Origin of the sequence: Streptomyces abyssalis, assembly GCF_001751365.1 — a bacterium.
Classification (GTDB): Bacteria; Actinomycetota; Actinomycetes; order Streptomycetales; family Streptomycetaceae; genus Streptomyces; species Streptomyces abyssalis.
Genome location: NZ_LJGT01000041.1, coordinates 613,045 through 727,835 on the forward strand (window position 1 = coordinate 613,045; position 114,791 = coordinate 727,835).

General features: G+C 71.1%; 98 protein-coding genes, 2 tRNA genes and 1 riboswitch (1 of these 101 running past the window's edge). Of the genes, 57 read left to right on the plus strand and 43 right to left on the minus strand.

Going from position 1 to position 114,791, the window contains the following annotated elements; all coding sequences use genetic code 11:
* From AN215_RS23605 to AN215_RS23615, 3 genes are all read right to left on the minus strand, one after another.
* Positions 1-1,076, minus strand: a 1,076-nt coding sequence (locus AN215_RS23605) for an IS30 family transposase (RefSeq protein ID WP_070031276.1), incomplete at its 3' end; no start/stop codon positions are given.
* A gap of 79 nt (positions 1,077-1,155) precedes the next feature.
* Positions 1,156-1,779 (minus strand): TetR/AcrR family transcriptional regulator, encoded by a 624-nt coding sequence (locus tag AN215_RS23610; RefSeq protein ID WP_070011093.1) that lies wholly within the window; start codon positions 1,777-1,779, stop codon positions 1,156-1,158.
* A 121-nt stretch (positions 1,780-1,900) separates the two neighbouring features.
* Entirely contained in the window at positions 1,901-2,131 is a 231-nt protein-coding gene (locus tag AN215_RS23615; RefSeq protein WP_070011092.1) for a hypothetical protein, read from the minus strand.
* Positions 2,132-2,246: 115 nt separating this feature from the next.
* Between AN215_RS23615 and AN215_RS23620 the strand changes: the two genes are divergently transcribed.
* The 7 genes from AN215_RS23620 to moeZ all read left to right on the plus strand — a co-directional run bounded on the left by AN215_RS23620 (position 2,247) and on the right by moeZ (position 11,634).
* Positions 2,247-3,278 carry an alpha/beta fold hydrolase gene (locus AN215_RS23620; RefSeq protein ID WP_070011091.1) on the plus strand — a complete coding sequence of 344 codons (1,032 nt, stop codon included), beginning with the start codon at positions 2,247-2,249 and terminating at the stop codon, positions 3,276-3,278.
* 89 nt (positions 3,279-3,367) lie between these two features.
* Complete coding sequence (locus AN215_RS23625; protein ID WP_079123348.1) at positions 3,368-4,831, plus strand: DUF3152 domain-containing protein; 1,464 nt, start codon at positions 3,368-3,370, stop codon at positions 4,829-4,831.
* A gap of 341 nt (positions 4,832-5,172) precedes the next feature.
* The gene (locus tag AN215_RS23630) at positions 5,173-7,047 is read left to right on the plus strand and encodes a DUF3492 domain-containing protein (RefSeq protein ID WP_079123349.1); all 1,875 of its coding nucleotides are present in this window, start codon (positions 5,173-5,175) and stop codon (positions 7,045-7,047) included.
* Positions 7,044-8,447: a hypothetical protein gene (locus AN215_RS23635; protein ID WP_216094108.1), complete on the plus strand. Its 1,404-nt coding sequence runs from the start codon at positions 7,044-7,046 to the stop codon at positions 8,445-8,447. The genes AN215_RS23630 and AN215_RS23635 overlap by 4 nt, the downstream gene beginning before the upstream one ends.
* A gap of 151 nt (positions 8,448-8,598) precedes the next feature.
* Complete coding sequence (locus tag AN215_RS23640) at positions 8,599-9,525, plus strand: NAD-dependent epimerase/dehydratase family protein (RefSeq protein ID WP_070011087.1); 927 nt, start codon at positions 8,599-8,601, stop codon at positions 9,523-9,525.
* Positions 9,513-10,394, plus strand: a complete 882-nt coding sequence (locus AN215_RS23645) for a spherulation-specific family 4 protein (RefSeq protein WP_070011086.1) — start codon at positions 9,513-9,515, stop codon at positions 10,392-10,394. Before AN215_RS23640 ends, AN215_RS23645 begins: the two co-directional genes overlap by 13 nt.
* 61 nt (positions 10,395-10,455) lie before the next feature.
* Positions 10,456-11,634: an adenylyltransferase/sulfurtransferase MoeZ gene (moeZ, locus tag AN215_RS23650; RefSeq protein ID WP_070011085.1), complete on the plus strand. Its 1,179-nt coding sequence runs from the start codon at positions 10,456-10,458 to the stop codon at positions 11,632-11,634.
* A gap of 138 nt (positions 11,635-11,772) precedes the next feature.
* Here the strand turns inward: moeZ and AN215_RS23655 are convergent, their stop codons facing one another.
* Complete coding sequence (locus AN215_RS23655) at positions 11,773-14,319, minus strand: lysylphosphatidylglycerol synthase transmembrane domain-containing protein (RefSeq protein ID WP_245694669.1); 2,547 nt, start codon at positions 14,317-14,319, stop codon at positions 11,773-11,775.
* 533 nt (positions 14,320-14,852) lie between these two features.
* Between AN215_RS23655 and AN215_RS23660 the strand changes: the two genes are divergently transcribed.
* The 5 genes from AN215_RS23660 (at position 14,853) to nudC (ending at position 25,230) form a co-directional block, all read left to right on the plus strand.
* The gene (locus AN215_RS23660) at positions 14,853-15,200 is read left to right on the plus strand and encodes an MGMT family protein (protein ID WP_070011422.1); all 348 of its coding nucleotides are present in this window, start codon (positions 14,853-14,855) and stop codon (positions 15,198-15,200) included.
* A gap of 173 nt (positions 15,201-15,373) precedes the next feature.
* Positions 15,374-18,991 (plus strand): ATP-dependent helicase, encoded by a 3,618-nt coding sequence (locus AN215_RS23665; protein ID WP_420856160.1) that lies wholly within the window; start codon positions 15,374-15,376, stop codon positions 18,989-18,991.
* A gap of 192 nt (positions 18,992-19,183) precedes the next feature.
* Positions 19,184-22,768: an ATP-dependent helicase gene (locus tag AN215_RS23670; protein ID WP_079123352.1), complete on the plus strand. Its 3,585-nt coding sequence runs from the start codon at positions 19,184-19,186 to the stop codon at positions 22,766-22,768.
* Between the two features lie 10 nt (positions 22,769-22,778).
* On the plus strand, positions 22,779-24,221 hold the full coding sequence (locus AN215_RS23675) for a dipeptidase (protein ID WP_070011420.1): 1,443 nt from the start codon (positions 22,779-22,781) through the stop codon (positions 24,219-24,221).
* Position 24,222: 1 nt separating this feature from the next.
* Positions 24,223-25,230, plus strand: a complete 1,008-nt coding sequence (gene nudC, locus AN215_RS23680; protein ID WP_079123353.1) for an NAD(+) diphosphatase — start codon at positions 24,223-24,225, stop codon at positions 25,228-25,230.
* A 66-nt stretch (positions 25,231-25,296) separates the two neighbouring features.
* Here the strand turns inward: nudC and AN215_RS23685 are convergent, their stop codons facing one another.
* Positions 25,297-25,539 (minus strand): mycoredoxin, encoded by a 243-nt coding sequence (locus AN215_RS23685; RefSeq protein WP_070011084.1) that lies wholly within the window; start codon positions 25,537-25,539, stop codon positions 25,297-25,299.
* A gap of 159 nt (positions 25,540-25,698) precedes the next feature.
* Between AN215_RS23685 and AN215_RS23690 the strand changes: the two genes are divergently transcribed.
* The 4 genes from AN215_RS23690 (at position 25,699) to AN215_RS23705 (ending at position 29,323) form a co-directional block, all read left to right on the plus strand.
* Positions 25,699-28,080, plus strand: coding sequence for a UvrD-helicase domain-containing protein (locus AN215_RS23690; protein WP_079123354.1), 2,382 nt, complete (start codon positions 25,699-25,701; stop codon positions 28,078-28,080).
* A 149-nt stretch (positions 28,081-28,229) separates the two neighbouring features.
* Entirely contained in the window at positions 28,230-28,505 is a 276-nt protein-coding gene (locus AN215_RS23695) for a hypothetical protein (protein ID WP_079123355.1), read from the plus strand.
* Positions 28,506-28,637: 132 nt separating this feature from the next.
* Entirely contained in the window at positions 28,638-29,003 is a 366-nt protein-coding gene (locus tag AN215_RS23700) for a WhiB family transcriptional regulator (protein WP_275521509.1), read from the plus strand.
* On the plus strand, positions 29,000-29,323 hold the full coding sequence (locus tag AN215_RS23705; protein WP_070011083.1) for a hypothetical protein: 324 nt from the start codon (positions 29,000-29,002) through the stop codon (positions 29,321-29,323). Before AN215_RS23700 ends, AN215_RS23705 begins: the two co-directional genes overlap by 4 nt.
* A 132-nt stretch (positions 29,324-29,455) precedes the next feature.
* On the opposite strand, the gene AN215_RS23710 is transcribed toward AN215_RS23705, so the two are convergent.
* Together AN215_RS23710 and AN215_RS23715 are read right to left on the minus strand one after the other, a co-directional pair.
* Entirely contained in the window at positions 29,456-30,844 is a 1,389-nt protein-coding gene (locus tag AN215_RS23710; protein ID WP_070011082.1) for an ABC1 kinase family protein, read from the minus strand.
* Positions 30,845-30,897: 53 nt separating this feature from the next.
* Complete coding sequence (locus tag AN215_RS23715) at positions 30,898-32,022, minus strand: ThiF family adenylyltransferase (RefSeq protein WP_070011081.1); 1,125 nt, start codon at positions 32,020-32,022, stop codon at positions 30,898-30,900.
* A 181-nt stretch (positions 32,023-32,203) separates the two neighbouring features.
* Here AN215_RS23715 and AN215_RS23720 point away from each other — a divergent pair, with 181 nt between their 5' ends.
* Positions 32,204-32,764 carry a M48 metallopeptidase family protein gene (locus AN215_RS23720; protein WP_070011080.1) on the plus strand — a complete coding sequence of 187 codons (561 nt, stop codon included), beginning with the start codon at positions 32,204-32,206 and terminating at the stop codon, positions 32,762-32,764.
* Between the two features lie 130 nt (positions 32,765-32,894).
* Here the strand turns inward: AN215_RS23720 and AN215_RS23725 are convergent, their stop codons facing one another.
* Complete coding sequence (locus AN215_RS23725) at positions 32,895-33,440, minus strand: NUDIX hydrolase (RefSeq protein ID WP_070011079.1); 546 nt, start codon at positions 33,438-33,440, stop codon at positions 32,895-32,897.
* The gene (locus tag AN215_RS23730; RefSeq protein WP_070011078.1) at positions 33,437-35,020 is read right to left on the minus strand and encodes a zinc-dependent metalloprotease; all 1,584 of its coding nucleotides are present in this window, start codon (positions 35,018-35,020) and stop codon (positions 33,437-33,439) included. Before AN215_RS23730 ends, AN215_RS23725 begins: the two co-directional genes overlap by 4 nt.
* 253 nt (positions 35,021-35,273) lie before the next feature.
* Between AN215_RS23730 and AN215_RS23735 the strand changes: the two genes are divergently transcribed.
* The 4 genes from AN215_RS23735 to AN215_RS23750 all read left to right on the plus strand — a co-directional run bounded on the left by AN215_RS23735 (position 35,274) and on the right by AN215_RS23750 (position 38,592).
* Entirely contained in the window at positions 35,274-36,371 is a 1,098-nt protein-coding gene (locus AN215_RS23735; RefSeq protein WP_070011077.1) for an SDR family oxidoreductase, read from the plus strand.
* A gap of 55 nt (positions 36,372-36,426) precedes the next feature.
* Positions 36,427-36,885, plus strand: coding sequence for a molybdenum cofactor biosynthesis protein MoaE (locus AN215_RS23740; RefSeq protein ID WP_070011076.1), 459 nt, complete (start codon positions 36,427-36,429; stop codon positions 36,883-36,885).
* Between the two features lie 332 nt (positions 36,886-37,217).
* Positions 37,218-37,472, plus strand: a complete 255-nt coding sequence (locus AN215_RS23745) for a hypothetical protein (protein WP_070011075.1) — start codon at positions 37,218-37,220, stop codon at positions 37,470-37,472.
* Positions 37,473-37,497: 25 nt separating this feature from the next.
* A complete protein-coding gene (locus tag AN215_RS23750; protein WP_070031245.1) occupies positions 37,498-38,592 on the plus strand; it encodes a YlbL family protein in 1,095 nt (364 codons plus the stop codon).
* Positions 38,593-38,739: 147 nt separating this feature from the next.
* Here the strand turns inward: AN215_RS23750 and AN215_RS23755 are convergent, their stop codons facing one another.
* The gene (locus tag AN215_RS23755; protein ID WP_070011073.1) at positions 38,740-39,312 is read right to left on the minus strand and encodes a PPA1309 family protein; all 573 of its coding nucleotides are present in this window, start codon (positions 39,310-39,312) and stop codon (positions 38,740-38,742) included.
* 110 nt (positions 39,313-39,422) lie between these two features.
* Here AN215_RS23755 and AN215_RS23760 point away from each other — a divergent pair, with 110 nt between their 5' ends.
* The 4 genes from AN215_RS23760 (at position 39,423) to AN215_RS23775 (ending at position 44,632) form a co-directional block, all read left to right on the plus strand.
* Positions 39,423-42,305 carry a UPF0182 family membrane protein gene (locus AN215_RS23760; RefSeq protein ID WP_079123356.1) on the plus strand — a complete coding sequence of 961 codons (2,883 nt, stop codon included), beginning with the start codon at positions 39,423-39,425 and terminating at the stop codon, positions 42,303-42,305.
* A gap of 87 nt (positions 42,306-42,392) precedes the next feature.
* Positions 42,393-42,466: transfer RNA gene (locus AN215_RS23765), tRNA-Met, on the plus strand.
* A 194-nt stretch (positions 42,467-42,660) separates the two neighbouring features.
* On the plus strand, positions 42,661-44,433 hold the full coding sequence (locus AN215_RS23770) for a tetratricopeptide repeat protein (protein WP_070008656.1): 1,773 nt from the start codon (positions 42,661-42,663) through the stop codon (positions 44,431-44,433).
* Between the two features lie 125 nt (positions 44,434-44,558).
* A tRNA-Met gene (locus AN215_RS23775) sits at positions 44,559-44,632 on the plus strand.
* A gap of 142 nt (positions 44,633-44,774) precedes the next feature.
* On the opposite strand, the gene AN215_RS23780 is transcribed toward AN215_RS23775, so the two are convergent.
* Complete coding sequence (locus AN215_RS23780; protein WP_070011071.1) at positions 44,775-45,191, minus strand: Fur family transcriptional regulator; 417 nt, start codon at positions 45,189-45,191, stop codon at positions 44,775-44,777.
* Positions 45,192-45,319: 128 nt separating this feature from the next.
* Between AN215_RS23780 and AN215_RS23785 the strand changes: the two genes are divergently transcribed.
* Positions 45,320-46,786, plus strand: coding sequence for a catalase (locus tag AN215_RS23785; protein WP_070011070.1), 1,467 nt, complete (start codon positions 45,320-45,322; stop codon positions 46,784-46,786).
* Between the two features lie 147 nt (positions 46,787-46,933).
* Here AN215_RS23785 and AN215_RS23790 read toward each other — a convergent pair whose 3' ends face one another.
* Both AN215_RS23790 and hisN read right to left on the minus strand, forming a co-directional pair.
* Complete coding sequence (locus tag AN215_RS23790; protein WP_070011069.1) at positions 46,934-47,341, minus strand: CBS domain-containing protein; 408 nt, start codon at positions 47,339-47,341, stop codon at positions 46,934-46,936.
* Between the two features lie 229 nt (positions 47,342-47,570).
* Positions 47,571-48,365 (minus strand): histidinol-phosphatase, encoded by a 795-nt coding sequence (gene hisN, locus AN215_RS23795; RefSeq protein WP_070011068.1) that lies wholly within the window; start codon positions 48,363-48,365, stop codon positions 47,571-47,573.
* A 234-nt stretch (positions 48,366-48,599) separates the two neighbouring features.
* Here hisN and AN215_RS23800 point away from each other — a divergent pair, with 234 nt between their 5' ends.
* Complete coding sequence (locus AN215_RS23800; protein ID WP_070011067.1) at positions 48,600-49,190, plus strand: TetR/AcrR family transcriptional regulator; 591 nt, start codon at positions 48,600-48,602, stop codon at positions 49,188-49,190.
* Between the two features lie 120 nt (positions 49,191-49,310).
* Here the strand turns inward: AN215_RS23800 and rsgA are convergent, their stop codons facing one another.
* The 3 genes from rsgA to AN215_RS23815 form a co-directional block, all read right to left on the minus strand.
* A complete protein-coding gene (rsgA, locus tag AN215_RS23805) occupies positions 49,311-50,321 on the minus strand; it encodes a ribosome small subunit-dependent GTPase A (protein ID WP_070011066.1) in 1,011 nt (336 codons plus the stop codon).
* Positions 50,322-50,335: 14 nt separating this feature from the next.
* Positions 50,336-51,709 (minus strand): 3-phosphoshikimate 1-carboxyvinyltransferase, encoded by a 1,374-nt coding sequence (gene aroA / locus AN215_RS23810; RefSeq protein WP_070011064.1) that lies wholly within the window; start codon positions 51,707-51,709, stop codon positions 50,336-50,338.
* Positions 51,710-51,819: 110 nt separating this feature from the next.
* Positions 51,820-52,533, minus strand: coding sequence for a M50 family metallopeptidase (locus tag AN215_RS23815; protein WP_070011416.1), 714 nt, complete (start codon positions 52,531-52,533; stop codon positions 51,820-51,822).
* A gap of 122 nt (positions 52,534-52,655) precedes the next feature.
* Between AN215_RS23815 and AN215_RS23820 the strand changes: the two genes are divergently transcribed.
* From AN215_RS23820 to AN215_RS23865, 10 genes are all read left to right on the plus strand, one after another.
* Positions 52,656-53,474, plus strand: a complete 819-nt coding sequence (locus AN215_RS23820; protein WP_070011063.1) for an SOS response-associated peptidase — start codon at positions 52,656-52,658, stop codon at positions 53,472-53,474.
* Positions 53,475-53,646: 172 nt separating this feature from the next.
* Complete coding sequence (locus AN215_RS23825) at positions 53,647-54,417, plus strand: alpha/beta hydrolase family protein (protein ID WP_245694677.1); 771 nt, start codon at positions 53,647-53,649, stop codon at positions 54,415-54,417.
* A gap of 245 nt (positions 54,418-54,662) precedes the next feature.
* Entirely contained in the window at positions 54,663-55,313 is a 651-nt protein-coding gene (locus AN215_RS23830) for a sigma-70 family RNA polymerase sigma factor (RefSeq protein ID WP_070011062.1), read from the plus strand.
* Positions 55,310-55,678, plus strand: coding sequence for a mycothiol system anti-sigma-R factor (gene rsrA / locus AN215_RS23835; RefSeq protein ID WP_070011061.1), 369 nt, complete (start codon positions 55,310-55,312; stop codon positions 55,676-55,678). Before AN215_RS23830 ends, rsrA begins: the two co-directional genes overlap by 4 nt.
* Before the next feature lie 245 nt (positions 55,679-55,923).
* The gene (locus AN215_RS23840) at positions 55,924-57,555 is read left to right on the plus strand and encodes an HD-GYP domain-containing protein (protein ID WP_079123358.1); all 1,632 of its coding nucleotides are present in this window, start codon (positions 55,924-55,926) and stop codon (positions 57,553-57,555) included.
* Entirely contained in the window at positions 57,552-58,796 is a 1,245-nt protein-coding gene (locus AN215_RS23845; RefSeq protein WP_070011060.1) for an HD-GYP domain-containing protein, read from the plus strand. Before AN215_RS23840 ends, AN215_RS23845 begins: the two co-directional genes overlap by 4 nt.
* Positions 58,797-58,969: 173 nt before the next feature.
* Positions 58,970-59,968 (plus strand): tetratricopeptide repeat protein, encoded by a 999-nt coding sequence (locus tag AN215_RS23850; protein WP_070011059.1) that lies wholly within the window; start codon positions 58,970-58,972, stop codon positions 59,966-59,968.
* A gap of 135 nt (positions 59,969-60,103) precedes the next feature.
* Positions 60,104-60,763: a peptide deformylase gene (def, locus tag AN215_RS23855; RefSeq protein ID WP_070011058.1), complete on the plus strand. Its 660-nt coding sequence runs from the start codon at positions 60,104-60,106 to the stop codon at positions 60,761-60,763.
* A gap of 311 nt (positions 60,764-61,074) precedes the next feature.
* Entirely contained in the window at positions 61,075-61,827 is a 753-nt protein-coding gene (locus tag AN215_RS23860) for a D-Ala-D-Ala carboxypeptidase family metallohydrolase (protein ID WP_070011057.1), read from the plus strand.
* 50 nt (positions 61,828-61,877) lie between these two features.
* On the plus strand, positions 61,878-62,408 hold the full coding sequence (locus AN215_RS23865; RefSeq protein ID WP_070011056.1) for a hypothetical protein: 531 nt from the start codon (positions 61,878-61,880) through the stop codon (positions 62,406-62,408).
* 160 nt (positions 62,409-62,568) lie between these two features.
* Here AN215_RS23865 and AN215_RS23870 read toward each other — a convergent pair whose 3' ends face one another.
* The 6 genes from AN215_RS23870 to AN215_RS23895 all read right to left on the minus strand — a co-directional run bounded on the left by AN215_RS23870 (position 62,569) and on the right by AN215_RS23895 (position 70,427).
* Positions 62,569-63,630, minus strand: a complete 1,062-nt coding sequence (locus AN215_RS23870; protein ID WP_070011055.1) for a ribonucleotide-diphosphate reductase subunit beta — start codon at positions 63,628-63,630, stop codon at positions 62,569-62,571.
* The gene (locus AN215_RS23875; protein WP_070011414.1) at positions 63,621-66,062 is read right to left on the minus strand and encodes a ribonucleoside-diphosphate reductase subunit alpha; all 2,442 of its coding nucleotides are present in this window, start codon (positions 66,060-66,062) and stop codon (positions 63,621-63,623) included. The genes AN215_RS23870 and AN215_RS23875 overlap by 10 nt, the downstream gene beginning before the upstream one ends.
* Positions 66,063-66,340: 278 nt before the next feature.
* A riboswitch (cobalamin riboswitch) is annotated at positions 66,341-66,412 on the minus strand.
* Between the two features lie 82 nt (positions 66,413-66,494).
* Complete coding sequence (locus tag AN215_RS23880; protein WP_070011054.1) at positions 66,495-66,995, minus strand: GNAT family N-acetyltransferase; 501 nt, start codon at positions 66,993-66,995, stop codon at positions 66,495-66,497.
* Between the two features lie 93 nt (positions 66,996-67,088).
* Complete coding sequence (locus AN215_RS23885) at positions 67,089-67,274, minus strand: YbdD/YjiX family protein (RefSeq protein WP_070011413.1); 186 nt, start codon at positions 67,272-67,274, stop codon at positions 67,089-67,091.
* Between the two features lie 20 nt (positions 67,275-67,294).
* On the minus strand, positions 67,295-69,502 hold the full coding sequence (locus AN215_RS23890; RefSeq protein ID WP_171904263.1) for a carbon starvation CstA family protein: 2,208 nt from the start codon (positions 69,500-69,502) through the stop codon (positions 67,295-67,297).
* Positions 69,503-69,641: 139 nt separating this feature from the next.
* Positions 69,642-70,427, minus strand: a complete 786-nt coding sequence (locus AN215_RS23895; RefSeq protein ID WP_070011053.1) for a GntR family transcriptional regulator — start codon at positions 70,425-70,427, stop codon at positions 69,642-69,644.
* 357 nt (positions 70,428-70,784) lie between these two features.
* On the opposite strand from AN215_RS23895, the gene AN215_RS23900 reads away from it, so the two are divergent.
* The 6 genes from AN215_RS23900 to AN215_RS23925 all read left to right on the plus strand — a co-directional run bounded on the left by AN215_RS23900 (position 70,785) and on the right by AN215_RS23925 (position 78,914).
* A complete protein-coding gene (locus tag AN215_RS23900) occupies positions 70,785-72,053 on the plus strand; it encodes an extracellular solute-binding protein (protein WP_070011052.1) in 1,269 nt (422 codons plus the stop codon).
* A 108-nt stretch (positions 72,054-72,161) separates the two neighbouring features.
* Positions 72,162-73,160 (plus strand): carbohydrate ABC transporter permease, encoded by a 999-nt coding sequence (locus AN215_RS23905; protein ID WP_070011051.1) that lies wholly within the window; start codon positions 72,162-72,164, stop codon positions 73,158-73,160.
* 8 nt (positions 73,161-73,168) lie between these two features.
* Entirely contained in the window at positions 73,169-74,038 is an 870-nt protein-coding gene (locus AN215_RS23910) for a carbohydrate ABC transporter permease (RefSeq protein ID WP_070011411.1), read from the plus strand.
* A 97-nt stretch (positions 74,039-74,135) separates the two neighbouring features.
* Positions 74,136-75,752 (plus strand): glycoside hydrolase family 3 protein, encoded by a 1,617-nt coding sequence (locus AN215_RS23915; RefSeq protein WP_070011410.1) that lies wholly within the window; start codon positions 74,136-74,138, stop codon positions 75,750-75,752.
* Between the two features lie 137 nt (positions 75,753-75,889).
* Positions 75,890-76,990: an SIS domain-containing protein gene (locus tag AN215_RS23920; protein WP_070011050.1), complete on the plus strand. Its 1,101-nt coding sequence runs from the start codon at positions 75,890-75,892 to the stop codon at positions 76,988-76,990.
* A gap of 436 nt (positions 76,991-77,426) precedes the next feature.
* Positions 77,427-78,914, plus strand: coding sequence for a sensor histidine kinase (locus AN215_RS23925; protein WP_070011049.1), 1,488 nt, complete (start codon positions 77,427-77,429; stop codon positions 78,912-78,914).
* 154 nt (positions 78,915-79,068) lie between these two features.
* Here AN215_RS23925 and AN215_RS23930 read toward each other — a convergent pair whose 3' ends face one another.
* Together AN215_RS23930 and AN215_RS23935 are read right to left on the minus strand one after the other, a co-directional pair.
* Positions 79,069-79,332 carry a WhiB family transcriptional regulator gene (locus AN215_RS23930; protein ID WP_027747983.1) on the minus strand — a complete coding sequence of 88 codons (264 nt, stop codon included), beginning with the start codon at positions 79,330-79,332 and terminating at the stop codon, positions 79,069-79,071.
* Positions 79,333-79,643: 311 nt separating this feature from the next.
* Positions 79,644-80,612 (minus strand): diacylglycerol/lipid kinase family protein, encoded by a 969-nt coding sequence (locus tag AN215_RS23935; protein WP_070011048.1) that lies wholly within the window; start codon positions 80,610-80,612, stop codon positions 79,644-79,646.
* A gap of 79 nt (positions 80,613-80,691) precedes the next feature.
* On the opposite strand from AN215_RS23935, the gene AN215_RS23940 reads away from it, so the two are divergent.
* Positions 80,692-81,114 carry a hypothetical protein gene (locus tag AN215_RS23940; protein WP_070011047.1) on the plus strand — a complete coding sequence of 141 codons (423 nt, stop codon included), beginning with the start codon at positions 80,692-80,694 and terminating at the stop codon, positions 81,112-81,114.
* A 237-nt stretch (positions 81,115-81,351) separates the two neighbouring features.
* On the opposite strand, the gene AN215_RS23945 is transcribed toward AN215_RS23940, so the two are convergent.
* The 6 genes from AN215_RS23945 to AN215_RS23970 form a co-directional block, all read right to left on the minus strand.
* A complete protein-coding gene (locus tag AN215_RS23945) occupies positions 81,352-82,359 on the minus strand; it encodes an RNA polymerase sigma factor SigF (RefSeq protein WP_079123359.1) in 1,008 nt (335 codons plus the stop codon).
* Positions 82,356-82,778, minus strand: coding sequence for an ATP-binding protein (locus tag AN215_RS23950; protein WP_055486106.1), 423 nt, complete (start codon positions 82,776-82,778; stop codon positions 82,356-82,358). Before AN215_RS23950 ends, AN215_RS23945 begins: the two co-directional genes overlap by 4 nt.
* A gap of 266 nt (positions 82,779-83,044) precedes the next feature.
* A complete protein-coding gene (locus AN215_RS23955; RefSeq protein WP_070011408.1) occupies positions 83,045-83,530 on the minus strand; it encodes a GNAT family N-acetyltransferase in 486 nt (161 codons plus the stop codon).
* Positions 83,531-83,540: 10 nt separating this feature from the next.
* On the minus strand, positions 83,541-84,425 hold the full coding sequence (locus AN215_RS23960; protein ID WP_070011407.1) for a 1-aminocyclopropane-1-carboxylate deaminase/D-cysteine desulfhydrase: 885 nt from the start codon (positions 84,423-84,425) through the stop codon (positions 83,541-83,543).
* A 155-nt stretch (positions 84,426-84,580) separates the two neighbouring features.
* On the minus strand, positions 84,581-85,171 hold the full coding sequence (locus AN215_RS23965) for an N-acetylmuramoyl-L-alanine amidase (protein ID WP_070011046.1): 591 nt from the start codon (positions 85,169-85,171) through the stop codon (positions 84,581-84,583).
* A gap of 65 nt (positions 85,172-85,236) precedes the next feature.
* Positions 85,237-86,841 (minus strand): NsdA family TPR-like regulatory protein, encoded by a 1,605-nt coding sequence (locus tag AN215_RS23970; protein ID WP_070011045.1) that lies wholly within the window; start codon positions 86,839-86,841, stop codon positions 85,237-85,239.
* A 227-nt stretch (positions 86,842-87,068) separates the two neighbouring features.
* Here AN215_RS23970 and AN215_RS23975 point away from each other — a divergent pair, with 227 nt between their 5' ends.
* Positions 87,069-88,445 carry an NsdA family TPR-like regulatory protein gene (locus tag AN215_RS23975; RefSeq protein WP_070011044.1) on the plus strand — a complete coding sequence of 459 codons (1,377 nt, stop codon included), beginning with the start codon at positions 87,069-87,071 and terminating at the stop codon, positions 88,443-88,445.
* A gap of 88 nt (positions 88,446-88,533) precedes the next feature.
* Positions 88,534-89,064 carry an NUDIX hydrolase gene (locus AN215_RS23980; RefSeq protein WP_070011043.1) on the plus strand — a complete coding sequence of 177 codons (531 nt, stop codon included), beginning with the start codon at positions 88,534-88,536 and terminating at the stop codon, positions 89,062-89,064.
* Positions 89,065-89,218: 154 nt separating this feature from the next.
* On the opposite strand, the gene AN215_RS23985 is transcribed toward AN215_RS23980, so the two are convergent.
* Together AN215_RS23985 and AN215_RS23990 are read right to left on the minus strand one after the other, a co-directional pair.
* Positions 89,219-89,455, minus strand: coding sequence for a hypothetical protein (locus AN215_RS23985; protein ID WP_070011042.1), 237 nt, complete (start codon positions 89,453-89,455; stop codon positions 89,219-89,221).
* Positions 89,456-89,548: 93 nt separating this feature from the next.
* A complete protein-coding gene (locus AN215_RS23990; RefSeq protein WP_079123361.1) occupies positions 89,549-90,457 on the minus strand; it encodes a LysR family transcriptional regulator in 909 nt (302 codons plus the stop codon).
* Between the two features lie 68 nt (positions 90,458-90,525).
* On the opposite strand from AN215_RS23990, the gene AN215_RS23995 reads away from it, so the two are divergent.
* Positions 90,526-91,497, plus strand: a complete 972-nt coding sequence (locus tag AN215_RS23995; RefSeq protein ID WP_171904264.1) for an EamA family transporter — start codon at positions 90,526-90,528, stop codon at positions 91,495-91,497.
* 9 nt (positions 91,498-91,506) lie between these two features.
* Positions 91,507-92,670: a methyltransferase gene (locus AN215_RS24000; protein ID WP_070011039.1), complete on the plus strand. Its 1,164-nt coding sequence runs from the start codon at positions 91,507-91,509 to the stop codon at positions 92,668-92,670.
* A 65-nt stretch (positions 92,671-92,735) separates the two neighbouring features.
* Here AN215_RS24000 and AN215_RS24005 read toward each other — a convergent pair whose 3' ends face one another.
* Positions 92,736-93,092, minus strand: a complete 357-nt coding sequence (locus tag AN215_RS24005; RefSeq protein ID WP_070011038.1) for a MerR family transcriptional regulator — start codon at positions 93,090-93,092, stop codon at positions 92,736-92,738.
* A gap of 66 nt (positions 93,093-93,158) precedes the next feature.
* Here AN215_RS24005 and AN215_RS24010 point away from each other — a divergent pair, with 66 nt between their 5' ends.
* Both AN215_RS24010 and AN215_RS24015 read left to right on the plus strand, forming a co-directional pair.
* Positions 93,159-94,274, plus strand: a complete 1,116-nt coding sequence (locus AN215_RS24010) for an alkene reductase (RefSeq protein WP_070011037.1) — start codon at positions 93,159-93,161, stop codon at positions 94,272-94,274.
* 694 nt (positions 94,275-94,968) lie between these two features.
* Positions 94,969-97,071, plus strand: coding sequence for a DUF1996 domain-containing protein (locus AN215_RS24015; RefSeq protein WP_070011036.1), 2,103 nt, complete (start codon positions 94,969-94,971; stop codon positions 97,069-97,071).
* Between the two features lie 170 nt (positions 97,072-97,241).
* Here AN215_RS24015 and sodN read toward each other — a convergent pair whose 3' ends face one another.
* Entirely contained in the window at positions 97,242-97,637 is a 396-nt protein-coding gene (sodN, locus tag AN215_RS24020) for a superoxide dismutase, Ni (RefSeq protein WP_070008650.1), read from the minus strand.
* Between the two features lie 170 nt (positions 97,638-97,807).
* Between sodN and sodX the strand changes: the two genes are divergently transcribed.
* Entirely contained in the window at positions 97,808-98,257 is a 450-nt protein-coding gene (gene sodX, locus AN215_RS24025) for a nickel-type superoxide dismutase maturation protease (RefSeq protein WP_275521525.1), read from the plus strand.
* Here sodX and AN215_RS24030 read toward each other — a convergent pair.
* Complete coding sequence (locus AN215_RS24030) at positions 98,206-98,790, minus strand: CGNR zinc finger domain-containing protein (RefSeq protein WP_070011035.1); 585 nt, start codon at positions 98,788-98,790, stop codon at positions 98,206-98,208. The two genes, sodX and AN215_RS24030, sit on opposite strands and share 52 nt — an antisense overlap.
* 88 nt (positions 98,791-98,878) lie before the next feature.
* Here AN215_RS24030 and AN215_RS24035 point away from each other — a divergent pair, with 88 nt between their 5' ends.
* Entirely contained in the window at positions 98,879-99,709 is an 831-nt protein-coding gene (locus AN215_RS24035; protein WP_245694681.1) for a class I SAM-dependent methyltransferase, read from the plus strand.
* 153 nt (positions 99,710-99,862) lie between these two features.
* Here the strand turns inward: AN215_RS24035 and AN215_RS24040 are convergent, their stop codons facing one another.
* Complete coding sequence (locus AN215_RS24040) at positions 99,863-101,059, minus strand: NAD(P)-dependent malic enzyme (protein ID WP_070011034.1); 1,197 nt, start codon at positions 101,057-101,059, stop codon at positions 99,863-99,865.
* A gap of 649 nt (positions 101,060-101,708) precedes the next feature.
* On the opposite strand from AN215_RS24040, the gene AN215_RS24045 reads away from it, so the two are divergent.
* From AN215_RS24045 to AN215_RS24060, 4 genes are all read left to right on the plus strand, one after another.
* A complete protein-coding gene (locus AN215_RS24045) occupies positions 101,709-102,659 on the plus strand; it encodes an ABC transporter substrate-binding protein (RefSeq protein ID WP_070011033.1) in 951 nt (316 codons plus the stop codon).
* 136 nt (positions 102,660-102,795) lie between these two features.
* Positions 102,796-103,755, plus strand: a complete 960-nt coding sequence (locus tag AN215_RS24050) for an ABC transporter permease subunit (RefSeq protein ID WP_070011032.1) — start codon at positions 102,796-102,798, stop codon at positions 103,753-103,755.
* Positions 103,756-103,760: 5 nt separating this feature from the next.
* Entirely contained in the window at positions 103,761-104,513 is a 753-nt protein-coding gene (locus tag AN215_RS24055; RefSeq protein WP_070011405.1) for an amino acid ABC transporter ATP-binding protein, read from the plus strand.
* A gap of 95 nt (positions 104,514-104,608) precedes the next feature.
* Positions 104,609-105,571 carry a zinc-binding dehydrogenase gene (locus AN215_RS24060; RefSeq protein WP_070011031.1) on the plus strand — a complete coding sequence of 321 codons (963 nt, stop codon included), beginning with the start codon at positions 104,609-104,611 and terminating at the stop codon, positions 105,569-105,571.
* 28 nt (positions 105,572-105,599) lie between these two features.
* On the opposite strand, the gene AN215_RS24065 is transcribed toward AN215_RS24060, so the two are convergent.
* A complete protein-coding gene (locus AN215_RS24065; protein ID WP_070011030.1) occupies positions 105,600-106,106 on the minus strand; it encodes a DUF6624 domain-containing protein in 507 nt (168 codons plus the stop codon).
* Positions 106,107-106,403: 297 nt separating this feature from the next.
* Here AN215_RS24065 and AN215_RS24070 point away from each other — a divergent pair, with 297 nt between their 5' ends.
* Positions 106,404-106,988, plus strand: coding sequence for a Uma2 family endonuclease (locus tag AN215_RS24070; protein WP_245694763.1), 585 nt, complete (start codon positions 106,404-106,406; stop codon positions 106,986-106,988).
* 31 nt (positions 106,989-107,019) lie between these two features.
* On the opposite strand, the gene AN215_RS24075 is transcribed toward AN215_RS24070, so the two are convergent.
* The 6 genes from AN215_RS24075 to AN215_RS24100 all read right to left on the minus strand — a co-directional run.
* Positions 107,020-108,021 (minus strand): PadR family transcriptional regulator, encoded by a 1,002-nt coding sequence (locus tag AN215_RS24075; protein ID WP_070011029.1) that lies wholly within the window; start codon positions 108,019-108,021, stop codon positions 107,020-107,022.
* Between the two features lies 1 nt (position 108,022).
* Positions 108,023-108,877, minus strand: a complete 855-nt coding sequence (locus AN215_RS24080; RefSeq protein WP_070011028.1) for a DUF4097 family beta strand repeat-containing protein — start codon at positions 108,875-108,877, stop codon at positions 108,023-108,025.
* A gap of 325 nt (positions 108,878-109,202) precedes the next feature.
* The gene (locus AN215_RS24085) at positions 109,203-110,978 is read right to left on the minus strand and encodes a thiamine pyrophosphate-binding protein (RefSeq protein ID WP_070011027.1); all 1,776 of its coding nucleotides are present in this window, start codon (positions 110,976-110,978) and stop codon (positions 109,203-109,205) included.
* Entirely contained in the window at positions 110,975-112,369 is a 1,395-nt protein-coding gene (locus AN215_RS24090) for an MFS transporter (RefSeq protein ID WP_070011026.1), read from the minus strand. Before AN215_RS24090 ends, AN215_RS24085 begins: the two co-directional genes overlap by 4 nt.
* Positions 112,366-114,084, minus strand: a complete 1,719-nt coding sequence (locus AN215_RS24095) for an amidohydrolase (RefSeq protein WP_070011025.1) — start codon at positions 114,082-114,084, stop codon at positions 112,366-112,368. The genes AN215_RS24090 and AN215_RS24095 overlap by 4 nt, the downstream gene beginning before the upstream one ends.
* Positions 114,085-114,155: 71 nt before the next feature.
* Positions 114,156-114,791: the 3' portion of an urease subunit alpha gene (locus tag AN215_RS24100; protein ID WP_070011024.1), read on the minus strand. It continues 1,071 nt past the right edge of the window; 636 of the gene's 1,707 nt are visible here — the last part of the coding sequence; its start codon lies off the right edge, out of view; the stop codon is at positions 114,156-114,158.

Consider the following 114,791-nt stretch of genomic DNA (forward strand, 5'->3'; position numbering starts at 1 on the left):
AGGCCGTTGGTGTTCTCGTTCGAGCCGCGCTGCCAGGGGCTGCCGGGGTTACAGAAGTAGACGGGGATGTCGGTGGCGATGGTGAATGCCTGGTGGGCGGCCATCTCCGAGCCCTGGTCCCAGGTCAGAGACTTCCGCAGGTGCGGCGGCAGGTCCTTCACGGTCTCGGCCAGCGCGTCTCGGGTGTTGCCCGCGCTGTGACCGGCCGGCAGGTGGACGAGCAGGACGTAGCGGGTGGCTCGCTCCACGAGGGTGCCGATCGAGGACTTGTGATCCTTGCCGATGATGAGGTCGCCCTCCCAGTGGCCGGGAACGGCCCGGTCGGCGGCCTCAGCGGGACGATCGCTGATCATCACCATGTTCGGGATGCTGCGGGGCTGGCGCTTGTAGGACTGTCGGTGGGGCCGGCGCCGTGCGCGACCGGTTCGCAGGGCTCGGGTCAGCTCGCGGCGGAGTTCTCCGCGGCCCTGGACGTAGAGGGCCTGGTAGATGGTCTCGTGCGTCACGTGCATCTCCGGCCGGTCGGGAAAGCGTGCACGCAGAGCGTGGCAGATCTGTTCCGGGCTCCATCGCAGCGTGAGGTGGTCCTGGATGAAGTCACGCAGCTGCGAGTTCTGCCCGATCTTGCCGGGCTTGGGACGCGGGCGCCGCTGTTCGGCTCGGCGATGGGCGGCATGCGGGCGGTAGACCCAGCAAGACGCGTCCCCGCGTAACGGCATGCCGTTACGGCGTACTTCTCGACTGATCGTGGACGGGCTGCGGTCCAGCTCGGTGGCAATCTGCCGGATCGAGGCGTTCTCCCTCAACCGGTCGGCTATGTGGATGCGGTCCTTCTCCTGGAGGTAGCGCGAGGAGCCGGAAGCCGAAGCCTCGACATGGATCGGAGGCTTCGGCTTCCCTGTAGGCGGCGCATGCCAGCCGTTGCGCCATCTCTTGCCGGTCCGCAAGTTGATGCCGACGATCCGGCAGGCCTCTCTGCTGCTGTAGCCCTGCTCCATGAGCCGGAAGTATGCCGCCCGCTCACGCGTCAGACGGCGCCCCTTCTGATGCCGGTCCGCCCGGATCTCGAAGTCCATCGCACCCCTTGAACTGGGGTGTTGCAACGACCACTAGAACTCAAGTCGCCGCGGGGGCTCCGTGAACGCTCCGTACGGGTCACTGCATGGGAAAGCCGGCGATGCCTCTCCACGACAGCGAGGAGATCAGCTTGGCCGCCGCGTCGCGGGGGATGGGCCGGCCGGAGCCGAGCCAGTAGCGCGCGGTGATCTGTGCCATTCCGCACAGGCCCACGGCGAGCAGCATCGACTGGTCGCGCGAGAGCTTGGTGTCCTCGGCGATGACCTCGCTGACGGCCTCCGCGCACTCCAGGCTCACCCTGTCCACGCGGTCGCGGACCGCCGGCTCGTTGGTGAGGTCGGACTCGAAGACGAGCCGGAAGGCGCCGCCCTCGTCCTCGACGTACGCGAAATAGGCGTCCATCGTCGCCGCGACCCGCTGCTTGTTGTCCGTCGTGGAGGCGAGGGCCGCCCGTACCGCTTCGAGCAGCGACTCGCAGTGCTGGTCGAGCAGCGCGAGATAGAGGTCGAGCTTGCCCGGGAAGTGCTGGTAGAGCACGGGCTTGCTGACGCCGGCGCGGTCGGCGATGTCATCCATGGCGGCCGCGTGGTAGCCCTGGGCGACGAAGACCTCCTGCGCTGCTCCCAGCAGTTGGTTGCGTCGGGCCCGGCGCGGCAGGCGCGTGCCGCGAGGGCGCGCCTCTGTTTGCTCGATGGCTGTCACGCCGCCTCCCTGATCAGTCTCTGTGCGCGGTATGCGCTGCGCTCGCCATCGTACTTTTCGGTAACCGGCCTGTGACTGCCGCGGGCCGAATATTTCAGTTCAGGCTGACGCAGCGGGCGCTCTATCGGTACTCATCCTCGTTCACTTCGACCACGCGTGCCTGCTCGGCGGCGTCGGCGGGGTCGGCCTCGATGTCCTCGCGGCCGGTGATCGGCATCTCCCGCTGACGGAGCAGCTCCGCGTGCTGTTCGGCGGCGTCCTCCGGCGGTGCTTCAGGGTCGGCCGGCTCCTCGTCCGGTTCTGCCTCGTAGGTGTCCTCGAAGTCCTCGGGGTCGGTCGGTTCAACAGACATGCTCGCTCCCCTTTCCAGGAAGGACGCCTCCTATTCGAGGCTACGTCGTGGCCTGGGGTGCCTGTGTGATGACGAACACCGGTGAAGCCGTGTGATCGTCTCGTAATATTGCGCCATGTCATCGACCGAGCAGCCTGGTGTGCGGAGCACTCCCGAGGCGGCGCAGACGGTGCCGCCGGCCGGTGATCCCACGGCCCACGACGGCGAGACCGTGCGGTCGGTGTCCCTGTCGGGGCTGACGCTGAACGTCCGCTCACGTCCTCCGCTGCGTGCGGGGCTGCCTCCCGCGGTGTACGTGCACGGGCTCGGCGGCTCATCGCTGAACTGGTCGGCGCTGATGCTGGAGCTCGCCGGCGACCTCGACAGCGAGGCTCTCGATCTGCCCGGCTTCGGTCTGTCACCGCCGCCCGACGACGGCAACTACTCCGTCTCCGGGCACACCCGTGCGGTGATCCGATACCTCGACTCGTGCGGGCGTGCTCCCGTGCATCTCTTCGGGAACTCGCTCGGCGGGGCCGTCGCGACGCGCGCCGCGGCACTGCGCCCGGATCTCGTACGCACCCTGACGCTGGTCTCGCCGGCGCTGCCCGAGCTGCCGCCGCAGCGGACCGCGCTGCCGACGGCCCTGCTGGCGGTGCCCGGCATCGCCGGTCTGTTCGGCAGGCTCACGAAGGACTGGACGGCCGAGCGCCGGACCCGGGAGGTGCTGGCGCTGTGCTATGGGGACCCGGGGCGGGTCTCACCAGGGGGATTCGCCGCGGCGGTCACCGAGCTCGAACGCAGGCTCCGCCTGCCGTACTTCTGGGATTCCCTCGCCCGTTCCGCGCGTGGCCTCGTCGACGCCTACACTCTGGGCGGTCAGCATTCGTTGTGGCGGCAGGCGGAGCGCGTGCTCGCACCGGCGCTGCTGGTGTACGGCGGGCGGGACCAGCTCGTCGGCTTCCGGATGGCGCGCCGCGCGGGTGCGGCGTTCCGTGACAGCCGGATGCTGGCATTGCCCGAAGCAGGACACGTGGCGATGATGGAGTATCCGGAGATCGTCGCGTGCGCATTCCGTGAACTGCTTGTGGATACAGCTCGGTTGACGGCCCATGCCGAACTGGGAAACGCTTCGTCGCCGAGGCCCGTACCCCCGGAAGGTGAGTAGTGGGACGCCATAGCCGCAAGGGGCGCGCAAAGGCCGGTCATCCGTCCGAGCGAGCCGTGCCGCGTGGCGACGACCCACCGTCGTACGGCATGGCCGACGCCGGGGCGGCGGCCTCCCGTCCGCAGCAGGCGGCCTACGGGCCGCCCGATCCCCGCGACTCGTCCGAGGACGGCGCCTTCTCCTGGCACCGTGACGAGTACAAGCACGGATACGGCCGCGGCTCGTCCGTGCGCGGCGGCCACCCCGAGCACCGCGAACCGGGCGGCGGCTGGGGTGCCGACTCCTCGGGCCGCGGGCCGGAGGGCGGCAACGCGGCGGGACGGGTGCTCCAGGGCACGCCGGGTGCGGCGGTCGGCATGGGGCGGCCCGCCACCGGCCCCCGCCAGGAGTACATCGAGGCTTTCGACGACGGCGTGTTCGGCCGCGACAAGGCGGGCGGCCCGAGCTCCCTGCGGGCTCCCGCCCCGCGTCATCCCGGTGCGGCAGGCCGTGCCCCGGGCCGTTCTCTTCCCGATCCGGGCCCGGCTCCCGTCCGGCGCCCGGGAGGCCGCAGACCGGGAACTCCCGGACCGTGGAACGGCTACGACGGCTACGACGAGCCCGGCGACTTCGCGCAGAGCGGCCGCGGGGGTGCGGGCGGGCACGGGCCGCGGGGCGGCCCCGACGCGGACGGCGGACTTCCGCATGCTCCGCCTCCGCGCGTGCCGGTGCAGGTTCCCCGTACGGGGAAGGGCGGCGGCCACAAGGGCAAGGCGGTCACCGCTGTGCTGGCGGTCGCCGTCACGACCGTGATCGCGTTCGTCGTCGCCGGTCAGGTCGCCGACGGCGGCGGGCCGGGCGGTGACGGTGGCGAGGAGGGCGCCGCCGCAGAGCGCGGGGTCGCGGCGGACGAGCCGGCCTCCCGCTCGGACAAGGGCAGAGGCGTTCCGGGCCAGCCGCAGGGTGCCGCCCCGACGTACACGGAGAAGCTGAGCAAGACCTTCTCTCTGAAGTCCGGGTTCAAGGGCAAGGGCGACTTCAGGGCGGTCCCCGGCAGCCACGAGGGGGCCGGCGGCAACGAGGTGATGCGCTACCGCGTGGACGTCGAGAAGGGGCTCCCGCTGGACTCCGGCCTCTTCGCGGAGGCGGTGCAGAAGACGCTGAACGACAAGCGCAGTTGGGCGCGTGGCGGGGAGCGCAGCTTCGAGCGGGTCGCGAAGGGGGACGTCGACTTCGTCATCACCCTCGCCAGTTCGCCGACGACGGACGTCTGGTGTGCGAAGTCCGGGCTGGACACGAGTGAGCAGAACGTCTCCTGCGACTCGGCCTCCACGGACCGCATCATGATCAACGCCTACAGGTGGGCACAGGGTTCGAAGACCTTCGGGGACGACCGGATTCTCGGCTACCGGCAGATGCTCATCAACCACGAGGTGGGGCACAGGATCGGCAAGGACCACGTCGGCTGCCCCAAGGACGGCGACCTCGCCCCGGTGATGATGCAGCAGACCAAGTCCCTCACCACGGACGGGGCGAAGTGCCGCCCCAATCCCTGGCCGTTCCCGCGCGGTTAGTCCCCCGGAGCGCCTGCGGGTGTGGGAGGTGTCCCCACCGGCACGGGCGCTTCGCGCGTGTGAGGCGTCCCCTCCATCCGGACGGGCGCTTCGGGCGCGAGGTGCTCACGGCTTCGGGTGGGCGGCGTGGTGCGTTCAGGGTGGCCGCTTGAGTCCGGATTGGTCACCTAGCGCACAGGAACGTCCAACTGGGCGGTAAGTCACGGGCATTCACCCCTTTTGGTGGCGCGACGGACAACCGTCCACCGTGTGCATGGGGCGCGCATAGCGTCTTCCGCGTCACGCCATCGGCCCGTACGGGCGATGGCCCACTCGGAGAACCGGTCGGGGGTGATGCGTCCGTGCGCATCGCATTGTTTACGGAGGGTGGTTATCCCTACGCGCGTGGTGAATCGGTCGTGTGGTGCGACCGGCTGCTGCGCGGTCTCGGCGGGCACGAGTTCGACGTGTACGCGCTCAGCCGCAGCGCCCGCCAGGAGAGCGGGCGCCGGTGCGAGCTCCCGGAGAACGTGCGCCGGGTGCGCACGGCGCCGCTGTGGGACGCCGCCGCGGGCCGTGGTGCGGGCGACGCGCGGGCGGGCTCGTCCAGTTCGTACGGACGGCGGGAGCGGCGTCGCTTCGGCGAGTGCTTCCGGGAGCTCGCGGGGGCCGTGTGCCGCGGTGGCGGAGCGGGCCCGGGTGAAATCGCCGAGAGCGCGGGGCAGTTGGCGGACCGTTTCGCCGCGGGCCTCTACGGCCTCGCCGAGCTCGCCCGCGACTGCGGAGGCGGGCTGCGCGCGGCGCTCCGTTCCGAACTGGCCGTCCGCGTCCTGCAGTCCGCCTGCCGCGAACCCGGGTCTCTGCGCGCGCTCCACTCTGCGCAGGTGACGGACCTGCTCGCCGTGTCGGAGCGCCTGGAGCGCGCACTGCGGCCGCTCTCCCTCGACTGGTACGGAGACGGTGAGGCGGGAGCGGAGGAGTGCGGCACCGGTCTTGCGGGCGTGGACCTGTGCCATGCGGTCGGGGGCGGCCCTGCGGCTCTTCCCGGGCTCCTGGCGAAGCGATTCTTCGGTACGCCACTGCTGATCACCGAGTACGGCGTGCGCGTGCGCGAGCACTATCTCGCAAGCGCCGCGGACGCCGTGGCCCCGGCCGCCGCGGGAGCTCCCGTACGGGCGCTGCTCGCGTCGTTCCAGCGGCAGCTGGCGCGCGAGGCTTACACCCGGGCGCAGCTGATCACGCCGGGGAACACCCACGGACGGCGCTGGCAGGAGCGGTGCGGTGCCCCGCGCGAGAAGCTGCGCACGGTCTATCCGGGCATGGACGCCGCACCGTTCGCGGACCTGGGCGAGGAGGCCGGCGGCCGCAGGGCGGGGGACGCCACGCTGGTCTGGGCGGGGCGCATCGAGCCGGGCAAGGACCTGATCGGTCTGCTCCACGCCTTCTCTGAGGTGCGGCGGGCGGTACCGGGCGCGAGGCTGCGCATCGTCTCCACCGCGCCCGGGCGCGGGCCGGAGGCGGGCGAGTACGAGTCGCGGTGCCGTGGGCTGGCCGCGCAGCTCTTCCCGGACGAGGCGGCCCACGCCGTGGCCGTCGGAGAGAATCCGGTCTCCTTCGAGGAGGCGGGGACTCCGTCGGTGCCCACGCCGGCCGACGCCTACGGCGCGGGATGCGTGGTGGTGCTCTCCAGCTCGGTCGAGGGATTTCCCGTACCGCTGGTCGAGGCCATGTTCAGCGGGCGGGCCACCGTCTCGACCGATGTCGGCGCGGTGTGCGAGGTGATCGGCGGCACGGGTCTCGTCGTACCGCCGCGCAACCCGCGGGCGCTGGCGGACAGTTGCATCGCGCTGCTGCGTGATCCGGAGAGACGGGAGCGCCTGGGGGCAGCGGCGCGTGCCCGCGCACTCGAACTCTTCACCGTCGAGCAGAACGTCGCGGCCTTCCGCGCCATCTATCTGGAGCTGATGTCCCGCTGGCCCGTGGGCACGGGTGAGGCGGCGGGTGCCGCCGGCGGTGAGGAGCCGCTGCCCTTCGCGAGGCCGCCCGAGTCGCATGTGCCGGGCCGCTGGGCCGGAGGCGCGGGCGGTCCGGGGGGTGCTTCCGCGGCGCGGCCGTTCCCGGGGGTGCGCATGCCGGCTGCCTTCACATCGCTCATGCTCGTCGCGGGATCGGTCCGGCCGGCGCTTCTCCCCGCGGCACACGCGGGGCGCGAACACCGTAAGGGTGAGGTCAGATGAGCGATCACGCATCAACGCCCGGCAGCGCCGCCGGTACCGCTGCGCCTCCGGCCCCCGCCGGGCGCCCGTACGAGCCGTGCGCCCCGGCCGGAGCGGACGCCTGGGACACCCGGTCCAGGGCGCTGGTCGAAGGGGCGGGGCACGGTTCGGGACGCGGGCAGGGGACGGTCCCCGGCCAGAAGTCCGGACACGCGGCGGGCAGCGGGAGCGGAGCGCGGCCCGCGCGTGCGAGGCCGGGGCAGAAGTCCCAGCCGTCCCAGTCGTCGAAGGCGTCGGAGCCGTCCCAGCCGTCGAAGGCGTCCGGGGCGTCCGCGGCGCCAGTGCAGTCCCCGCCGCCGCCCGGCTCCCAGCCGGCCGACCCGGTGCGGGAGTTGATGCACCGCCACCGCGAGCTGTGCGAACGGGCCGTGGACCCTCTGGAGATCGCCGCCGCACTGGAGGCGCACGGAGTGACCGACCGCGTCGCGGCGCGCTTCCGGCACCGGGACGTCTTCTCCCTCGCCGAGGAGCTGTTCGCGCGCGTGCCGCGAACCGAGGGCCGCGGCCCCGGCCCCGGTACCTCCGGCGTCCCGGCCGCCCGCGTGGGCCAGGCGTGTGCGGCGGCGTCGCCCTCCCCCGGCTCACCGGCGGGCGTGCTGCTGGCGCTGCTGTGGGTCCTGCCGGGTGTGCTCGCCGCCGCCGCGGTCGCCGTCATCGCGTCGGCCGGTGCGGGGTCCGGCCAGGAGCACGGCCCCGGGGCGGTCCACGCCTTCGCCTTCGCCGTCGGCCTCGGTCTGGCGTGTGCGCTGGTGCCCGCCGTGTGGTGTGCCCGCTGGTTCGCCGTACGGGCCCGGCGCAGCCTCGAACACAGCCGCAGCCTGGCCGAGTTCGCTGCCGGTACGCGGCCGTTGCTGACCGCGGCGGCGGTGCTATTCACCGCGGCTCTGACCGGCCTCCAGTTCGCTTCGCGGGAGATCGCGGCGCTCGCCCTTGCACGGGGCGGCGCGGCCGGCGCCGTACTGCAGGCGGGGGCGACGCCGGCGGTCACCGCGCTCGGGGTGCTGCTCTTCGCCGCGCTCCTGCTGGCGATGCACGGCTTCCGCGGAACGGCTGCCGCGGGGCTCGTCGCCGCCTGTGCGCTGCAGGCCGCCGGCGCCTCCGCCGGCTCCGGCGCGACCGGGGCGTCCGCCGCGTCCGTCGTCGCGGCCGCCTGCGGCTGCGCTGCCCTGTTCCTGCTGGGGTGCGCGTACCGCCTGCTCAGCGGCGCCTCGGCGCACCGCCCCCGGGGCTCGGCCGCCCAGCCGGAGCCGCCCGGCGGAGAGGGAATCCGGGGCGGTCCCGGGAGCTGCGGCCCCTGTGCGAGCCGTGCTCCGCGCGAGCCCTGCGAGCGCTGCGAGACCCCGCACGGCACAGCGACCTGACAGCTGCCGTGTCCGTGCCGGTCCCCGGCACACAGACCCCGCGCCGACGCCCGACGAGGGCTCCCGCGCGCGACCCGTGGAACGACAAGGAGCAACGAAAGATGATCACTGCACGGCCGTCGTACCGCATCTCCGAGGAGGGGGACACGCGATGAGGGTGCTTCTGCTCGGTGCCGGCGGCCATCTCGGCCGCTTCGTCGCCGACCGCCTGCTGGCGGATCCCGCCGTACAGCTGACGGCCCTGGGCCGCAACGACGACGCGGACGTCCGGTTCGACCTGTCATCGGGAAGTCCCGGCGCGCTCACGCGCTTCCTGGACGCGGTGCACCCCGGCGTCGTCATCAACTGCGCGGGCGCGACCCGCGGCAGCGCACGCGAACTGACCCGGCAGAACACGGTCTCCACCGCCACCGTCTGCGAGTCGCTGCGCCGCAGCGGCTGCGACGCGCGTCTGGTGCACCTCGGCTGCGCGGCGGAGTACGGGCCGTCCACCTCCGGTTCGTCCATCGGCGAGTCCGCCGTACCGCGCCCTGGCGGGCCGTACGGCGTGAGCAAGCTCGCGGCGACGGAGCTGGTGCTCGCATCCGGGCTGGACGCGGTGGTGCTGCGGGTCTTCTCGCCAGCAGGGCCCAGCACTCCGGCCGGTTCGCCGCTGGGGCGGCTGGCGGAAGGCATGCGGCGAGCGATGCAGCAGGGCGACAGCGAACTGAAGCTGAGCGGGCTCGGCGTGCAGCGGGACTTCGTGGACGTACGCGACGTCGCGCGCGCCGTGCACGCCGCGTCGCTCTCCGCGGCGCAGGGCGTCATCAACATCGGTACGGGCCGGGCCGTACGGCTGCGCGACGCCGCCGGCGTCCTCGCACGGGTGGCCGGATTCGGGGGTTCGCTGCACGAGCTGGAACCGGGCGGAGGCGTGGCGCCCTCGTCCGTCCCGTCCGCGTACCCCTATCCCGACGGCTGCGGCAGCTGGCAGCAGGCGGACGTACGGACCGCACGCGACCGTCTGGGATGGCGGCCCCGCATCGGCCTCGAGGAGTCGCTGGCCGACATCTGGATGGAGGCCGCATGCCGCATCTGATGACTCCCGGCGGAACACTCCGCGCACCGGCCGGGCCGACGGGCCGCACCGGATTCGGCGTGCCCGGCTGGGCGCACCCGATGCTCGCGCCCGTCGAATGGGCGGCGCTGACCCAGCCGGGGCTTCCACTGCACTGGGCCGTGCTGGACGTGGCCGGGGGCCCCGGCGCGCGGCCGGACCCGTACTGTCTGGCGGCGGCGGCCAGGCTGCGCGAGTCCGGCGTGACCGTTCTGGGCCATCTCGGAATGCGGGACGGCACGCGGTCGTTCGGCGAGCTGGTGTCGGACGCGCACCGCTTCCTGGACTGGTACAGCGTGGACGGCTTCTACCTCGCGCGTTGCCCGGCCGGGCGCGCACATCTCACGGAGACCGCGCGGACGGTGACGACTCTGCGCGCGCTCTGCGCACAGCAGCGCCGCTACCAGGACCGGCACACCGTGGGCCTGGTCGCTCCCGGCCCGCGTGGTGCCGGCCCGCGCGCCCCGGGTACGCGTGCGGGCGCGGACGCGGTGGTGGCACCGGCGGCCCGCCCGCGTGCGGCACTGGTCTTCGGCCACGGCACCCATCCGCATCCCGGATACGCGGACCTCGCCGACCAGTTGGTGACCTTCTCCGGCTGCTGGACGGACTACCGCTGGTCGCAGGCCGCCGAATGGACCGCCGACCATCCGCCGGAGCGCTTCTGCCACCTCGTGCACGGAGTTCCGCGCATGCACATCGACGAGGCGCTGCGCGTCGCCCGCTGGCAGGGCGCGGGCACCGTGTGGTTCACCGACAGGACGGACAAGGAGGGCCAGAACCCCTGGGAGGCGCTGCCCGGCTACTGGGACGAGCTCGTCTCGCGCATCGGACCGGGTGTCTCGGAATGAGACCGTGCGTGGCAGTGTTACGGGAGAACAACCGTACGTTCCACCGACCAACGGAGTCCCCGTGTCGCTGCCACCCCTGGTCGAGCCGGCTGCCGAGCTCACCGTTGACGAGGTCCGCAGGTATTCGCGTCACCTGATCATCCCCGACGTCGGGATGGACGGGCAGAAGCGGCTGAAGAACGCCAAGGTGCTCTGCGTCGGCGCGGGCGGCCTCGGGTCGCCCGCCCTGATGTACCTTGCGGCCGCGGGCGTGGGCACCCTGGGAATCGTGGAGTTCGACGAGGTCGACGAGTCGAACCTGCAGCGCCAGATCATCCACAGTCAGTCGGACATCGGGCGTTCAAAGGCCGAGTCCGCCAAGGACACGGTGCAGGGGATCAACCCCCACACCACGGTCAACATCCACGAGGAGCGCCTCGACTCCTCGAACGTGATGGACATCTTCGCCCCGTACGACCTGATCCTCGACGGTACGGACAACTTCGCCACCCGCTACCTGGTCAACGACGCCTGCGTGCTGCTGAACAAGCCGTACGTCTGGGGCTCCATCTACCGCTTCGACGGCCAGGCCTCCGTCTTCTGGAGCGAGCACGGCCCCTGCTACCGCTGCCTGTACCCGGAGCCCCCGCCGCCCGGCATGGTGCCGAGCTGCGCCGAGGGCGGCGTGCTGGGTGTGCTGTGCGCGTCGGTCGGCTCCATCCAGGTCAACGAGGCGATCAAGGTGATCGCCGGCATCGGCGAGCCGCTGCTCGGCCGCCTGATGATCTACGACGCCCTGGAGATGAGCTACCGGCAGGTGAAGGTCCGCAAGGACCCGGACTGCGCGGTCTGCGGTGAGAACGCGACCGTGACCGAGCTCATCGACTACGAGGCGTTCTGCGGCGTCGTCTCCGACGAGGCGCAGGAGGCCGCGGCCGGCGCGACCATCACTCCCAAGCAGCTCAAGGAGTGGATGGACGACGGCGAGTCCCTCGAGGTCATCGACGTGCGCGAGCCGAACGAGTACGAGATCGTCTCCATCCCCGGTGCGAAGCTCGTCCCGAAGAACGACTTCCTGATGGGGAACGCTCTCCAGGACCTGCCGCAGGACAAGAAGATCGTCTTGCATTGCAAGACGGGTGTCCGGTCCGCGGAAGTCCTGGCCGTGCTGAAGGACGCGGGCTTCTCGGACGCCGTACACGTGGGCGGCGGAGTCATCGGCTGGGTCAACCAGATCGAGCCCGACAAGCCGGTGTACTAGAGCCCTGGCCCGGGCGCAGCCCCGCCCGCAGTCACACACCCGTACCGCACTCCCGCACTCGACCGCGAAGCACCGCACCGCTGCCGGCCCGGACGCACACGTCGCTCCGGGCCGGCAGCGTGCGTACGCGCCCTCTCGTCAGATGGCGCCCTTCCGCGTGAGGTGCGAGAACGACAGCCAGCCGGGCCCCACCGGCAGCCACAGCGTCAGCAGCCGGAACAGCAGCACGGCGGGCGTCGCGATCTCCTTCGGCACCCCGAACGTGATCAGACCCGCGATCAGCGCGGCCTCCACCGCACCGAGACCGCCCGGCGTCGGCGCCGCCGACCCCAGTGCGTTGCCCGCGAGGAAGACGACGGCGATGCTCGCGTAGCTCGCGTCGTAGCCGAAGGCCCGTACACAGGCGTCCAGGCACATCACGAACAGCAGCGTCATCAGCAGCATCCCGCCGATGCCCGTGACGAGCTTCCGCGGCCGCTGCACCACGTCGAGCATGCGGGGGACGACGCCCGCGAACAGCGAACGCAGCCTGGTCGAGACGAACCTGCGCAGCGCCGGGATCGCGGTGACGATCAGGACCAGCACCGCCGCCGCGAGCAGCCCCGCGATCACCGTCCTCGACGGTGAGAGGGTCGGGGTGTGCTCGGTGCCGGTGAGATAGCCGAAGACGAGCAGCAGCGTGATGTGGCTGCCCAGGCCGAAGAGCTGGGAGGCGCCGACGCTCGCCACGGCGAGCCCCGGACGTACGCCCGCGCGCTGCAGGAAGCGGGCGTTGAGGGCGACGCCGCCGACCGCCGCCGGTGCCACCAGCTTCACGAAGGAGCCCGCGACCTGGGCGACGACGGTACGCGGGAAGGGCACCTTCTCGGGTACGAAGCCCAGCAGCGCCATGGCGGCCGCGAAGTACGTACACGCCGAGAAGAGCGCCGCGCCGCCCACCCAGGCCCAGTTCACCTCACCGAAGACCTGCCCGAACTGCACCTGCGTGAGCTGGGAGAGCAGGAAGTACGCGGCCAGCGCACCCGCGATGAACGTGACCAGCGTGCGCGGCTTGACCCGCTCCAGCCGGGCCGGCTCTATCGGCGCCTGCGGCCTGACCAGCAGCACCTGCTGGCGGATCTGCGCCAGCAGGTCCTCCTCCCGCGCCTCCTCCAGCGCGTCGTCGATGGCCCGCTTCTCCGCGTTCTTCTCCGCGCGCAGCGACTTGCGGTCCGTCTTCTGCACGGCGCCGTGCGCCGTCCTCCCGCTCTCGTCGTGGTCCTTGGTGTCCTTCCTGGCACGTGAGGCCTCGATGACGGCGTCGCGTTCGCGCTGTGCGCGCTCCTTGGCGAGCCTGCGCAGCGTCGTGCGGGTACGGCGGCTGAGCGCGATGGGCTGCAGCAGCGGCAGGCTGTCGGCCACCGAGTCGGGCCCGAGTACGTCGACGGCGGCGGCGACCGCGCGCTCAGCGCCGACGCGCAGCCCGAACGTCGTCAGCAGCTGGGCGATGTCCATGCGCAGGACGACGTCGCCGGCCGCGATCTCCCCCGCGCGCATGTCCGTCAGATAGACCGTTCCGGAGCTGTCCACCAGCAGTGCGTCGCCCACCAGGCGCCGGTGGGTGATGCGGCGCGACTGCAGCGCCTCGACCTGGCGCCAGGCCGCGCGCATAAGGGTGTCGGTGATCTCCTCGTCCGGGAGGGAGTCGAGGGTGCGGGCGTCGATGTGCTCGTAGACGAGCATCACCGCGTCCGGACCCAGCTCCGAGGTGGCGACCAGGCGCGGGGCGTTGGCTCCGGCCGCGATGGCGGCGTACGCGAGAAGCGCCTCCTGTTCGAGCGCCTGGCGCAGGGACTGCAGGCTGCGGTTCTGGATGATGCCGCGCAGGGTCAGACGGCGCCACACCCGGTAGAAGAAGCCGTGCGCCTGCTGTTCGCGGTCGACGACGGTCACGTCGATGGGCGGGCCGTTCTCCAGCGTGACGAGGTACCGGCGGCCGTGGTCGCCCGACTCGGTTCCCTCGAAGGCGTCCGCGTCCTCGACGCGCTTGGCGCTCACCGGGTTGAAGCCGACGCGCCGCAGCCCCGCGAGCAGCGTCTGACCGGTCGGGCGGACGTTCGGGGTGCCGACGGCGTACAGCGTGCCGTACGCCACGGACCAGCCGATCAGCACCGTGACGATGATCGAGAAGAGGGTCGAGTAGCCGGGGAAGAGGATCGCGAAGGCGTTCAGCAGAAGCACCGCCCACAGCAGCACCCGCCAGCGCGGCCTGCGCGCCATGCCGACTGCCGTCATGTAGGCGATGACGGGGGCGAGGTAGCTGTGCACCGGGGTGGTGAGGTCGGTGTCGGTGATCTGCTTGGTCAGGGCGTCCCGCACGGAGTCGGGCGCGGCCTGCGCCACCCACAGGTCGACGGCCAGCGAGGCACCGTGCGCGAGGACTGCCGCCAGGACCCCGTCGGCGATGCGCAGCCCGTCCCGCTTGATCAGCCGCTCGATGGCGAACGCGACGGGGACGAGCAGGATGACGATGCTGGACGCGAGCCCGGTGACGCTGATCAGCAGGGGCGGAGCCTGCTGTGTGCCCTTGTCGATGTCCTGTTCGAGGCCTGCGGTGGTGCCGTGGGCGAAGTTGGCGATGATCAGTACGACGGTGATGGCCAGCAGACCGAGCCCCAGGCGGAGCAGGTCGGAGGGGCGGTGCACGCGGGCGGAGAGCAGCGGCTCGTCGCTCTCGACGGCGTCGGAGGGCCCGGCCCTCGACGAACCGGCAGAGCCGGCGGAACCGCCCGGACTGCCTGAGCCTCCCGAACTGACGGAACCGCCGGCGGCTTTGGCAGGTCTGGTGCCGCCGGTGCCGTCGGAACCCCCGGCTCCTCCGGGGGCGGGGGGCAGGTCCGAGGCTCTCCCGGGCTTCTCGCCGCCGTCCGCGTCCTCGCGTCCTGACCCGTCCGGACCCTGCCACTCTCGGGCGCCGTGCGGCTCGTGCCGCCCCGCCGGTCCGGGGCGTCCGTCCGCCCGGCCGCGGGCAGCACCGCGGGAGGTGCCGTCCGCCCCGTCGGCGGGCCGTTCACCTTGCCGCCGGCCGCCTGCCGGCCCGTCCTGGTCCCGTATCACTCGTCACCGCCCGCACGATGGTGGCACGAGGGGAAACGGGAAGTGACGTCCAGGGTGGCCTTGAATGCGTGCAGAGCCCTTCCGCGCGGCGGCTGTCGGTGGCGTGCGGCACCATTGCCCGCATGCAAGCGAGCGAGCCGGGGCCGCCGGACCTGCCCGAGTACGCGGAACGGGTCCTCGACGCAGCCGAGCACATCCCCGCCGGCCGTGTCATGACGTACGGGGACGTCGCAGAGTGGCTCGAAGAAGGCGGCCCCCGTCAAGTGGGCCGCGTCATGGCGCTGTACGGAGGTGCGGTGCCGTGGTGGCGCGTCGTACGGGCCGACGGAGTGCTGCTCGCGGGCCATGAACTGCGCGCGCTGGAGCACTACAGGGCGGAGGGCACACCGCTGCGTGAGGCCGGCCGTGCGGCGGAGGGACACCTTCCGCGGATCGACGTGCGGAGGGCCAGGTGGGACGGACGGATGTGACCTCGCACTGCGGCGCGTACTGCGGCTGCTCACAGTTACCACCTTCCGCCATCTCCGCTTCCCGCTCGCAGCGGGCCACCCGTACGGAGTACACGAGCACCGCGCTGCGGCCCGTGTGCCCGCTGGCGTAGCGTCTGCACCATTCAGCACAGACCCTCCCCGAGGCGATCCACGTGAGCTCCTCTTTCCCGTCCGACGCGCACCGGCCGGGGTCCGGCAGCGGTCCGGGTCCCGGCTCCGCTCCGGCCGCCGGTCCGTACCGGCTGGTGCGCACGCGGCCGGTGCCCACGGATCCTCCTGCCTTGGACGCACAGCAACGCGAAGTGGTTGACCATTCCGGCGGACCGCTGCTGGTGCTGGCGGGCCCCGGCACGGGCAAGACCACGACGCTCACCGAGGCCGTAGCGGAGAGGGTAAGGGCGGGAGGCGATCCGGAGCGCATCCTCGTACTCACCTTCAGCCGCAAAGCCGCCGTTGAACTGCGCGACCGGATGGCCGCACGCCTGACCGGCCTGGCCGAACGCACCTCGGCGCCGCAGGCGACGACCTTCCATTCGTACTGCTACGCACTCGTACGCGCGCACCAGGACGCCGAACTCTTCGCGGAGCCGCTGCGGCTGCTGTCGGGTCCCGAACAGGACCTCTACATCCGCGAACTGCTGGAGGGTCAGCTGGCCCTGGAGTCCGAGGGCCGCGGCCGCATCCCCTGGTCCGACGAGCTGAGGGCCTGCCTGACGACGCGCGGCTTCGCGGACGAGGTACGGGCGGTGCTCGCACGCAGCAGGGAACTGGGCCTCGGGCCGGACGAACTCGGCGACTTCGCGAAGCGCACCGGACGCCCCGACTGGTCGGCGGCATCGGGCTTCCTCGCCGAGTACCTGGACGTGCTCGACGCGCAGGGCGTGCTCGACTACGCGGAGCTGGTCCACCGTGCCGTGCTGCTCGCGGAGAGCCCCGACGTCGCCGGCGAGCTGCGCGCCCGCTACGACGCCGTCTACGTCGACGAGTACCAGGACACCGACCCCTCCCAGGTGCGGCTGCTGCGGGCACTGGCCGGGGGCGGCCGGGACCTCGTCGTCTTCGGCGACCCGGACCAGTCGATCTACACCTTCCGCGGCGCGGACGTGAACGGCATCCTCGACTTCCCCGAGGTGTTCCGGCAGCGCTCCGGCGCGTCCGCACCCGTGCGCGTCCTGCGCGCGGGGCGGCGCAGCGGCGGTCGGCTGCTGGAGGCCACGCGCGAGATCACCCGCCGCATCCCGCTGACGCGGCTGCCCGCGGACGCCGTACGTGCGCACCGGGGGCTCGTCGCGCAGCGTCCCGGCGGACGGGTGGAGGCCTTCACCTGCCCGACCGCGGGTGCCGAACTCGACAACATCGCCGACCTGTTGCGCCGCGCGCATCTCGAAGAGGGCGTCCCCTGGGGCGAGATGGCGGTTCTGTTCCGGGCGGGCGCCCGTAGCATCCCGGCCGCGCGGCGCGCCCTGACCTCTGCGGGCGTTCCGCTCGACGTGGACGGCGCGGATGTGCCGCTGCGTCATGAACCGGCGGTGGCGCCGCTGCTGACGGCGCTGCGTGCGGTGGCCCGCGCGGCTTCCCAGGCGGACAGGGCTGCGGGCGGAGGCGCGGACTCCGCGGACTCCGCGGATTCGGGCACGGCTTCGCGTACCGATTCGGGCACGGCTTCGGGCACAGCTCCGGGCGGGCAGGACCGGGCCGGGGGTCCCGGGCGGGAGAGTGCCGCGGACCCGGAGGCCGACCCGGTTCCGGACCCGGACCCTGACGACGGCGACGGCAACGGCGACGGCTCCGCGCGTGACAGCGGCGGCAGCCCCGCGGCCGGCTGGCTGGACGGCGAGACCGCACTCACCCTCCTCGGCTCCCCGCTCGGCGGCATGGACGCAGCCCACCTGCGACGGCTCGGCCGTGCCCTGCGCGAGGAGGAGCGCGCCTCAGGAGAGAGCGTGCCGCGTCCCTCCGGCGTGCTGCTCACCGAGGCGCTCGCCGAACCTGAGCGCCTGGTGGCGCACGACCCGGCGTACGCGCGCGGAGCCCAGCGCCTGGGTCTTCTGCTGCGCAAGGCACGGGAGCTGCTCGCGGGCGGCGGCAGCGCGGAAGAGGCACTGTGGCAACTGTGGGACGGCACGCCGTGGCCGCGCCGGCTGGAGCGCGCCGCCTTCCGCGGCGGGGCCGCGGGCCGCAACGCCGACCGCGATCTGGACGCCGTCTGCGCGCTGTTCGACGCCGCGGCCCGCGCGGAGGAGCGCAGCGGCGGCCGGGGCGCGCTCAACTTCCTGGAGGAGATCGACGCGCAGGACATCGTCGCGGACACGCTCACCCGCCGTGCCGTACGCCCCGACGCCGTACGGCTGATGACGGCCCACCGCTCGAAGGGGCTGGAGTGGCGCCTCGTCGTCGTCGCGGGCGTGCAGGAGGGGCTCTGGCCCGATCTGCGGCGCCGTGGCTCACTGCTGGAGGCGGACCGCATCGGCCGCGACGGACTCGCGGAACCGCTGTCCCCCGGTGCGCTGCTGACGGAGGAGCGGAGGCTGTTCTACGTCGCGGCGACCCGGGCGAAGGAGCGGCTGGTCGTCACCGCGGTGCGCGCGCCGGCGGACGACGGCGACCAGCCGTCGAGGTTCCTGAGCGAACTGGGCGTCGAGCCCAGGACGGTCAACTCCCGCCCCCGGCGCCCGCTTTCGGTCGCCGCACTCGTCGCGGAACTGCGTGCCACGACCGTCGACCCGGCGGCCTCTCCGGGGCTGCGCGAGGCCGCGGCCGAGCGTCTCGGCCGGCTGGCGGGGCTGAGGGACGAAGAAGGGCACGCGCTCGTACCGGCGGCGCATCCGCACCGCTGGTGGGGGCTGCACGAACCGACGCGTTCCGGGACGCCGCTGCGCGACCCGGACCGGCCCGTCGTGCTGTCGGGCAGCGCGCTGGACCAACTGGCCAACTCCTGCGCCCTGCAGTGGTTCCTGTCGCGCGAGGTTAAGGCCGATGCCCCGGCCACGGCCGCGCAGGGCTTCGGGAACGTGCTGCACGTACTGGCCGACGAGGTCGCCTCCGGCAGCACGCCGGCCGATCTCGCCGTCCTGATGGAGCGGCTGGAGACGGTCTGGGACGGCCTCGCCTTCGACGCGCCGTGGAAGTCCCTGCAGGAGAAGCAGAACGCGCGGGCGGCGCTGGAGAGGTTCCTGCGCTGGCACGTCATGCGGTACGGCGCGGAGGGAGCGGCGGGTGACCCGGACGCAGCGGCGGCTGAGCCGGGCGGGGTCGCCGGCAGCGAAGTCGGCTTCGACGTGACGCTGGAGGCGGGGGAGCACGCGGTGCGGATCCGCGGCAGCGTCGACCGGGTGGAGAGCGACGGGCAGGGACGCGCGTACGTCGTCGACTTCAAGACCGGGCGCACGAAGCCGAGCGGCAAGGAGGTCGCACGCCATCCGCAGCTCGCCGTCTACCAGTTGGCCGTGCGTGAGGGCGCGGCCGACCACCTCTTCGGAGGGGAGCGCCCGGAGCCGGGCGGCGCCGAGCTGGTGCATCTGCGGCTCGGCGCGCCGGAGCGGGAGGGCGGCGAGTCGCTGCCGGTGGTGCAGCGTCAGGAAGCGCTGACCGGCGACCCGTCACCGGAAGAGGGCGGCGACGGCGGGGAGTGGATCGGCGGACTGCTCGCGACGGCGGCCGGGCGCGTCCTGGACGAACGCTTCACGCCCTCACCGGGCTCGCAGTGCACGCACTGCGCCTTCCGCGGCTCGTGCTCCGCGCGCGGCGAGGGGCGCCAGATCATCGAGTGAGCGGGACCTGTCGGCTCGCGCTGCGGGGCCTGGCCGGAGCGAGCGGCGTGATCCGCGTCGCGCCGGTGCCGTCGCCCGCGTCGCCGGGACCGGCCGACTGCCCTGCGTACGGGGGCGGTTGACGGGCCGTCCGCGCCCCCCGCCGCCGTCTTTCTCCGGCGGTTGTCGGTGCGAGCCGTTAGCGTCTCTCGCGTGCCCGCACGACTCACCCGCACCGGACAGCTCGAAGAGCTTCTCGGTATCCCCTTTACCCCGGAGCAGCTCGCCTGCATCACCGCGCCGCCCGCTCCCCAAGTGATCGTCGCGGGCGCCGGTTCGGGCAAGACGACGGTGATGGCCGCGCGGGTCGTATGGCTGGTGGGCACCGGCCAGGTCCAGCCGGAGCAGGTGCTCGGCCTGACGTTCACCAACAAGGCCGCGGGCGAACTCACCGAGCGGGTCCGCAAGGCGCTGCTGCGGGCCGGGATCACCGACCCGGACCCGGCCGATCCCGAACACGCCTGCGGCGAACCGCAGATCTCCACCTACCACGCCTTCGCGGGCCGGCTCCTGACCGAGCACGGGCTGCGCCTGGGCGTCGAGCCCGGCGCGAAGCTGCTCGCCGACGCCACGCGGTTCCAGCTCGCGGCGAGCGTGCTCCGTGCGGACCCCGGCCCCTTCGAGGCGCTGACCAAGTCCGTCACCGCGCTCGTCGAGGACCTGCTCGCGCTCGACGGCGAGCTGAGCGAGCACCTGGTCCGGCCTGGCGGACTCCGTGCGTACGACGAGGAGTTGCGCGCCGCCCTGGAGAGCGCCCCCCTGAGCAACGCCGCGCTGCGCAAGGTGCCGCAGACCGCGCTGGGGCGTACCGAACTCCTCGGCCTGGTCGAGAAGTACCGCGCACGCAAGCGCGAGCGCGATCTGCTCGACTTCGGGGACCAGATCGCCCTCGCGGCCACCCTGGCCCGTGAGGTCCCGGAGGTCGGCAGGGCACTTCGGTCGCAGTTCTCCGCCGTCCTCCTCGACGAGTACCAGGACACCTCCGTGGCCCAACGCGTCCTGCTCTCGGGGCTGTTCGGCGCCGGTGAGGGCGCGGGTCACGCCGTCACCGCCGTCGGCGACCCCTGCCAGGCCATCTACGGCTGGCGCGGCGCCTCGGTCGCCAACCTCGACGACTTCCCCCGGCACTTCCCGCGCGCCGACGGCAACCCCGCACAGCGATACTCCCTCAGCGAGAACCGCCGCAGCGGCGGCCGTCTGCTCTCCCTCGCCAACACCCTCGCCGCGCCGCTGCGCGGCCGTCACGAGGGCGTGGAGGCGCTGCGGCCCGCACCGGGCGCGGAGGGCGAAGGCCTGGTGCGGTGCGCGCTGCTGCCCACGCACGCGGAGGAGGTGGAGTGGCTGGCCGACTCCCTTGCCCATCTCGTCCGTACGGGCACACCTCCCGGAGAGATCGCCGTACTCTGCCGCGGCGCGGGCGACTTCGCGGAGATCCAGGGCGCCCTGGTCGCACGCGAACTTCCCGTCGAGGTGGTCGGTCTCACGGGGCTGCTGCATCTGCCGGAGGTCGCCGATCTCGTCGCGATGTGCGAGGTGCTCGCCGACCCGACGGCCAACGCCTCGCTCGTACGGCTGCTGACGGGTCCGCGCTGGCGGATCGGGCCCCGCGACCTCGCGCTGCTCGGGCGCAGGGCCCGGCTGCTCGTACAGCACGACGAGGACCACGGCGGCGACCCGGACAGGCGCCTGGCCGCGGCTGTCGAGGGCGTCGATCCGGCGGAGGTCGTCTCGCTCGCCGACGCTCTGGAGACCTTCCTGGACGCCGGCACCGGTCACGACGCGGGAGACCGCACCGGCGGTCGCGGCGCCGGCCGTCACGGCGGGGCTCACGACACGGGTCACGACGCCGGGCTGCCGTTCTCGGCGGAGGCGCGAGTGCGCTTCACCAGGCTCGCCGCCGAGATACGCGACCTGCGGCGCTCACTGGCCGATCCGCTGATGGACGTGCTGCACAGGGTGCTCGGCGTGAGCGGCCTGGAGGTCGAGCTGTCCGCGTCCCCGCATGCGCTGGCCGCCCGGCGCCGCGAGACGCTGAGTGCCTTCCTCGACGTCGCCGCCGGATTCGCCGCCGTCGACGGCGAGGCCACGCTGCTCGCCTTCCTCGCCTTCCTCCGTACGGCGGCGCAGTACGAGAAGGGCCTCGACAGCTCGCTTCCCGGCGGGGAGAACGCGGTGAAGGTGCTCACCGCCCACAAGGCCAAGGGCCTGGAGTGGGACGTGGTGGCGGTGCCGGGGCTGGTGGCGAAGCAGTTCCCCGGCGAGCAGCCCCGCGAGTCGTGGCTCAGCCGGCCCAGGGTCCTGCCCCACGCGCTGCGCGGTGACGCGGCCACCCTGCCGGACGTGCAGGAGTGGACGGCGAAGGGCGTGAAGGCCTATGACACCGCGATGCGGGACCACCAGGCCACCGAGGAACTCCGCCTCGGTTACGTCACGTTCACCCGCCCCCGTTCGCTCCTGCTCGGCTCGGGGCACTGGTGGGGCCCGCACCAGAAGAGGCCCCGCGGGCCCTCGGCGTTCCTGGAGGCCCTGCGTTCGCACTGTGAGGCGGACCCGGCGCACGGCGAGGTCGAGCACTGGGCCGACGCACCCGCCGACGACGAGCAGAACCCGGCCGTCGCCGCCGCCGCGGCCGAGGAGCGGGCATGGCCGCTGCCGCTGGACGAGGAGGCGCTGGCGCACCGGAGGGCCGCGGCCCGGGCGGTGCTGGCGCATCTCGCGGAGGAGCCGGCGGCGGGCGAGTACGGCGACGCGGGCGCCGTGCCGGACGCCGCGGACCCGGCAGCCGTGCCGGGCGCCGCGGGCGCGCCGGAAGCGGTGCTCACGCCGGGCGCCGCGGGCGCGGTGCTCACGCCGGAGGAGTCGCGCCTCGTCGACTCCTGGGACCGCGACCTGAACGCGCTCACCGGTGAACTGAGGCGTTCCCGCGTCGCCGTCCGCGACGTACCGGTGCCTGCCGCGCTGTCCGCGTCGGAGCTGCTGCGGATGGCCGCCGACCCGTACGCCTTCGCACGCGAACTGGCCCGGCCCATGCCGCGCCCGCCGCAGCCGGCGGCGGCCCGCCGCGGCACGCGTTTCCACGCATGGGTGGAGTCCCGGTTCGAGGAATTGACCCTTCCGATGCTCGGTCCCGACGAGCTTCCCGGCGCGGACGACGGAGCCACCGGGTCCGCCGGGTCCGCAGGCGCCGACGGGTCCGCCGCCGACCAGGACGGGATCGCGGACGAGCGCGACCTGGCCGCGCTGAAGGAGGCCTTCCGGCGCTCGCCGTACGCGCGGCGCACTCCGTACCGCGTCGAGGAGCCGTTCCAGCTCGCACTGGCGGGCCGCGTCGTCCGCGGCCGCATCGACGCCGTCTACCGCGACGTCGCACCCGACGGCTCGGAGGCGTACGAAATCGTCGACTGGAAGACCGGCCGCGCACGCGACGCCGACCCGCTCCAGCTCTCCGTCTACCGCCTTGCCTGGGCCGAGAAGCAGCGAGTGCCGCTCGAATCCGTGGGGGCCGCGTTCCTCTACGTACGGAGCGGGGAGCTGGTCCGTCCCGAGGGCCTCCTCGGCCGTCCCGAGCTCGAGGAGCTGCTCGCCGGCCCGGACCTCTCCGATGACGACGCCGGCCTGGGCCCGGACGGCGGTGCCGGCCCCGTCCCGGACCGCCCGCACGCCGCCCGCCCGCACGGCCCCCGCACCGGCACGGACGGTGCGGACGCGGATGGGAGCCGTCCCCCGGATGCCGGATAGGCTGCCCGGCATGAGCAGCATCCCGGCAGCTCCGGACGACGCCGTCCGGGCCCGCATCGAAGACAGGCGTGCAGCCTTCCTCGACGACCTCGTGGAGTGGCTGCGCATCCCCTCTGTCTCCGCCGACCCGGAGCACGCCGGTGACGTGCGGCGCAGCGCCGAATGGCTCGCGGAGAAGCTCACCGCGACGGGCTTCCCCGTCGCCGAGGTCTGGGAGACCCCGGGGGCACCCGCGGTCTTCGCCGAGTGGCCTTCAGGCGATCCGGACGCCCCGACCGTGCTCCTCTACGGGCACCACGACGTCCAGCCCGCGTCCCGTTCCGACGGCTGGCACTCCGATCCCTTCGTCCCGGAGGAGCGGGACGGCCGTCTGTACGCACGCGGCGCCGCCGACGACAAGGGCCAGGTCCTCTTCCACACCCTCGGCGTGCGGGCGCACCTCGCCGCCACGGGGCGTACGTCCCCTGCCGTGAGCCTCAAGCTGATCGTGGAGGGCGAGGAGGAGTCCGGTTCGCCGCACTTCCCGGCGCTGCTGCGGGCGAACGCCGAGCGGCTGGCCTGCGACGCCGTGATCGTGTCCGACACAGGCATGTGGTCGCGGGAGACGCCGACCGTGTGCACCGGCATGCGCGGCCTGACCGACTGCCAGATCGATCTGTACGGCCCCGGCCAGGACATCCACTCGGGCTCCTTCGGCGGTGCCGTCCCCAACCCGGCGACGGAGGCCGCGCGGCTCGCGGCGGGCCTGCACGACGAGGCACGGCGCGTCACGCTCCCCGGCTTCTACGACGGGGTCGTGGAGCTCACCGACCGGGAGCGGGAGCTGTTCGCGGAGCTCCCCTTCGACGAGGACGTCTGGCTGCGTTCGGCACACTCCCGGGCGCCGCTCGGCGAGGCCGGCTACACGACGCTGGAGCGGATCTGGGCCCGTCCGACCGCGGAGGTCAACGGCATCGGCGGCGGTTACCAGGGGCCCGGCGGCAAGACCGTCATCCCGTCGGCCGCCCAGCTGAAGCTGTCCTTCCGGCTGGTGGCGGGACAGGACACGGAGAAGGTCCAGCAGTCGCTCCGCGAGTGGGTGGCGCGGAGCCTGCCGGACGGCGTCCGGCACGAGATCACCTTCTGGGGCGCGACCCGTCCCTGCCTCACGCCGCTCGGGCATCCCGCGCTGCGTTCGGTCGTACGGTCGATGGAGCGCGCCTTCGGGCAGCCGGTCCACTTCACACGTGAGGGCGGGTCCGGGCCGGCGGCGGACTTGCAGGACGTGCTCGGGGTCCCGGTGCTCTTCCTGGGCATCTCCGTACCGTCGGACGGCTGGCACTCACCGGACGAGAAGGTCGAACTGGACCTGCTGACGAAGGGCGCCGAGGCCGCCGCGTACCTCTGGGGGGATCTCGCGGAGCACTGGAGCGTGCACTCCCGCAGTGCCGTCGCAGGAGGAGCAGGAAGCTGAAGTGACCACTCGGACCGACTCGACCGCAGCCGCCGGAGCGGGGACCGGCGGCGGCACCGGCACAGGTGCCGCCGCGGACCGCCCGATCACCCTCACCGCGACCGGCGGCATCGACCGCGCCGCGCACCACCGGATGAACGAGGCATGGCTGGCGGCCGCGTGGAGCCACCCGACGACACGTGTTTTCGTGGTCTCCGGCGGACAGGCGCTCGTCGAGGACGACGGCGAGGGCAGCACGGAGCTGGTCATGATGCCGTCGTTCGACGCGCCGTTCACCGAGGCCCACCGGTACTTCCTCGGCGTCGACGACGAGGGCGTCCGCTACTTCGCGCTGCAGAAGGACTCGCTGCCGGGCCGCATGGACGACATCGCACGCCCCGCCGGGCTGCGCGAGGCGGGCCTGCTGCTCTCAGCACGTGACGCCGAGCTGATGGCGCACGCCGTGGGCCTGGAGAACTGGCAGCGCACGCACCGCTTCTGCTCGCGCTGCGGTGAGCGCACAGTCATCGCCGCCGCGGGGCATCTGCGCCGCTGCCCGGCCTGCGGTGCCGAGCACTATCCGCGTACCGACCCCGCCGTGATCATGCTGGTGACGGACGAGAAGGACCGGGCCCTGCTGGGCCGTCAGGTCCACTGGCCCGAGGGCCGCTTCTCGACGCTCGCCGGGTTCGTCGAGCCGGGGGAATCGCTGGAGGCCGCCGTCATCAGGGAGGTCGCCGAGGAGGCGGGCGTGACGGTGGGCCACGTCGACTACGTGGCGAGCCAGCCGTGGCCGTTCCCCGCCAGCCTGATGCTGGGCTTCATGGCCCGCGCCACCTCACCGGAGATCCATGTGGACGGGGACGAGATCGAGGAGGCCCGCTGGTTCTCCCGCGACGAACTCAGGGAGGCGTTCACGACGGGCGAGGTCCGGGCTCCGTCCGGCATCTCCATCGCGTCACGCCTCGTGGAGCGCTGGTACGGGGAGCCGCTGCCCGGGCCGGGGGCGGGGCCACGGCCCGGGGGCTGAGCCTCCCCCTCCGCGCGGGGACGGCAGCCTCGGCCGGCTGTCCGGGGGTGCTGTCCGGAGGTACGGTCAGCCGGCGACCTTCTGCTGCACCTGCGCCAGTGAGGGGTTGGTCAGCGTGGACCCGTCGGGGAAGAGCACGGTCGGCACGGTCTGGTTCCCGCCGTTGGCCTTCTCCACGAAGTCCGCGGAGTCCGGGTCGTGTTCGATGTTGATCTCCGTGTACGGGATGCCCGCGCGGTCCATCTGGCCCTTCAGCCGACGGCAGTAGCCGCACCACGTGGTGCTGTACATCGTCACGTTTCCCGTCATGGGTCCTGCGCTCCTTCGTGTCCGTTGGTGACTGGGGAACGTGTGAACGGGCCGGACCATTCCCGTGACGCGGGAGCTTCCGTGAGTGTCGTATGACGATCCCGGACCGGCTGTGGACAAGCGTCACGCCCGTCCCGTACGACCTGGCAGCATGGCGGGGTGACAGCAGCAACTGACTCCACTCTCTTCTCCCACCTCGATGAGGACGCGTTCACGGGGCCGCCGCGCGACGCGGACGCGGTGCTGGAGGGGCTCGATCCCGAGCAGCGCGAGGTGGCCACGTCGCTGCGCGGCCCGGTGTGTGTGCTCGCGGGCGCGGGCACGGGCAAGACCCGCGCGATCACGCACCGGATCGCATACGGAGTGCGTGCGGGGATCCTGCCGCCCGCCAGCGTGCTCGCGGTCACGTTCACCAGCAGGGCCGCGGGGGAGATGCGGGGGCGGCTGCGGCAGCTGGGTGCGGGTGGAGTCCAGGCCCGCACGTTCCACTCGGCCGCGCTGCGGCAGCTCCAGTTCTTCTGGCCGCGCGCGGTCGGCGGCGAGCTGCCGAGGCTGCTGGAGCGCAAGGTGCAACTCGTCGCGGAGGCCGCCGCCCGCTGCCGGCTCCGTCTGGACCGCAGCGAACTGCGGGATCTCACCGGTGAGATCGAGTGGTCGAAGGTGACGCGCACGGTGCCGGAGGACTATCCGGCGATGGTCGCCAAGTCGGGCCGCCTCCCGCCGCGCGATCCGGCGGAGACGGCCAAGGTTTTCGGGCTCTACGAGCAGCTCAAGCGCGAGCGTTCGGCGATCGACTTCGAGGACGTGCTGCTTCTGACGGTCGGCGTGCTGCAGGACCGTCCCGACATCGCGGAGACGGTCCGCGGGCAGTACCAGCACTTCGTCGTCGACGAATACCAGGACGTCAGCCCGCTCCAGCAGCGGCTGCTGGAGCTGTGGCTCGGCGAGCGGGACAGCCTCTGCGTCGTGGGCGACGCGAGCCAGACGATCTACTCCTTCACCGGCGCCACCCCGGACCATCTCCTCGACTTCCGCACGCGTCACCCGCAGGCGACGGTCGTCAAGCTCGTACGGGACTACCGCTCGACCCCCCAGGTCGTACATCTCGCGAACGGACTGCTCTCGCAGGCGGCCGGCCGTGCCGCCGAGCACCGTCTGGAGCTCGTCTCGCAGCGCGAGGCCGGTCCCGAACCGGTGTACACGGAGTATGCGGACGAGCCGTCCGAGGCGGAGGGCACCGCCACGCGCATCCGTGCACTCATCGACTCGGGCGTCCCGGCCAGCCGGATCGCGGTGCTCTACCGCATCAACGCCCAGTCCGAGATCTACGAGCAGGCGCTCGTCGACGCCGGCGTGCCCTATCAACTCCGCGGAGCGGAGCGCTTCTTCGAACGTCCCGAGGTCCGTGAGGCGGGTGTCGCGCTGCGCAGCGCGGCCCGCTTCGGTGACAACGACACCCTGCTCGACGGAGCGGTCGGGCTTCCCTCACAGGTGCGTGCCGTCCTCAGCGGCAAGGGCTGGAGCGACGAACCTCCGGCGGGCTCGGGCGCCGTCCGCGACCGCTGGGAGTCCCTGATGGCTCTGGTCCGGCTCGCCGAGGCCCTCTCGGCCGGGCGCTCCGCGTCGGGCGGAGAGGAACCGAGCCTCGCCGACTTCGTCGCGGAGCTGGACGAGCGGGCCAACGCCCAGCATGCGCCGACCATCGAGGGGGTCACTCTCGCGTCGCTCCACTCCGCCAAGGGCCTCGAGTGGGACGCGGTGTTCCTGGTGGGCCTCACCGAGGGCATGATGCCGATCACCCATGCCAAGAGCGACACCCAGATCGAGGAGGAGCGGCGGCTGCTCTACGTCGGTGTCACCCGTGCCCGCTTCCATGTCAGCCTCTCCTGGGCGCTGTCGCGTTCGCCCGGCGGCCGTGGAGGACGCCGCCCCAGCCGGTTCCTGAACGGGCTGCGGCCGGGCTCGTCCGCCACCGGCGGCGGCACGGCCGGCGGCCGCGGCGGGATCGAGCGCGGCGGATCCGCCGGCGGCCGGGGGCGCAAGCGCCGCGGGCCCGTGCGGTGCCGGGTGTGCGGGCGTTCGCTGACCGATCCCGGTGAGATGAAGCTGATGCGCTGCGAGGGCTGCCCCTCGGATCTGGACGAGCAGCTCTACGAGCGGCTGCGCGAGTGGCGTTCGGAACGGGCCAAGTCCCTCGGCCAGCCCGCGTACTGCGTCTTCACCGACAAGACCCTGATGGCGATCGCGGAGACGGTGCCGGACGACGACGCGTCTCTCGCGCGCATCTCCGGTGTGGGCGTGCGGAAGCTGGAGAAGTTCGGGGCGGATGTCCTCGCGCTCTGCGCGGGCGAGGAGTCGGGCTCCGACGCCGGACCGGGACCGGAGTCCAGCTCGGGCTCCGGGGACGCATCGTCCTCCGAGCCCGGCCCCGCGCCCGGCCCCGAGGCCCGACCGCAGCCCGGCGCCGAGCCTGGAGGCGCCCCGTCGGGGGCCGCCGGCGAAGCCGTCCCGGAAGCATTTTCAGAGACGGCGGAAAAATAGTTTGCGCGCGCCGTCCGGAGCCCCATAGCCTTCCGGACGTGGACAGGGCGGGGGCTTTCCGCTCCAACCCATCCATGCTGTACTGACTCTTGCACGTTTGCGGATCGGCTCCGGCTGATCCCCCGAGTCGCCGAGAGGAGGCGAACCCAGTGATCGACTTCATTACCACCACCAAGATGACCGACCGCTCGGTCGTCGCCTCTTGCCTGCTCGGTTCCCGGGTCCGCGGCACGGGTCTGTCCCGCGTCGTTCCCGGCGCCGGCGAGCGACCGGCCACGGCACTTCAGGTAGCGGCAGCAGTGGCGCCGGCAGCGGCCTACGCCTTTGCGTTCGCGGCCGCCGGTGTCGGCGATGGCAGCCAGAAGACGAAGCACAACCCGATGTGGGCCTTCCGTGGGCTCGAACCCTGGAGAGATCCAGCCTGATCGGCGAGATCAGGTCGGCACCTTCCAGGGCCGCGGAACCCACACAGGGATCCGCGGCCCTTCTGTTTGCCCAGGGCCCGGCCACCAGCCGGGCCGACAAGACAACAGACATCGACAGACGAGGAACCGGCAGTGCACCCCGAAACGCACCCCCCGTCACCCACGACAGACCTGATGCCGCCTGATGCCACCACGGAGGAACTCGTGACTGCCCCGCTGATCACGCTCACCGAGCTCGACGAAGCCATCGAGCGGCTCGGTGTGACCGTGCCCTGCCGCTCCTACGACCCGGAGGTGTTCTTCGCCGAGGCCCCGGCCGACGTGGAGTACGCGAAGACGCTGTGCCAGACCTGCCCGCTGCGCGAGGCCTGCCTCGCCGGTGCCAAGGACCGCCGCGAGCCCTGGGGCGTCTGGGGAGGCGAGCTGTTCGTCCAGGGCGTGGTCGTACCCCGGAAGCGTCCCCGTGGCCGTCCTCGTAAGAACCCGGTCACAGCATGAGCACCGCAGGCACCATCGACCGCCCGACGACGCGCGATCCGCAGCAGCGTCCCCTTCCGAAGCAGGACCCGACGATGACATCCGACTCCGATATCCCGAGCCACTCCGGTATCGACGCGAACTCCTCGCGTCAGAACAGGACACGACAGATGCAACTCATGCCGGAATCCCTGGCGCGAGCCCATATGAACGACCGCCTGCACGAGGCCGAGTCAGAACGCAGAGCGCTGCGTGTCACTTCGGCCCGTCGCCTCCAGCGTCGCGCCGAGCGCGCTTCCCTGCGGGCCCGCAGGGCGCTGGCCATGGCGGTCATGCAGTGAACGAACCGAGAGCCGGGGCGCAATGCCCCGGCTCTCGCCGTTGGCGGCGGCAGAAGCCCGAAGTGGCGGGGTGACGCTGCCGCCGCCGCCCTCAGTGCACCGGTTCTGGGCCCACCCCGGTGCCCGCCTCGGTCAGGCAGGTGTCTCGGCGGCAGCCGGTGAGTCCTCCTCGCCGTCCTCCTGTTGCTGGGTGAATCCCGGCACCCATGCCTCCATCTCCTCCCGCATCCGCACCGTCGCCCCCAGCTGGCACAGCACGCCGATGGTGCTCAGCGTCACCCGGTGTATGAGCAGGTAGGACGGGGGCAGATTGAGCTGCTTGCCCAACTGGTGTGCCGGGGAGCGGGGATCGGCGATCCGCGCCGCCTGGTCCCGCATCCACCCCCGGTGGAAGTGGAAGGACTCCGCCCGGGCCGGCTCGATCACGGGCACCAGATAGTCCAGCACCGCGGACGGCTCCAGCTCGATGGAGTCCTTGACGAAGCCCTCCGAGCACAGCAGTTCGTACACGGCGTCGGCCTCACCGTCGATGACCATGCGCAGCGCAGTGCCGATCGTGGGCGGCAGGCCGCCCGGCAGGCGGTCCACGGTGCCGAAGTCCATCACGCCGAGCCGCCATTCACCCCCGCCGTCCTCGGATCCGTCGGCCGGCAAGAGGCGGAAGTTGCCGGGGTGGGGGTCCGCGTGCAGCAGCCCCGTGCGGGCGGTGCCGGAACACAGGAATCGGGCCAGCAGCTGCCCCGCACGGTCCCGTTCCTCCTCGGTGCCTTCCGAAATGACGTCCGCGAGCGGCACCCCGTCCATCCACTCCGTCACCAGCACCTGCTCGCACTGGTGCACCACCGCGGGAATCACGACGTCCGGGTCCTCGGCGAACTCCTGCGCGTAGAGCGCCTGGGCCTGTGACTCCAGGCCGTAGTCCAGCTCCTCGGTGACCCTGTCGCGCAGCTCTGTGACGAGAGGCTTGATGTCCATGCCGGGGATGAGCGGCCCCAGCATGCGTACGAAGCGGCCGAGTTGGGTGAGGTCGGAGACCAGCGCCTCGCCTGCCCCCGGGTACTGCACCTTCACGGCGACCTCACGTCCGTCGTGCCAGACGGCGTGGTGCACCTGCCCGATCGACGCGGCGGCCGAGGGCATGTCGTCGAACTCCTGGAAGAGTTCGAGCCACTCCTCGCCCATCTGCTCGGCCAGCACCTCGTGGACGGTGCTGGTCGGCATCGGCGGGGCGGCCTCCTGCAGCTTGGTGAGCGTCGCCCTGTACGGCCCCGCTATCTCTTCGGGCAGCGCCGACTCGAAGACGGACAGCGCCTGCCCGAACTTCATCGCACCGCCCTTCAGCTCACCCAGGACCTTGAACAGCTGCTCCGCGGTGCGCTGTTGAAGATCGTGACCGACGAGTTCGGCGGAGAGACCTCCGATCCGCTTGCCGATGCCCCATGCGGAGCGCCCGGCGAACCCCAGCGGCAGCGCGGCGAGTTTGGCGGTACGCGTCACTGCCTTACGGGGAAGATCAGACATTGGCCCCTCCACTTCCAGACGGCTCGGCCGCAGCGCACCGGCAACCGCGGCCGTCAGGCCATTGTGACCTCTTCGGCGGCATCCGCCGAGACCGGGCGACCCGCTGTCACGGAAGAGGCACCACATGGACACCCGGGGTGGGGCGAGAACTGCTCGCTGCTGCCGATGAGGTGCGGCAGCGCGAAGCGGATCCGGTAGCCACTGGCGCAGGCGCCGTCACCGTCGAGGAAGCCGAGCGCGTAGGAGGCGATGGCCCCCGCGGCCACCGTCGCCAGTGCCGAGTCGCAGGCGGGAACTCCCGAGCGCCGCCTGGCCGACATGCGCCACTGGCCCACCACGAGCGGCCAGCTCGGCTCCCGTTCGGCCCGGCTGCGCAGTATGCAGCCCGCACACGGAGAGACCCCCGGTGTCACCAGCGGCCCGACGAATCCCGTGCTCTCCACCACTCCGCCGTACAGATGGGGCGTCCCGGCCTCGACGAATCCCTCCGCGGCTCCCGGGTCCGGCGCGTAGGCGTCGAGGCCGTCACGGGGAGCCAGCACCACGAGCCGCACAGCTCGCTGAGAGCGGGCCGTGGACCGCCGCCGCGAGCCCTGGGAACGCCATGGCCGGGCACGGGAGACGGCCCTGCGCGCGGCCACGTCGCGCCGCTCGCCGCAGTCGTCCGGGGAGATGCCGCCGGGCGCGGTGTCCCAGGGCTCGACGTGGCCGCCGTCCACGACCACGACCTCTCCCACTCCCGCGGCCGACAGCGTGGCCGCGACGAGCGCGCCGACGCGGCCCGCGCCCCGCACCTGCACGCACGCGTCCCTGCGGGCCGCGAGCCTTCGCAGCCCGTCGCCCGGCTTCCGGTGCACGACGGAGAGGGAGGCCAGATCCGGCCGGAGCCGGTCGCCCACGCCGGCGGACGCGCTTCTGTCCGCCGTGGCGTCGTCGAGAACCCCCGCGGACGCGAGCCTGTCGACGAGCTGCTCCGCTGCGCCCTCCCGCAGGCCCAGCCGGGCGGCCTCGTCGCGCAGCTGCACAAGGGAACGGGTGCCGTCCATCGACTCCATGAACGCCGCCGTCGTGTTGTCCACCGGGCCGAGCAGCACCGCGTGCGCAGGGGCGACGCCGTACTGCACCGTCTGCCCGTCGCGCCACGCACGCCGCAACGCCGGCTTGATCATCGGATGCATGCTGCTCCGTCCTTCCTCGACCACCTGCTGCCTGGAACAGCATGCGGTTGCCGGCGGAGGCCCGCAGAAAGTTGTCCACAGGCTTGGGAGGCAGTCATATGAAGCGAACAGGTATGGGGCGATTGCCTCGAACCCGGCCGGAGGTGGGACTTCCGCTCCCATCAGCGGGTAACGTCGAGACGTGTCCGCCGACCCGCTGAACAGCGCAAGCCAGCCGGCGGTCGAAGTGCGCCGCAGTGCGCGGCGCAGGCGCACCGTCTCCGCGTACCGCGAGGGCGACCGCACCGTCGTGATGATCCCCGCCCGCATGTCCACGGACGAGGAACGGCGCTGGGTCGGCGTCATGCTCGACAAGCTGGCCGCACAGGAGAGCAAGCGCATGCTGGGCGACGCAGAGCTCGCCGAGCGCGCCGCCAGGCTCTCCGAGCAGTATCTCGGCGGCCGTGCCCGGCCCCACAGCGTCCGCTGGGTGACGAACCAGAACACCCGGTGGGGCTCCTGCACCCCCGCCGAGGGCAGCATCCGCCTCTCGCACCGGCTGCGCGGCATGCCGGAGTACGTGATCGACTACGTGCTGCTGCACGAACTGGCGCACTTGCTGGTGCCCGGCCACGGCTCGCGCTTCTGGCAGCTCCTGGACGCCTACCCCCGTACGGAGCGGGCCCGCGGATTCCTCGAAGGCGTCGTGGCGGCGGACCGGCTGCCCCACCTCCCGGCCGCGCGCGAGGAGCAGGACGAATAGGACGTTTTCAGCCGTCGTACCTGGCAGCGGGAACCGGACGGTCACGACAGGCAGCAGTCATGTGAGCCGAGGTCGTCACGACAGCCGAGGCGCGTCACGGCAGCCAAGGGTCACGAAAGCTGGGCGGCCTTCAGCGCCGCCCGTCCCCGAAGAGCGCACGAGCGTGTTCCACGAGCCTGACGACCGACTCGTCGGCGACCGCGGCCACATCGTCGTAGCCGTACCAGCGCAGCTCCAGTGACTCCTCGCTCACCTTCTCCTGCGCGCCCTCAGGGGCGATCGCCGCGTACTGCACGTCCAAGTGCCAAGTGCACGGCGTGAGATGGCGGTCGAGACGCAGGGGGCCGCCGGGGAGCAGCGTCAACTCCTCGATTCCGGACTCCTCCTGCGCCTCGCGAAGCGCTGCACCGGCCAGCGTCGCGTCCTCCGGTTCGCAGTGGCCGCCCATCTGGAGCCACATGTGCAGCTTCCGGTGCAGCGTCAGCAGTACGCGGCCGGCGGACGGGTCGACGACGAGGGCGCTGGCCGTGATGTGCCCCTCGGAACACGCCTTCCACATGCCGTCCTCGTGGGCCCGCAGGTGCGCGAGGTAGCCGTGGCGCAGTTCGTCCTGCCCCCCGTCCGCCGGAGCTGACCATTCCGTCAGCGTGCGCGTCGCATCGTCGTGCAGGCTCACAGCTTCTTTCCGCCGCCGTCGCCCTCGTCGTCGCTGTCGCCCTTGTCGACGCCCTTCTCATCGGCGTCGTCGCGGGCCGCGCCGCCGTCGGTGCCGTCGTCGCCGCCGTTCCCGGAGTCCTCGGCCGCGTCGCCGAGCAGCGACTCGAGCTCCGAGAAGTCCACGTTCTCGCGGTGCACGAATCCGTCGGGGTCGTCCAGGTCCTCCGCCGTCGGCAGCATGTCGGGGTGCGCCCACAGGCCGTCCCGGCCCTCGGCTCCCCGTGCGTCCGTCAGTGAGGCCCACAGCCGGGAGGCGTCGCGAAGCCGCCGCGGACGGAGTTCGAGCCCGATCAGTGTGGCGAAGGTCTGCTCGGCGGGGCCGCCCGAGGCGCGGCGGCGGCGCAGGGTCTCGCGCAGCGCCGAGGCGGACGGCAGGTGGGGTTCCGCCGCGGCGTGCACGACGGCGTCGACCCAGCCCTCGACCAGCGCGAGGGCCGTCTCCAGCCGGGCCTTCGCCGACCGCTGCTCGGGGGTGTCCTCCGGCTGGAACATGCCCTGCTGCAGGGCCTGTTGGAGCTCCTCCGGGTTCTGCGGGTCGAACTGCCCTACGACGTCCTCGAGTTTGCTGGTGTCGACCTTGATCCCCCGCGCGTAACCGTCGACCGCGCCGAAGAGGTGCGAGCGCAGCCACGGTACGTGCATGAAGAGCCGCTGATGGGCGGCCTCCCGCAGCGCGAGATACAGCCGTACCTCTTCCTGGGGCACGCCGAGACCCTCACCGAGCGCCGACATGTTCGTGGGCAGCAGCGCGGCCTTTCCGTCCGGTCCCAGGGGCAGCCCGATGTCGGACGAGCCGACCACCTCGCCCGCCAGCACGCCCAGCGCCTGGCCGATCTGCGTACCGAACATGGCGCCACCCATGGAACGCATCATCCCGAGCAGTGGGCCTGCCATGGCCTGCATCTCCTCGGGCAGTACGTCGCCCATGGCCGCGCCGACGCGCTCCGCGACGGGGTCGACCAGGTCCTTCCACACGGGCAGCGTGTTCTCCACCCACTCCGCACGGCTCCATGCCTCCGCCGTGGTCGCCCCGGACGGCAGGGACGTCACACCGTCCAGCCACAGGTCGGCCAGGCGTACGGCCTCCTCGACCGCCGCGCGGTCGGACGGCCCGATGCTGGCGTCCTTGGTGCCCGTGCCCGTGACCGCGCCCGTGCCGCCGGTCTCCGCGCCCTCGGACGCGGAGCCGCTGCCGGGAGGCCCTGCCGCCACCGTCTGCCGGGCGATGTCCTTGGCCATGTCCCAGTTCACGGGGCCGCCCTCGTACGAGAGCATCTGGCCGAGCTTCTGGAAGGCGGCGCCCAGGTCGTTCGGGTCCATGCCGCCCTGACCGCCGCCGAGCGAGCCGAACATCGCCGCCAGCGGGTTGTCGGCGCCGGGACCGCCGGAACCACCGGCGCCGCCGCCGAAACCGAAGGGGTTCGGAGTGCCGCCCTGGCCGCCCTGGCCCGAGCCCTCGCCTTCGCCCTTCTTCTTGCCCTCGTCCCCGTCTTCGGGCTCCTCGGGAGGTACGCCGAATCCGAATGGGGTGTCACTCACGGGTTTCCTCGGCTCTGTCGTGGGTCTCGTCGGTCTTCGTGCGGTCGTTCGGTCTGACGGGAGGGTGCGCCGACGTCCGGCCCGCAGGCACGAGCGCGTGGACTACGTTGGACTTCCCGGGTGGCCGAAGTGGACCAATCGGGACACGGGCGAGCCTGCTTCGGTGACGCATGCTCCACCTCCAGCCTAGACACCTGTCAGGCAGGATGGAGCTTGCGCACCTCCTACCAGAAACAACCGCTGGAGACGACTGGTGAGTTCCTCCGACAGCAACGTTCGCGCAGCGCGAACCCCGACAGTCGCCGTCACGGGTGCCGCGTCAGGAGTGGGCGCGCTGCTGACGGAGCGGCTCGCGGCATCGGAGGAGATCAAGCGGGTCATCGCGCTGGACGAGCGCCGCGGCGAGGTCAGCGAGGCCCAGTGGCACACGCTCGACGTGCGCGATCCCGCGATCGCCGACCGGCTGCGCAACGACGGCGACCCCGTGGACGTCGTCGTTCATCTCGCCCTCGACCTCGACCTCGAGACCGATCCCACCGCCCGTACCGCCCTCAACGTGCGAGGGACCCAGACGGTGCTGACCGCGGCGGCCGCCGCGGGGGTTCCCCGCGTCATCCTGTGCACCTCGACGATGGTCTACGGGGCCCTGCCCGACAACGACGTCCCGCTCGCCGAGGACGCGGAGCTGCGGGCGACCGCCGAGGCGACCGCCGTCGGCGACCTCCTGGAGATCGAACGGCTCGCCCGCCGGGCGCCCCGCGCGCACCCAGGGCTCAACGTCACGGTCGTGCGCCCGTCCGTGCTGGTCGGCGCCGGCATGGACACGGCGCTGACCCGCTACTTCGAGTCGCCCCGGCTGCTGGTCGTCGCCGACTCGCGGCCCTGCTGGCAGTTCTGCCACGTCGAGGACCTGGTCAGCGCGCTGGAGTTCGCGGTCCTGGAGAAGGCGGACGGCGAGATGGCCGTCGGCTGCGACGGCTGGCTGGAGCAGGAGGAGGTCGAGGAGCTCACCGGGATCCGCCGCATGGAGCTCCCCTCGGCCGTCGCGCTGGGTGCCGCCGCACGGCTCCACCGGCTGGGCCTCACACCCTCGCCGGCCGGCGACCTCGCCTACACGATGCACCCCTGGGTCGTCTCGGGCGCCCGGCTGCACGACGCGGGCTGGCGGCCCCGCTGGACGAACGAAGAGGTGCTCGCGGAGCTGCTGGAGGAGGTCGCCGGGCGCCATACGCTCGCGGGCCGCAGGCTCGGGCGTACGGAGGCGGCCACGGCCGCGGGTGCGGGCGCGACGGTGGCGCTGCTGGGTACGGCGGCGCTGGTGCGCAGGGCCCGCAAGCGCCGCGGGCTGTAGGCGCCCGCACGGGCGGGCAGTTCCCTCGGTGCGGGGCTTGCGGCAGCATGAAGCCATGGCACAGAAGCACGATCATCCCGGCGAGCAGGCGGCGGCCGACCCGATCCGGCTGCTGGGCATCCGCGACGCACCGCTCTCCGTCGACGAGGTGTTCACGGCTGTCGGCGACACCTCTGCGGGCGGCACCGCCCTCTTTGTGGGCACGGTGCGCGATCACGACGGCGGGACGGACGTCACCCGTCTGGGGTATTCGTCGCATCCCACGGCCGAGGCGGAACTGCGGCGCCTCGCGGAGAAGACCGCCGCCGACTTCCCGGTCCGCGCGCTCGCGGCGGTGCACCGGGTCGGTGAGCTGGCGATCGGCGACCTCGCCGTGATCGTGGCGGTCTCCTGCCCCCACCGCGCGGAGGCGTTCGCCGCGTGCCACCGTCTGGTCGACGACCTCAAACGGGAGGTCCCCATCTGGAAACACCAGACCTTCACGGACGGCACCGAAGAATGGGTCGGTGCGTAGCGCCGTCCTTGAGGGGTGGTTGGTCGGGTGACGGGTGGGAGGGTCGGTGCGTAGCGCCGTCCTTGAGGGGTGGTTGGTCGGGTGACGGGTGGGAGGGTCGGTGCGTAGCGCCCTCCCTGACAGGCCGGACGCGAGGGCAGCCGCGGTGGGCGGCTCGGAGTAGTCGCGTCACCGGGTGAGGCGATCGGCGCACCCGGACGGGGCACATTCCGGTTGCGTAACCGGATCCCGGGAAAGAGCGTTGTCGTGCCGGGAGTTAATCTGCTCATCGGCCGTTCTGCCCGGCAGGACTCGGTCGGACAGCGCATTTCACAAGGGGTCGGGAGGTCTTCATGGCGGCACTCTCCTGGTTGCTGATTCCGATCATGGCTGCGATCGCGGCCGGTGTCTGGGGCAGCTGGGCCAGTCGGCATCGGACGGGCATCCCGGACTCCGCGGGCGTCGCGGGTTACGAGCGCTTCCGCGCGGCGATGGAACGTTCACGCATGGAGGAGACCGGTGCCGGACACCGGCCGGAGCCTCCCGCGGAGCCCGTCGTGACAGCCGCCCGGCAGGTCGCGGATCATCCCGCCCGGACGGCGGACTGACGGTCCCGTCCCGTACTGTCGTGCCATGCCACGACGCACCGCGACGATGCTCGCGTCCACGCTGCTCCTCATAGCGATGCTCTGTGCCGCGCTGCTGATCAAGGTTCCTTACGCGGAGATGTCGCCCGGGCCGACGGTCAACACCCTCGGTGAGCACGACGGCGAGCCGGTGCTGAACATCAAGGATCACAGGACGTACGACACGTCGGGCCATCTGAACATGACGACGGTGCGCGTCACGGCCTCCGACTACCGGATGAACCTGCTGGAGGCCGTCGGCGGCTGGCTGCAGCACGACAGCGCGGTGGTCCCGCACTCGACGCTCTACCCGGAGGACAAGTCGGCCAAGGAGGTCGACCAGCAGAACGCGGAGGAGTTCAGCGCCTCGCAGGAGAGCGCGAAGGTGTCCGCGCTGCGGGAGCTGGGGATCCGGGTTCCCTCGTACATCATCGTCGGCTCCGTCGTGAAGGACGGGGCCGCGGAGGGCAAGCTGCACGCCGGCGACCTGATCAGGAACGTCGACGGCAAGGCGGTGAAGGACCCCAAGGGCGTCGCGGACCTGGTGACCAAGCACAAGCCGGGGGAGAAGGTCAGCTTCACGGTCATTCCCGCGGCGAAGGTCAAGGCGGCCCAGAAGGCGGGGAAGAAGCCGTCGCCGCGCGACGCGGAGCAGATATCCGTCGGCACGAAGAAGGCCGGTGACGACGGGCGGGCGATAGTCGGCATCCAGCCCGCGACCGGTCACGCGTTCCCGTTCGACATCGACATCAAGCTCGCGGACGTCGGCGGCCCGAGCGCCGGTCTGATGTTCTCGCTCGGCATCGTCGACAAGCTGACCCGTGACGACCTCACCGGCGGCTCCTTCGTGGCGGGCACCGGCACCATCGACGACAAGGGCAAGGTCGGCGCCATCGGCGGCATCCAGATGAAGACGGTGGCCGCGCGCGCCAAGGGCGCCAAGTACTTCCTCACCCCGGCCGCCAACTGCCCGACCGCCGCCAAGGACAAGCCCGCCGGCCTCACTCTCGTCAAGACGCGCGACATCGGTGACGCCATGGGTGCGCTGAAGAAGATCCGCGAGGACGACACCGCCGGAATCCCGCGCTGCAAGGCGAACTGAGGACCGCAGTCCGAGGTCGGCGGTCCGGGACGGCGAACCGAGGGCCACGATTCCGCTGCCCGGGCGCAGTTCCCCGGAGAGCGCTCGGGTCACGGCCCTCGGCTGCCTCGACGCCCCGCCGCTCAGGCGGTCCGGAGCCTCCTCGGGTCACTCCTCGAACGTCGCCGCCAGGGCGTCGGCCAGCCCCGGCACCAGGCCTGCCCCCGTCAGCACCTCGGTCGCGCTGTCCTGGGCGCGCAGCCGCAGTGCCGATTCGCGCGTCCCGTCCCGCAGCACGGCGACGGTGAGCCGGACCTCCTGGCGTTCGGGGTGTTCGGCCACCCACTCCGTGAGCTTCTCCTCGGCGCCCTCCCGCTGAAGTTCCTCCGGCACCGACTCCTCCGCCGACTGCGGGAGCATCAGCCGCTCGACCGTCATCGCGCAGCCCGCGACGGCTTCGGGCCACGCGATCGTGGCCAGGAACTCGTCGAGCGGGGCTCCGGTCGGCAGTTCGTCCTGTTCCACGGGCGTGAGTGAGGCGTTCGCCTGCGCCGCGTCGTCGAAACCCAGCTGACCTGCGAGTTCGGGCTCTTCTTCGCGCAGCCGGGCGGTGTCGACCAGGGCGAACAGCCGGCTCGGCTGATCCCAGCCCAGGCCTGCCGCGTACTCGTCGAGTTCCAGCACCGCTCGGGTGAGCGGGTCGGAGGCCAGGGGCGTGCCGTCGGTGGGGAGGTTGTCCATGGCTCTATCCTGCCCGCTTCCACCCCGGGATCGGGAACTGGGTAAAGCTTCAGTAAGTTGCATGAGTGGGCTTACGATGCGGGCCCGTTTCTGTCACAGCGATCTTCGAGGTGCGCACGTTGGCTTTCCAGATGCCGGACCGTGGCTCAGGCGGTCCCTCAGGGCCACGGATCAGAGTGGGCCGGCCGTCCAGGCGCGCCCGTACGCTGCTGATGACCGTCGGCGTGCTCGCAGTGCTCGCCATGCTTTTCGTGATGTTCGCCGGGTTCTGGACCGACTGGCTCTGGTATCGCTCGGTGCAGTACAGCTCGGTCTTCACCAAGACGCTGTGGACGAAGGTCGGCATGTTCGCGGTCTTCGGCCTGCTGATGTCGGCGGCCGTCGGGCTGAACATCTGGATCGCGCACCGGCTGCGGCCCCCGCTCAGCGCCATGTCGCTGGAGCAGCAGAGCCTCGACCGCTACCGGATGAGCATCGCCCCGTACAAGAAGTGGGTGCTGCTCGGGGTCACCGCGCTCGTCGGGCTCATCGCCGGCGCCTCGGCGGCCGGGCAGTGGCGCACATGGCTGCTGTGGGTCAACTCCGTGCCGTTCGGCAAGACCGATCCGCAGTTCGGCGAGGACATCTCGTTCTACGCCTTCGACCTGCCCTGGTATCGCTTCCTGCTCAGCTTCGGCTTCGCCGCCGTGGTGCTGTCGCTGCTCGCCGCCGCGCTCGTGCACTACCTCTACGGCGGCCTGCGCGTGACGACGCCGGGCGCGCGCGCGACCGCCCAGGCCACCGGGCACCTGTCCGTGCTGCTCGGCTTCTTCGTCTCCCTCAAGGCCGTCGCGTACTGGCTTGACAGGTACGGGCTGGCGGTGAAGTCCGGCGACTTCAAGGCGACGGACAACTGGACGGGTCTGAAGTTCGTCGACGCCAACGCCTATCTCCCCGCGAAGACGATCCTCTTCTGCATCGCGATCATCTGCGCCCTGCTCTTCTTCGCGACGATCTGGCGCCGCACCTGGCAGCTTCCGGTGATCGGCTTCGGGCTGATGGTCCTCTCGGCGATCCTCATCGGCGGGCTGTACCCGGCGATAGTCCAGAAGTTCCAGGTCCAGCCGAACGAGCAGGCCAAGGAGACGCCGTACATCAAGAAGAACATCAAGGCCACCCGCGAGGCGTACGACATCGACGACTCCCAGGTGAAGGACTACTCGGGCACCAGTAAGGCCGGCAAGGAGCAGCTGCGGGCCGCCGCGGACGACACCGCCAGCCTGCGCCTGCTCGACCCGAACGTCGTCTCGCCGACCTTCCAGCAGAAGCAGCAGGTCAGGGGGTACTACCAGTTCCCCGCCGTCCTGGATGTGGACCGCTACAAGAACAAGGACGGCAGGGAGCAGGACACCGTCGTCGGTCTGCGTGAGATCAACACGGACGGCATCCCCGAGAAGAACTGGATCAACGAGCACTTCAAGTACACCCACGGCTACGGCATGGTCGCCGCCAAGGGCACCACCGTCGACAAGGACGGCGCGCCGGCCTTCACCGAGCAGGACCTGCCGCCCAAGGGCGACAAGGGCAAGTACGAGGGGCGCGTCTACTACGGCGAGAAGACCAACCAGTACTCGATCGTCGGCGGCCCGCAGAAGGAGCTCGACTACGCGGACGACTCGGGTGAGAAGACGTACACCTACAAGGGCAACAGCGGTGTCAACCTCTCCAACCCGGTCAACCGCGCGGCGTACGCGGTCAACTTCAACGAGCCGCAGATCCTCTACTCCGGAGCGATCGGCGAGGGCTCCCGGATCCTCTACAACCGGACGCCCAAGGAGCGGGTCGAGGCCGTCGCGCCGTGGCTGACGATCGACGGCGACCCCTACCCGGCGGTCGTCAACGGCCGGATCAAGTGGATCATCGACGCGTACACGACGTCGGACAACTACCCGTACTCCTCGCGCACGACCCTGGGCGACACCACGGAGGACTCGCTGACGGACGGTCAGCGTGCCGTCCTCGCCCGGCAGAACCGCGTCAACTACATCCGCAACTCCGTGAAGGCCACGGTCGACGCCTACAGCGGCCAGGTCGAGATGTACCAGTGGGACAAGAAGGACCCGGTGCTGAAGACCTGGATGAAGGCGTTCCCCGACACGATCAAGCCGAAGAGCGCGATCGGCAACGACCTCATGGACCATCTGCGGTATCCCCAGGACCTGTTCAAGGTGCAGCGCGAGCTGCTGACCCGCTATCACGTCAAGTCGCCGTCGCAGTTCTACAGCGGCAGTGAGCGCTGGCAGATCCCGGACGACCCGACGCGGAAGGGCAACGCTGTACCTCCGTACTACCTGAGTCTCCAGATGCCGGACGAGAAGAAGCAGACGTTCTCGCTGACGACGACGTTCAACCCGAACAAGCGGGAGACGCTCGGCGCGTTCATGGCGATCGACGCGGATCCGCGCAGCTCCGGGTACGGCAAGATCAAGATGCTGAGGCTGCCGTCCAACACGACGGTCTCCGGACCGTCGCAGGTGCAGAGCAAGTTCAACTCCGATCCCGCGATCGCCGAGTCGCTCAACCTGCTGAAGCGCGGCGACTCGGAGATCGAGTACGGCAACCTGCTGACGGTGCCTCTGGAAGGCGGCCTCCTCTACGTCGAGCCGGTGTACGTGCGCGGCGCCGGCACGAACTACCCCCGTATGAGGAAGGTTCTGGTCACCTACGGCGAGCGCATCGCCTTCGAGGACACCCTCGGCGAGGCCCTCGACAAGGTCTTCGACAGCGAGGGTGCGCCCTCCGAGGAGACCGATCCGGGCGAGCAGCCGGAGGAGCCGCCGGCGTCCGGCGACGCCTCGGTGCGAGAGGCGCTGAACAACGTCCAGGAGGCCTACGACGCCGGTCAGGACGCTCTGGAGAAGGGCGACTGGAAGGCGTACGGCAAGGCGCAGGAGGACCTCAAGGAGGCCATCAGGGAGGCGCAGGACGCCGAGGAGGCCGCCAAGAAGGAGTAGTTGACCGCACCCGGGAGGCCGCCGGGAGACCGGGCCGGCCCGGGTGCGGAGCACTCCGTACCGTGGTGTAGAGTTGTCACACAACGGCGCGGGGTGGAGCAGCTCGGTAGCTCGCTGGGCTCATAACCCAGAGGTCGCAGGTTCAAATCCTGTCCCCGCTACTGAAGTCGAAGGGCCCGGATCCTCAAGGATCCGGGCCCTTCGCGTGTGTCAACGTGTCACACCTCAATCCCCTTTCGTGGCAGGCGGTTTGAGGTGTCTCTCTGTCGGGAAGTCGACAAACCTCTGAAGTGACCTCACCCGGTGGTGGTATTCCAGGTGTACGTGGGTTGCGGGTGGTGCGAACATGGGGTTTATGGGGGACAAGGTGAGGCTCGAAGCTCCGCCGGGTGCCGGCACGAGCCGGGCCGGTGTTGACAGCGGCGGCGAAGACGTGGAGGACGTCGGTGCGTTGAGCGTGCTCGGCGCCCAACTGCTGCGCCGTGGCGATCTCGACGGGGCGGAAGGGCCGCTGCGCGCTGCCACCGCCGCGGGCGACCGTGCCGCTGCGAACAATCTGGGGGTCCTGCTCCATCAGCGGGGGTGCACGGAGGAGGCCGCGGACTGGTGGCGCGTCGCCGCTGTCGCCGGTTCGGCCGCGGCCGCACACGCGCTCGGGCGGCACCACCGCGAGTGCGGCGACGAAGTCGCGGCGCACTACTGGCTGTTGCACGCCGCCGAGTGCGGGCACGCGCTGGGCGCGTACGCCTTGGCGGATCTGCTCGACCACCGTGGTGAGGACGGTGCGGAGGCCTGGTTCCGTGCTGCCGCCGAACAGGGTCACCGTGAGGCCGCGTACAGGCTCGCGCGGATCGTCAGCAGCCGTGGGGCCGATGTCACCGCCGAGGGAGAGCGGAGCGACGAGGCGGCGGAGGGCCTCGTGCGCGAGGCCGAGCAGTGGTTCAGGCAGGCGGCCGCGCGCGGTCACCGCCGTGCCGCGCTCCGTCTCGGAGCCATCCTGGAGCGCCGCGGCGAGCTGAAGGAGGCGGGCCGCTGGTATCTCAGCTCCGCGAAGGAGGGTGAGCCGCGTGCCGCCTGCGCCCTGGGCTTCCTGCTCAGGGACGCGGGCGACGAGGAGAGCGCTGCGGTCTGGTGGCGCCGTGCGGCGGAGGAGGGCGACGGCAACGCCGCGAACGCGCTGGGTGCCCTTCACGCCGACCGGGGCGAGCGGCAGGCCGCGGAGCGCTGGTATCGCGTGGCGCTCGAAGCGGGCTGTGACAACGGTGCGTTCAACCTCGGGCTGCTGTGCGCGGCTCAGGGCCGTACCGCTCAGGCCGAGCAGTGGTATCGCCGTGCCGCGTACGCCGGTCACCGCGAGGCGGCCAATGCGCTTGCCGTACTGCTCCTGCAGCGTGGCGACGCCGACGGCGCCGAGCCCTGGTTCTCCAAGGCGGTGGAGGCGGGCAGCATCGACGCCGCGTTCAACCTGGGCATCCTGTACGTCGGCCGGGGCGATCACCGTACGGCCCGGGTCTGGTACGCACGGGCGGCCGCAGCCGGGCACGCGGAGGCCGCGCTGCAAGTGGGCATCGCGCTCCTGCAGGAGGGCGACGAGCAGGGTGCGGAGGCTCAGCTTCGCCGTGCCGCCGGCGGCGGAAGTGTCGAGGGCGCCTTCCGGCTGGCGGCGCTCCTGGAGCGCCGGGGCCCGCAGGAGGCGGACAGTACGGGTGCGACGGCGTCCGTGAGCAGCCGCGACGAGCACGAGGAATGGTACGAGCGTGCCGCGGAGCAGGGACACCGCCGTGCGCAGGTGCGGCTCGGCATGTGCGTGGCGGCCCGCGGGGAGGTCGTCGACGCCGCCCGGTGGTACCGGGCCGCGGCGGAGGCCGGGAGCCCCAACGGGGCTTTCAACCTCGGCCTGTTGCTGGCTCGCGAGGGCAGCGAGCCGGAGGCGGCGCTGTGGTGGACCCGTGCCGCCGAGGCGGGACACGGGCGTGCGGCTCTCCGTCTCGCGCTGCTCAGTGCGAGACGGGGCGAGCTCGAGACAGGGCAGCGCTGGTGCGCCAGGGCCGTCGAACTGGGCCCCGCCGAGGTGGCCGGGCGCGCGGCGAAGCTGCGTGACGCTCTTCGGTCGGAGCTGACCGCCTGACCGCCGAGGCGGTGTACGACCGTGTGGCCGGCCGGGTCACGTGCGCTCATGCGCGGGCCCGGTCCGGCTGTACGGAAGCGATTTGCACTGGTCGTCGGCGCAGGGTTAGAGTTACGGCACAACGGCGCGGGGTGGAGCAGCTCGGTAGCTCGCTGGGCTCATAACCCAGAGGTCGCAGGTTCAAATCCTGTCCCCGCTACTGAAGTCGAAGGGCCCGGATCCTCAAGGATCCGGGCCCTTCGCATGTGCCAAGTCTCACGACGCCCCGTGTGCCCGGCCACCGGTGCCGGGCCGCGGGTCGGCTCGTGGCGATCTGCCGAGCGAGGCCCGGGGGAGCGGCCTCAGCCGGCGGCGCACTGGGGGCAGGTGCCCCGGTAGGTGATGGTGGCGTCCGAGACCGTGAACCCGAAACGCTCGGTCTCGGGTAGGCCGGCCAGCGGGTCACCGGAGGGGTGCACGTCGCGGATCGTGCCGCACCCCGAGCAGACCAAGTGCTGATGCGTCCTGCGGGCGTTGGGGTCGTAGCGCTTCGCACGGCCGTCCGTGCTGACCTCGATCACCTCTCCGATGGAGACGAGTTCGCTCAGCGTGTTGTAGACGGTGGCGCGGGCGATCTCCGGCAGGCGGGCGGCGGCGCGCGCATGCACCTCGTCGGCCGTGTAATGCACGTGATCGCCGTCCAGCACTTCGGCGACGACTCGCCGCTGCGCGGTGAGCCGCCAGCCACGGTCCCGGAGCCGCTCCAGCAGGTCGCTCATACGTCAACCCTAGCAGTGCCCGGGTCCGGGAAAAGAACCCGTATGGAAGTAGTCGGCTTCTTGACTTAGACAATGTCCAATGTAGGATCGGCTCAAGCTCAGCCCAGCACAGCAAGCAGGAGGAGTACGTGACGGTGCAGGACAGAACCACCGGTCCACTGACCACGGAAGCCGGTGCCCCGGTCGCGGACAACCAGCAGACCCAGACCGCGGGCCCCGGCGGGCCCGCTCTGATCCAGGACCAGCTCCTCCTGGAGAAGCTGGCGCACTTCAACCGCGAACGCATTCCGGAGCGCATCGTCCACGCCCGCGGCGCGGGTGCGTACGGAACCTTCACCGTGACCGCCGACGTGACGCGGTACACGAGGGCGGACTTCCTCTCCCAGGTCGGCAAGCAGACCGAGACCTTCCTCCGGTTCTCGACCGTGGCCGGCAACCTCGGTGCGGCGGACGCCGTGCGTGACCCGCGTGGCTTCGCGCTGAAGTTCTACACCGAGGAGGGCAACTACGACCTCGTCGGCAACAACACCCCCGTCTTCTTCATCCGGGACGCCATCAAGTTCCCCGACTTCATCCACACCCAGAAGCGCGACCCGTACACGGGATCGCAGGAGGCGGACAACGTCTGGGACTTCTGGGGCCTGTCTCCCGAGTCGACGCACCAGGTGACCTGGCTTCTCGGGGACCGCGGCATCCCGGCCTCGTACCGTCACATGAACGGCTACGGCTCGCACACCTTCCAGTGGAACAACGCCGACGGCGAGGTCTTCTGGGTCAAGTACCACTTCAAGACGGACCAGGGCATCAGGAACCTCACCACCGAGGAAGCCGAGACCCTGGCGGGCAAGGACCCGGACAGCCACCAGCGGGACCTTCGCGAGGCCATCGAGCGCGGGGAGTTCCCGAGCTGGACGGTGCAGGTGCAGATCATGCCTGCCGCGGACGCGTCCGGTTACCGCTTCAACCCGTTCGATCTGACCAAGGTCTGGCCGCACGGCGACTACCCGCCCATCGAGATCGGGAAGCTGGAGCTCAACCGCAACCCGGAGAACATCTTCGCCGAAGTCGAGCAGTCGATCTTCTCGCCGCACCACTTCGTGCCCGGCATCGGCCCGTCTCCGGACAAGATGCTCCAGGGGCGGCTGTTCGCGTACGGCGACGCCCACCGCTACCGCGTCGGCGTCAACGGCGACCACCTGCCGGTGAACCGCCCGCACGCCACGACCGCCAACTCCCACGGTCGCGACGGCGTGATGTACGACGGCCGGCACGGCGGCAGGAAGAACTACGAGCCCAACAGCTTCGACGAGACGAAGCAGACCGGCAGGCCGCTGTGGGAGCCGGTCGCGGTCTCCGGCTTCACGGGCGACCACGTCACCCCGTCGCACACGGAGGACGACGACTTCGTACAGGCGGGCGACCTCTACCGGCTGATGCCGGAGGACGCGAAGCAGCGTCTGATCGACAACGCGGCGGGATTCATCGCGAAGGTCACGCGCGAGGACATCGCCCAGCGCGCGATCGAGAACTTCCGCAAGGCGGACGAGGACTACGGCAAGCGACTGGAGGCCGCGGTACAGGCCCTGCGCGGCTGATCCGGCCGCTCGCCGTAAGAAACCGGAGGGACCGCACCGCCGTGCGGTCCCTCCGGTGCTGTCACTGGTCCTGGTCCGGCCGGTGATCCGGCCGGGGCCTGCTTGTGCCTGTTCCGGTGAGTTGCCGAGTGGTGTGCGGCGCGCGCCTCACACCCCGACGGTCCCCACGGTCTGCGCTCTTCCGGTCCAGCAGCGCACGATGTCCCGTACGGAGACGATCCCGACGGGCTCCTGTCCGCGCATCACGATCAGGTGGCGGAACCCGCCGTGGGTCATGGCCTCGGACGCCTGCTCCAGCGTCCACTCCTCCGCCGCGAAGACGACGTCGGTCGTGGTGTGTGACTGGGCCGTCTCCTGGTCGGGTTCCTGGCCCGCTCCCAGGGAGTTGAGGATGTCGCGCTCGGTCAGGATGCCGAGCCCGCTGGTGTCGGGGTCGAAGACCACGGCCGCGCCGACCCGCCGGGCCGACATCAGAGCTGCGGCCTGGCGGAGTGTGTGGGCGGGACCGATGGTGAGGACGACCGTGGTCATTGCGTCTCGGACGAGGGTGGGCATGTGCGTGGTCCACCTCCTGGAGAAACCTCTTCCGCTCGAGAAGAGATTCACAAGGTCACAAGCTTACGGAGTCTTATGTTCACACGGCTTCCGGACCACAACAAGGGCACAAGCACGGGCAGGGGAGCGCGCGGTTCCCGCACCGCGCCGGGTTCGCGCAGGCGGGCGGACGGGCGTGCAGGCAGCAGGCGTGCAGGCAGGCACGCAGACCGGCGTACCGACAGGCGTGCTAGGCCGTCAGATAGGTGAGCACTTCCTCGTGCAGCAGACCGTTCGAGGCGAGGGCGTTACCGCTGTGCGGGCCCTCCCTGCCGTCCAGGCCGGTGAACACGCCCCCGGCCTCCTTCACGATGATCGCGGGGGCCGCCATGTCCCACAGCGAGAGCTCGGGTTCGGAACAGGCGTCCACCGAACCCTCGGCGACCATCATGTACGGCCAGAAGTCCCCGTAGCCGCGCGTACGCCAGCAGTCGCGGGTCAGTTCGAGGAAGCCGGGGAGCATGCCGCGTTCCTCCCAGCCGTGCAGCGAGGAGTACGCGAAGGACGAGTCCCGCACGGACTCGACCCGCGAGACATGGAGGCGGGTGGCCTGCGAGAGGCTGCGGCCCGTGTAGGCCCCGCCCCCCTTCGCCGCCCACCAGCGCCGGTTGAGCGCCGGGGCCGAGACCAGGCCGACCACGGGCTGGTCGCCGCCCTCGCCCAGCTCGGTCAGGGCGATCAGGGTGGCCCAGACCGGGACTCCGCGAACGTAGTTCTTCGTCCCGTCGATCGGATCGATGATCCAGCGGCGCGAGCCGTGGCCCTCAGTGCCGAACTCCTCGCCCAGCACGGCGTCGCGCGGACGCGTGCGCTTGAGCGACGTACGGATCAGCTCCTCGGCAGCCTTGTCGGCCTCGCTCACCGGAGTCAGGTCCGGCTTCGTCTCGACCTTGAGATCGAGAGCCTTGAACCGCTCCATCGTCGCGGCGTCGGCGGCGTCGGCCAGTACGTGGGCGAGACGCAGATCATCGTGGTAGTCCGGCATGTGTGAACAGTATCTACCGACCGGATACCCAGCCACAGGGCAGTGCCACCGGGAAGCCATGCGAGTGCCGTCCATTCGCTCCGACGGACCCGGCGGCGGAGAACGGGCGGTACCGGGAGGGCCGGCGGCAGGCTCCCGACCGGCGACTGTGACCTGTCTCCGCACGCTGTCTTGACAGGACTTGGCGACGCGTCAATTCTGTCCCGCACCCCAGCCGCCGGGTCCGGAGGCACGATGCCTACTGCACGCGAGACATTGCTGGAAGCCGCACACACGGCCGTCGGCACACAGCCTTGGGCAGGAGTGCGGATGGTGGACGTCGCCACCGCCGCCGGTGTGTCCCGGCAGACGCTCTACAACGAGTTCGGCACGAAGGAAGGGCTCGGAGCCGCCCTTGTGAACCGCCTGGTCGAAGGTTTCGTCGAGGGTGCGGTGCGGGCCGCCGCCGAGGGCGGCAGGGGAGGCGCCGATCCCGCGGCCTCCTGCGCGGCCGCCGCCGCCTGGATGCTGCGGACCGCTCGCGACGAGCCGATCGTCCGTGCGGCCCTCACGGGATGCTGGGGCACACCGATGCCGCTGCCCCCCGAGAGTGTGTCCGCCGCCGTACGCCCCGGTGAACCGGGAACTCTCGCCGCCACGCTGTGCGAGCGCATGATCGACGGGCTCTCGCAGAACGGGTCCTCCGGCAAGCTCGGCCTGGCGTGCGAGGCGGGGGTGCGGATCGCGCTGTCGTTCGTGGTCGCGCCCTCGGCCGGCCGGCGGGACGAGGAGGCGGTCGGTCAGATCCGTGAAGTCGTGAGGGCGTTGCTCGCGCAGCCGCGCTGAACCGCGCTGAACCGCGCTGAACCGCGCTGAACCGCGCTGAACCGCGCTGAACCGCGCTGAACCGCGCTGAACCGCGCTGAGCCGTCTTGGGCCGCACCGCCGGTGCGCTGCCACGGGCCGTCAGTCCCCCTCGCGCTGCTCCCGCGTGGCCAGCAGCCGGCGCAGCGAGTACAGGCGTTGCGGATCCGCGTGGCCGTCCGCGACCCACTGGTCGAGGGCGCAGTCCGGCTCGTCGTGGCTGCAGGCGCGCGGGCAGCCGGCGGTGCCCGGTTCGAGGTCGGGGAAGGCTCCGATGACCCGAGACGGGTCGACGTGGTGGAGCCCGAAGGAGCGGACCCCCGGGGTGTCGATCACCCAGCTTCCCTCTCCGGGCAGCGGCAGGGCGAGTGCGGAGGTCGTCGTGTGGCGGCCCCGTCCTGTGACCGCGTTGACGTGGCCGGTTGTGCGCTGCCGCTCCCGGGGCACGAGTGCGTTCACCAGAGTGGTCTTGCCGACGCCGCTGTGCCCGACGAACACGGTGATCCGTCCGTACAGCGACTCCCGTACGCGCTCCGCCGTATCGCCGTCGGCCAGTTCGGCGCGGCTGGTGACGACATGGGGCACGCCCAGCGGCGTGTACTTCTCCAACAGCGGCCCGGCCGGGGCGAGATCCGACTTGGTCAGCACGAGCAGCGGGTCCAGCCCGGCGTCGTACGCGGCGACGAGGCAGCGGTCGACCAGGCGCGGCCGTGGCTCCGGGTCGGCGAGCGCGGTGACGATGGCGAGCTGGTCGGCGTTGGCGACGACCACGCGTTCGTACGGGTCGTTGTCGTCGGCGGTGCGCCGCAGTACGGATGTGCGCTTCTCGACCCGGACCACGCGCGCGAGGGTGTCCTTCTCCCCGGACAGATCGCCGACGACGGCCACCCGGTCCCCGACGACGACGCCCTTGCGGCCCAGCTCACGGGCCTTCATCGCGGTGACTGTCCGGTCCTCGACGAGGCAGGTGATGCGGCCCCGGTCGACGGTGAGCACCATGCCCTGGGCGGCGTCCTCGTGCTTGGGGCGGTCGTGCGTGCGCGGACGGCTGCCCCTGCGGCCCGGACGTACGCGGATGTCGTCCTCGTCGGTGTGCTTGCCGTAGCGGCGCATCGCCCGGCCCGTCCTCAGGCGCTCTCTTCGACGCGCGTGCCGCCGCCCTGCGAGCCGTCCGCGCCGGGGCCCGCCTGGCCCAGCATCGCCGCCCACATGCGGTCGAAGTCCGGGAGGGTCTTGCCCGTCGTGGCGATGTTCTCGACCTGTACGCCGTCGACCGCCAGGCCGAGAAGGGCACCGGCTGTGGCGAGGCGGTGGTCGTCGTAGGTGCGGAAGACGCCCCCGTGCAGCGGGCGGGGCCGGATGCGCAGCCCGTCCGCGGTCTCGGTGACGTCGCCGCCGAGGCCGTTGAGCTCCTTGGTGAGCGCGGCGAGCCGGTCCGTCTCGTGCAGCCGCAGATGGCCCACGCCGCGCAGCACCGACTCCGACTCGGCGAGCGCCGCGACGGCGGCGATGCCGGGGGTCAGCTCGCCGACATCGCTCAGGTCGACGTCGAGCCCCCGGACGCGGCCGCTTCCGGTGAACGTCAGCCCGCGCTCGTCCAGTTCGCAGGAGCCGCCCATCTCGGTGAAGATGCCGCGCAGCGCGTCGCCGGGCTGGGTGGTCTGCTCGGGCCAGTCGGGGACGGTGACACGTCCACCGGTGATCAGCGCGGCAGCAAGGAAGGGCTGCGCGTTGGAGAGGTCGGGCTCGACGACCAGATCACGGCCGAGCAGAGCTCCCGGGGTGACCCGCCAGACGTCGGGCTCGCCGCCGTCCTCGGGTGCGTCGACCTGCGCGCCGGCCTTGCGGAGCATGTCGACCGTCATGCGGATGTGCGGAGCCGAAGGCAGGGCGGCGCCGGTGTGACGCACCTCCACGCCCTGGTTGAAGCGCGGGCCGGACAGCAGCAGCGCGCTGACGAACTGGCTCGAGGCCGACGCGTCGATCTCCACGGTGCCGCCGGCGAGGGAACCCCCGCCGTGCACCGTCATCGGCAGACGCCCACGGCTCTCGTCGTCGACGCGGGCGCCCAGGGCACGCAGCGCGTCGATGACGCCGTGCAGCGGACGTTCGTACGAGCGCGGGTCGCCGTCGAAGCGCACCGGGCCGTCCGCCAGGGCTGCGACGGGTGGGAGGAAGCGCATCACGGTGCCCGCGTTGCCGACGTCGACGGTGGCCGGGCCGTGCAGCCCGGCGGGGATGATGTGCCAGAACTCGCCGGTGCCGTCCGGGCCGACGCCCTCCTCGACGTGCACACCGAGCGCGCGCAGGGCCGCGGCCATCAGCAGGGTGTCCCGCGAGCGCAGCGGGCGGCGCAGCCATCCGGTGTCGGCGGACAGGGCGGCGAGCACGAGACCGCGGTTGGTGACCGACTTCGACCCGGGCACGGCGACGGTCGCTTCGACGGGTGCGTCTGCGAACGGCGCGGGCCACAGAGCGGCGGGGGCGGTTTGCTCGGTCATGAGATTCACCTTAGTCGTTCGCCGGACACGCCGGCCGTGGCGTATCCGGCGGACCGGAGGCCCCGCACGGAGCCTCCGCGGCGCAGCTCACAGGGCTACCGGCCGCGGTGTCACAGCCCGAGCAGCCAGCGGCCCCCGCCGGTCAGCGAGCACAGCGAGACCGCGTGGAAGAGCACCAGCCAGACCAGGGCGGGTACATGGGTGAGCCGCGAGAGCTGGTCCGCGTCGGAGTCCGGGGCACCGCCGCGGCGGCGCTTCCCCTGGAGCTCGAAGACCGGCCGTACGCCCCCGAGCAGCAGGAACCAGACCACGACGTACGCGAATCCGGCCTGCACCTGCGGCTCGGTCAGCCAGGAGACCAGGACGAAGAGGCCGCCGGTGAGGAAGACGGTGAGCACGCCGTACGCGTTGCGGATCATCGCGAGCATCGCCAGCAGCAGTGCGGTGGCGCTCCACAGCAGGAGCGTTATGTGGTTCGCGGCCAGCAGCCACGCACCGCCGAGGCCCAGCAGGGAGGGGGCCGTGTAGCCGGCGGCCGCGGTCAGGACCATGCCGATGCCGGTCGGCTTGCCGCGGGAGAGGGTGAGGCCCGAGGTGTCGGAATGGAGCCGGATTCCCTCGAGTTGACGTCCGGACAGCAGGGCTATGAGGCCATGCCCGCCCTCGTGCGCGATGGTGACCGCGTTCCGTGACAAGCGCCACACGCCGTGCGGCACGACCGCCGCGAGGGCTATGACGGCGGTCGTGAGGACCAGCCACTGGTCCGGATCCGGCTGCGTGCCGAAGACCCGGTCCCACAGGCCGGCGATGCTCGTGGTGTCCATTCTGTCCTTCGTCCTCCCCTGCCCCGCGCCCGTGCACTGCACGCACACCTTCTCCCTGAACGGAATGTGCTTCTCCGTGAACGCGGGGCGCTCCACATCAGTGCCGTGGCAGTGTGGCACTTATGTGCGGACGCTATGCAGCAAGCCGGAGACCGGAGGACCTCGTCGCCCTCTTCGGCGTGGAGATGATGGACCCCCAGGAGACCCTGGCGGCCGACTGGAACGTCGCCCCGACGAAGCAGGTGCACGCGGTCCTCGACCGCCCCGTGAAGGGCCTGGACGATCCGCGGCCGGTACGGCAGTTGCGGACTCTGACGTGGGGGCTTGTGCCCAGCTGGGCCCAGTCGCCCGAAATGGGCGCCAAGATGATCAATGCCAGGGCGGAGACGGTGCACGAGAAGCCGGCCTTCCGCCGCCCTTTCGCCGCCCGCCGGTGTCTGCTCCCGGCCGACGGATATTTCGAATGGTCCACGGCAAAGGGAGAGCTTCAGCTGGAGCAGGAGGGGAGGAGGAAGCGGCCGCGTAAGCAGCCGTACTTCGTGACGCCCGCGGACGGTTCCGTGATGGCGATGGCCGGGCTCTACGAGTTCTGGCGCGACGGCACGCTGCCCGACGGCCACCCGAGGTCCTGGTGGGCGACGTGCACCGTGGTCACCACCGAGGCGGAGAAGACGCCGCTCGTGGGGCACACCGGCGAGGACGGGCCGGAGTCGCTGGCGGACATCCACCCGAGGATGCCGCTGATGCTGATGCCGGAGCGCTGGAACGCCTGGCTGAACCCGGCGCGCAGGTCGCAGGAGGACCTGCGGGCGCTGCTGCAGCCGCCGCCCCCGGGGACGATGCGCGCGTACCCGGTCTCCACGGACGTCAGCAACGTACGGAACAACGGCCCCGACCTGGTCAGGGAATGGACCGGGCCCGAGGTCGGCACGCTGTTCTGAGGCCGACCACCGACTGCTGACCACTGACCACTGACTGCTGACCACTGAGCACGGTCGACGACCACCGACCAACCGGTCGACGAACGACCACCGGCCGGCGCCGCTGACCACGGACCGGGCCGGACGGGGACGGGGACGGAAACGGGGACGAGACGGGGCAGGATGGCTTTCCATGACCAAGAAAGCCGCAGGCGCCGGACACGGCGCAGACGCCGGGCAGGCCCGGAAGACGGGGACCACCGCGAAGACGGGGGCCACCGCGAAGCCGGGAAGCACGGCGAGTCCCGCCACGGACACCCGGACCGTCCCGACCCTGGCCGGGGACGCCCGCATCACCTGGTACCACTCCACCGGTGAGGCCCACGCGGTGCTCGCCCTGGGCCACGGCGCCGGCGGCGGAATCGAGGCGCGGGACCTCCGGGCGCTCGCCGCGGCCCTGCCCGCGACGGGCGTCACGGTCGCGCTCGTCGAGCAGCCGTGGCGCGTGGCAGGCAAGAAGGTGGCGCCGGCGCCGAAGACGCTCGACTCGGCATGGCGGGAACTGTGGCCCGAGCTGTGCTCGCCGGGGCTCCCCGTGGTCGCGGGCGGGCGCAGCGCGGGCGCACGGGTCGCCTGCCGTACGGGCCGGGAGCTGGGCGCCGGGGCCGTACTCGCGCTCTCCTTCCCGCTCCATCCTCCGGGGAAGCCGGAGAAGTCCCGTGCCGGTGAGCTGACCGGCACCGGGCTGCCCGTGCTCGTGGTGCAGGGCGGGCGCGACCCCTTCGGGCGTCCCGGCGAGTTCCCCGAGGGCACCCGGATCGTGGAGGTGCCGGACGGCGACCACGGCTTCGCCGTGCCCAAGCGCGCGGAGACCGGGCAGGAGGAGGCCATGGCCGTCCTGACCGACGGTGTCGCGGGCTGGCTGGCGGGGCTCTCCCTCCCGCCCGTCGCGGACCGGCGATGACTACCGGGCGCGGGAATGAACACCCGCCCGGGATGTGTTCACGGCAGAGTCAGAGAGTCGAGACCAAGGGAGCCGTCAGTATGGGTTCTGTCGCTTGCCCGCAGCGTCCGAAGGCCGCTGACCTGGACTGGGCCACGGTCGCGCTTGCCGGCGGGACGACAACCGGGGCGGCGCGCGGAGTGGAACGTCGTCTATTCTCCGATTCGGGCGGGTCCGCAACCGGGTTCGCCGTAGCACCGGAGGAGGTGGGTCCGGTCACCGGGACCGAAGACGGCGGCAACGCCGGGCAGGAAACCGAGGCGGAGCGCAGCGCGCGCTTCGAGCGGGACGCGCTGAACTACCTCGACCAGATGTATTCGGCGGCGCTGCGCATGACGCGGAATCCGGCGGACGCCGAGGACCTGGTCCAGGAGATGTACGCGAAGGCGTACGCCTCCTTCCACCAGTTCCGTGAGGGCACCAACCTCAAGGCGTGGCTGTACCGCATCCTCACCAACACCTTCATCAACTCCTACCGGAAGAAGCAGCGCGAACCTCAGCGCAGCGCGGCGGAGGACATCGAGGACTGGCAGCTCGCGCGAGCCGAGTCGCACATGTCGACCGGCCTCCGCTCCGCCGAGGCGCAGGCTCTCGACCACCTTCCGGACTCGGATGTGAAGGAAGCCCTGCAGGCCATCCCCGAGGAGTTCCGCATCGCGGTGTATCTGGCGGACGTCGAGGGATTCGCCTACAAGGAGATCGCCGACATCATGGGCACGCCCATCGGCACGGTCATGTCCCGGCTGCACCGCGGCCGGCGGCAGCTCCGCGGCATGCTGGAGGACTACGCGCGTGACCGCGGTCTTGCGCCCGCGGGTGCCGCACAGTCGCACGACGGGAAAGGTTCGGGCTCATGAGCTGCGGAGAGCCGCACGAGACGGACTGCTCCGAGGTGCTGGACCACCTCTACGAGTACCTGGACCGGGAGATGCCGGACAGTGACTGCGAGAAGTTCAAGGAGCACTTCGACGAGTGCTCTCCCTGCCTGGAGAAGTACGGCCTCGAGCAGGAGGTCAAGAAGCTCGTCAAGCGCTGCTGCGGCCATGACGACGTGCCGTCGGACCTGCGCTCGAAGGTGATGGGGCGGATCGAACTCATCCGTGCTGCCGAGGCCGCGGGCGCCGAAGTCCCCGGCGGCCAGGCCGAGTCGGAGGCGGGCGGCGAGTCGCCGCAGGCTCCGCCGCCGTCGGAGTCCGTCACCGGGCGCAAGAAGTACGCCTGACGCGTGGTGCGGTGCGCCTGACCCGTGATGCGGTGGCGTGCCGACGCCCTCGACGGTTCTGCTCTCGCTCCCGATTCGCGGCGCCCGTACGGGAGTTGGGGTGGCCCTGCCCGGGCATTCGGTCTCTTCTCACTCAAAGGTGTGAGAACTTCCTGTCCCGAACGGACCATTGAGCGGATGAGGCCCCACTGCCGCCACTCCCGTCCTATTCTCCCCTTCCAACGTGGTAAGGGGAGGAGTTTCCGATGCGTGCAGGGCGAGCCGGCCTGCCGTGGGGGGCACGCGGGCTCATCGCGTGTGCGGCGTCCGGCGCGCTGGGCTGTGCGGCCCCCGCTCTCCGGGATCTTCCGCGCCTCGAATGGGGCGTACTGCTGCCGCTGGCCGCGCTCTACGCGATCTGTGAATACGCGCCGCGCTGCCCGCTGATGGGCCACAAGGTCCCCGGCAACATGGGCGCGTTCTTCCCGGTGCTGCTGACCGCCGCCTTCCTGCTGCCCCCCGCTGCCGCCGCGCTCGTACCGCTGCCGGGGGCGCTGATCGGCCGCGTCGAGCCCGGCCACGCGGCTGCCCGGCGGACGTGGCACGCGGCCCAACTGGCCCTCGCGGCCTGGGCGTCGGCGCAAGTCTGCTCACTGCTGGGCGGCAGTCTCTCCGTCCCGTCGGGCGGCGGGGGTCCCGCCACCGCGGGCCCCGCGCTCGTCCCGTTTGCGGGCGGTTTCCCGGACGTGCTGTGGGCGGCGGCCGCCGCGGCGCTCACCTTCTGCGTCGTGGTCACGGCACTGGACGGGGCCGTTCTGGTCGCCGCGGAGCGGTGTGCGCTGCGTGCGGCGTGGCGAGGCCAGTTCCAGCGGGCGGCGGGGCCTCATCTGCTGCACGGACTCGTCGGGCTCATGATGGCGGTGCTGTGGCGCAGCCCGTACGGACCGGCAGCGGCGTTCTTCGTGCTGCTGCCGATGTACATCTGCTGCTGGGTGTTCGCCCAGTACCACCGTGAGCGCGGGGCCCACCAGTCCACGATCAGGGCGCTGGTGCAGGCCGTGGACATCAAGGACCGCTACACGCGCGGCCACAGCGAGCGCGTCGGCAGGGCGTCCGTGCTGATAGCGCGTGAGCTCGGCATGGACGGCGAGCGGACGGAGGCGCTGCGCTTCGCCGGCATCCTGCACGACGTCGGCAAACTCGGCGTGCCCACAAGGCTGTTGCGCAAGGACGGCCCGCTCACCCCAGAGGAACGCCGTGTGATCGAGCTGCATCCCGAGTACGGGCACGAGATGGTGCGCGGCATCGGCTTCCTCGGGGAGGCGCGTGACGCGATCCTGCACCATCACGAGCGGCTCGACGGCAGCGGCTATCCCTACGGGCTGTCGGGCGCCGAAATCCCCGAGTTCGCACGGGTGGTGGCGGTGGCGGACGCCTTCGACGCCATGACCTCCACGCGCAGCTACCGCCGTGCGCGGCCGGTCGGGACGGCGGTGGCCGAGCTGGAGCGGTGCGCGGGCACGCAGTTCGACCCGAGGATGGTGTCGGCGCTGGCACGGGCCCTGAACCGGGAGGAGTGGTCGCCCGCCGTCACGGCCGACAGGCCGGGCGGAAACGTACCGGCAGCGCGAGAGCGGGGCGGAACGGCGGAGCGGGACGAGCGGAGCGCGCGGGCTGCGAACGGAGCCGGCGGAGCGTACGGAGCCAACGGCGGCAACACGTCCCGCCGCGCCGGGGCCGACGGCGGCAACGGGTCCCACGCGTCCCAGCGCCCGGCCGGCAACGGCGGCACCGTCGCCAACGACGCCGGCGACCCCAACGGCAGTGCCGGTTCCGCGAGTTCGGCACGTCCGTCGCACGACGCCGAGGAAGCCCGCGCGGGGCGGCCCCCGGCATGAAGTACCTCGTCGCGCTGAGCCGTGCGTCGGCCGTGGTCCTGAGCTGCGCCGCGCTCGGCGTCACCTTGTGGCGCGGCCTCGAACAGCCGCTGGTGGCACTGGCGTTCGCTGCTGTCATCGCCGTCGGCGAATCCGCACGTGTGCGGATGCCCGGCCGCGACCACGACGGACGCGCTCCGACGAGCGCACCCCTGGGCGCCGCCGGCGCACTCGGATACGCGCTGCTGGGCGAGGTCGGCGGACGGGACACCTCCCACGGCGCCCTGCAGGTCGTCGCCGTCGTGATCGTCGCGGCGCTGGCCGGCAGTGCGCCCCGCGCGGCGCGCGGCCCGTCCCTCGACCTGGACCAGGCGATGCGCGGAGTGCTCGCCGTCGGGTTCGCCGCGACGTGCTTCCAACCTCTGTACACCTCCGGCGTGTTGGCGCACTGGGTGGGGCGCGGCCCGTACTACGCGCTCTGCCTGCTCGCCGTCACCCTGCTCACGGGCTTGTGCGACGCATGGCTGGCCGTCGTCTTCGCCGCGGCCGGCACCGGCAGACCTGTCGTACCGCTGCTGCGCGGCCAGCTGCGCGCCCGAGTCGGCATAGCCCCGGCCATCGGCGCGACGGGTGCGGTGATCGCCCTCGCGGTGGCCGTCGCCGGACTGTGGGCACTGCCCGTCTTCTGCATTCCGCTGCTGCTCACGCAGTTCTCCTTCCGCCGGTACGCGTCCGTACGCGCCACGTACAGGCAGACGATCGCCTCGCTCGCGCGCTCCACCGAAGTCGCCGGCTACACGCCGCACGGGCATGCACGCAGGGTCGCCGAGCTGAGCTGTGCCGTCGGACGCGAGCTGGGGCTGGCGGACCCGGAACTCACCGTGCTGGAGTACGCGGCCCTCATGCACGACATCGGCCAGCTCTCCCTCGTTGACCCGGTCGCCTCCGGCGCCACCGAAGCGCTCGACCCCGAGCTGCAGCGCCGGATCGCGCTGCTGGGCGGTGCCGTGGTGCGGCAGACGGGAGTGTCCTCCGAAGTCGCCGTGGTGGTGGAACGGCAGGCCGATCCTTTCCGTGAGCAGCCACTCACAGCACGTATCGTCCGCGCCGTCAACGCGTACGAGGACATGGTCGCCGGGAATGCTTCCATGGAGGGCTCGCTGCGGGCCCTGGAGCGGCTGAGGCTGGGGTGTGCCCGGAACTACGAACCACGCGTCGTGGAGGCCCTGTCACGCGTGGTGTCCCGCGGTACGCCGGGTTGACGCCGGGTAGTGAGCAGGCCCCCGCGCGGGCATGGTTGGATGCGAGAGGGGAACTCCGTACATGGCGCCCACCGTGCTCAAAGCGGGCACGGGGCAGCGGGACGACAGGGCGCCGGGAGCAGGAGCGAGCGCGAGAGCAGCCGGTCAACTGGCGGGAATCAGGCGGGAACATCGTGAGGATCTTCGGCAGGGTGAGGCACCGTCCCTCCGCCTCATGGCGGCAGGCGACGGACCGTGCCTTCACGCTCATCGGGGACGGACGCTACGAGGACGCGGACGAGCTGCTCACGCAGGCCGCCGACCTCGAACCGTGGCTGTCGGAGTCCTGGTTCAATCTCGCGCTGCTGCACAAGTTCCGGCACGACTGGGAGCAGGCCCGCACCGCCGGCCTGCGCGCCGTCGCACTGCTGGAGCGGCAGACGGGCGCTCCCGACTGGTGGAACGTCGGAATCGCCGCCACCGCCCTGCAGGACTGGCCGCTCGCCAGGCGCGCATGGCAGGCGTACGGGCTGCGCGTGCCCGGGCAGTCACACACCGCGGCGGTCGCCGAGCCGGCGGGCATGCAGCTGGGCAGCGCGGCCGTGCGTCTCTCGCCCGAGGGCGAGGCCGAGGTCGTATGGGGGCGGCGCATCGACCCGGCACGCGTCGAGGTCCAGAGCATCCCGCTGCCCTCCTCCGGGCGGCGCTGGGGCGAAGTGGTGCTGCACGACGGGGTGCCGCACGGCGAGCGCACCACGGTGGGCGGCCCGTCCTACCCGGTCTTCGACGAGATCGAGCTGTGGGCCCCCTCACCCGTGCCCACATGGGTGGTGCTGCTGCAGGCGGCCACCGAGGCCGACCGGGACGCGCTGGAGCGGCTGGCGGCGGAGGCCGGCTTCGCCGCGGAGGACTGGTCCTCCTCGGTCCGGCTGCTGTGCCGTACGTGCTCCGAGAGCAGGATGCCCGCCGACGAGGGCGACGGCTCCGCGCACATCGATCCGCACGATCACAGCTCGCCGGGGCACCCCGGCCCGCTGGGCCACATGGCTCCCGGGGGACCCGGGGAGCTGTGGGTGCCGGAGCGTGAGTGCGGGCTGGCGGCCCCGGGCGGTCTCGTGCGGGGGCTGCTGGACAGCTGGGCCGCGGACAGCCCGGACACTCGTGAGTGGCGCGATCTGGAAGAGGTCTGCTGAGCGCCGGCGGCCGGCCGTAGATCACTGCACGGGGGCCCGTGCCGGGGGGCCGGACGGCGGCCCCGGACGGGGGTGCCGTGCCTCCCGCTACGCTGTGGGGCGACGGTTCAGGTGGCGAGGAAGGCAAGCGGCGGAATGGCGCGACAGCAGCAGGAGATCAGCGGGGAGACTGTGGCGGAGGCAGCCGCGACGGCCGGTTCGGGCTTCGTGGACGACACCAGGGACTGCGAGGCGCGCGAGAACGCCCACCGTGAGCGCGGCACGGCACGCCCCATCACCGTCGTCGGAAACCCGGTGCTGCACAAGGAGTGCCGGCAGGTCACCTCCTTCGACGACGAACTGGCCTCGCTCATCGACGACATGTTCGCGAGCCAGCGTGCCGCTGAGGGAGTCGGACTCGCGGCGAACCAGATCGGCGTCGACCTGAAGGTCTTCGTCTACGACTGCGTGGACGACGAAGGAGTGCGGCACGTCGGCGCGGTGTGCAACCCGGTGCTGGACGAACTCCCCGCCGCGAACCGCAGCCTCGACGACTCCAATGAGGGCTGCCTGTCGGTGCCCGGCGCCTACGAGGCTCTCGCGCGCCCCGATTACGCCGTCGTGCGCGGGCAGGACGCGGAGGGCAAGCCCATCGCCGTCGAGGGCACGGGCTACTTCGCCCGGTGCCTGCAGCACGAGACGGACCACCTCTACGGCTACCTCTACATCGACCGGCTCTCCAAGCGGGAGCGTAAGAACGCCCTGCGGCAGATGGCCGAGGGCACGCCGCGCTACGAGACCGTGCCCAACGAGTAAGCGGGAGCGGGGCCTTCCGCGTCTTCGCGTCTCGCCTCTTCAACACCTCCGCGCCTCAGCGCCTCCGCGTCGTCAACGACCTTCGCGTCCTGGCGGCCTGACCGCCGTACCCCTGCGCCTACCGCCGCCCGGTGCCACTGGTGCCCGGGCGGCGGTCTGCTGTGCGCTCCCGGCCGGCCATTTCCGCCGCGGCACGTGCCCGGTGATCGTCATTCAATGGCCTTGTCCATTGGCATTTCCTGGCAGTTGTTGACGCCTTCTTATGGTCACGACAAGCTCTGGGGTCACTCCCCACATCTCATGGAGGCACCATGCCCCGACGTACGGCCAGGACCGTGCTGGCTCTTGTCATGGTCGCGGCAGCTGTTCTCGTGGGTTCGGCCGCCGTGGCGACTGCGGGCCCGGCTGCCGCCGCCGACGGCTGCTACACCTGGAACCGCGATCTCGCCGAAGGCGCCTCCGGGGACGACGTCAAGGAACTCCAGGTAAGGGTCTCCGGCTATCCCGCGAGCGGTGAAGTCATCTCCGTGGACGGGGAGTTCGGGCCCGCGACGAAGGCCGCCGTCACCCGCTTCCAGGAGGCCTGGGGGCTGAGCGCCACCGGCAAGGCCGACGCGGCCACGTACAACAAGATCTACGAGTTGCAGGACGACGACTGCTCGCCGGCCCACTTCTCGTTCGCCGAGCTGAACAACTGCAACTCGGACTGGAGCGGCGGAGCCGTCAGCGCCGCCGAGGCCAAGTCCAACGCCCTGCGCACGATGTGGAAGCTGGAGGCCATGCGGCACGCCCTCGGCGACCAGTCGATCAGGGTCACCAGCGGCTTCCGGTCCAAGGCGTGCAACGACGAGGTGGGCGGGGCTCCTTCGAGCCGTCATCTCTTCGGTGACTCGGCCGATCTCGGAGCCGGACCGCACTCGCTCTGCACGCTCGCCAAGGAGGCGCGCAACCGCGGCTTCCACGGCATTCTCGGGCCGGGCTTCCCGGGCCACGACGACCACACGCACGTGGACCACCGGGACGCCAAGTACTGGGACGCCCCGGACTGCGGCGTCACGAACTGAGATTCCAGAACTCCAACGCCTGCTTCATTCCAGGAAGGAACCAACCCCCCATGAACAGAAAGATCGCTCTGCGCACGGCAGTCGGCGGTTCGGCGATGGCACTCGCGATCTTCTCCACGGCGTACGTGGCGGAGGCGACGACCGCCGAGCCCAAGGACACCGGCGCGCTCGCGAAGATGAGCCACTCCGCGGCGGCGAAGAAGCTCAGCGACGCGGGCATCGGCATCCGCTCCAGCGGCGGCTGCTCCGACCGGAACAACCCCACCTGCACGTCGCTGGAGCAGGTCAACTCGGCGTCGATCGACGGCGCCATCACGCTCAAGGGCGCCAGCAAGTGCGACCTGACCGTCACCGGCGGGACCGAGACGGGCCACGCCAGCGGCGAGTTCAGCCACTGGAACGGCTACAAGCTCGACTTCGCGATGACGGGCTGCCTGAGCAGCTACGTCAAGAACACCTTCACCTCAATCGGTGGAAACAAGTGGCAGTCGGGCTCGGGCAACATCTACTTCGACGAGAGCAACCACTGGGACGTCACGTTCCACAACTGCGGCGGCTGCCTGGACGGCGGCAAGGGCTGACACCAGGCCGTACGAGACCACATGTGGGGTGAACAAGGGGGCCGTGCCGGGCAGCGCGGCCCCCTTCCCCTGCCTGCATCCCGTCCCCGTGCGGCCGGAGCCGGAGCGTGACGGCGAGCGGCAACCCGACCGGCACCCGACGGCACCGGAGAGGAACCGGTCAGAAGTCGTCGTCGAAGGCGACCGATCCCTCGACCGCGACCTGGTACGCCGAGGAGCGCCGTTCGAAGAAGTTGGTCAGCTCCTGCACGTTCTGCAGCTCCATGAAGGAGAACGGGTTGCGGGCACCGTAGCGGGCGGGGAACCCCAGCCGGATGAGGCGCTGGTCGGCGACCGCCCTCAGATACTGCTCCATCGACTCGGTGTTCATCCCGGGCATGCCCTCGCCGCACAGATCACGGGCGAACTGCAGTTCCGCCTCGACGGCCTCCTCCAGCATCTCCGTGACCTCCTTCTCCAGCTCCGCGTCGAAGAGTTCGGGTTCCTCCTCGCGGACGGTGTCCACGACGTCGAAGGCGAAGGACATGTGCATCGACTCGTCACGGAAGACCCAGTTGGTGCCGGTGGCCAGCCCGTGCAGCAGCCCGCGGGAGCGGAACCAGTAGACGTATGCGAAGGCGCCGTAGAAGAAGAGCCCTTCGATGCAGGCCGCGAAGCAGATGAGGTTGAGCAGGAAGCGCCGCCTGTGGGCGCGGCTCTCCAGCCGCTCGATCCGCTCGCTGCCCTCGCCCTCCTCCATGGCCGCCATCCAGCGGAAGCAGAACTGCGCCTTCTCCCTGATGGACGGGATGTTCTCGACGGCGGCGAAGGCCTCCGCGCGCTCGTCCACATCGGGCAGATAGGTGTCCAGCAGCGTCAGATAGAACTGGACGTGCACGGCCTCCTCGAAGAGCTGCCGCGAGAGATACAGGCGCGCCTCGGGGGAGTTGATGTGCCTGTAGAGGGAGAGCACGAGATTGTTCGCCACGATCGAGTCACCGGTCGCGAAGAATGCGACGAGACGGCTGATCATGTGCTGTTCGCCGGGCGTGAGCTTGGCGAGGTCGTCGATGTCGGAGTGGAGGTCGACCTCCTCCACGGTCCAGGTGTTCTTGATGGCGTCGCGGTAGCGGTCGTAGAAGCCGGGGTAGCGCATCGGGCGCAGCGTCAGCTCGAAGCCCGGGTCGAGCAGGTTCCCGGCGGGGCCGCCGGCAGTGGTCTTGGCGCTGGTCATTACTGGCATGCCTCGCAGGTCTCGGGGTTTTCCAGGGAGCAGGCGGCTGCGGCCTCGTCGGTGGTCGTGGCGGTGGTGCCGGTGCCGGTGGTGCCGGTGCCGGTGGCCTCGTCGGCAGTGGCGGGGGTGCCGCCGCCCTCCCCGGAGCCGGCGTCGCCGCTCGTGCCGCCCGCCGCCCGTGCGATCCGTGTCGCCGGCCGCGAACGCAGGTAGTACGTGGTCTTGATGCCGCTCTTCCAGGCGTAGGCGTACATCGAGCTGAGCTTGCCGATCGTGGGCGCCGCCATGAACAGGTTCAGCGACTGGCTCTGGTCGAGGTACGGCGTGCGGGCGGCGGCCATGTCGATCAGGGAACGCTGCGGCAGCTCCCAGGCCGTACGGAAGAGCCGGCGGACGTCCTCCGGGACCCGGTCCAGCTCCTGCACCGAGCCGCTCGTCTCGCGGAGCTCCTCGCGGGTGCGCTCGTCCCACATCCCCAGCTGCTTCAACTCGGCGACGAGATAGGCGTTCACCTGCAAGAACTCACCGCTGAGCGTCTCCCGCTTGAACAGGTTGGAGACCTGGGGCTCGATGCACTCGTACACACCGGCGATCGCCGCGATGGTGGCGGTCGGTGCGACGGCGAGGAGCAGCGAGTTCCGCATGCCCGTGCCGGCGATGCGGGCGCGCAGTGCCGACCAGCGCTCGGGCCAGGCCTGCCCGGCCCGGGGGTAGTGGTCGGGATGCAGCACGCCGCGCGCCGTACGGGTCTCCTCCCAGGCCGGCAGCGGCCCGTGCCGCTCGGCCAGGTCCGCGCTGGTCTCGTACGCGGCGAGCATGATCCGTTCGGAGATCCGGGTGGACAGCTCCTGTGCTTCCGCGGAGTCGAAGGGCAGCCGCATGCGGAAGAAGACGTCCTGCAGGCCCATCAGGCCCAGACCGACCGGGCGCCAGCGGGAGTTGGACCGCTCCGCCTGTTCCGTCGGGTAGAAGTTGATGTCGACGACCCGGTCGAGGAACGTCACGGCGGTACGGACCGTGGCGTCCAGGCGCTCCCAGTCCATCCCGTCCCCGGTCTCGTCGAGATGGGCCGCGAGGTTGACGGACCCCAGGTTGCATACGGCCGTCTCGCCGTCGTCGGTGACCTCCAGGATCTCCGTGCACAGGTTCGAGGAGTGCACGATACGGCCCGGTTCCGCGGTCTGGTTGGCGGTGCGGTTCGAGGTGTCCTTGAACGTCATCCAGCCGTTCCCCGTCTGTGCGAGGGTGCGCATCATGCGCGCGTACAGCTGGCGGGCCGGCACCTGGCGCACCGCGCGGCCCTCCGCCTCGGCCCGGCGGTAGGCGGTGTCGAACTCCTCGCCCCAGAGGTCCGTGAGCTGGGGCACGTCGGCCGGGGAGAACAGCGACCAGTCGGCGTCGGCCTCCACGCGCCGCATGAACTCGTCCGGAATCCAGTGCGCGAGGTTGAGGTTGTGCGTGCGCCGGGCCTCCTCGCCGGTGTTGTCCCGCAGTTCGAGGAACTCCTCGATGTCCGCGTGCCAGGTCTCCAGATAGACGCAGGCTGCGCCCTTGCGCCGGCCCCCCTGGTTCACGGCGGCGACCGAGGAGTCCAGGGTGCGCAGGAACGGCACGATGCCGCCGGAGTGGCCGTTGGTCCCGCGGATCAGCGAACCGCGGGCGCGGATACGGGAGTAGGGCAGGCCGATGCCGCCCGCGTGCTTGGAGAGCCGTGCCACCTGCTTGTAGCGGTCGTAGATCGAGTCCAGGTCGTCCTGCGGGGAGTCCAGCAGGTAGCAGGACGACATCTGGGCGTGCCGCGTACCGGAGTTGAAGAGCGTGGGGGAGGAGGGCAGATACGCGAGCGAGCTCGTCAGCCCGTACAGCTCGGCGACCTCTTCGGCAGCCTCCGCCGAAGAGCCGGCCGCGAGTCCGCACGCGACGCGCAGCAGGAAGTGCTGCGGCGTCTCGATCACCTGCCGGGTCGTGGGATGCCGCAGCAGATAGCGCGAGTGCACCGTACGGAGCCCGAAGTAGCCGAAACGGTCGTCCGCTCCGCCTGCGACCGCCGCCTCCACGAGCGCGTCCAGCCGCTGCGCGTGCGCCCGTACGAACTCGGCCGTGCGGTCGGCGATCAGACCCTCGCGGTGCCCGATCGCGACCGAGTCCGAGAAGGACACGGCGCCCTGGCCGCGGGCCTCGTCGCGGATCGCGAGCGTGAGCAGCCGCGCCGCGAGCTGTGAGTACGCGGGCTCCTCGCCGATCAGCCCGGCGGCCTCCTCCGCGGCGAGCGCCCGCAACTCCGCCTCGTCCGCGCCCTGCCGGCGTCCGCGGAGCACCGCCGTGGCGACCCGGCCCGCGTCGGTGCCGGCGAGGTCGGCCGTCAGCTCGGTCAGGGTGCGCGACAGCGCGCCGTCCGGGTCCGGTGGCGCGGGTGAGGAGCCGGACGCGGCCGCCGGCACGGACGCCGGCGGCGGCACGGACGCGAATGCCGGTGCGGTCGCGGTCGCGTTCCCGGTCACGGATGCGATGGTCACGGGATGTGCTCTCCCTCGCTCGGTTCAGGTCACCGGCTCACCGGGGGAGCGCACTCGGCGGGCGCGCGAGGACATGCCGCCTCGGTGAAGCGGCAGATCTCGCGGGCGTCCACCGGCCCAACCCTCGGGACCCGGACGTCTTTCGACACGGCCTGCAGGCACTCGGACTCGCGACGGCCGCCCGGAGCGGCTCACCCGTAAGAGGACGGGCTTGCGGCACAGAGCAGCACATCGCATACCGTTGCGGGACAGTTCCGGATTCGCACCGGATTCCCCTGCGCGGCAGCGAGCACGAGCATACATCTAGTAGGGAGTTGTGCCACTCGCCCCCACATCTTGTGCCGGGTGAGTCGCAGTTCACAGTTCGAGGGTGAACGCGTGCAGCGCCAGGCCGGGAATCGGCTCCCAGTCCCGCTCCGGCGCCGGGACGAACCCCAGCCGCCCGTACAGCCGGTGGGCCGTCGTCATCCCGTCATGGCTGCAGAGCACGAGCCGGCTCAGGCCACGCTCACGCGCCTTGTCGATGCACGCGCGCACGAGGGCCTCGCCCGCTCCGCGCCCGCGCCCCTCCGGCCGTACGGCGAGCATTCTGAACTCGCCCTCGCCGGGCCCCGCGAGGTCCGCGTACTCCCCGCCGTCACCGACGAAGGCGACCGCGCCGAGCACGGAATCCGATGCGGTGTCGACGGCGACGAGGATCTCCGTGTGCTCCGCGCGGCGCCGGGCCGCGCGCAGGTGCGTCAGATACGGGTCGTCCGCACCGAACGTCAGCAGTCCGTCCTCGAGATACGCGCGCGCGGTCAGCTCGCCGACGCCCTCCAGCTCCTCGTCCCGCGCCGGTCTGATCGTGATGTCCATGGAACGAGCATGCCTTGCCCCACTGACAACGTGAGGGCCGCCCGTCCCCTCACGGACGGACAGCCCTCACGTACGCGTTGACTCCAGCCGGTCTCAGCAGCAGCGGAAGCCGCCGCGGGGATCGCCCTCGCGCGCGTCGGTGCGCTCCCGCTCGAACTCCCTGCGGCTCGGCACCCGCGCCGCCGGATTGTGCTGCCGCATGTGCGCCACGTACCGGTCGTAGGCGCTCTCGTCGGTCAGCTCGCGCATGTACCAGCGCACCCAGCGTGCGCCGCGCATCAGGAGTCCCGTCACCGCTGTCACGAGCCCTCCCGCGCTCCTGAGCCGCTCGTGGCGCCGGCACCGCCGGAGCCGTCGTCATCGCCGCCACCGGCCCCGACGCCCGCGCCGACGGCCGCCAGCTCCGCCTTCTCCTCCTGCGTGGGGATCAGGCCGGAGGGAGCGACCAGAGCGGACTTCTGGTACGGGACTTCGTTCAGCGGCGCGCTGCCCGGAGCGCGCAGCGCCTTGACGCAGACGCGGCCGGCATCCGCCAGGACCACCACGACCAGGATCGCGAAGAGCGCCGAAAGCACGCCGTCCACCGTGGAGTTGGTCACGATGGTGTGCATGTCGTCCATGCTCTTGGCGGGCGGCAGCACCTTGCCGTCGTCGATCGCCGCCTGGAAGTCCGAGCGCTGCTGGAAGAAGCCCACCTTCGGGTCGCTGGAGAAGACCTTCTGCCAGCTCGCCGTGAGCGTCACCACCGCGTCCCAGACCAGCGGAACGCCCGTCACCCAGGCCCACTTGACCCTGCCGGACTTCACCAGCAGTGTCGTCGCCACCGCGAGTGCGACCGCCGCGAGCAACTGGTTGGCGATGCCGAAGAGCGGGAAGAGCTGGTTGATCCCGCCGAGTGGTTCGTGCACGCCGACCCACAGGAAGTAGCCCCACAGGGCGACGACGATCGCGCTGCACAGCCACAGGCCCGGCAGCCAGCTCACCTTGCGGAACGGCTTGTAGACGTTGCCCAGCGTGTCCTGCAGCATGAACCGGCCCACGCGGGTGCCCGCGTCCAGCGCGGTGAGGATGAAGAGCGCCTCGAACATGATCGCGAAGTGGTACCAGAAGGCCTTCGCTCCCGCACCGCCGACGACGGCCGAGAAGATCTCCGAGACCCCGACGGCCAGGGTCGGCGCACCGCCTGTGCGGGAGAGCAGCGACTGCTCCTCCACTTCCTTGGCGGCCGAGGCCAGCGCCTCCGGCGAGATCGTGTATCCGAGATCGCCGACCGCCTGGGACGCCGACTGCACACTGTCGCCGATGACACCCGCCGGAGCGTTCATCGCGAAGAAGAGACCGGGATCGATGATGCAGGCGGCGACCATCGCCATCACGGCGACGAACGACTCCATCAGCATGGAGCCGTAGCCGATCATCCGGATCTGCGTCTCCTTCTGGATCATCTTCGGGGTCGTGCCCGAGGAGATCAGGGCGTGGAAGCCGGAGAGCGCCCCGCAGGCGATGGTGATGAAGACGAACGGGAAGAGCGACCCGGCGAAGACGGGCCCGTCGCCGCGTGTCGCGAAGTCCGTGACGGCGTCCATCTTCATGGTCGGCATCGCGACGACCACACCGACGGCGAGCAGCCCGATGGTGCCGACCTTCATGAACGTCGAGAGGTAGTCGCGCGGCGCGAGCAGCATCCATACGGGCAGCACCGAGGCGATGAAGCCGTACACCACGATCCAGATGACCAGCGTGGCCGGTTCCAGGGTGAAGGTGTCCGCCAGCGAGGACTCCGCGATCCAGCTGCCCGAGGCGATCGCGAGCAGCAGCAGCGCGATGCCGATCAGCGAGACCTCGGTGACCCGGCCGGGACGGATCACCCGGAGGTAGAAGCCCATGAACAGCGCGATGGGGATCGTCATCGCGATGGAGAAGGTGCCCCACGGCGACTCCGCCAGGGCGTTGACCACGACCAGCGCCAGCACGGCCAGCAGGATGATCATGATGGCGAAGACGGCGATCAGCGCGGCCGCGCCGCCCACCGGGCCGATCTCCTCACGTGCCATCTGCCCGAGCGACTTGCCGTCGCGCCTCATCGAGAAGAAGAGCACCACCATGTCCTGCACGGCGCCCGCCAGGACCACACCGGCGATGATCCAGATCGTGCCGGGCAGATATCCCATCTGGGCGGCGAGGATCGGGCCCACCAGCGGTCCGGCGCCGGCGATGGCGGCGAAGTGGTGGCCGAGCAGCACGCGCCGGTCGGTGGGGTGGAAGTCGATGCCGTTGTTGAGCCGCTCCGCGGGCGTGGCGCGCGTCTTGTCGACCTTGAGCACACGGTTCGTGATGAACCGCGCGTAGAAGCGGTAGCCGATGGCGTACGAGCCGAGGGCGGCCGCGACCATCCAGGCCGCGGAGATCTCCTCGCCTCGCGAGAGCGCGAGGACGCCCCAGGCGACCGCTCCGATCAGCGCGACAGCGGACCAGATGATGATTGTTTTCGGACTGGCGGTACGCACCCGGTCGTCCTTCCGTCGGCATTGCTCATGAGGACGGCAAGGACGGTAAGCCACCGCGTGCACGCAGCGCTACGGCGCGGACAGCCTTCGGCAGCTCAGGGCCCGTTTCGTTATCTTTCCGAGCGCCGCGGCGCCCGCCTCAGTGCTGGGGCCTCTGGAGGTTGGCGACGAATTTGTAACGGTCCCCGCGGTAGACGGAACGGACCCACTCCACGGGCTCACCGTCGGTGTCCAGGGAGTGCCTGGAGAGCATCAGCATCGGCAGGCCCACGTCGGTGCCGAGCAGCCCGGCCTCACGGGGCGTGGCGAGGGACGTCTCGATGGTCTCCTCGGCCTCCGCGAGATGGATGCCGTACACCTCCGCCAGCGCCGTGTAGAGCGACGTGTACTTCACCAGGCTGCGGCGCAGCGCCGGGAAGCGCCGCTGCGACAGGTGCGTGGTCTCGATCGCCATCGGTTCGCCGCTGGCCAGCCGCAGCCGCTCGATGCGCAGTACGCGCCCGCCCGCCGGGATGTCGAGGGCGTGGGCGAGCCTGTCGTCCGCGGTGACGTAGCCGATGTCCAGCAGCTGCGAGGTCGGTTCGAGGCCCTGGGCGCGCATGTCCTCCGTGTACGAGGTCAGTTGCAGCGCCTGGGAGACCTTGGGCTTCGCGACGAAGGTCCCCTTGCCCTGGATGCGCTCCAGCCGCCCCTCGACCACGAGTTCCTGCAGTGCCTGGCGCACTGTCGTACGCGAAGTGTCGAACTCCGTGGCGAGCGTGCGCTCGGGAGGCACCGGGGTGCCCGGCGGCATGGTCTCCGTCATCTCCAGCAAGTGCCGCTTGAGCCGGTAGTACTTGGGCACGCGAGTGGTCCGCGCGCCGCCGTTGCCGCTTCCCGACTCCGGCTCTGCCGCGGCTGTGACCGCGCCCCCGTCCGTGCTCATCGCTCGCCTTCCCGCTCGTGTCGTGCTGCCGTCACCGGGTTCCTCCGTGTGCATGGGACGTGCCGGGTGCTGGGTACCGAGTGCTCTGCTTCCGGCTCCGGTTACGGCTCCGGCGCGACGGCGTCTCCGGTGGTGCACCGGTCTCCGGCCGTCGTTCCGGCTGTACTTCGCGCAGAACTTCGCGGCTCACATCGTGGCACGTGGTCGCCGCTCGGGGACTCTCCCGCCCAGATGTCGTTCCGATAACGGAACCCGAAACTCGGTTTCTGCACCGTTGACACCCCTATAGGTCTAGGCCAAGCTGCGGACTGGTCTAAACCATTAGACCAGCACATGCAGTCCGTTGGGGAGGATGCCGTGAGACGAGGACTCATCGCCGCGACAGGAATCGCGGCTCTGATGGCGGGCGTTGCGGCCTGCGGGACCGGCGGTGAGGCGGAGTCCGGCGCCGACGGCTTCAAGGGGCAGACACTGACCCTGTGGGCGATGGACGGATCCACGCCCGAGCAGTGGGAGAAGGACGTCAAGGCGGCCTTCGAGAAGAAGACCGGCGCGAAGCTGAAGCTCGAAGTCCAGCAGTGGAACGGGATTCAGCAGAAGATAACCACCGCGCTCTCCGAGCCCGACCCGCCGGACGTCATCGAGGTCGGCAACACCCAGACCCCCGCCTACGCGAAGACGGGCGGTCTCGCCGACCTCGGCGACCTGAAGAAGGACATAGGCACGGACTGGACGGAGTCCGTCAACAAGTCCGCCGTCTACGGCGGCAAGCAGTACGCGGCGCCCTGGTACACGGTCAACCGCACCGTCATCTACAACAAGCGGATCTGGCGGGACGCCGGCATCGACAAGACCCCCAGGACACGCGCCGAGTTCTTCGACGCACTGGACGCCGTCGAGAAGAAGACCGACGCAGAGCCGCTCTATCTCCCCGGCCAGAACTGGTACTTCTTCGACGGCCTCCTCATCGGCAAGGACGCCGGTCTCATCAAGAAGCAGGGCGGCAAGTGGGTCTCCAACCTCGCCGACCCCAAGGTCGGATCCGCCATGAAGCTCTACGAGAAGTACGCCTCGTACTCCGACGCCCCCAAGGACAAGGACGAGGCGACCCCGCAGCAGGCCGAAGTCTTCGCCAAGGGGAAGACGGGTGCCTTCATCGGCCTGGGCTGGGAGGCGGCCACGGCAGTCGAGGCCAACCCGGAGATCAAGAAGGACATCGGATACTTCACCATCCCCGGTGAGAGCGCGGACAAGCCCGAGGGCGTCTTCCTCGGCGGCTCCAACCTGGCAGTCGCCGCGGGCAGCGAGAAGCAGGAACTGGCAAAGGAGTTCCTCAAGATCGCGCTTTCCGACAAGTTCGAGGGCGCCCTCGCCGAGGAGGGCGGAGTCATACCCAACAAGCACTCCCTGCAGAAGAAGGTCGAGGGCAACCCCGCCGCCGAGGCCGCGGCTCCCGCCGTCGCGGGCGGCGGTCTGACGCCGCTCATTCCCCAGTGGGCCGCCGTGGAGAACCCCCCGAACCCGGTGAAGAGCTACATGACCGCCGTGCTCAAGGGGAAGTCGCACGCCGCCGCCGCCGAGTCGGTCGAGGACGAGATCAACAAGAGGCTCTCGCAGAAGCAGTGAGTTCCCGCCGGGCTGCCGGGGTGCAGGCAGTCGTGCTGCCGGAGGGGGTGGCACGACTGCCGGCACACCGGCAGCCCGGGCTCTTCGACCACGTGAGCTGGAGCAGAGATGTCAGTGCGGACCCACGACGCGCCGCCACCGGTGCGCAGTACGCCCCCCACGCGGCCGCGACGACCGCGCCCCGGCGACGGAGCGCCGCACGGCGGGCGTGAGCGGAGGAGCGCCGGCGGGCTGCCGTACCTGCTGCTGCTCCCCGCGCTCGCGGCCACCGCCGTGCTCCTGGGCTGGCCGCTGGTGATGAACGGTCTGCTCTCGTTCCAGAACCTCAACATGACGCAGCTGATCCAGCACGTCACGGAATGGGCGGGAACGGACAATTACCGCGACACACTCGGCAGCGAGGACTTCTGGCGGGTCACCCTGCGTTCGGTGCTCTTCACCGCCGTGAACGTCGCCCTGATCATGCTGTTCGGGACCCTGACGGGGCTGCTGCTGGCACGCCTCGGCCCGCGCATGAGGCTGCTGCTCTGCGCCGGCCTCGTGCTGGCCTGGGCGATGCCCGTCATCGCTGCGACCACCGTCTACCAGTGGCTGTTCGCCCAGCGCTTCGGCGTCGTCAACTGGGTGCTCGACGCCGTGGGCTTCCACTCCATGGCGGGCTTCAACTGGACCGGCGGGCAGATGTCGACGTTCTTCGTCATCTCACTGCTCATCGTCTGGACGTCCGTGCCGTTCGTCGCCATCAACCTCTACGCCGCGACGACGACCATCCCCAAGGAGCTGTACGAAGCGGCGTCGCTGGACGGTGCGAGCGCGGCGCAGAGCTTCGCGACGGTCACGCTCCCCTTCCTCAGGCCGTTCCTTCTCGTGACGACGTTCCTCGAAGTCATCTGGATCTTCAAGGCGTTCCCGCACATCTTCGCCGTCAACGAGGGCGGCCCCGACCGTCTCACCGAGACGCTGCCCGTCTACGCCTTCGTCGAGGGCGTCGGGAACCAGCACTACGGCATGGGCGCGGCCATCTCGGTCCTCACGATCCTGATCCTGCTGGCCCTGATGTCGTACTACCTGCGCATCGCGATGCGCCAAGAGGAGGACGAGAAGTGAAAGGGCCGCTGACGCGGCGCGGCGGAAGGCCGGGAAGCCGGCCCGGCAGCCGTGCACGCACCTGGGCGCGTGTCTGGCCCAACGCGACGGCGCTCGTGCTCTTCGCGGGCTTCGTGTTCCCCGTCTACTGGATGTTCAGCACGGCGTTCAAACCGGACAGCGACATCGTCACCGACAGCCCGGTCTGGTTCCCCTCCCGTCCCACGCTGGAACACTTCGCCACGGCGGTACAGGCGGAGAACTTCTGGACGCTCGTGCGCAACTCGGTCACCGTGACGCTCGTCGCGGTCGGACTGGCCCTGCTCATCGCGCTCTTCGCCGCGTTCGCCCTCGCGCGCATGCGCTTCGCGGGACGCAGGAGCATCGTCCTCGTCTTCATGGTCGCCCAGATGGCGCCCTGGGAGGTCATGGTCATCGCGATCTACATGACCGTGCGGGACGCCGACATGCTCAACAGCCTGGTCCCGCTCACGCTCTTCTACACGGTGATGGTGCTGCCGCTGACGATCCTGACCCTGCGCGGCTACGTCGCCGCCGTACCGAAGGAGCTGGAGGAGTCGGCGATGGTGGACGGCTGCGGACGGACCCAGGCGTTCCGCCGGGTGATCTTCCCGCTGCTGGCCCCGGGCGTGATGGCCACGTCGCTGTTCGGATTCATCACGGCGTGGAACGAGTTCCCGATGGTGCTCATCCTCAACAAGGACGCGCAGGCACAGACCCTGCCGTTGTGGCTCTCCGGATTCCAGACGGCGTTCGGGGACGACTGGGGCGCCACCATGGCAGCCGCCTCGCTCTTCGCCCTGCCGATCCTGCTGCTCTTCCTCTACCTGCAGCGCAAGGCCGTCAGCGGGCTCACCGCCGGCGCGGTGAAGGGATAGGTGAGGCACGGGCAGCAGACGGAACGGAGACCGAGCCGCACAGGGCCGGCGGCCGATCCCCCGGCAAAGGGCCACCAGTGAAGGGACAATGCGCCACATGACCACGCTCGCAACCGGCACCGAGAGCCTCACCCGTGACGCGCTCACCGTGCTCCAGCCCGGCTTCACCGGCACCAGCGCACCCGGCTGGCTGCTGCGGCAGCTCAGCGAAGGGCTCACCTCCGTGGGCCTGTTCGGACGCAACATCGAATCGCCGGAGCAGCTCGCCGCCCTCACCGCACAGCTGCGCGAGGTCCGGCCCGAGGTGCTGGTCGCGATCGACGAGGAGGGCGGCGACGTGACCCGCCTGGAGGCCCGTACGGGGTCGTCCTTCCCCGGGAACCTCGCCCTGGGGCAGGTCGACGACGTGGACCTCACCCGTGCCGTGGCGTACGAGCTGGGCAGCCGCCTCGCCGCCTGCGGGGTCAACCTCAACTGGGCGCCGTCCGCCGACGTCAACTCCAACGCCGACAACCCCGTCATCGGGGTCCGCTCCTTCGGCGACGACCCGGGACTCGTCGCCCGCCACACGGTCGCGTACGTCGAAGGGCTGCAGGCCGCCGGAGTCGCCGCCTGCGTGAAGCACTTCCCGGGACACGGCGACACAGCCGTCGACTCACACCACGCGCTGCCCCGCATCGACGCCGACATGGCGACACTCCGCGAACGCGAACTCGTCCCGTTCCAGGCCGCGATCGACGCCGGGGCCAAGGGCGTGATGAGCGCGCACATCCTGCTGCCCGCCCTCGACGCGTCCCTGCCCGGCACGCTGAGCCCGGCTGCGCTCATGGGGCTGCTACGCGCGTCACAGGAGGAGGGCGGCCTCGGACACACCGGCCTGATCGTCACCGACGGCATGGAGATGCAGGCCATCTCCGGCACCTACGGCCTGGAACGGGGCAGCGTCCTCGCCGTCGCCGCGGGAGCCGACGCCCTGTGCGTCGGCGGGGGACTGGCCGACGAGGAGACGGTGCTCCGCCTGCGCGACGCGCTCGTACGGGCAGTGCACGACGGCGAGTTGACGGAGCAGCGCCTCGCCGACGCCGCCTCGCGCGTACGGGCGCTCGCGAGCTGGACGCGGTCCGCAGGCACCGCCGCCCGGGAGGAGGCCCACAACACGTCGCCCGGAATCTCCCCGGGCGCTTCGGCCGGGGCGTCAGAGTGCTCCGGCACCTCCGGAACCGGGCTGGAGGCCGCCCGCCGCGCCCTGCGCGTCACGGTCGGGCCCCGCGGACGGCGCGAGCCGCTCACCGCGCCGCCCTTCGTCGCCTCGTTCACACCGGCCGCGAACATCGCCGTCGGCGGTGAGACCCCGTGGGGCGTCGCCGCCGAACTGGCGCGGCTGCTGCCGGGCACCGTCACCGCGACGTACGGGCCCGGCGAAGAGGACCCGGCCGGCCCCGCCACGGACGGGACCTCCCAACTGGCGGCAAGCGTGCTCGCCGATGCGGGGGACCGTAGGATCGTCGCCGTGGTGCGCGACGTGCACCGTCATCCGTGGATGGCCGGGGCGCTGGATGCGCTGCTCGCGGCACGCCCCGAGACCGTCGTGGTCGAGATGGGAGTGCCGCAGGCGCCGCCGGGCGGAGCGCTGCACATCGCCACACACGGAGCCGCCCGCGTGTGCGGACGGGCCGCCGCTGAGGTCATCGCCGGTGAGGGCACCCACGGCTGAGACCGGGCGGGGACCTGCCCGCCGCTTCCGTCCGCCGTCTCGTACACCCGTCCCCCTGCCCCCGTCCTCGTCCCAGACCGCCGTACGTCCGCCCGTGACCCACTCAGCACCCGTCACCTCAACCGGAGGCAGCCAGCATGTCCGCCACGTCGGCATCGACACCCGAGCAGTCTTCGTCGACGGACCGGATCGGCAGCGTGCCGGGCCGCGTCATGTCCGGCGAGATGGCCGAACAGCCGGCCGTGCTGCGCCGCATCCTCACGGAGGGAGCGCCCAGGATCCGTGAGATCGCCGAGGAGATCGCGGCACGCAGCCCGCGCTTCGTACTGCTGACGGCGCGCGGCACCTCCGACAACGCGGCGCTCTACGCGAAGTACCTGCTGGAGATCCTGCTGGGCAAGCCGTGCGGACTCACCTCGATGTCCACGACCACCGCATACGGCGCCAGGCCGGACCTCACCGACTGTCTCGTCATCACCGTCAGCCAGTCGGGCGGTTCCCCGGACCTCGTCGCCTCCACCAGGGCCGCGCGTGAAGCCGGCGCGCTCACCCTGGCCGTCACCAACAACTCCGCCTCGCCGCTGGCGGAGGTCAGCGAATTCCACATCGACGTGCTGGCGGGCGAGGAGAAGGCCCTTCCGGCGACGAAGACCTACACGGCCGAACTCCTCGCGCTCTACCTCTTCGTGGACGGCATGCGCGGCGGCCAGGGCGCGGCGAAGGCCGAGCTGCTGCCGGACCTGGCGCAGTCGGTGCTGGAGCGCCGGCCGGAGGTCAAGGCTCTCGCGGGGCGCTACAGGTTCGCCGGGCGCATGGTGCTCACCTCCCGCGGATACGGCTATCCGACCGCGAAGGAGGCGGCGCTGAAGCTGATGGAGACCAGCTACATCCCGGCGCTGTCCTACTCGGGCGCCGACCTGCTGCACGGCCCGCTGGCCATGGTCGACAACATCTCGCCCGTCATCGCCGTGGTCACGGACGGGAAGGGCGGCGAGGCGCTGCAGCCCGTCCTGGACAGGCTGCGCGACCGAGGCGCGGATCTCGTCGTCATCGGCAGCCGCGCGGAAGTGGACCGCGCGTCAGCCGGCTTCGCCCTCCCCACGGAGGGGCTGCCGGAGGAGCTGCAGCCGATCCTCGAGATCATCCCGCTGCAGATGCTCGCGTACGAGGTCACCATCGCGCGCGGTCAGGACCCGGACGCCCCCCGCGCCCTGGCCAAGGTCACCGAGACCCGCTGAGAGCGCGGACTGCGTTCCCGCGCGGTATCCGTACGCGCCGTCCGGGACGCACAATCCGTACGTGAACGGTCCGGAGCGGGCGCCGGTGGTACGGCGCCCGGACACACGTCGGGCCACGGCGCCGGAGCGGGACCCTCAACCCGCCCGGCACCGCAGCCCGATGCCGGAGACCATGGCGCGATCAGGGCAGACGGCGCCGAGGTCTCTCTCTGCCCTCCTGTGCGGGGAGAGCAGAAGCCGCTGTTACTACGGGTTCATTGTGGACTAGACCACTCTGAATGTCCATGCCACAGCAAAAGTTCATCAGGAGTGGACGAATTCTCGTCGGATCTGCGACGGATTCCGTCGGTCTCGGTCCGGCCGCGGGCGGGTTGCCTCGCGAAGCCGTCTCCGCCGTACGGCACGGCCCGCCGGTAGGCTCGCCGGTGTGCCCTCCATGAACGACCTCGTACGCCAGCACACGGCCCTTTCGGACACCGATCTGGAGTGGCTGCACCTGCTGATCTCCGAGTGGCAGCTGCTCTCGGATCTCTCCTTCGCGGACCTCGTGCTGTGGGTGCCCACGAGGGACGGCACGCGCTATGTGTCGGTCGCCCAGATGCGGCCGAACACCGGGCCCACGTCACACCAGGACGACATGGTGGGCCACCTGGTGCCGCGCGGCCGGCGTCCGCTGCTGGACGCCGCGCTCGACGAGGGCCGGATCGTGCGCGAGGGCGACCCGGAATGGCGCGAGGAGGTGCCCGTACGGGTCGAGTCGATCCCCGTGTGCAGGGAGAGCCGAGTCCTCGGCGTGATCGCCCGCAACACCAACCTGCTGACGGTCCGCACCCCGAGCCGGCTCGAACTGACCTATCTGCAGAGCGCGTCCGACCTCGCCCAGATGATCGCGACGGGCGCCTTCCCCTTCCCCGGCCAGCAGCTCGACATCGACCACCTTCCGCGCGTCGGCGACGGGCTGATCCGGCTCGACTCCGACGGCATCGTCCAGTACGCCAGCCCCAACGCCCTCTCCGCCTACCACAGGCTCGGCCTCGCAACCGAGATCGTGGGGCTCCACCTCGGTCAGGTCACCGCTGAACTCGCCCCCTCCAGGGCCCCCGTGGACGAGGCCCTGGTGAAACTGGCAAGCGGATGGGCGCCGCGCGGCGCGGAGGTCGAGGCGAACGACTGCGTCGTACAGCTGCGGGCCATCCCGCTCGAACCCAAGGGCACCCGCATCGGCTCCCTCATCCTGCTCCGCGACATCACCGAAGTGCGCCGCCGCGAGCGGGAACTGATGACGAAGGACGCCACGATCCGTGAGATCCACCACCGGGTGAAGAACAACCTCCAGACCGTCGCCGCCCTGCTGCGTCTCCAGGCCCGCAGGATGGACTCCGACCGCGGCCGCAACGCGCTCAACGAGGCGGTGCGGCGGGTCGGTTCGATCGCCATCGTGCACGAGACGCTCTCCCAGACCCTGGACGAGAGCGTCGAGTTCGACGAGATCGCCGACAGGGTGCTGGCGATGGTGGCCGAGATCTCACCCGGCCGCGTGACCGGTCATCGCACTGGCCACTTCGGCGTGCTGGAGGCCGAGGTCGCCACACCGCTGTCCATGGTGCTGACCGAGGTGCTGCAGAACGCCCTTGAGCACGGCTTCGGCCCCGGCGAGCAGGGCACCATCGAGGTCGGCGCGGTGCGTACCGCGGGCACGGGCAAGGCCAAGGAGACGGGGCGGCTGCTGGTCACCGTTCAGGACGACGGGCGCGGGCTGCCGGAGGGCTTCGATCCGAAGCAGACCGGCAACCTGGGGCTGCAGATCGTACGGACGCTGGTGGAGGGGGAGTTGGGCGGCGAGTTCGACATGCTCCCCGCGCCCGGCAGAGGCACCCGCGTGGTCTTCGACCTTCCCGTCTCGGTCGAGAAGCGTGAACGCTGAGGCGGGGAGCAGCCGAACGTGACTGAGGCCGGGCCCGGTTCCTGTGGGAACCGGGCCCGGCCTCAGTCTCAGTTCTAACATTTACGCGGTGCGCTTCGTGGCACTGCGCGCTGCGGCTCGGGATGCAGCGAATGGCCAGGTGTGGGCGTCAGTCTCAGGCGGTCGCGGCGTTGTTCCGCGCCCGGTTGCGAGCGGCACGGCGCTTCATCGCGCGGCGCTCGTCCTCGCTGAGGCCCCCCCAGACACCGGAGTCCTGGCCGGACTCCAGTGCCCACTGCAGGCACTGCTCCATGACGGGGCAGCGGCGGCAGACGGCCTTCGCTTCCTCGATCTGCAGCAGCGCAGGACCGGTGTTGCCGATGGGGAAGAACAGCTCGGGGTCTTCCTCCCGGCAAACGGCGTTGTGACGCCAGTCCATGGCTGCTACCTCTCCTCGTGAGTGTGCTGGCTTGTGAATGTGAACGCTTTCACGAATCCTCTCGCAAGGGAAGGGATGCCGATCAACTGTGATGCGGGTCCCAGCGGAATGAGAGAGGGGATTCGGGCGCCTGGGGGCCGCCGTGAGGGGCCGCCCGATCGCCATGAAGAGACTCGCAAACCTCGGCGGCGGATACAACCCCTTCCGCCAAGTTTTTTTTGATTCCTTGGTGTCGCATCACTCACAGTCGTACTTCCAGGGGGTGGACCCTGGCCTAAACGTTCGAGTGGAAGGACTTTTGGGTCTTCGACTTAAGCAATCACACGCAGTGCACGGCGTACGCCTGTGAAGTTCACGCTGTTCCGCACTCCCAGGTGGTCACCGTCCATCTGAAAGGGCAGTGGAACCTGCGAATGCAAGGTGAAGTCACTCACGTCGTGCAGGGTTACCGCGTGTTTACCCCGGGGTCCGCGCTCGGGGCTCGAGGTGAGGAGCTGGGTGCCGTAGCGGCTCATCGCCAGCGGCGTCAGCCGCGAGAGTCCGAGCACGTCGAGAGCGGTGTCGAAGGACGCGCGCGGGGCGGCGTAGACGGGACGGTTGCCCAGGTAGGTCCACGGCGCGGTGTTGCAGACTATCGACGCGACCAGGTCCTCGACGGGCTCATGGCCTTCCCGTTCGAGTCTGATCGTGCCGCGGCTGCGGTGCTGTTCCTTGGCGAACTGCTTCAACACCTGCCGTACATACAGAGCATGGGTGGAGCGCCGGCCGAGTTCCCGCTTCTGTTCGACGCGGCCCACCACGCCCGCGTCGAAGCCGAGGCCGGCGCAGAAGGTGAACCAGCGCGGCCGCACACCCGCGTCGTCCGTTTCCGGCACTCCCGACGCCAGCCCGAGACCGATCGTGCGTTCGCGGCCCGACTCGATGGCGTCCAGCAGCACCCCGGTCGCCTCGACGGCGTGATTGGGGAGGCCGAGGGCGCGGGCGAAGACGTTGGTGGAGCCGCCGGGCACCACGGCGAGGCGGGGGAGGCGCTCCGGGTCCGGGCCCTGGTGCAGCAGCCCGTTGACGATCTCGTTGACGGTGCCGTCGCCGCCGAGCCCGATGACCAGTTCGGTCTCGCCGTTCTGCGCCGCCAGCCGGGCCAGTTCGCGGGCGTGGCCGCGGGACTCGGTGGTCGCCACGTCGAGCTTGAGGTCGCTCGCCAGCGCGTGGGTGATCACTTCACGGGTCCGCAGGCTGGTGGTGGTGGCGACCGGGTTGACGACGAGGAGTGCGCGCATGGAGGGCAGCGTACCTATCCGCCGGGCAGAGGCCCCGGCCGTTGCGGACGTATCCACATGGAGGACTACGCTCTTCACCGTGCCTCCCCGAAACGAGACCCCCACGCCCTCGGACCGTCCCCGGCGGCTCACCGCCGCTGCCGTGCTGACCGCGCTCGAAGGGGCGGTCGTCGCCGCGTTCGGCGTCGTGTCGCTGGTGAAGCTGGTGACGGACAAACCGGATGGAATGGTGCAGGCGGTCACGATGGCGCTGACCGTGCTGGCGCTGTCCGTGCTGCCGTTGGCCGCCGCGCGGGGGCTGTGGCTGCGCCGGCGGTGGAGCCGGGGACCGTCGATGATCGTGCAGCTGATCGCGCTGCCTGCCGGCTACCAGATGGCGCAGAACGGCGGAGTGTGGACGGCCGGTGGCATCGTCATCGCGCTGACGGGGGTCGTGGTGCTCGGCTGCCTCATCAACCCCACTGCGACGGAGGCACTGGGCATCGGTCCGCGCGACGCGTAACCGGCCTCGCGGCGGACCGGCGAAGCGCGGCTCACCGCAGGGGTCTGCAAGTCGACGAGTCGATGCAGGGACCGGGCGTCCCTCGGGTGAGTCGACCGCGCTTGCCGCGGAGCCCGTGTCACATCCGTGAGCAGCGGTGCGGCCTGAACTGGCCGGGAGCGACGACGCACGCGCCGCCCGGCCCCTGGAAGAGGCGGGCGGCGCGTGCGGTGGTTCACCGGAGCCGGGGCTGCCGGCTCACTCCTCGACGAGGAGCCTGTCGCGAAGCTGCGCCAACGTCCGTGCCAGCAGCCGTGACACGTGCATCTGCGAGATGCCGACCTCCTGCGCGATCTGCGACTGGGTCATGTTGCCGAAGAAGCGCAACAGCAGGATCTTCTTCTCGCGCGGCGGCAGTTCCTCCAGGAGTGGCTTGAGCGATTCGCGGTACTCCACTCCTTCGAGGGCGTCGTCCTCGGCCCCCAGGGTGTCCGCGACGGCCGGCGACTCGTCGTCGGTGTCGGGAACGTCGAGGGAGAGGGTGCTGTACGCGTTGGCGGACTCGAGGCCCTCCAGCACCTCCTCCTCCGAGATCGAGAGCCGCTGGGCCAGCTCGTGCACCGTCGGGGCCCTGCCGTGCAGTTGGGACAGCTCGGCCGTCGCCGACGTGAGTGACAGGCGCAGTTCCTGAAGGCGGCGCGGGACGCGCACGGCCCAGCCCTTGTCGCGGAAGTGCCGCTTGATCTCGCCGACGACGGTGGGGGTGGCGTACGTGGAGAACTCCACGCCGCGCTCCGGGTCGAAGCGGTCGACGGACTTGATCAGACCGATCGTCGCGACCTGCGTGAGGTCGTCGAGGGGCTCCCCGCGGTTGCGGAAGCGGCGGGCCAGGTGTTCGACCAGCGGCAGGTGCATCCGCACCAGGTGGTTGCGCAACTCGGCCCGCTCGGGGGAGCCGTCGGGCAGATTGCGCAGGGCGATGAACATGGCCCGCGCTCCGCTGCGGTCGTGCGGGTCGAAGTGCGCGAACTGCGCAGCCCGTGCCGTACGCGCGCCGTGCTGGCCGGACCCGTGTTCGTGTCCGTGCGCGGTGTCGTGTCCGTGCGTCTCCTGCTGCTGCATGTCCATCGCGTCCGCCCGCTCTGCCTGCTCCGGTCGCTGACTGCTGGGGTCGGCGGGGTGCGGCCTGGCCTGCTCAGGCACGACCGGGTCGGCCGCCGCACCGACGCGGCCTGCCCAATGCTCCCGTGCCTCGTGGTCAGTCACGGCGCTCCGGGGCCCGCACCGCGCTTCTTGTGCAGGCTGATGCTGACCGTCCGGTCGTCGGACACCGCCGAATCCACCTCGCCGGCCAGGGCGGAGAGCACCGTCCAGGCGAAGGTGTCGCGCTCCGGTGCCCTGCCGTCGGTCGTGGGTGCCGAGACGGTGACCCTGAGGGAATCGCCGACGAGCCTGAAGACGCAGCTGAGCACGGAGCCCGGCAGCGCCTGCTGGAGAAGGATCGCGCACGCCTCGTCGACGGCGATCCGCAGATCCTCGATCTCGTCAAGGGTGAAGTCCAAGCGGGCTGCGAGTCCGGCAGTGGCCGTGCGCAACACCGACAGATAGGCACCCGCCGCGGGCAGCCGGACCTCGACGAAGTCCTGTCCGTCCTGCCCCACGGGCTCACCTGCGATCTGGGACACCCTCACCTCCAAAGTGGCACAAGCCCGTTCGGCTCGTTCGCTGTACGAGTGCGTCGGTCCGCCGCGCAGCCCGTGGATCTCCTCCACGGAGAACCAACGGACTGACGCCGTCGATGGTTCGCCTGCGACGCTATCGCGATCCGCGAGCCGATGTCGCCCGCACGGATCTACGACGGTCCACGGCGCCCCACCACATGAGCGTCACCCATAGTAAACATATGGGCACTGTCTGTGGCTAGAGGTCGGAGGTCGTGAATCCGAAGTGATTACGCTGCGTCGCCGTCGGCCAGCTTCCTCAGTGGTTCCCCGGACATACGGAAGACCGTCCACTCCTCCATCGGTTCGGCGCCGAGTGATCTGTAGAAACCGATTGAGGGGTCGTTCCAGTCCAATACCCACCACTCGAAGCGTTCATAACCCCGTTCGACACAGATTCCGGCAAGGGCTGAAAGCAGTTGCCTCCCGTGGCCCGCGCCGCGGGCCGGCGGGCGGACGTACAGGTCCTCCAGATACACACCGTGAGTGCCGGTCCATGTGGAGAAATTGAGGAACCACAGAGCGAAACCGACGGGGTCACTCTCCGTGTCCTCCTCGGCCATCAGAGCGAAGACCGCGGGGTGCTCGCCGAACAGGGCGTCGTGCAGCTGCTGCTCGGTGGCTCTCGCGCGGTCCAGCGCCCTTTCGTACTCGGCGAGTTCACGGATCATCGCGTGAATCGCCGGTACGTCGGACGGTGCCGCCGGTCTGATCATGCCCGCCACGCTAACGCGGCCCTGTGACAACGGCGGTCACGGTGCTGCCCGGTGCGAAGGCCCCCTCCTCCGCGAGCGTGGTGAGGCCGGAGAGCAACTTGGCGACGTAGACCCGCTCCAGCGGCGGGAGGGCGTGGCGGGCGGCGAAGTCGCGGGCGAAGTCCTCGAGTTCGGGGGTGCCGCGCGCATAGCCGCCGAAGTGGAACCGCTCGTCCAGACGCCACTGGCCCCGCCGGCCGCCGAACGCCGAACGTTGCAGGTCACGGACGTCCTCGGTGAGGAAGCCGCCCCGGAGCACGGGGATGCCGAGCGCGCTCTGCCCACTGCCGAGGCCGGCGGCGAGGCCGGCGAGGGTGCCGCCCGTGCCGCAGGCGACGGCGGCGACGTCCGTGCGGCCGCGCAGTTCACCGCCGAGGGCCGTGCAGCCGCGCACGGCAAGGGCGTTGCTGCCCCCTTCGGGTATGCGGAACGCCTCCCGCGCGGTTGCGTGGTCGCCGGTTCCGCGCAGCAGCCGCTCGGTGAAGTCCCGCTCGTGGCGGTGCCTGTAGTCCGCGCGGGAGACGAAGTGGAGCCGCATGCCGTCGGCGGCGCAGCGTGCCAGCGAGGAGTTGAGCGGCTTGCCGGCCAGTTCGTCGCCGCGTACGACTCCGATGGTGGTGAGCCCGAGCAGCCGGCCGGCGGCCGCGGTCGCGCGCAGATGGTTCGAGTAGGCGCCGCCGAAGGTCAGCAGCGCGGTGTGGCCGCCTTCGAGCGCGGCGCGCAGATTGGGGGCGAGTTTTCGCCATTTGTTGCCCGGAAGTGCCGGGTGTATCAGATCGTCGCGTTTGAGCTGCAGCCTGACGCCGTGGCGCGCGAAGCGCTCGTCGCGGATCTCCTGGAGCGGGGAGGGCAGCAGCGGCCGGGGGTCGAGCGAGGCGAGGAGCTCATCCGCCCGGACGGCCCCGGTGGCCCCGGAGGACGGGGTGCCGGGGTGCGGGGGAGGGGCGGGGGCGCTGCTGCTCACCTCTGCATTGTCGCGCCCCGCGCCCCTCCCGTCGCTTCAGATTCCTCTCACTTCAGGCGGGCCGCGATCCGCTTGCGCATCGCGTCCATCGTGAAGCCGCGGGGGTCGGACTTCTGGTTCGTCCACTCCAGATGGCCGACGACCGAGCCCTCGTTCCATCCGTGGTGCCGGCACAGCGCGGCGGCGGCACGTTCGATGGCGTCGAGTTGCTCGTCCGGCCACGGGTCCTCGCCGTCGCCGAGGTTCTCGCACTCGAAGCCGTAGAAGTACCGGTTCCCGTCCGTGTTCATCTGGTTGGGGCCGGGCAGGTCGTCCTCCGCTATCACCGCGCGTAGCACGTCGTCGTCGCCGAGTCCCGCGTGGTTCGCACGGCCGTGGCCGACGAGGTGCACCGTGCCGTCCTTGGTGATCGCACCGTGCGCGAGCGGGCCGGGCAGATCGGAACGTCCGTCGTAGATGAGATCGACCGTCTCCTTGGCGCCGCTGGTCACGGTGTGGTGGATCATGATGCCGTGAACGGGGCCCCAGGGGCCCTTGTGGTTGCGGTTGTGGTTGCGCCAGTCGCGGACCTCCTCGACCGTCACGCCCTCCTTCTTCAGGGCTGTGATGAAGGCGCTTGCTGTGATGGGTGTGGCCATCTCTGCCCCGTACCTTCCCTGTGCGCTCTCGTGTGTTCGAGGGTGATGCCCATGCGGGCGGGTGCTTACTCCGTTCCCCGGCCCCCGAGGGGCAAGCCGGCGCGCGTCAGCAAACCCTGTACGCAACGCTCGCCGGCGTAGGGACTCAGCAGCCGGGGCATCCGGTCGCGGGCGCGGCGGGCCCGGCCGGACCTCACGAGGGCGGAGTCCTCCAGGAACGTCAGCCACGCCGTGCAGGCCTCCTCCAACCGCCCGCAGGAGAGCAGGAGTTCGGCCAGCTCCGCCTCGCTGAGTGCGCGGGAGCGGCGTTCGCCCGCGGGGCGGGAGCGCAGCGACGCCCGCAGCTCGCGGACGGCGCCGTCGCGGTCTCCCAGGGCCGCCCGCACCTGGCCGGCCTGGTAGTGCAGGGCGGCGTCCTGGTAGGCGCCGACGGGTTCGCCGCCGTCGGGGGACTCCGGACCCGTGGTCAAGTCGGCCGGGGCGCGGGCGAGTTCGTGCTCCGCGCGGCGCAGGGCGGCCAGGGCGTGCCGGCTTTCGCCCTCCGCCGCCTTCGCCACCGCGAGCCCCGCGTAGAGGAACGAGCGCGCGGACGGCGCCGCGTCGGCGGGTGCCGCCTCGCACGCGGACTCCGCGAGGGCGAGGCTCTGGCGCCGGTGCCCGAGCTGGTGCGCCTGCGAACTGAGCGCACGCTGCACGAGTGCCACGCCTTCGGGGTCGTCTCCCTCGGCGGCGAGCTGGGCCGCGGTGTCGAAGGCGCGCTGTGCGAGCCCGTGGCGCTGCTCGTCCGCGTAGACGCGTGCCAGCAGGAAGCTCAACCGGGCGGCTCCCGCGACCAGTTGGGGGTGGTACGGGCCTTCCCCTCCGGTACGCAGCCGGCGCACCAGCCCCGCCAGGCAGGCGGCCAGCGGGGTGCGGATGTGTCCGCCGCCGTGCCGGTCCGCCTGCTGGGCGAAGAAGCGCGCGTGCTCCCGTACGGAGGCGACCTCGTCCGGCGTGGTGCGCCTTGGGGGCCGTCCGCCCCGGGGGAGGGAGGGGAAGTGTGCCCGGGGCGGACGGGGGCGGAGGGGCTCGGCGGTCTCGGTGGGCTCGTCGCCGACGCCGCGCCCGGGCGCCACCGCTGCGGCGGTGCCGGACGGGCGGAGGGTGAGCCGGTAGGGGGCGGGCGGCGGCGGATCGGCGCGCGGCGGCCCCACCACCGCGGCGGTGAGCGCGGCGAGTTGGTCGGCCGGGCGTGCCTGGTCCCCGAGCGCGGCGAGCTGGTCGGCGGGGCGCGGCTGGTCGCCGGGTGCGGCAAGTCCTGCGGCCGGCCGGCCGCCGCGTCCGGTGAGTTCGTCCGTGGCTCCTTCGCCGGTGCCGCCCGGGCCGCGTCGACGGGGCCCGGGGCCGCCGGAACGGCCGTCGCCCATGCCCAGTTGAGTCACCGTCACCGGGCGGCCCAGCCGCCGCGAGAGGGCCTCAGCGATGAAGCCCTGCACCCGCGGCGAGGGGCGGCTGCCGCGCAGCCAGTGGGCCACGGACGTACGGTCGTAGCCGAGCCGGACCCCGGCCTCGGAGCCCAGCCTCGCGATGGCGCGGGCGAAGGCCTCCTGCGTCCACTGGCTCTCCGCCAGTAACGAGCGCAGCGCGCGGTTGGGCGTCGGGTCCCGGCGGTGGCGCTCACCGGGCCGCATGGCAGGCCGCCCGCCGGAAGTCGAAACGGAATCGAATCGGGTCGTTCACGGGATTCCCTCCTTGTGTGCTCCGGCGCGACGTTGCGTACGGAGTGGTCCCAAGCGAACCGCAGGTTCCGGTTCTTGGGGAGCATGTGCTGCGCACACGTAGAGGTGCGACTTTCACACCCCGTGTGAACGAACGTCCGTTACTCTCTGAAACAAGGGTTGGACGACCGGAGGGCGAGATGGAGCCCAACAGTCAACTGGACGTACTGCTTGACCAGTCCGGAATCTCCCGGGCCGGTCTGGCCACAAGAGTCAATCGCCTCGGCGCGGATCACGATGTGACTCTGCGTTACGATCACACGGCTGTCGCGCGCTGGCTGAAGGGGCAGCGCCCGCGCGGCCGGGTGCCGGAGCTGATCTGCGAGATCCTCGGTGCGCGGCTGGAGCGCACGCTGACCCTCGCGGACATAGGCATGGCCGGGCCCCCGGGTGCGCCGCCGCCCGCCTTCCCCGCGTTATCCGGAGGCGCGGGGGACGGCGACGAACGGGCCACCCTGGGCCGGTTCGTGGAGCGGGCCGCGGTCTCCTGGCGCTCCGACCAGCTGCACGCGGACTCCCCGGGCCCGGCCATGCTGACGGGCGCGGCCGCCGTGGCGCCGGTGTGGGAGTGGGAGAACCCTCCCGACGATCTGGACGTCTCCCACCAGGGGAAACGGGAGGTCTCGGAGGTGGATGTCGCGCTGCTGCACGCGGCGCGCGGGCACTACGAGCACCTCTACCGCAACGCCGGCGGCGTGGCCACCCGCCCCCGCGTCGTCGGCTTCCTCACCGCCGAGGTGACGCCGCTGCTGCGCGGCGGCTACGACGACGGCACCGGCCGTGAACTCTGCCGTGCAGCGGGCGCGTTGGCGGCGGTGAGCGGCATCTGCGCGTACGACACGGACGAACAGGGCCTCGCCCAGCGGTACTTCCATCAGGCGCTGCGCCTCGGCAAGGCCTCCGGCGACCGGCTCTTCGGCGGCTACGTCGTCTCCCTCCTCGTCAACCAGGCCCTCTACCTCGGGGACAACAGGCGCGCCATCGCCTGCGCAGAGGCGGTGTTACGCACGCCGGGGCCGCACTCCACGCCGGCCCTGGCGACCGACCTCTACGCGATGCAGGCGAAGGCGTACGCACGCATCGGCGATCGGAGGAGTGCCCACAGCTGCATGCGCAGTGCGGAGACCTGCTCCGCTTGCATACGTCCCGAGGAGGAGCCGGAGGAGACCGGCTACGTCCAACCGGGCCTGGTGCAGGTGCGATTGGCGGAGGCGCTGCTGGTACTCGGGGAGCTGGACCCGGCCCGGCGGTATGCCGAGGAGGCGGCCAGGGCACCCGCCCATGTGCGCGGCCGGGTGAACCGGCTGGCCACTCTCACCGGCGTCGAGTTGCGTACCGGCTCGCCGGAAAGCGCTGCGGAGACGGCGGTGCGGATGGCCGATCAGGCGCAGGGCATCGAATCACAGCTGCTGCGGAAGCGCATGCGGCAGGTCCGGGAGCAACTGCTGCGGCATCCCGGGTCGCCGGTCGCACAGGCGGCGGAGCTGATCGAGGAGACGTTGCGGGTTCCTCTCTGAGGGGAGGGTGGCCGGGCGGCGCCTCTGTCAGGGGGAAGCCGCGGCGTGCTGGGATGTGCCCAACCTCCGTCAGGAAGGGGGCACATACGTGCGATGGAAGAACCTGGGTGAACACACGGTGTACGAGAACCAGTGGTTACGGGTCAATCTCGCGGACGTGCTGCTGCCGGACGGCCGCCATCTGGATCACTATCTGATCCGGCTGCGGCCGGTGGCCATGGCCACCGCGGTCAACGAGCGCAACGAGGTGCTGATGCTCTGGCGGCACCGCTTCATCACCGACAGCTGGGGATGGGAACTCGCGGCCGGGGTGGTCGAGGACGGCGAGGACCTCGCCGAGGCGGCCGCCCGCGAGATGCTGGAGGAGACCGGATGGCGGCCCGGACCGCTGAGCCATCTGATGACGGTGGAGCCCGCCAACGGGCTCACCGACGCGCGGCACCACATCTACTGGTCGGACAGCGCCGTCCATGAGGGGCACCCCGAGGACGACTTCGAGTCGGACAAGCGCGAGTGGGTGCCGCTCAAGGAGACGCCGGAGCTGATCGCCCAGGGTGAGGTGCCCGCAGCCAACACCGCGGCCGCTCTGCTGATGCTGTACAGGCTGCGCTTCGGATAGCCGGAGGACTCGCGCCGTCCGCGGAGGACTCCCGCCGTATGCGGGGCCCTCCGCGGCGGCCGGGGCGCGGCGGGCCGCGCCCCGGTACATGCGCCGGCCCCCGGCCCGCGAGCTGCGGGGGACCGGGGGCCGGTGGTGCCGGTGGCGCCGGGACTCAGTTGCCGCGCAGGAAGCCGTCCCCGTGCTGCGCGATGTGCTGCTCGACCGCCGACAGCGCCTGCTGCACCTCCGCGGCGGAGCCGCTGCCGCGCTGCTCCGCGTAGTAGGCGGCGCCGAGCCGCTTCAGCAGGTCGCTTCCCTGGCGCTGCGCCTGCACCTCTTCCACCTTCTCCTTGCCCTGCGCCAAGCCGCGCTGGGCCTGTTCCTTGGCCCTGTCGAGGAAACCCGCCATCGTTCCTGCCTCCTGTGGCTGCGTCACTTGGGACTGCGTCATCGGGGGCCCGGAAACCCCGTCCGCTCTTGCTCGTCCAAACGTATGCCGCGATCAGCCGGTTCCCCGCTCATCCTCGGCCAGTACCTCCAGCGCCACCCGTACGAGCTGTGGCACGGCAGGGTGTCCCGGCCTCCCCGAACCGGCGGGGCTCTCGCGCCAGATGAGCATCAGCGGGACGTCGCCGGTGCCCGCCAGCGGCCGGTAGACGACGTCCGGGTGCGGGTGCATCTCGGCCGTCGCGGACGTGGACACGCCGACGGCGCTGCCCGCCGCGATGGCTCCCAGCCAGTCGTCCGTGTTGGCGACGAGCACCGCCGCGTCCGGGTCGGGGCGGATCTCCTCCGGCCACAGCTCGAGCGTCGTCAGACCGGAGACGGTGTTCAGCGCGATGGGGTGGTGTGCCAGGGACGCGAGGTTCAACGGGCCGGTGTGTGCGGCCAGTTCGCTGTCCGCGGGGACGGCCGCCACACGCGGCTCGTTGCACAGCCACTCGCCGAGGAGGCCCTCGGCCTCCCGCGGGATCAGCGGCGCCCTCATGAGCGCGACGTCGACCTTGCCGCTCAGCAGGCCGGCGCTGCGCTCGTCCACGCGCAGCAACTCCAGCGGCGTCTGCGGGTAGGTCTCCTTCCAGCGGCGCAGCAGGGGCGTCGTGTGCCGGCCGAAGGCCGACCACGCGTGCCCGAGACGCAGCGGCCAGGGGCGCAGCCGCGCCGGGTCGAGCGCCTCGTCGACCGCGGCGACGGCGGTGGCCGCCTTGTCCAGGAAGCGTCGTCCGTCGGTGGTCAGTTCCAGATGGTGCGTCGTACGGTCCACGAGCCGCACGCCCAGGTGCGCTTCGAGCTGGCGCAGCGTCCGGGAGAGGGCGGGCTGGCTCATCCGCAGCACCGCTGCCGCGGAGGTGACGCTGCCCGCGTCCGCGATGGCGAGGAAGGCGCGGAGATGACGCAGTTCGGCGGTCATGCGCACGGAGCATAGCCGCAGGCCGAGACGCATTTCACAGGCCGGCGCGACCGCCATAGCGTGGGCCCATGAGCTTTGGTGACAGCAGTGCCGCGCCCGACCCGGTCCCGGCCGCGGCCCCTGCCCCCGCTCCGGCCGAGCCGGCGGCGGCCGGCGCGCGTGGTCCGTACGCACAGCAGGGCCACGGCCGGCCGGGCGCGGTGGCGATGGTCATCGGCAGCGCCATGTCGCTGCAGTTCGGGTCGGCTGTCGCCGCGACGCTCTTCCCGCGTGCCGGTGCGCTCGGCGTCGTCGCGCTCCGGCTGGTCTTCTCCGCTCTGCTGATGCTCGCGGTGTGCAGGCCGCGGCTTCGCGGTCACTCCCGTACGGACTGGGCCGCCGTCGCCGGGCTCGGTGTCGCCCTCGGCACCATGAACACGCTCTTCTACCAGGCCATCGACCGCATCCCGCTCGGGGCGGCCGTCACCCTCGAACTGCTGGGCCCGCTGGTGCTGTCCGTCGTCGGCTCGCGCCGCCTGCTGAGCCTGCTGTGGGCGGGACTCGCGCTGGCCGGGGTGTATCTGCTGGGCGGGACCGGCAGCGGATTCGGCGGGATGAACCTGGCGGGTGCCGCCTTCGCGCTGGCCGCCGGTGCCATGTGGGTCGCGTACATCCTCTTCAACTCCCGTACGGGCGCCCGCTTCCCGAAGGCCGACGGCCTCGCCCTCGCGATGGTGCCGGCCGCGCTGCTCAGCGCGCCGCTGGGCGTGGCGAGCAGCGGGCGCGCGCTGCTGGACCCGGTAACGCTCGGTCTGGGCGCGGCGGTGGCGGTGCTCTCCTCGGGGGTGCCGTACACGCTGGAGCTGTTCGCCCTCCGCAGGCTGCCCGCTGCCACCTTCGCGTTGCTGATGAGCCTGATGCCGGTGGCGGCGGCGTCGGCGGGCTTCCTGGTGCTGGGGCAGCGCCTGCAGACGCCGGAGCTGGTGGCCATCGCGCTGGTGGTCGTCGCCAGCATGGGCGCGGTACGTACGCCGCCCGCCCCCCGGCCGCGGGCGCCATAGGCTGGGCCGGTGAGCGAGCGCGAGCGGCAGAGGGCCGTCTGGACGGAGGACGGCGGCGAACGGTCCGCACTTTGGCGTTCGGAGAGCGGCATGAGGCCGCCGCGGCACGTACGGGTCGCGGACGACCGCATGACCGCGGACGCCGCCTACAAGCTGGCCTGCGAGGGGACGGCGCTGTTGTGGCGCGGCGACTACCACGGCGCACGGCAGTTGCTCGCCGCGCTGCGCCGCCGCGTCGACCGCAAGCCGCCGAAGGCCGGCGCGAATCCGCGGGAGACCTTCCATCTGTACAGGCAGGCACAGTCCCGCCGCGCCCGCGTGCTGGGGATGCTGCTGGTGCCGCTCGACTCCGGCCCCGCGCAGGGGGGTTACGCGGTACCGCTGCGGCGCGCCCCCGACGTACGCGGGGCGTGCGCCGAGGCGTACGGACCACCGGACGACGCCGGGCAGTCCCTCGTACCGCTGCGCGAACTGCTGGGTGTCATCGGCGCACACGAGTGGCGGCACCGGGGTGTACCGGTTCCGGCGCTCGGCGGCGACCGCGTGCACCCGGCGTACGGCGTCTTCTCACCGGTGCGCGGCGAGTACGTCGACCTGGTCGCCCGTACCCGACTGCCCCCGGACGGGCTCGCGTTCGACATCGGCACCGGCACGGGCGTGCTGAGCGCGGTGCTCGCGAGACGCGGATTCGCCCGTGTCGTCGCGACGGACCAGGACGAACGCGCGCTGGCCTGCGCCCGTGAGAACGCCGAACGGCTGGGTGTCGCTGACCAGGTGACGGTCGTCGCTGCGGATCTCTTCCCGCCGGGCGGCGAACGCGCCTCGCTCGCTGTCTGCAACCCGCCCTGGCTGCCCGCGAAGCCGGCCTCGCCTCTGGAAGCCGCCGTGTACGACCCCGGCAGCCGCATGCTCCGCGGCTTCCTGTCCGGGCTCGCGCAGCGGCTGACCCCGGAGGGCGAGGGCTGGCTGGTCCTCTCCGACCTCGCCGAGCACCTTCAGCTCCGTACGCGGGAGGAACTGCTCGGCTGGATCGACGCGGCGGGACTCGCCGTCGCCGGGCGCGAGGACGTCCGTCCCCGGCACCCGCGCTCCGCGGATCCGGACGACCCGCTGCACGCGGCACGGGGCGCGGAGGTCACCTCGCTGTGGCGGCTGACGCGTACCGGCTCCTGATCCACAGGTCCGCGCGCCCGGGCGAACCGCGGCCCCCGGGGGGCGATTCACCCGCCGTGCTCTCGTCAGCCCGCTGCCGTCGCGATGACCTCGTCCAGGATCTCGCGCGTGCGGCGCAGGTCGTCGATCGAGTGGTTGATCCGGTCACGTTCCGCCGTCAGCTGTTCGACGAGCCACGGAGTCGCGGTCTCCGCCGGGCCCCCGTCGTGGTCGCGCATGCAGGGCAGGACGCTTGCGATCTTGTTGCCGCTCAGCCCCGCGGCGAGCAGCTGCTGAATGAGGATCACGCGGTCGACGGCTGCCTCCATGTACTCCCGGTGGCCGCCGGCCGTGCGCTCGGAGACGAGCATGGACTTCTGCTCGTAGTACCGCAGAGAGCGGACGCTCACGCCCGTACGCCGTGACAGCTCGCCGATCTTCATGGTGTTCCGGCCCTCACTCGGTCCAGGGTTGAATCTGACACCGATGTGAGATTTTACCGTTCCCCCATGACGAACAGAGCCACTTCGCCTCTCCTCACCCCCTATTCCTCGGGAAGCCTCTCCCTCCCCAACCGTCTCGTCATGGCTCCCATGACCCGGTTCCGCGCGCACGAGGACGGAACGCCGCTCCCGGTGGTCGCGGACCACTACGCGCAGCGCGCGGAAGCGGGGCTCCTCATCACCGAGGGCATCTGGCCGCACCGCCGGGGCCAGAGCGACTGGCGCCTCCCCGGGCTGGAGACCGCAGCCCACGTCGCGGGCTGGCGCGCGGTGACCGATGCCGTGCACGAGCGCGGGGGACGGATCTTCGCGCAGCTCATGCACGGCGGACGCCAGGGGCATCCGCGCTCGCGGTTGCTGGGCGACGTCCCGGCCGGGCCGTCCGCCGTGCCGGTCCCGGGCCCCGTCCACGTCAAGGACGGGAAGGCCGAGGCACCCGTGCCGCGCGAGATGACGGTGGACGACATCCGTACGGCGATCGACGACCACGTGGCTGCCGCACGCAACGCGCTGCGGGCCGGCTTCGACGGTGTGGAGATCCACGGCGCCAACAGTTACCTGACCCACCAGTTCCTCGCCGACAACACCAACCTCCGTGACGACGCGTACGGGTGCGACAAGACCCGGTTCGCCGTCGAACTGGTCACCGCGGTCGCCGAGGCCGTCGGAGCGGACCGCCTCGGGCTCCGGCTCTCGCCCGGCAACCCGCAGTTCGGCATGGCCGAACGCGCCCCGGCCCCGGTCTACCGCGCGTTGCTCGACGCGTTGAATCCGCTCGGCCTGGCCTATCTCCACCTCACGGACAACGACGACTACCCCGCACTCGCAGACCTGCGCCCTCGATGGAGGGGCACACTCATCGGCAACGTCGGCGAGAACCACGAGCCCACCACCCGGCAGCAGGGAGAACGCGTGCTGACACAGGGGTACGCGGATCTGGTCTCATACGGGCGGGCGTTCCTCACCCACCCCGACCTGCCTGCCCGCATCGCCGTGAACGGTCCCATCGGCACGCCGATCGACACGGCCCGCCTCTACACGCACGGTGCGGAGGGCTACACCGATTACCCGACGCTCGAAGAAGAGCGTGCGAGTCAGCTCACCGCCGCAGAGAGCGGATGAACTGCTGAAGACGGGGAGAATGCCTTACCGAATGCCGCCCTCATCGCCCTGAATACGGCTTTCAACGGAACATGCTGCTTTCTCTGCGGCCTTTGCCGGTTTATTCCGTCTGTTCGGTCGACCGGGGCATTCGGTACTGGTTCATCCGGTCGGGCGCGCCGGTGAGGCTCCGCCGGGCGGCGGTGCCTCCGCCCAATTCACCCCAAATCTGCAGCAAAACCTTGAATCCGCTCGGTGGTCCACCCAGCAGAAACGGCGGCCGACCGCAAGGGAGCGCTCACGGTCATGGCAAAAGTTGTGCCATAAGCACGAGAGAGCCGTTGTCGTGGACACGCTGCGCTAGGCTCATGCCGCCTTTAGGCCACTTAGGTCTAGGCCTGCACGCGATCAGACCCGCAATTCAATGGCGTTGTCGTTGGGGACCTGGACCAACGTCATTGTCCTCGGTCATCTCACGGCCCCGAAAGGGCACGGGGGCTCGTGGATTTCGAGGCGCTGAATGACGCGAAATGAGTGGAGTGAAGTCGATATGGGAAGAAAAGGCCACAGACGCTCGCGCAGGGCGAACAGAACCATAGCGATCGTCGCAGCGCTGGTGGTTGGTGGTGGCGGCGCGGCGGCGGTGGGTGTGAGCGCCTTCGCGGGGTCGGGTGAAGACCCCGTTGCTGCCGCCAGCACGATCGACTGTCCTGATGTGAGCCTTGCACTGGGCCAGGTGCCCGAGGGTGCCAAGAAGCCCGTGGGTCAGAAGCTCGCCACTCTGGACCAGCAGGTCGCGCAGGCCTACGGCCAGTGGAACTCCCAGGAGCAGAGCTCCGAGGAGGCCCTGGGCCAGTTGAACCAGCAGCGCTCGGAGACCATCCGGAGCATGGGTCAGGACATTGAGAACGCCGGCGGCCAGGCCCCCGGTGACATGGAGTCCATGGCCCAGTGCCAGATGATGCAGGACCAGGCCACGCAGGAAGGCCAGGAGGGCGGCGGCGAGGACGGGCAGCAGGTTCAGGGCCCGGTCGCCGCCGACTTCGTCAACATCGAGGACGTCGAGCCCAACGCCTCCGAGGAGGAGGCCCCGGGCGGCACCTTCACGACGGAGTGCGGCAACAACGAGGAAGAGCACTTCAACTCCGACAACGTGATCGCCGCTCCGGGTGTTCTGAACGGCGCCCACCACGTGCACGACTACGTGGGCAACGAGGACACCAACCAGGCCTCCAGCGACGAGTCTCTCGCCGCGGCTAGCACCACCTGCGCCAAGGGCGACAAGTCGACGCACTACTGGCCCGTGATCCGTTCTCTGGACGGCAACGAGGACCAGCGGGGCGCCGTGCAGGAGGGCGACGTCCAGGAGCAGCAGGGCGGCGAGGGCCAGGAGGAACAGCCTCAGGGCGCTCGCAACGGTGACGACGCCGGTCAGGACCAGGGACAGGGTCAGGAGCAGCCTCCGGGCGAGGAACAGCCTCCGGAGGAGGGCCAGGACCAGGGCCAGGACCAGGGCCAGGACCAGGGCCAGGGCCAGGGCCAGGACCAGGGTCAGGAGCAGCCTCCGGGTGAGGAGCAGCCTCCGGAGGAGGGCCAGGACCAGGGCCAGGACCAAGGTCAGGAACAGCCCCCGGAGGAAGGCCAGGACCAGGGTCAGGGTGAAGGCGAAGAGGAAGAGCAGGTGGGTGGCGGCGAAGGTGCCGAGGCCCAGGTCGGCGACGGTGGGGCCAACGACCTCAACGTCGGCAGCATCCTGGAGCCGGACGCCGAGCTGAAGTTCACCTCAGGCGGTGCCGATCAGGTCGTCGAGATGCCGCGCTTCCTGCGCATCATCACCGGTGACGCGAAGTCCTTCACCAACGGCGACGAGAACGCCAACGCGTCGTGGAGCTGTGAGGGCTTCGAGGACCGCCAGCTCGAGGAGCAGTACCCGATCTGCCCCGAGGGCAGCGCCACGATCCGTACGTTCAACTTCCAGAACTGCTGGGACGGCCAGAACACGGACAGCGGCAACCACCGCGACCACATGGCGTTCTCGGACGACCAGGGCAACTGCCCCCAGGGCTTCCAGAACGTCCCGCAGTTGCAGCAGACGATCAAGTACGACATCCCTCAGCAGAACTTGCTCAACGCTGACACACCGTTCGCGGTGGACTCCTTCCCGGAGCAGCTGCACAAGCCCATCACCGACCACAGCGACTTCATCAACGTCATGCCCGAGGAACTGATGAAGGAAGCCGTGGACTGCATCAACGAGGACAAGGAGTGCCCCAAGGCCGACACGGGCGGCGGTGAAGGAGGAGAGGGAACAGACTCGAAGCCTGAGCAGTCGCCGTCGAAGCCGGACGAGTCCAAGCCGGAAGAGCCGTCGGACTCGGGCAAGGACAAGCCGTCCGAGTCGAAGCCGGACGACTCCGGGCCCGCGGACTCGAACCCGGACAAGCAGTCCTCGGCACCGGAGCCGAAGCCGGAGTCGAAGCCGGATGACTCCAGGCCGGCGGACTCGGACCGGGACGAGCCGGCCCCGGCACCGGAGTCCAAGCGCGACGACTCCACCTCGTCGGACGACGACCGGGATGAGCCGTCCTCGGCACTGGGTGCTGGATCGGGCAACTCCACTCCCAAGGCCGTGAACCGGGACGACCCGTCCTCGGCACCGGACCAGTCGACCCAGCTGGCGAAGGAAGAGGACAGTGACCTCGCGACCACCGGCTCCGACACCCCGATCGTTCTGATCGTCGGGATCGCCTTGGCAGTCGCGGCTGCCGGTGGCGCCCAGGTGTGGTGGCTGCGCCGCAGGAACGCTGCCCGTTACTGACCTGCCGTGACTCATCGGCAGTGAACGACCAGGTCCCGTACCCGCTCGCGCAGAGCGGGTACGGGACCTGGTCGTGTCCAAGGGCTGTCACACTGCGGGATCACGCGGCACCCGTGGCCGCGGGACCAGGCGGTGTCAACGAAGCCGCAGGTCAGCGGAGTTGAGGCGGTTCAGCCCTTCTTCGTCTCCCAGAAGACCTTGTCGATCTGGGCGATGTAGTCCAGGGCCTTCTGGCCCGTGGCGGGGTCTGTCGAGCCCTTGGCCGTCGAGAGGGCCTTGAGGGTCTCGTTGACCAGCTGGTGCAGTTCCGGGTACTTCTCGAAGTGCGGGGGCTTGAAGTAGTCACTCCACAGCACCGAGACGTGGTGCTTGGCCAGCTCGGCCCGCTCCTCCTTGATCGTGGTGGCACGAGCGCGGTAGTGCGGGTCCTCGTTGGCCTGGTACTTCTCCTGGATCGCCTTGACCGACTCCGCCTCGATGCGGGCCTGCGCCGGGTCGTAGACACCGCAGGGCAGGTCGCAGTGGGCGCTGACCTGGACCGTGGGCGCGAACAGACGGGAAAGCATATAGCCGTCCTTCCTCGTGATCGTCTTCTCACCTGTGAGATTACTCCGTAGGGGAGGCCTTTTCGCGTGTGCCCCCTGGGGCTTAGGACAAAAGTCCGGTGCGGGGTGAGCGTGAGGACGGGCGACGATGTGAGGCGTCGCCGGAGTTCGGACAGCGAAGGAGCGGAGCCTTGAGCGGGTTGCTGAAACGGATCGGTCTCGCCGAGGTCTACAACCCGTCGATGCTGCCGCTGCTCCGGCCCGGTGACCGTCTGGTGGTGAAGTACGGCTCGCGCGTGCGACCCGGAGCGGTCGTGGTGCTGCGGCATCCGCTCCAGCACGACCTGCTCATCGTCAAACGGGCTGTGGAGCGCCGTTCGGGTGGCTGGTGGGTGGTCGGTGACAATCCGCAGGTGCGCAATGACAGCCGGGAGTTCGGCGCCGTGCCCGACGACTTGATGGTCGCCCGCGTGTGGGTGCGGCTGCGTCCGCCGCGGGGGCCGCGGCGCCGCCTGCGGCCCGTGCTGCCGTGGGTGCTCTCCGCGGTGCGGCCTCTTCCGGCGCTGCGGGGCGGACGCTCCGGGCCGGCCTATGTGCCGTCGTTGCTGTCCTGGCTCGCCAGGCGCTTGCGGGCGCGGTAGGCGGCGACGTTGGCGCGGGTTGCGCAGCGGTCGGAGCAGTAGCGGCGGGAGCGGTTCGTCGAGGTGTCCAGGTAGGCCCGGCTGCAGGGCGCGGCCTGGCAGACGCCGAGCCGGTCCACGCCCAGGTCGGTGAGGTGGAAGGCGAGCCCCATGCAGGCGGTGGCGGTGTAGCCGGCCGCCGTCGTGACGGGGTGCTCGGCCAGATGCATGTGCCAGCGGGGGCGTCCGTCGTCGGCGAGATCGCCGTGGCCGCTGATCTGGGGGCTGGTGGGGAACTCCATGAGCAGTGCGTTGAGCAGGTCCACGGCCCGGGTGCCGTCGCCCTCGGACGCGGCGCCGAAGACGGCGCGCAGCCGCGTCCGCACGGCCCGCAGCCGGCCCACGTCGGCGTCCGTGGCCCTGCGGGCCATCTGCCCGTTGGTGCCGCACAGTTCCCGTACGGCCTCGACGGACGTGAGGGTGTCCTCGCCGCGCTCGGGCTGCTCGGTGTTGACCAGGCGCACCGCCATGTCCGAGTAATGGTTCAGTTCCACTTGTGGTCCTTACGGCTGCCGGTCTATCGTCGGCCGTGTCCGGTAATGAGCGGGTTCGGTCTGAGGGTATTACATTCAGGAGGACGGCGTGGCTGCGTACAGGGACGGCGTGGACACCGCGGGTACCGACGCGGACTGGCAGGCGTGGCAGGAGAGTTGGGACCGGCAGCAGGAGTTCTACCTGCCGGACCGCGAGGAGCGCTTCCGGGTCATGCTCGACATGACCGAGGCGCTGGCCGTGCCCGGCGGCCCCCAGGGAGCCGGGGACGGCACCGGCCCGGCCGTGCTCGACCTGGCCTGCGGCACCGGGAGCATCTCGCGGCGGCTGCTGGAGCGCCTGCCGGGGGCGCGCTCCACCGGCGTCGATCTGGACCCGGCTCTGCTCACCATCGCGCGCGGGCACTTCGCGGGAGACGGACGGGTGGAGTTCGTGAGCGCGGACCTGACCGACCCGCAGTGGACGCGGAAGCTCCCGCACCGGTCGTACGACGCCGTGCTGACCGCCACGGCGCTGCACTGGCTGCGTACGGAGCAACTCGGCGTGCTGTACGGGCAGATCGCGGGCGTGCTGCGCGACGGCGGAGTCTTCATGAACGCCGACCACATGCCGGACGAGACCACGCCCCGCATCACTGAGGCGGCGCACGCGGCGGACCGTGCACGCCGCGAGAGGGCCGCCGGGACCCCGGGGACGCGGGACTGGATCGCCTGGTGGGACGAGCTGTCCCGGGAGCCCGCGGTGGCGGACGCGGTCGCCGAGCGTTTCCGCACCATCGGCAACCCGCTCACCGGCGACCATTCGGACGGCGAGGTGCAGCCCGCCGCCCGCCACGTCGAACTGCTGCGCGCCGCGGGCTTCGCGGAGGCGCGGACGGTGTGGAGCTCGCCCCTCGACGGGCTCGTGCTGGGCCTCAGGTAGCCCCTGCTGACGGCCCGTCGGCAGCTGCCGGCGGGGGCACCGTACGCACGTGGGGGCGGTACGGGCAGGTGCTGCCCGTACCGCCCCAGTGCCGGTCTGCTGCAGGACCACTGCGGTCCGCTGCCCGTCCGTACGCGGCGGGCGGCACGCCGTTCAGCGGCGCGCGACGCCCTCCGCGCGAGCCGCCGCGGCGACGGCGGAAGTCACGGCCGGGGCGACCCGCTCGTCGAACGGCGAGGGAATGACGCAGTCGGCGCTCAACTCCTCGGAGACCACGGCCGCGAGGGCCTCGGCCGCCGCGAGCTTCATGCCCTCGGTGATGTCGGTGGCGCGCACCTGAAGCGCCCCCGCGAAGACGCCGGGGAAGGCGAGCACGTTGTTGATCTGGTTCGGGTAGTCGCTCCGGCCCGTGGCCACGACCGCCGCGTACTTGGAGGCGACGTCCGGGTGGATCTCCGGGTTCGGGTTGGCCATGGCGAAGACGAACGAGTCCTTCGCGAGTGTGGCCACGGCCTCCTCCGGGACCGTACCGCCGCTGACGCCGATGAAGACGTCCGCGCCGGCCATCACCGACCCGAGCGAGCCGGTGCGCCCCTCCTTGTTGGTGAACTGCGCCAACTCGCGCTTGACGTCGGTCAGATCGTCGCGGTCCCGGGAGACGACGCCCTTGCGGTCGCACACGACGATGTCGCCGATGCCCGCCTCGACGAGGATCTTGGCGATGGCGAAGCCCGCCGCGCCCGCACCGGAGATGACCGTACGCAGCTCGCCCAGCGGCCGCCCGGTCAGCAGCGCGGCGTTGCGGAGCGCCGCGAGCGTGACGATGGCCGTGCCGTGCTGGTCGTCGTGGAAGACCGGGACGTCCAGACGCTCCTTGAGCTTGGCCTCGATCTCGAAGCACCTCGGCGCCGCGATGTCCTCCAGGTTGACGCCTCCGAAGGACGGTGCGAGACGCGCGACGGTCTCCACGATCTCGTCGGTCTCGCGGCAGTCCAGCGCGACGGGGAACGCGTCCACGCCGCCGAACTGCTTGAAGAGGATGGACTTGCCCTCCATCACGGGGAGGGACGCCTCCGGGCCGATGTCACCCAGCCCCAGCACCGCACTGCCGTCCGTCACGACGGCCACCACCTGCGACTTCCAGGTGTAGTCCGCGACGAGCTCCGGCTGGCGTGCGATGGCGCTGCAGATCTTGGCGACGCCCGGCGTGTACGCGAGGGACAGTTCCTCCGCGTCGCGCACCGGGACGGTCGCCTGCACGGCCATCTTTCCCCCGCGGTGCAGGGCGAAGGCCGGATCGATCACGTCCTCGTCCAGTCCGTCCTTCGAATTGACGATCTCCGCTGCCACTTGTCGAACCCCTTTGTCGAAAAACCTTTGTGAGAGTGGCCGCTCCCTGGTTGAGGAACGGGCGGGCACCACGTCCGCCGGCCGCCGGCCCCTGAGCCCGGTAGGGGCCCGGGCAAAGCCCTGGGGGAGTGTCCCCCAGGCTGTGAGGCCCGGTGGGAAGAAGAGCGAACGCCGGGCGCGCCGCACACGCGCCCCGGGTCCCCGGGTGAGGGGTGTAATCGACCTTTGTACCTGACGAAGGCCCCGGGCCACGACCCGCTTTCGCCACTGCCGACGACCGGCAACCGGACATTAGCCCACAGAACAGGTGGAAGGTGTCCGGGAGACGGGGATCCCGCGACCTCAACGGGGCTGTGGGTGAAGGGTCTTCGGCGGAGTCCCGGTATGTGCCGAAGGTCTCCCGCGGGAAGACCGGAGGCCGGTCGCGGAACGGAACGCGACGCCTCGTACGCGACGAGTGAGTGCCCTGTATCCGGAACCCGGCCTCCGTTATCCGATTTTGACTCGGGATTCCTCTGTAACCGCTCGAACGGATGGCAGGATTTCCACCATCCACCGGCAGCCCACCGGCAGCACCCTTCGCGCGGCGCTACACACCCGAAGGTGTGTGCCAGGCCGGCTGCTCCCTCATCCGCAGGAGGACCCCGCAATGACCGCACGCAACCCCCGACGCCCGGCCGCCGTGCGCAGCCGGCGCATAGCCGCGCCCGTAGCCGTTGCGGTCACCGGCGCTCTGCTGCTGGCCGGCTGCGGCGACCAGACGGACTCCGCGGGCGGCGGATCGGACACCCAGGGCTCCAAGGCCCCGCTGTTCGACAAGCTGCCGAAGAAGATCCAGAAGGCGGGGGTCGTCAAGGTCGGCACGGACGCCGCGTACAAGCCCATGGAGTACAAGGACGGGCAGGAGATCGTCGGTCTCGACCCCGACCTGGCGAACGCCATGGGCAAGCAGCTCGGTGTGCGGTTCGAGTTCACCAACGGCACCTTCGACGGGCTGATCACCTCCATGCAGACCGGCCGCTTCGACATGATCATGTCGTCGATGACGGACACCAAGGACCGGCAGGAGGGCCTGGACGACCAGGGCAAGAAGGTCGGCAAGGGCGTCGACTTCGTCGACTACCTCACGGCGGGCTCCTCGATCCTCGTCAAGAAGGGCAACCCGGAGAACATCAAGTCGGTCGACGAGCTGTGCGGCAAGAAGGTCGCCACGCAGCGCGGCACGACCTCGCACGAGATCCTCAAGAAGCAGATCGACGAGTGCAAGAAGAACCGTGAGCGGCCGCTGACGATCGAGCCGTTCGACAACGACGACGAGGCGCGCGTACGGCTGAAGGCCGGCGGCGTCGTCGCCGACATCTCCGACTTCCCCGTCGCCGCCAACGCCGCCAAGAGCGGGAACGACTTCGAGGTCGTCGGCGAGCAGATGGAGTCCGCGCCGTACGGCATGGCCGTCTCCAAGGGCAACGACAAGCTCAGCGGCGCCCTCAAGGAAGCCCTCACGAAGATCATCGAAGACGGCTCCTACGAGAAGGCGCTCAAGAAGTGGGGCGTCGAGGACGGCGCGATCTCCGAGGCGAAGATCAACAGCGGCACCTGAACCGCGCCGCGCAGGCCGGCCGCACACCCGCGGCCGGCCTGCCGTGCGGCCGCACCCATGACCGCTTTCCCCGACGGGGCGGCAGGCGACGTGCCCCCGCCGGCAGTGCCCCTCCGAACGACAGGCAGCAGCATCCATGACCGCTCCACCCGGCAAGGCGCCCAGCGACGCGCCGCCGACCGCCACGGCACCCGAGGCGATCAAGGCGATACCCGTGCGGCACTACGGCCGCTACGTCTCCGCCGTCGTCGTCATCGGGCTCCTCCTGCTCATCGTCAAGGCCTTCGCGGAAGCGGACCTGACGTGGGGTTCGGTCGGCGAGTTCTTCTTCAACGACCAGATCATGGAGGGCGTCAAGAACACCCTCGTGGTCAGCGTCCTGTCCATGCTGATGGGCCTGGTGCTCGGCATCGTCCTGGCCGTGATGCGGATGTCGAAGAACCCGGTCACCAACTCGGTGGCCTGGGGCTACATCTGGTTCTTCCGCGGCACGCCCGTCTATGTGCAGCTGCTGCTGTGGTTCAACCTCGCGCTGATCTTCCCCACGCTCAATCTCGGCCCCATCTACAAGGACGAGATGACGGACGTCATGACGCCGTTCATGGCGGCGCTGCTCGGTCTCGGCCTCAACGAGGCCGCGTACATGGCGGAGATCTGCCGCGCCGGCATCCAGTCCGTGGACGAGGGACAGACCGAGGCCTCGCAGGCGCTCGGCATGACCAACGCGCAGAACATGCGGCGCATCGTGCTGCCGCAGGCGATGCGCGTCATCGTCCCGCCGACCGGCAACGAGTTCATCAACCTGCTGAAGACCTCGGCGCTCTGTGCCGTCGTGCAGTACGAGGAAGTGCTGCGCAAGTCGCAGAACATCGGCAACACCTCCAGCGCCGTCGTCGAGATGCTGTTCGTGGCGACGCTCTGGTTCCTCGTGATCACGACGGTCTTCAGCATCGGGCAGTACTACCTGGAGCGTCATTACGCCCGCGGTTCGTCCCGGCAGCTGCCCGCGACGCCCTGGCAGCGGGCGCGGCAGCTGGTGTTCACCTTCAGGCGGGGTACGGGAGCGGGCTCGGGAGCAGGAGGAGGCGCGGCATGAACGCGATGGTGAAGGCCGAGGCCGTGCACAAGTCCTTCGGCCCGGTCGAGGTGCTCAAGGGCATCGACCTGGAGGTGGCGCCGCGCGAGGTGTTCTGCATCGTCGGGCCCTCCGGGTCGGGCAAGTCGACGTTCCTGCGGTGCATCAACCACCTGGAGAAGATCAACGCCGGGCGGCTGTACGTCGACGGCACCCTCGTCGGCTACCGCGAGCACGGCAACAAGCTGTACGAGCTGCGCGACCGCGAAGTGGCGGCGCAGCGCCGCGACATCGGCATGGTCTTCCAGCGCTTCAATCTTTTCCCGCACATGACCGCGGTGGAGAACGTGATGGAGGCGCCGGTCCTCGTCAAGGGCGAGACGAAGGCGAAGGCGCAGAAGAGCGCCCGCGCCCTGCTCGACCGCGTCGGCCTCGGCGAGAAGTGCGACAGCTACCCGGCGCAGCTCTCCGGCGGGCAGCAGCAGCGCGTCGCCATCGCCCGCGCGCTGGCGATGGAGCCGAAGCTGATGCTCTTCGACGAGCCGACTTCCGCGCTCGACCCGGAGCTGGTGGGCGAGGTGCTGGACGTGATGCGCGACCTGGCCCAGGACGGCATGACGATGGTCGTCGTGACGCACGAGATGGGCTTCGCGCGTGAGGTCGGCGACTCGCTCGTCTTCATGGACGACGGGGTCGTCGTGGAGTCCGGGAATCCGCGGGACGTGCTGAACAACCCGCAGCACGAGCGGACGAAGTCCTTCCTCTCGAAGGTGCTCTAGCAGCGGCACGGCGCCCGTGAGGGTGCCGTGAGATCCGTCGCGTCGCGGGGCGGAGGACTGGCTGTTCACCGCCCCGCGGGGTTACCGTCCGGATCATGTTTGCTGCATACGCCGCGCGCATCGACAAGGACCAACCGCTCGACGGTCTGGAGCTGGGCGACCGCCCGGAGCCCACCGTCCCGGACCGCTGGACGAGCGTCGACGTCAAGGCGGCTTCGCTCAACCACCACGACCTGTGGTCGCTGCGGGGTGTCGGCCTCGGCGAGGACTCGCTGCCGATGATCCTCGGCTGCGATGCCGCGGGCGTCGACGCCGACGGCAACGAAGTGGTCCTCCACTCGGTCATCGGCGCCAACGGGCACGGCGTCGGCCCGCGCGAGCCCCGGACCCTGCTGACGGAGAAGTACCAGGGCACCTTCGCGGAGCGCGTCGCCGTACCGCAGTGGAACGTGCTGCCCAAGCCCAAGGAGCTCTCCTTCGAGGAGGCCGCCTGCCTGCCGACGGCCTGGCTGACCGCCTACCGGATGCTCTTCACCAACGCGGGTGTACGCCCCGGCGACAGCGTGCTCGTCCAGGGAGCGGGCGGCGGTGTCGCGACCGCCGCGATCGTGCTCGGTGCCGCCGCGGGCCTGAGGGTCTTCGCCACCAGCCGGCACGAGGACAAGCGCGCGCGTGCCGTCGAACTCGGCGCCGAGGCCGCCGTGGAGACGGGCGCCAGGCTGCCGCAGCGCGTGGACGCCGTACTGGAGACAGTGGGCGCCGCCACCTGGTCGCACTCGCTGAAGTCGCTCAAGCCCGGCGGAACGGTCGTCATCTCGGGCGCCACCAGCGGGCCCAACCCGCCCGCCACGGAGCTCAACCGGGTCTTCTTCCTCGAGCTGAAGGTCGTCGGCTCGACGATGGGCAGCAAGGAGGAGCTGTCCTCGCTGATGGACTTCTGCGCCGCCAAGGGGGTCCGTCCCGTCATCGACTCGACGCTGCCGCTGGACCGGGCCCGGGAGGGCTTCGTGAAGATGGCGGAGGGCGACCTGTTCGGCAAGGTCGTACTGACGGTCTGAGTTCCGCGCCGCCCCCGTCCCCGCCCGCTCAGCCGGCGGCCGGCGGCGTGTGCTGTGCGGTGTAGGCCCGGAACGGTTCGGTGCCTGTCTCCGCACGGCGCTCGTCCAGCCGCTCCGGATCCTCGCAGGGCCACGGCACGCGGGCGCCGTCCCGTACACCCGCGATCTGGGTGCCGTACGGCTGCTCGCGTCCCTCGTTGACGTACGTACGGTCGCGGAGGAACGCGAGCTGCGTCCCGCTCGCCTCGCCCTTGGCCACTGCCTCCTCCATGAGCGCCAACGCGCGCCGCTGCACGTCCAGTTGGCGGTCCGCGTGCTGGGCGATCAGCCAGGCGGCGCGTGAGGCCTCCGCGCCGACCAGCGCCGTCGTCGGCCAGCCGTGCTCCTTCATGATCGCGTTCAGCCGGTCGCCGTGCCGGGCGGTCAGGCGGCGCCAGGCGAGCTGTTCGGCGAAGTCGTCGCTGAGGGCCGAGGAGGAGGCGTCGTGGTCTGCTTCCGCCATCCCCGTCAGCTCGTCGGCCGGTGCGGTGTGCATCGGTCTCGCTCCGTTCCGTGGTGTCCGGCCCCTTCGCGGGCCACCACGCTGGACGGGCCGGGCCGGAGAAAGATCGTCTCGGAGAACGGTGACGCGCGGGCTCGTGCGCAGGGACAATGGAGTCGTACGCGGGCCGGGTGCGGCAATGAGCAGAATGTGCGCCGATAACACAGGTGTACGGCCTGTGCGGCGCGGAGACGTCATGGTGCCGCGATGGGATGAGTATCCGCTGCTGCGGGCCCGGCCGCGTGGCTACCCTGGCATCGTCGGCCGGTGACGAAGGAGGTCCACGTGACAATGGCAGCCCCCGAGCGTGAGTCCGACGTGGTGACCGGTGACGACATGGCTTCATCGGTGGAGAACGCCTTCGACGCGTTGAGCGCGGCATCCCCCGAGGGGTGGCGCGTGGAGTTGATCGAGGGAGAGATCCACGTGGTGCCACCGGCCAACGGCGAGCACGAGGAGATCGTGTCCGAGGTAACGGGACAGGTGCGTGACCAGCGGAAGGAGCTGGGCCGGTACACCGGGCTCGGCCTGTTCGTCCCCGACGCGTCCCCGACCGGCAAGGTCGTGCCCGACCTGGTCGTCGCCCCGAAGGGCAGCTTCGGGGACGACGCCGAGTATCACGATCCCGCGCCCGTCCTGCTCGTCGGCGAGGTGACGTCCCGGTCCACCGGCGCACAGGACCGGGGCCCGAAGCTGCGGGGCTACGCGCGTGCCGGAATCCCCTGCTACCTGCTGATCGACCGCGAAGCGGGCGAGGTCGTGGTGTACTCCGAGCCGTCCGACGGCGCGTACACCCGCAGCGCCGAGGCGAAGCTGTCCAAGAAGATCGAACTCCCCGAGCCGCTCGGGTTCGAGATCGACACCGGGGAGTTCTGAGCCGGGGCGCTCGCCCCTCAGCCCTTCCGTCTCACTCCCCGGCGTCGCCCCTCGCCTCGCCGTAGCCGTCCTTCTCACGCAGAAGCGCGCCCAAGTGGGCGGCCGTCGTGGCGAGTTGGCGGCGCGCCTCGCGAAGCTGGTGCTCGCTGACGCCGTGATCGCGTGCCGCGTCCCGTACGTCGTCTCGGAAGTGGTCCAGGAGGCGCTCCAGGTCCCGTCCCGGATCGTCGCTGGGCGCGTCGTCCTCCTTCGCCCACGCCGGGGGTGCGGCCTCGCCGTCTGCGGGCTCATGGCGCACATACGGGAACCAGGGCGTGACCTGCTCCGTGATGCGGCCCAAGTTCCCCATCTCACGGGCCAGTTGGGACATGCCTTCGCGGACCGCGCCCGGCCAGTCGCCGGACTTCGCCCGCGACTGGACCTGGTCCTGCACCTGCCGGGCGATGCGCTGCACCTCATCGACGGCGGCCGCGCGCGCCTGGGCCTCCTTCGCCTGGCGCTTGGCCTGCTGCGTCTCCCTCCTTGCGCGGCGGGCCTGTTCCTTCCACTCCTCCTTGGCCCGCTTCATGTCTTCCTTCGCCTGCTGCCACGCCTCCTTGTCGGAGCCGCCCGCAGGGGCCCCGCCGGCGGCTCCGGACTCCCTGCGCGTACGGCGGGCCTGCTCGCGCATCTCGTGCCGCAGGTCGCGGGCGGAGCCGCTGACGTCCTCGCGGATGTCCGCGGCCAGTGCCGTCAGGGAGGCGCTGATCTCGGCCTCCAGTTCCGTCAGCTCCCCTTCGCGCTCCGCGAGTTCGGCGCGTCCGGCGTCGGTGATCGAGTAGACCTTGCGGCCGCCGCCCTCGGTGGTGTGGCTGACCAGCCCCTCCGCCTCCAGCTTGGCCAGACGCGGGTAGACGGTGCCGGCCGACGGTGCGTAGAGGCCCTGGAAGCGCTCCTCCAGCAGACGGATCACCTCGTAGCCGTGGCGTGGTGCCTCGTCGAGGAGCTTGAGCAGATAGAGGCGGAGGCGGCCGTGGGCGAAGACGGGAGACATGTCAGGCGTCCTTGCTGAGGAGGAGGTCGTCGTCGAGCGGTTCCGCGCGGCGCAGGAGGGCGATGGAGCCCGAGACGCTGTCGGCGCGGAGACGGCCGCTGCCCGTGCCCAGGGTGCCCGTCAGCTTCTTCGCGCCCCACAGACCGTCGACCTTCAGCTCGTCGAAGGCGCTGGAGACGGCGCCGCTCGCGGTGCTCGCCTGGACGGTGGCGTCGACGGGGTGGGACAGGCGGAGGGCCACCTCGCCGGAGACGGTGCCGAGTGCGATGTCCGTCGCCGAGCCGCTGCCGCCGGTGTCGAGGTCGAGGATCATGGAGCCGCTGACCGAGTCGGCCTTCACGGCCGAACGGCCGTCCATGACGGTCAGGTCGCCGGAGACGGAGTTGAAGCCGATCCTCCCGGTGAGGCCCTGTGTCTCGACGTTACCGGAGACGGTTTCGGCGCGTACGGGCCCGTCGATCCCGACGAGCGTGGTGTCGCCGCTGACCCCGCGTACGTCCGTACGTGCGGCGATGCCGGAGACGAAGGCGCCCGCGCTGACGACGCCGACCGAGAGGCGCACATGGGAGGGCACTGACACCGAGACGACCACGTGCCGGTTCCAGCCCTTGCGGTCCAGCCACTTGAGGAAGCCCTTCCAGGGCACGTCCTCGTAGGCGATCACCAGTTCGTCGCCTTCGAGCGTCACCAGGAGCGGTGGCCCCTTCACCTCGCTGATCTCGACACGGGTGCCGGGGGCGTCGCTGCCGACGACGTTGACGCTGCCGCCGACGATGCGGACCTGGAGCGATTCGATGCGGTCCCCGATCTCCAGGGTCTGCGGTTCGGAGATCGGCCACGAGGAGCGTTCGGACACGGCGGCCTCCCGGATAGGCATACGGCGACGGCGAGCGGGACACGGCGACGGCGGCAGGGCGTCACGGGAGACGCGTCAAACGGCGACATATCGCGTTCGCTCAAGAACACGATATGTCGTGTGTGGCTCCGGAGGCAAGCCTACGTGTGTGCGGGACGACGCGGACGGGAGTCCGTCCTCCTTTTCGGGCTTTTCGGGTTCCGATACCGTGCGGGCCGCCCGGCACGGCGACGCGCAGATCCGGCCCGTACGCCTTGGAGTACGGGCCGGACGAGCACCGTTCGGTCCTGCGGCCGGTCTGCCGGTGCTGTGCGCGGGCGGCGGTTCAGCCGTCGTCCGCGGACGGGCCCGACCCGCCGCCCGCCTGCTCCCGCAGCAAGCCGACCGTCATGCCCGGGGCCAGGCGCCCGTCCGCCGGCCGGAGGGAGATCAGCGCGGCTCTGCCGGACCGGCAGTTGGCGAGGGAGCGTTCCAGGGCGGAGGCGAACTCCCCGGTGGCTGTGACCGTTTCGCCGTGGGCGCCGAAGGCTCGTGCGAACGCGGAGAAGTCCGGGTTGACCAGGTCGGTGCCGCTGACGCGGCCGGGATAGGTCAGTTCCTGGTGCTTGCGGATGGTGCCGTAGGTCCCGTTGTCGACGACGATGATCAGCGGTGCGGCCTCCTCGGCGACGGCGGTGGAGAGTTCCTGGCCGTTCATCAGGAAGCAGCCGTCGCCGGCGAAGGTGACGACCTGGCGCCCCGGGTGGGTGACGGCGGCGGCCACGCCCGCCGGGACGCCGTAGCCCATCGAGCCGTTACGGGGCGCGAGTTGGCGCATGCCCTGGCGGTAGGTGAGGAAGCGCTGCGCCCAGAGAGCGTAGTTGCCGGCGCCGAAGGTGATGACGGCGTCGGCGTCCAGACGGGCGTCGAGGGTGGCGAACACGGCACCCAGGTCGAGGGGTTCGGGATCGTGCAGTGGCCGCCGGAAGTCGAGATGGGCGGCGCGGTCGGCGCGCGTGACGTCCGTCCAGGGGACGGGCGCGGCGGGCTCGCGGCCGGCGACGGCCCTGCCGAACGCGGCGGGCGCGGCGAGCAGCGTGAGGTCCGGGCGGTGCCAGGCGCCGGGCGGCGGGGAGTCGGGAAGGACGTGCACGGTCCGGCGGGTGCGCGCCCCGCCGGGGGATGGTGCCGCCGTCCCGTCCCGCGGTTCGCCCTCCGCCTCTGCCGCCGTCCCGCTCCCATGCGGCCCGAGCCGGGTGTACCCGTCCGTGCTGACGTCGCCGGGAGCCGCGCCGACGCACACCAGCAGGTCGGCGGAGGCCAGCCGTCGGGCGAGCGCTTCGGAGCGTCCGTAGCCGAGGTTTCCGGCGAAGATCTCGCAGTCGCCGGGGATCAGGTCCTGGCAGCGGAAGTCGACGGCGACCGGCAGCGACCACGACTCCGCCCAGGCCCGTACGTCCGCGCGCGCCGCGTCCGTCCAGCGGCTGCCGCCGAGCAGCACGAGCGGGGACGCCGACTGCGCCAGCAGGCAGTCCAGCTCGTGCAGTTGGTCCGGCGAGACGGCGCCCTCGGGTACGGGCAGCGGCCCCGCGTCCGGGACCTCGGCGGTGTCGGTGAGCACGTCCTCGGGCAGTCCGACCACCACCGGCCCGGGCCGGCCGCCCGCCGCGACGGCGAAGGCGCGGGCGGTGATCTCCGGCAGCCGTGCCGCGTCGCCGGCTGTCTCGACCAGCTTGGCGTGCGCCCCGAAGGTGCCGCGCAGATCGAACTCCTGGAACGCCTCGCGGCCGGTGTGCCCGCGCGGCACCAGGCCGACGAAGAGCGCCATGGGCGTGGCGTCCTGGTAGGCCGTGTGCAGCGCCACCAGCGCGTTGGCGGCGCCGGGGCCGCGCGTGGTGAAGCAGACACCGGGACGTCCGGTGAGCTTGCCCGTGGCCTCGGCCATGTAGGCGGCGCCGCCCTCCTGGCGGCACACGACCATCCGTACGGGAGAGTCGTGCAGCGCGTCCAGGACGTCGAGGTAGCTCTCGCCCGGGACGCCGTAGACAGTCTCCACGCCGTGCGCCGCCAGTTGGTCCACGAGTATCCGCCCGCCGGTGCGTGCGGGGGCCTGAGCCGTCATGCGATCGCCTTGGACGTCTCGTGCTGTTTGCTCGGGTCGTGGCCGAGGCGCCGCCGCAGCTGCGGTCCCGCGAAGTAGGAACCCACGGCTGTGCAGGCCGCGATGAGGATCAGCAGCAGTGCCGCGCTCCACGAGGCGCCCCCGGACAGCCCGAGCAGCGAGGCGGCCACCAGCGGCACGAACCCCGAGATCACGCCCGCCAGGTTGTACGACATGGCCACGGCGCTGTAGCGGAAGTTCTCGGGGAACATCCCGGAGACGACGGCACCGATCGGCGCGTACGGGATGGAGATCGCCCCGATGCCGAGCGCGACCCCGAGGACGACGAGGGGAGTCTCACGGGTGTCCACCAGCCAGAACGTGGGGAAGGCGGCCAGCACGGAGATGATGCCGCCCACCACGCACACCTTCCACGGGCCGGCCCGGTTGGCGATCCTGCCGCCGACGAAGAGCACGCCGATCTCCACGACCGCCCCGACGAGCGTGGCGTTCAGCATCACCGACTTGTCGATGCCGAGCTGTTCGGTGCCGTAGGAGATGATGAAGGTGGTCAGCAGGAAGAATCCGCCGATGCCGAGGAAGGCGGCGGCGACGCCGATGAGGATGCGGCCCCAGGTGCGGCGGAAGGCCTCGATCAGCGGGGCGGGCGGCGGGCCGTTCTTCTCGCTGTCGGCCATCATCGCCTTGAACACCGGGGATTCCTCGATGCGCAGCCGCATGTAGAGCGCGACGAGCAGCAGCACGAAGGCGAACAGGAACGGTATCCGCCAGCCCCACGAGTAGAACGCCTCGTCGGGCAGCATCCCCACCAGCGCGAAGGCGCCACTGGAGAGCAACGTACCGACGGGGGAGCCGAGTTGGGGGACGGCGGAGTAGCTGCCGTGCTTCTCCTTGGGGGTGTGCTCCAGGGTCAGCAGCATCGCGCCGCTCCACTCGCCGCCCACGGAGATGCCCTGCAGGAACCTGAGCGTGGCCAGCAGCGCCGGTGCCCAGATGCCGATGGAGCCGTAGCCGGGGAGCAGGCCGATGAGGCCGGTCGAGACGCCCATCAGCACGACGGTGATGATCAGGGCGGTGCGGCGGCCGTACCGGTCGCCCACGTGCCCGAAGATCGCCGCGCCGATCGGGCGGGCCACGAAGCCGACCGCGAAGGTGATGAACGAGGCGATCGTGCCGACGGCCGGATCCAGGTCGGGGAAGAAGAGCTTGTTGAAGACGAGGGCGGCGGCGGTGCCGTAGAGGAAGTAGTCGTACCACTCCAGGGCGGTGCCGATGAACGCCGCCGAGAGCAGCCGCTTGATGTCGGAGGGGTTCGCCGTGGGCGGGACGGCGTCGGCGGACGCGGACGAAGAGGAAGAGGGGGGCGGGGACGGGGACTTGGAGGTGCTCATGCGGTCCTGCCTTCTGAGCGGGGTGGGACGGTGACCAGACTGTGCGGGTCGTGGGCGGCGGCACCGCCGACGGCGGTGGCCAGGACGCTGATCGCGCCGATGCGGTCGGCGTCCGTATGCAGGGGGTCGGCGTCGAGTACGGCGAAGTCGGCGAGCATGCCGGGCCGCAGGCGCCCCTTACGGGACGCGGTGCCCGTGGCGTCCGCCGAACCGGTCGTCCACGCGCGCAGGGCGCTCTCGGCGGACACCCGCTCGTCCGGGCCGAACGGCGCACCGGATTCGGTCAGCCGGCGCACCATCGCCTCCATGGCGGGAAGCGGCGCTCCGGGCGCCACGGGCCGGTCGGAGGACCCTGGCACGGTCAGACCCAGGTCGAGGAACGAGCCGAGCCGGTACGTCCAACCGGTGCGCTCCGGGCCGAGGTTGGCCGCCATCGCGTCGCCGAAGGCCGCGAGGAAGTTGTGCTGCGGCACGGGTACGACGCCGAGTCCGGCGAAGCGCGCCAGCTGGTCCGGTCGGACCATCCCGGCGTGCTCGACACGGTGGATGGCGTCCGCGCGGGGGTGTTCGCGCTGTGCGCGCTCGTACGTGTCGAGGGCCAGGTCGACGGCCCTGTCGCCGATGGCGTGCGCGGCGACGTTCCATCCGGCACGGTGCGCGGCCACCACCAGCCCGGCCATCGCCTCCGGGTCCTGCTGGAAGTAGCCGGTGCGGTTCGCGCCGTCCGAGCCCGAGTCCGCGTCCGAGCCCGCGTCCGCCGGGTGACGGCAGCCGCAGAAGGGTTCGGTGACGGCCGCCGTACGGCCCAGCAGCGAACCGTCCAGGAAGATCTTCACCGGGCCGATCGACAGCCGGTCGTCGCCCAGGCCGGTGCGCAGGCCGAGGTCGAGCCCCGTGGTGATGCCGTCGCCGGGGTGCGCTCCGCCGACCGGATGCAGCGCGTCGGAGGCGATCATCAGCTGGGCACGCGCGTTCAGTCTGCCGGTGTCCAGGGCGAGTTGGTACGCAGCGAGCTCGACGGGGGTCTGCCCGATCCAGCCGCCGCCGATGCCGGCCTCGGTGAAGCTGGTGACGCCCTCCGCGAGGTAGCGGCGGGTCGCCGCCTGGACGGCGTCGGCGACGGTCTCCACGGAGTACGGGAGGACCTGGTCCTGGACCAGTTGCTGTGCCGTCTCCTCCAGGAGCCCGTCGGGGCGCCCGTCCGCGTCCCTGGCGACCACCCCGCCGTCCGGCGCCTGGAAGCCGGGGTCCAGTGCCCCGGCGCGCCGCAGCACCTCGGTGCTCACGTAACACAGGTGTCCCGAGGTGTGTTTGAGCCATACGGGACGGCCTCCGGCGGCCCGGTCGAGCGCGTCGCGGTGCGGACGGCCACCGGTCTTGTGGTGGTCGAGACCCGCGCCGACGACCCACGAGCCGTCCGGGAGCGTGCGCGCATGGCGTTCGACCGCAGCGTGGACCTCGTCCAGGGAGCGGGCGGCCGAGAGGTCGAGCTGGGAGAGGGTGAGCCCGTACCAGGCGGTGTGACAGTGCGCGTCGTTGAAGCCCGGCACCACGGTGGCGCCGTCCGCGTTCAGGACGCGCTCGGCACGAAGGCCCTCGATCTCCTCGTCGAGGCCGACGACCCGCCCGTGCAGGACGCCAAGGCTCCGGGCTGCCGGACGGTTGCCGTCCAGCGTCAGGATGTTCGCGTCCCGCACGATCAGATCAAGTCGCATGTGTCGTGTCCTTCGTCTCTCGCCCGGCCGATACTGCGTCGGACTCCCGGTACGGCTTCGGACTCCAGGTGTCAGGCCAGATGGTGGAGTTGAGCCAGCGGAACCTCCGTGGCCGCCTCGGTCGCGGTGGGCACGCCGTCGACGAGGACGGGGCCGGGGGAGCGGGGCACTTCGACGCGCGGCGTCGCGGTGTTGTGCAGCATGTCGGCGCGTCCGAGGCCGCTGCTGTCCCGTACGGGTGCGTAACGCAGGCCCCGTGGAAGGGAGTTGCGGGCGGCGCTGTCCGCCAGCGTCTCGGCGCCCACGAAGACGCGGGCGAGCTGCGAGGCCGCGTCTCCGAGCGCGCCGTAGTACGGGCGGTACCTGCGGGGCTGGGTCAGCCGGGTCGAGCCGGAGCCCGAACCGGTGTTGCCCCAGGCCACGAAGCCGCTCTTGATGACGAGTTCGGGCTTGGTGCCGAACCAGGCGGGATGCCAGAGCACGATGTCGGCGAGCTGCCCCGGTGCCACGCTGCCGACCTCGTGCGAAATCCCGTGTGCCACCGCCGGGTTGAGCGTGATCTTCGCCAGGTAGCGCAGTACCCGTGCGTTGGCGTTGTGTCCGGCGCCGCTCTCGCCGCTGCGCAGCGCCTGCAGGTGCGCGAGCTGCCAGGTCCGGCGCACCGTCTCGGCGATCCTGCCCATGCCCATCGAGTCGGAGTTGACGAT

Excerpts from the sequence above, each read along its gene's own strand:
- AN215_RS23615 (WP_070011092.1), bottom strand. The coding sequence starts at position 2,131 with ATGTCTGTTGAACCGACCGACCCCGAGGACTTCGAGGACACCTACGAG.
- AN215_RS23620 (WP_070011091.1), top strand. The coding sequence starts at position 2,247 with ATGTCATCGACCGAGCAGCCTGGTGTGCGGAGCACTCCCGAGGCGGCG.
- AN215_RS23625 (WP_079123348.1), top strand. The coding sequence starts at position 3,368 with ATGGCCGACGCCGGGGCGGCGGCCTCCCGTCCGCAGCAGGCGGCCTAC.
- AN215_RS23635 (WP_216094108.1), top strand. The coding sequence starts at position 7,044 with ATGAGCGATCACGCATCAACGCCCGGCAGCGCCGCCGGTACCGCTGCG.
- AN215_RS23640 (WP_070011087.1), top strand. The coding sequence starts at position 8,599 with ATGAGGGTGCTTCTGCTCGGTGCCGGCGGCCATCTCGGCCGCTTCGTC.
- AN215_RS23645 (WP_070011086.1), top strand. The coding sequence starts at position 9,513 with ATGCCGCATCTGATGACTCCCGGCGGAACACTCCGCGCACCGGCCGGG.
- AN215_RS23660 (WP_070011422.1), top strand. The coding sequence starts at position 14,853 with ATGCAAGCGAGCGAGCCGGGGCCGCCGGACCTGCCCGAGTACGCGGAA.
- AN215_RS23675 (WP_070011420.1), top strand. The coding sequence starts at position 22,779 with ATGAGCAGCATCCCGGCAGCTCCGGACGACGCCGTCCGGGCCCGCATC.
- AN215_RS23685 (WP_070011084.1), bottom strand. The coding sequence starts at position 25,539 with ATGACGGGAAACGTGACGATGTACAGCACCACGTGGTGCGGCTACTGC.
- AN215_RS23705 (WP_070011083.1), top strand. The coding sequence starts at position 29,000 with ATGAGCACCGCAGGCACCATCGACCGCCCGACGACGCGCGATCCGCAG.
- AN215_RS23710 (WP_070011082.1), bottom strand. The coding sequence starts at position 30,844 with ATGTCTGATCTTCCCCGTAAGGCAGTGACGCGTACCGCCAAACTCGCC.
- AN215_RS23715 (WP_070011081.1), bottom strand. The coding sequence starts at position 32,022 with ATGCATCCGATGATCAAGCCGGCGTTGCGGCGTGCGTGGCGCGACGGG.
- AN215_RS23740 (WP_070011076.1), top strand. The coding sequence starts at position 36,427 with ATGGCACAGAAGCACGATCATCCCGGCGAGCAGGCGGCGGCCGACCCG.
- AN215_RS23745 (WP_070011075.1), top strand. The coding sequence starts at position 37,218 with ATGGCGGCACTCTCCTGGTTGCTGATTCCGATCATGGCTGCGATCGCG.
- AN215_RS23750 (WP_070031245.1), top strand. The coding sequence starts at position 37,498 with ATGCCACGACGCACCGCGACGATGCTCGCGTCCACGCTGCTCCTCATA.
- AN215_RS23755 (WP_070011073.1), bottom strand. The coding sequence starts at position 39,312 with ATGGACAACCTCCCCACCGACGGCACGCCCCTGGCCTCCGACCCGCTC.
- AN215_RS23770 (WP_070008656.1), top strand. The coding sequence starts at position 42,661 with ATGGGGGACAAGGTGAGGCTCGAAGCTCCGCCGGGTGCCGGCACGAGC.
- AN215_RS23780 (WP_070011071.1), bottom strand. The coding sequence starts at position 45,191 with ATGAGCGACCTGCTGGAGCGGCTCCGGGACCGTGGCTGGCGGCTCACC.
- AN215_RS23790 (WP_070011069.1), bottom strand. The coding sequence starts at position 47,341 with ATGCCCACCCTCGTCCGAGACGCAATGACCACGGTCGTCCTCACCATC.
- hisN (WP_070011068.1), bottom strand. The coding sequence starts at position 48,365 with ATGCCGGACTACCACGATGATCTGCGTCTCGCCCACGTACTGGCCGAC.
- AN215_RS23800 (WP_070011067.1), top strand. The coding sequence starts at position 48,600 with ATGCCTACTGCACGCGAGACATTGCTGGAAGCCGCACACACGGCCGTC.
- rsgA (WP_070011066.1), bottom strand. The coding sequence starts at position 50,321 with ATGCGCCGCTACGGCAAGCACACCGACGAGGACGACATCCGCGTACGT.
- aroA (WP_070011064.1), bottom strand. The coding sequence starts at position 51,709 with ATGACCGAGCAAACCGCCCCCGCCGCTCTGTGGCCCGCGCCGTTCGCA.
- AN215_RS23815 (WP_070011416.1), bottom strand. The coding sequence starts at position 52,533 with ATGGACACCACGAGCATCGCCGGCCTGTGGGACCGGGTCTTCGGCACG.
- AN215_RS23820 (WP_070011063.1), top strand. The coding sequence starts at position 52,656 with ATGTGCGGACGCTATGCAGCAAGCCGGAGACCGGAGGACCTCGTCGCC.
- AN215_RS23825 (WP_245694677.1), top strand. The coding sequence starts at position 53,647 with ATGACCAAGAAAGCCGCAGGCGCCGGACACGGCGCAGACGCCGGGCAG.
- rsrA (WP_070011061.1), top strand. The coding sequence starts at position 55,310 with ATGAGCTGCGGAGAGCCGCACGAGACGGACTGCTCCGAGGTGCTGGAC.
- AN215_RS23840 (WP_079123358.1), top strand. The coding sequence starts at position 55,924 with ATGCGTGCAGGGCGAGCCGGCCTGCCGTGGGGGGCACGCGGGCTCATC.
- AN215_RS23845 (WP_070011060.1), top strand. The coding sequence starts at position 57,552 with ATGAAGTACCTCGTCGCGCTGAGCCGTGCGTCGGCCGTGGTCCTGAGC.
- def (WP_070011058.1), top strand. The coding sequence starts at position 60,104 with ATGGCGCGACAGCAGCAGGAGATCAGCGGGGAGACTGTGGCGGAGGCA.
- AN215_RS23860 (WP_070011057.1), top strand. The coding sequence starts at position 61,075 with ATGCCCCGACGTACGGCCAGGACCGTGCTGGCTCTTGTCATGGTCGCG.
- AN215_RS23865 (WP_070011056.1), top strand. The coding sequence starts at position 61,878 with ATGAACAGAAAGATCGCTCTGCGCACGGCAGTCGGCGGTTCGGCGATG.
- AN215_RS23870 (WP_070011055.1), bottom strand. The coding sequence starts at position 63,630 with ATGCCAGTAATGACCAGCGCCAAGACCACTGCCGGCGGCCCCGCCGGG.
- AN215_RS23880 (WP_070011054.1), bottom strand. The coding sequence starts at position 66,995 with ATGGACATCACGATCAGACCGGCGCGGGACGAGGAGCTGGAGGGCGTC.
- AN215_RS23885 (WP_070011413.1), bottom strand. The coding sequence starts at position 67,274 with ATGCGCGGCGCACGCTGGGTGCGCTGGTACATGCGCGAGCTGACCGAC.
- AN215_RS23895 (WP_070011053.1), bottom strand. The coding sequence starts at position 70,427 with ATGAGCACGGACGGGGGCGCGGTCACAGCCGCGGCAGAGCCGGAGTCG.
- AN215_RS23905 (WP_070011051.1), top strand. The coding sequence starts at position 72,162 with ATGTCAGTGCGGACCCACGACGCGCCGCCACCGGTGCGCAGTACGCCC.
- AN215_RS23915 (WP_070011410.1), top strand. The coding sequence starts at position 74,136 with ATGACCACGCTCGCAACCGGCACCGAGAGCCTCACCCGTGACGCGCTC.
- AN215_RS23920 (WP_070011050.1), top strand. The coding sequence starts at position 75,890 with ATGTCCGCCACGTCGGCATCGACACCCGAGCAGTCTTCGTCGACGGAC.
- AN215_RS23925 (WP_070011049.1), top strand. The coding sequence starts at position 77,427 with ATGAACGACCTCGTACGCCAGCACACGGCCCTTTCGGACACCGATCTG.
- AN215_RS23930 (WP_027747983.1), bottom strand. The coding sequence starts at position 79,332 with ATGGACTGGCGTCACAACGCCGTTTGCCGGGAGGAAGACCCCGAGCTG.
- AN215_RS23935 (WP_070011048.1), bottom strand. The coding sequence starts at position 80,612 with ATGCGCGCACTCCTCGTCGTCAACCCGGTCGCCACCACCACCAGCCTG.
- AN215_RS23955 (WP_070011408.1), bottom strand. The coding sequence starts at position 83,530 with ATGATCAGACCGGCGGCACCGTCCGACGTACCGGCGATTCACGCGATG.
- AN215_RS23965 (WP_070011046.1), bottom strand. The coding sequence starts at position 85,171 with ATGGCCACACCCATCACAGCAAGCGCCTTCATCACAGCCCTGAAGAAG.
- AN215_RS23970 (WP_070011045.1), bottom strand. The coding sequence starts at position 86,841 with ATGCGGCCCGGTGAGCGCCACCGCCGGGACCCGACGCCCAACCGCGCG.
- AN215_RS23975 (WP_070011044.1), top strand. The coding sequence starts at position 87,069 with ATGGAGCCCAACAGTCAACTGGACGTACTGCTTGACCAGTCCGGAATC.
- AN215_RS23985 (WP_070011042.1), bottom strand. The coding sequence starts at position 89,455 with ATGGCGGGTTTCCTCGACAGGGCCAAGGAACAGGCCCAGCGCGGCTTG.
- AN215_RS23990 (WP_079123361.1), bottom strand. The coding sequence starts at position 90,457 with ATGACCGCCGAACTGCGTCATCTCCGCGCCTTCCTCGCCATCGCGGAC.
- AN215_RS23995 (WP_171904264.1), top strand. The coding sequence starts at position 90,526 with ATGAGCTTTGGTGACAGCAGTGCCGCGCCCGACCCGGTCCCGGCCGCG.
- AN215_RS24005 (WP_070011038.1), bottom strand. The coding sequence starts at position 93,092 with ATGAAGATCGGCGAGCTGTCACGGCGTACGGGCGTGAGCGTCCGCTCT.
- AN215_RS24010 (WP_070011037.1), top strand. The coding sequence starts at position 93,159 with ATGACGAACAGAGCCACTTCGCCTCTCCTCACCCCCTATTCCTCGGGA.
- sodN (WP_070008650.1), bottom strand. The coding sequence starts at position 97,637 with ATGCTTTCCCGTCTGTTCGCGCCCACGGTCCAGGTCAGCGCCCACTGC.
- AN215_RS24045 (WP_070011033.1), top strand. The coding sequence starts at position 101,709 with ATGACCGCACGCAACCCCCGACGCCCGGCCGCCGTGCGCAGCCGGCGC.
- AN215_RS24050 (WP_070011032.1), top strand. The coding sequence starts at position 102,796 with ATGACCGCTCCACCCGGCAAGGCGCCCAGCGACGCGCCGCCGACCGCC.
- AN215_RS24055 (WP_070011405.1), top strand. The coding sequence starts at position 103,761 with ATGGTGAAGGCCGAGGCCGTGCACAAGTCCTTCGGCCCGGTCGAGGTG.
- AN215_RS24060 (WP_070011031.1), top strand. The coding sequence starts at position 104,609 with ATGTTTGCTGCATACGCCGCGCGCATCGACAAGGACCAACCGCTCGAC.
- AN215_RS24065 (WP_070011030.1), bottom strand. The coding sequence starts at position 106,106 with ATGCACACCGCACCGGCCGACGAGCTGACGGGGATGGCGGAAGCAGAC.
- AN215_RS24070 (WP_245694763.1), top strand. The coding sequence starts at position 106,404 with ATGGCAGCCCCCGAGCGTGAGTCCGACGTGGTGACCGGTGACGACATG.
- AN215_RS24075 (WP_070011029.1), bottom strand. The coding sequence starts at position 108,021 with ATGTCTCCCGTCTTCGCCCACGGCCGCCTCCGCCTCTATCTGCTCAAG.
- AN215_RS24085 (WP_070011027.1), bottom strand. The coding sequence starts at position 110,978 with ATGACGGCTCAGGCCCCCGCACGCACCGGCGGGCGGATACTCGTGGAC.
- AN215_RS24090 (WP_070011026.1), bottom strand. The coding sequence starts at position 112,369 with ATGAGCACCTCCAAGTCCCCGTCCCCGCCCCCCTCTTCCTCTTCGTCC.
- AN215_RS24095 (WP_070011025.1), bottom strand. The coding sequence starts at position 114,084 with ATGCGACTTGATCTGATCGTGCGGGACGCGAACATCCTGACGCTGGAC.